Origin of the sequence: Streptomyces sp. NPDC020780 (assembly GCF_044334475.1) — a bacterium.
GTDB lineage: Bacteria > Actinomycetota > Actinomycetes > Streptomycetales > Streptomycetaceae > Streptomyces.
Map to the genome: position 1 here is coordinate 112,563 of NZ_JBIRTB010000003.1, position 113,017 is coordinate 225,579.

Below are 113,017 nucleotides of genomic sequence, written 5' to 3' on the forward strand. Positions count from 1 at the left end.
TGGCCCGGGAGGCCGCCTCCCGGGCGTCCTCCGCCTCCTTGCGCAGCGTGAGGGACGGCGGGAGCACCGAGAGACCCTCCCGCTGCATCTTCGCCTTGATCCACCACGCCTCGTCATAAGGGCGTTCGAGGCCGGGGATCGGTCGGCCGAAGCCCGGCAGGGCGGAGAAGTCACCGCGCTGTTCGGCCTCGTGGATCTGCCTGTCCACCCAGGACTCGAAGCTGACGCCGGCCGGCTTGCGCTCGGTCACCGCGTACCCCCTTCGGCACTCCTCCCCGGTGGCTCGGGTGACGGCCGGGGTCGGCACGTACCACGATACGGGAGGCACCCCGCCTCCCCCGGCGCCCGGCAACTGCCCCTCCCCTGGTGCCGGGCAGGCACGCGTGCGCGGGCGGCACGTGCCGGTGGCACCGACAGCTGTCACGACGGGCGAGTCGCCGGCGCGGGTCCGGGCGGCCGGACGCGTGAGCCGGCCTCCGGACCTCAGACCGGTGCCACCAGGTCCGCGCGCAGCCGCTCGATCACGGCCGGGGGGACGCGCAGCCCGTCACGCAGGTAGCCGTCGAGTCCACCCCACCGTTCGTCCATGGCGTCCAGGGCCGCGTCGAGGTACCGGGCCCGGACCTCGATGAGCGCCGAGGCGACGTCGGGGTCGCCGCCCGCCTCGACGAAGCGTCGCACCACCGGCGCGAAGGCGGCCCGCAGCGCCCTGTTCACGGCCAGGAACTCGGCCTGCACGACGTCGCGCGAGGCGCCCGCCATCAGCAGCAGGAGCGCCGTGGCCCAGCCTGTGCGGCCCTTCCCCGACGCGCAGTGGAAGAGCAGCGGCCGCGCCCGTGGGTCCGCGGCGGTCTCCAGGAAGGCGCGGTAGGCGGCGGCGGCTCCCGGCGAGAGGACCATCTGCCGGTAGGTCCGGGCGAGCAGGCCCTCGGCGCGTCCGCCGCCGAGCGCGGCCGCCGCTCCGTCCGGGTCGCAGAGCAGTGCCCGCAGGCGGGCAGGCCCGAGCACCGGATGGTCGCCGAGGACGTCCGCGACGAAGAGCCTGGCGCCAGGCGGCAACCGGTCGGGGGACCAGCGGCGTTCGTCGGCCGTGCGGAGGTCGACGACCGTACGGATACCGAGCGCGGCCACCGCCATGTCATGCTCCGCGTCGAGATCGCTGAGCTGGCCCGAGCGGAGAAGAAGACCCTGGCGCAGGCGGCGGTCGCACCCGAGGGCGATACCACCGAGATCCCGCAGGTTGACGACGGTAGCGGCCGGGACGGCCCGGGCGGTTTGCACGATGAACTGCCTCTTTCCCGACAACCGAACAGGTCGGAATCAACGTCGCACGCGGCATGAGAATCAACAGGACAGGGCGCGGGGTGCCGGCCGTGACCGGCCGGGAGCAGCCGGCGGGCAGGTGTCAGTCGGAGAGGATCCTCGCCTTGTGCTCCGCGAACTCGGCGTCGGTCAGAACATCCTGCTTCCTGAGCTCCGCCAGCCGCTCGAGCAGCGTGATGACATCGTCCTGACCCTCCGGGGGCGGGAGGACCTCATGCGTCACGAGCTCTCCGCCCACCGTCCGGACCACTCCGGTGAGGGCGACCGGCCAGCGGTCCTCCCACGCGATCAGCGCGGCGACGGTGCCCGCCGGCAGGGGCGCGAGAGCGCCGATGTCCGTGACGGCGGGCCATCCGGCCGCCTCACCGCCCGGCCGCTCGAAGGGAACGAGTCCTTCCGGGTCGATCTCGGCGCGCTCCACGAGGCCGGGGGCGCCGCTCTCACCTCCGCGGGCGAAGGCCAGGTCGAGGAGGCGCACGGCCTGCGACGCGACCGCGTCGGCCAGCAGGGGCGCGATCGTGTCGGCGTACCGCTCACCGGGAAAGGTGATGACGAGGTACTCCACGGGTCCCACGGCCATGGTGCGTCCTTCCCCTTCGGTGCCGACTCGCCAGAAGCATAACTTCGGGCATTCCGTGCCGCACGGTGAGAATTGATGACGAAGAGGATGCACCGGCACCTGGGCGCGGGGCCGCGTGGAGGGCGGAGAGGGAAAGGTCCGGGTGAACGGTCTGCTCCGTCATCCGGCGGTACCTGTGCTCGGCCCCGGTGCTGGGGGAGCGGGTACGGGCGGGCGGGCTGACGGCCACCCTGGCCGCCGAGCAGATCCTGGGGGCCTTCCGGGGCGACGTGCCGGCCGCCGGGCCGACGGCGCGGGGGGACGGCTGAGGGCCGTGCCGCACCGCCCCGGCGTCGCCCGGCGTCCGAGGGCGGACAGGGGCGGTGGGCCCCGGGTGTCCGGGGCCCACCGGGTCCGGGCGGGTCAGTCCGCCGCGCCGAGCGCCTCGGACACCAGAGCACGGGCCTCGTCCTGGACCCTCGCGAGGTGGCCGGGTCCCTGGAAGCTCTCCGCGTACACCTTGTACACGTCCTCCGTGCCGGAGGGACGGGCCGCGAACCACGCGCTGTCGGTGCAGACCTTGAGCCCGCCGATGGCGGCGCCGTTGCCCGGTGCCTCGGTGAGGACGGCGGTGATGGGCTCGCCGGCCAGGGTGTCCGCGGTGACCTGGTCCGGGGAGAGCCGGGCCAGCACCGCCTTCTGCTCACGGGTCGCGGGGGCGTCGACCCTGGCGTAGGCCGGGTCACCGAAGCGGGCGGTCAGTTCGCCGTAGTGCTGGGAGGGGGTGGAGCCGGTGACCGCGGTGATCTCGGAGGCCAGCAGCGCCAGCAGGATGCCGTCCTTGTCGGTGGTCCACACCCGGCCGTCCCGGCGCAGGAAGGACGCACCGGCGGACTCCTCGCCGCCGAAGCCCAAGGTGCCGCCGAACAGACCGTCGACGAACCACTTGAAGCCCACCGGGACCTCGACCAGTTGCCGCCCCAGGTCCGCGGCCACCCGGTCGATCATGGAGGAGGAGACGAGGGTCTTGCCGATGCCGGTGCCGGCCGGCCAGTTCCCGCGGTGGGAGTAGAGGTAGCGGATGGCCACGGCCAGATAGTGGTTGGGGTTCATCAGCCCGCCGTCCGGCGTGACGATGCCGTGCCGGTCGGCGTCCGCGTCGTTGCCGGTGGCGATGGTGTACGCGTCGCGCTGCTCGATGAGCGAGGCCATGGCGTACGGCGAGGAGCAGTCCATCCGAATCTTCCCGTCCCAGTCCAGCGTCATGAACCGCCAGGTGGGATCGGCGAGCGGATTGACGACGGTGAGGTCGAGGCGGTGGCGTTCGGCGATGCGTCCCCAGTAGGCGACCGACGCACCACCGAGCGGGTCGGCCCCGATCCGGATCCCCGCGTCGCGTACGGCGTCCAGGTCGAGGACGGCCGGCAGGTCGTCGACGTACCCGGTCAGGAAGTCGTGGCGGCCGGTGGTGCCGGCGGCCAGCGCCCGGGCGTAGGGGATCCGCCGGACGTCCTTGAGTCCGCCCTCGATCAGGGCGTTGGCGCGGTCCTGGATCCAGGAGGTGGCGTCCGAGCCGGCAGGGCCGCCGTGGGGCGGGTTGTACTTGAAACCGCCGTCGGCGGGCGGGTTGTGGGAAGGGGTGACCACGATGCCGTCGGCGAGGCCGCCGGTGCGGTCCCGGTTGTGGGTCAGGATCGCGTGCGAGACGGCCGGGGTGGGTGTGTAGCCGTCGTCCGTGTCGATGAGGACGGTGGCCCCGTTGGCGGCGAGCACCTCCACGGCGGTGATCCGGGCGGGTTCGGACAGGGCGTGGGTGTCGGCACCGAGGAACAGGGGTCCGTCGGTGCCCTGCTGAGCCCGGTATTCACAGATGGCCTGCGTGGTCGCGGCGATGTGGTCCTCGTTGAAGGCTGCCGCCAGGGCCGAGCCGCGGTGCCCCGACGTACCGAACGCGACCCGCTGGGCGGGCTCGGCCGGATCGGGGTGAACGGTGTAGTAGGCCGTCACCAGACGTGCCACGTCCACCAGGTCTCCGGGCTGCGCCGGCGTGCCGGCCCGTTCGTGAACCATCGCTTCTCCTCTGTCGTGAGCGGCCGGTCGGCCTCGGCGGACCGTCGCGGGACGGACGATCAATCCGAGTTGTACCCGATAGTGCCGCGCGGGCCGCACGCGCGGGTGCCTGGGCCGGGCCGCCGGTACCTCCGCGTCCGGCCGTGCCACCGGGCGCTTTCCCCGGGATCGGCCGGATCGCACGGGGAACGTCCCCGGGTACGGAGAGCGCCACCGGCCGCCCGGACGCGCCGCGCCCGGTTCTGCGGTGACGTCCGTCATCGCTCCGGCCGCCGTACCCCTGGGCGGGTACGCGCCCAGGGCCCCGCGATCCCCCGGTGGACCGGGGGCACGGCGTCGTCCGGCGTCGTCGCCGGGGGAAGGAGCGTCCGCGCGCAGGACTCGTCCGGCGTTCCGGCACCGGGCGGGGTATCGCAGCCGCCGCCGTGCGCCCGCCCGCAATCGCGGACCGGCTGTCAGGACGCGCCGGATTCGGGGCGTGACACGCATGCGCGCGGAGGCGAACGGCTTTCCCCTCCTGCGGCAAACCTCCGGAACGAAGAAAAGCACCGGCGCCCGCCATGCCGAATTACGGAGCGGACGTGCGGCATTCCCCCTTCCCGTGGCTAAACCATAGGGAAATATGAGCGAGTCGTACGTGTAGTCCCCCTCGACATCGTGTCACAGTTCATTTCGGTTTCATTCACTTGATCTCCGCCGCCCATTCCTTTCCGCCGGTGCTCACCCGGACCGGCTCTTTCGGGGCATGTGAGAAGAGAGCCGTGTGTGCTGCAGAAAAGTTTCGGTGGGGAAAGCGGGCTGACGGTCCTTCACCTGGTCCAGCCGGTGGAGGGAGGAGTCGCCCGTGTCGTCACGGACCTCGTGACGGCGCAGGTACGGGCGGGACTGCGGCCCCTCGTGGCCTGCCCGCCGGACGGTTCGCTGGCACCGGCTGCGGCGGCCGCGGGGGCGGGGGTGTGCGTCTGGTCGGCGGAGCGCGCCCCCGGTGCCCGGCTGGGCCGCGAGGTCGCCGCGGCGGGCCGTCTGGTCCGCGCGTGCGCACCCGATGTGATCCACGCCCACAGCGCGAAGGCGGGGCTGGCCGGGCGGCTGGCCGTGCGCGGCCGTGTCCCCACGGTGTTCCAGCCGCACGCCTGGTCGTTCGAGGCACTGGAGGGGCGGGCCGCCGACGCGGCGGCGGCGTGGGAGCGTTTCGGGGCACGGTGGAGCGACCGCATCCTGTGCGTCAGCGAGTCCGAACGCCGGGCCGGGCAGCGGGCCGACATCACCGCCCGCTGGTCGGTGATCCACAACGGCATCGACCTGGACCGCTTCCGGCCGGGCGACCGCAACGCCACGGCCTCCGCCCGCGCGGCCCTGCCTACCCTCGCCGGCGTTCCGGCCGGCGCGCCGCTGGTCGTGTGCGTAGGGCGCCTGAGCCGGCAGAAGGGCCAGGACGTCCTGCTGGAGGCGTGGCGGCTGACGCGTGCGCCCGGCGCCCGGCTCGTCCTGGTCGGTGACGGGCCTTCCGGGGCGGAGCTGCGGCGCGCCGCGCCGCCCGGCGTGCTGTTCGCGGGGTTCAGCCCGGACGTGCGGCCGTGGCTCCACGCGGCCGACGTGGTCGTGCTGCCTTCGCTCTGGGAGGGCATGGCACTGGCCCCCCTCGAAGCCATGGCCTGCGGCACGCCCGTCCTGCTGACCGATGTCGCCGGGGCGAGGGAGAGCCTGCCCCCCTCCCATCTCCCGCACTGCCTGGTCCCGCCGCGTGATCCACGGGCTCTCGCGGCGGCGCTCACCGCTCTGCTCGCCGACCCCGGCCTGCGCACGGAACTGAGCCGCACCGCGCAGCGCCGCACCCGCACGGCCTTCGACGTGTCGAGGACGGCCGGAGCTGTTCTGCGCCTCTACCAGGACATCGCCGTCCAGTCCCGTCCCCTGACGTCCCGCCCTACGACGAGGAGGCGCACCGAGCGATGACGACGGAGAGTGCACCGGCCCACCGGACCGCCCAGGTGACAGCGGTACGCCGTGCGGCGTCCGCGGTCCGTCCCCCACGTCGAGCCGGGAGCGGCACGTCGCCGTCCCGGACCGCGGCGGGCCGGCACCGGCGGACGTCACCCCTGGGCCTGATGGCGGCCGACGGGCTGGGACTGGTCCTGGCCCTGACCCTGGTGGCCGACGGGCCCTGGCCGGCGGGCGCCGTCCTCCCGCAGGCGGCCGGGCAGTTCCTGCTGAACGCCTACCGCGGCCTGTACCGGACCGGACTGTCGCCGTCCGTCCTCGGGGAGCTGCCCGCCCTGTGCGGTCTGGCCGCGGTGCAGTGGTGCGTCACCGGCGAGCTCCTCACGGCGTACGACCCCGCCTACGCCCCCGGCTGGAGGACCCTGGTCTGCGCGGTGGGCGCGCAGACCCTCCTGAGCTGCGGCGCCCGCGCGGGTGTGCACCGGCTGCGGCTGCGGTCGGCCGCCCGCAACCCGCAGTCCGCCCTGGTCGTGGGTGACGGTCCGCTCGCCGACCGGGTCACCGCCGTGCTGCAGGAGCACACGGAGTACGGGCTGCGGCCCGTCGGCCGGGTGCGCTCGGGCGACGCTCCCGGGACCCGGGCCGTTCCGGCCGACGGGTCCGCGCTGCCCGTCCTGGCGTCGGCGCAGGCAGTCGGCCGGGCTGTCATCCAGAACGCCGTGCGGCACGCCGTGTTCACTGTCCCGCCGGAGTCGGAGCCGGAGGGCTCCGCGCTCTTCGAGGTGTTCGTGGAACACGGCTGCCGGGTGTGGCTGATCACCGACCGGGCCACCGCCCTCCCCCACCCGGCCGGGCCCGCACCGGACCATCTGTGGGGCTTCGCCGCCCACACGCTGCACGACGGCCCGCACCGGCCCGCCGCCCACCGGGCGAAGCGGGCCATGGACGTGGTCCTGGCCGCGGCCGCCCTCATCGCGGCGAGTCCCGCGATGGTCCTGTGCGCGCTCGCCCTACGGGTCTGCGACGGCCCGGGGGTCGTCTTCCGGCAGGAGCGCGTCGGACGGTACGGGCGGCCCTTCGTCCTGCTGAAGTTCCGCACCCTGCGCCCCGCCGACGCACACGAGTCGGCCACCCGGTGGAACGTGTCGGAGGACCGGCGGATGAGCCGCGTGGGCAGGTTCCTGCGCCGTACCTCGCTGGACGAACTGCCGCAGCTGTGGAACGTGCTGCGCGGCGACATGAGCCTGGTCGGTCCCCGCCCCGAACGCCCCTACTTCGTCCAGCAGTTCAGCCGCCTGCACCCCGGCTACCGGGCCCGGCACCGAATGCCCGTCGGTATCACGGGCCTCGCCCAGGTGCACGGACTGCGCGGAGACACCTCGATCGAGGACCGGGCCCGCTTCGACAACAGGTACATCGAGACGTGGTCGCTCTGGCAGGACGTGTGCGTCCTCGCGCGCACCGCGGGCTCCGTGTTCCGGCTCGGAGGCAGCTGACCCATGACGCAGACCCTGACCGCCCGGCCTGCGGCCTCCGCCCCCGCGTCCACCCCCGTTCCCGCCCTACGGCCCCGGGCCGGGCGCCCGTTCCCGCTCCCGCTCCGGCGGAGCGAGTGGCCGCTGCTCCCCCTCCTCGCGACCGTGCTCCTGCTGACCGTGCCGGCGGGCGGCGCCGAGGCCGCGACCGTGTACGGCGTCCCCGCGGCGGACCTCCTCTCGGGCGTGGCGGTGCTCGTCTGCCTGGGCCGGGTGCTGTCCCTGCGGGTACGTCCGCTGACACCCGCCGCGGCGGCCGTGCTGAGCCTGCCGGCCGTGGGTCTGGCCGTCGCCACGGTCACCGCCGGGGACCCGGTGGCCGCGCTGCCCGGGTTCGTGCGCCACCTGCAGATCTTCGTCCTCGTACCGGCCTGCGTCGTTCTCCTGGTGCGGGACGCCAGGCACTTCCGGATGATCACGGGCGCGCTCGTGCTGCTCGCGCTCGTCCAAGGGGCCGTGGGCGTCCATCAGTACGCCACCGGCTCCGGTGCCTCCTACCAGGGCGAGGACATCCGCGCCGTGGGCACCTTCGGCGCCGGCGACGTCATGGGGATGGCCACGGTGGTGGGCTACGGACTGCTCGCCGCGGCGGCCTGCGCGGCCGGCCCCCCGGCGGGCCGGCCGCGGTGGCTGAGGCCTGGCGCCCTCGCGGCCGCCGCCGCGCTGGCCGTTCCGCTCGCCCTGTCCTTCAGCCGGGGAGCCTGGATCGCGGCGGTGGCGGGCACCACCGCCGTGATCCTGCTGACGGGGCTCCGCCGGGCGGCCGGCACGCTGGCCGTGCTGGGCGCCGCCGGCGTGGTGCTCGTCGGTGGGTTCGGGGTGGGCTCCGAGATGATCTCCCAGCGGCTCACCAGCATCACCGAGGTGACCAGCGCCCCCGACCGGTCGGTCAACGACCGGTACACCCTGTGGGCGGCCGCGGCCGGCATGTGGCGCGAGCACCCGGCCGCCGGGGTCGGGCTCAAGGGCTTCCCCGCGCACCGGGACGGCCACGCGTCGATCGGCCTGTCCGCCGGCAGCGACACGGCGGGGGCGGGGCAGGATTTCCGCAGGCAGCCGCTGCTGTCACCGCACAGCATGTACCTGCTCGTCCTCGCCGAGCAGGGTCTCATCGGCTTCGCCGCGCTGGCGGGCTCCTGGGCGGCGGTGCTCGTGGGCGGGGTCCGCAGACTGGTGCGCGCCCGGGCCCGGGGTTCCGCGGCGGTCGACTGCGGGCTGGCCGCCGTCGGCCTGATGACCTGGCAGACCGTCGACTTCCTGTACGCGGACATCGGCGGCCCCTCCACCGTCGTCACCGGGATCGTGCTCGGCCTGTCCGCCTCGTGGGCGCTGGCCGTCCCGGACCGGGCGGCGGCCGCGTGAGCGACACCGCGACGGAAGCGTCCGGGACGACACCGGCCACCGGGACGTCCGAGGCCGGTGGCGGGGCCCGGCCCGGACGGTTCCTCGCCCGGGCGGCGGCCGGTGCCGCCGGACTGACCGCCGTCGCGGCGGTGCTGGGACTCGTACGGGACCAGACCGTCGCCCGGCTCTTCGGTGCCGGCCATGCGAGCGACGCGTTCCTGATCGCGTGGACCGTGCCGGAGATGGCGGCCACCCTGCTGATCGAGGACGGGATGGCCCTGCTGCTCGTACCCGCCTTCAGCCACGCCCTGGCCATCCGCGCGGCCGGGAGGCACCGGGCGGATCCCGTCCGGGCCCTCGTGGCCGGTACCCTCCCCCGGCTGTCCGCCGCGCTCGCCTGCGCGGGGGCGCTGCTGGTCGCGGGCGCGCCCTGGGCCGTCGGGGTGCTGGCCCCCGGCCTGGACGACCCGGCACTCGCCGTGGACTGCACGCGGCTGACGGCCGTCACGGTGTTCACCTTCGGCCTCACGGGGTACTTCAGCGCGGCTCTGCGGGCGCACGGCCGTTTCCTGGCGCCGGCCGGTGTCTACATCGCGTACAACCTCGGCATCATCGCCACCACGCTCGCGCTGCACGCGCGGTGGGGGGTGCGCGCCGCGGCGGCCGGTGTCGCGGTCGGCAGTGTGCTGATGATCGTGACCCAGCTGCCCACGTTCGCGCGGCTGGTGCGGCGCGGGCGGACCACGTGGGTGCGGGGGCGCCGGGCGGAGCGGGAGGTCCTCCCTGCGCTGCTCGGTGCGACGGTCCTCGCGCCGGTGGTGCTGTTCGTGGTGAGCCGTCAGTCCCAGGTCCTGGTCGAGCGGGTCCTCGCCTCGGCCCTGTCCGACGGGGCGATCTCCCATCTGAACTACGCGCAGAAGGTCGCGCAGCTGCCGATGGTGCTGTCGATGATGATCTGCACGGTGACCTTCCCGGTCGTCGCCCGGGCCATGGCAGCCGGGGACGTGGAGGGGGCCCGCCGCCGGGTCGAACGCGACCTCACGCTGGCCGGCACGATCGTACTGCTGGGCACCTCGGTCGTGATCGGCTGCGCGCCCCGGATCGTGGAGGTCCTCTTCCAGCGCGGTGCCTTCGACGCCGCGGACACCGCGGCGACGGCCGGGGTGATGCGCGTCTACGCGCTCGGGCTGCTCGGCCACACGCTGGTCGGGGCGCTCTGCCGACCGTACTTCTCGGCCGGCAGGCCCACCTGGTACCCGCTCCGCGCCATGGGCGCCGGGCTGGTGGTCACGGCCGGGACCGGGCTCCTCCTGACCGGCCCGGCCGGTGTCGGCGGCATCGCGGCGGCCAACGCCCTGGGCATCAGCACGACCGCGGTGCTGATGCTCCTGGGGCTGGGGTCGCACCCCGTCGCGGTGCGGCCGGGAGCCGTGGCGCTCTCGCTCGGCAGGCCGGCCGTAGCGGCGGCGGTGGCCGCGTCCGCCGGCTGCCTGGCCGTCCCGTGGGTGCCCGGGGCAGTAGGGGGGCTGGCGGCCGGCTGCCTCCTCGTCCCGGCCGCGTTCCTTCTCACCTGTCTCGCGCTCGGAGCACCCGAAGCCGTTCACCTGCTCGCTCTCGTCCGACGGAGGTCCCGACATGGCCGCTGACACGTCCGCACCCCCCGCTGGGGTCCACACCTCCCGGGCCCGGCCGTGGATCCTCACCTACCACTCGGTGAGCGATCCCACGGACGATCCGTACGGCATCGCCGTCTCGGCCGACCGCCTCGACGAGCAGCTCACCTGGCTGCGGCGGCGGGGTCTCGCCGGCGTGGGTGTGGCCGAGCTCCTGCGGGCGCACGCCGCCGGGCGGAGCGGCCTGGTCGGGCTCACCTTCGACGACGGCTACGCCGACTTCCTCGGCGAGGCGCTGCCCGTCCTGCTCGGGCACGGGTGCACGGCGACGGTGTTCGTCCTCCCCGGCCGGCCGCGTGGCAGCAACGTCTGGGACCCGCTCGGCCCCCGCAGACCCCTGCTCGGCGAGGAGGGCATCAGGGCCGTCGCCGACGCGGGCATGGAGGTCGGTTCGCACGGGATGCTGCACCGGGACCTGACGGCCCTGCCCGACGACGCGCTGCACGCCGAGACACACGGCAGCCGCGAGGAGCTCGGCCGCATCACCGGGACCGCCCCGGCCGGCTTCTGCTACCCGTACGGCACGGCCGACCGGCGGGTGGTGCGGTCCGTGCGCGAGGCCGGGTACGCATACGCCTGCGCCCTCACCCCCGGCGCCCTGCTCGGGCCGCTCGCCCTGCCCCGTACCCATGTCAGCCACGCCGACCGGGCCGCCCGCCTCCGGGCGAAGGAGGTACGGCACCGGCTGCGCCACCGCGCCGCCGCCGTCCGCGTGTCCTCGGGTGGCGGCCGGTGAAGGCCCTGCACGTCATCACCGGTCTCGGGGCCGGCGGGGCCGAGCAGCAGCTGCGTCTGCTGCTGCGTCACCTGCCGGTGCGCTGCGACGTGGTGACCCTCACCAACCCCGGGGCGGTCGCCGACGGACTGCGCGCCGACGGCGTCTGCGTGCGCGACCTCGCGATGAACGGCAACCGCGACCTGACCGCCGTACCCAGGCTGGCCCGGCTCATCCGGCGCGGGGCGTACGACCTCGTGCACACCCATCTGTACCGGGCCTGCGTCTACGGCCGGATCGCGGCGCGGATCGCCGGGACCACCGCCGTCGCGACGGAGCACTCGCTGGGGCGGGCGGAGATCGAGGGCCGGCCGCTCACCCCCGGCACCCGGGCCCTCTACCTGCGCACCGAGCGGTTCGGGGCGGCGACGGTGGCCGTCTCCCCCACCGTCGCCGGCCGGCTGCTCGACTGGGGGGTGCCTGCCGCACGGATCCATACGGTGCCGAACGGGATCGACGCGGCCGCGTTCCGTTTCGACCCGGGCCGGCGGCGCGCCACCCGGGCCGCGCTGCGCGTACCCGAGGACGCCTTCGTGGTGGGGGGCGTGGGGCGGCTCGTGCCCGGCAAACGTTTCGACGTGCTGGTCCGTGCCGTGGCCGCCCTCCCGGACGCCTGGCTGGTGCTCGCGGGGGACGGCCCGCAGGCCGGCCCGCTGCGTGAGCTCGCCGCCCGGCTGGGCGTGACGGGCCGGGTCCGTCTCCTCGGCGAGTGCGGCACCGGGGACGGGCCGTACGGCATCCCCGGGCTGCTCTGTGCCATGGACGCCTTCGTCTCCGCTTCCCGTGAGGAGTCCTTCGGGCTCGCGGTCGTCGAGGCCCTGGCGGCCGGCCTGCCCGTGGTCCACGGCACCTGCCCCGCCGTGGACGACCTGCCGGCCGGGCACGCGCCCGGCACCGTACGGATCGCAGGCAGGCGGTCCGACGCAGGCCTCACCCGCGAACTGACGGCCGCGCTGCGGCACCTGGCCGTGAGCGGCTCCCGCAGACTGCCACCGCCGCCGGCAGTGGACCACTACGCCATCACGTCCAGCAGCAGACTCCTCATGGACGTCTACGCACACGCCCTCGACTCCGCCCCCTCGACCGGGAGAACACACCCATGACCGAGACGCCCGAGCAGCAGCCGGCCGCCCCCGGACGGTTCCGCGGGCTCCGCCGCGTATCCCTACGTGCCCGTTGGTGGCCCCTGCCCGCCTGTGCCCTGCTCGGAGCGGCATGCGGGCTGGGGTACGGGCTGACCGCCGAACCCGAGTACGCGTCCACCGGCTACGCCGTCGTGACCGCCGGCAAGGGCACCGATCCGGCGGCGGCCCTGGGGTACGCGCAGTCGTACGGCCGGCTGGCCACCAGTGACGCGACGCTTTCCTACGCCCGGGGGGCCGCCGGGGAGACGGTGGGCGAACTGCGCCCCCACGTACGGTCGGAGACCTCCCCCGACTCCCCGATGATCGCGGTGACCGGTACGTGGTCCGATCCGCGCCGGGCGGCGGACATCGCCAACGCGGTCACCGAGGCGATGGTGGTGAGCAGCGGGCACGTCGCCAAGGAGACGGGGGTCAAGCTCATCAGGTTCTCCCACGCCGTGCCGCCGGCCGGTCCGGTGGCCCCGTCCGTCCCGCTCGGCACGGCCGTCGGCGCGAGCGCGGGCGGGCTGGCCGGCGGGCTGCTACTTCTCACGCGTCCCCGTCCGGGCCGTCGCGGCGCCGCGGCGCAGGTACCGGCTCCCGCGCAGGCCGGCACGGCCGCCCGCGCCGAGGAACGGGAGCTCGTACGATGACCTCCGCCCGCCGCGGCCGGCTCACCGTCACCCTCTGCCGGGATCCGGTGGAGTTCGCCGGGCTCGCCGGCGAGTGGGACGCCCTGCACCACCGCTGCCCCACCTCCACCCCGTTCCAGAGCCATGCCTGGCTGCACTCGTGGTGGCTGTCGTACGGGACCGCGGGCAGGCTGCGGGTCGTCCTGGCGCGTCGCGGGGGGCGGCTGATCGGTGCGGCCGCCCTGATGCTCGTGCACCGCCCGATGCCGCTGCTGGTGCCGCTGGGCGGGGCGATCTCCGACTTCTTCGACATCCTGGTGGACGGGGAGGACGGGCGGGACGCCGTCGCGGCCCTGGAGCGCGGGCTGGACCGGGCCGCCGTGCACGCGGTCATCGACCTGCGTGAGGTGCGGCCCGACGCCTCCGCCCAACGGCTGTTCGAGAACTGGTCCGGCGCGCGGGGCAGGCTCACCGACTCGGTCTGCATGGAGTTGCCCGCCGAGCCGATCGGCACCCTCATCGAGCGGATGCCGGGCTCACGGGCGCAGCGGGCCCGGGCCAAGCTGCGCAAGATCGACGCCCTGGGGATCGAGTGCCGTACGGCGCCCGAGCACAGAGTGGCGGACGCCATCGGCACGCTGCTGCGGCTCCACGCACTCCAGTGGCGGGGGCGGGGCGTGAACGCCGAGCATCTGCGGCCCCGCTTCTCGGCCCACCTGGTGCGCGCCACCCGCCGGATGGTGCGTGACGGCCAGGCCTCGGTCAGGGAGTTCCTGCTCGGCGGGGACGTGGTCGCCGCCGATCTGGCGCTCACCACCGGGCGGCTGACCGGCTGCTACCTGTACGGCGCCGATCCGGCGCTGCGGGAGAAGAAGGTCGAGGTGTCGTCGATGCTGTTGCGCGAGGCGGCCCGGCAGGCCGCGGACACCGGTCCCGGCGGTGTGCTGAGCCTGCTGCGCGGGTCGGAGCAGTACAAGAACCACTGGGAGCCCGTGCCGGTCGTCAACCAGCGGCTGCTGATGGCCCGACCGGCCCTGGAGCCGCTGCTGCGGCTGCGCGCGTCCCAGGTGGCGGTGCGTGACCGGGCGGCGGAGACCGTCAGGACGCGGTTCCCCGCGGCGCGGGACCGGCACGACCGGCTGGTAGCTCTCCCGGCGGCCGTGCTGCCGGGAATCGGCCGTCGGTGAGAGCCCATGTCACCCCGGCGGATCGGCCTGAATGACGCCGGATTACTACTTTTCAGCCGATCCGTTACCGTCTGTCGATTTTCGCGTTGTCAGAGCATGCCGGCCGCACCTCCCGCAGCCGGTCCCGACCCTCACAAGGAGAACTGAATGTCGCGCATCACGAAGGTGGCCGCTGTCGTGGCGGGTACCGGCGCCCTGCTCGCCGGCGGCGCCGGCCTGGCTTCCGCCGACGCCGGGGCGGGGGCCGTCGCCGCCCACTCCCCCGGTGTCCTCTCGGGCAACGCCGTCCAGGTGCCGGTGCACATCCCGGTCAACGTCTGCGGCAACACGGTGAACGTGATCGCCCTGCTCAACCCGGCGTTCGGCAACACCTGCGCCAACGTGTCGGACAGCCACGAGGACGAGGGCGACTACGCCTACGGCCACTGAGTCCCGTACCGGGGCTCACCCATCGGGCCTCCCCTCTCCGCTGCGGCGCAGAGGGGAGGCCCCGGCCGTTCCCGGGCCCCTACCGGTCCGCCGGTGACGCTCAGACGTACCGGTAGAGACGGCTGTGGTCCATGAGTTGCGAGGGTGCGACGTCCCAGGGGGGCATCGGCTCGTCGAGCGCGAAGACGCGGCCCCGCTGCGGGTCGCCGGCCGGAAGCGCCCCCGGCAGGTAGCGGGAGCGCGGGTGTGCCTTCTGCCAGCGCGTCCAGAGCAGGTCCATGTACGCGTGGTGCAGCCAGAAGACCGGATCGTCGGGCGATGCTGCGCCGGCCATCGACCCGCCGATCCAGCGGTGCACCCGGTTGTGGGTGGCGACTGGGCGCGAGCCCCTGATCCCCCAGCCCTCCATCCTGTTGCGGAAGCCGGTGGTGCTGACGCTGTTCCAGGGGGCGGCGTCGTACAGCGGGTCGGCGAGCGCGCGGTCCACCTCCGCCCTGCCCGGCAGGGTGACCGGCGCGGAGGGCCGGCCGAAGTTCCTCCGCAGGAAGCGGTCGTCGGTGAGGCCCCCGCTGAGGGGCCAGTTGCCCTGCCGGTAGGCGAAGGGACCCGTCATGACCTGCCGGTCGCCCGGCCGGCCGTTCCCACCGAGGAAGTCGTCCGCCCAGAGGGAGGCGGCCGGGGTGTTGTCCCGCGTCCAGTCCCAGTAGGGGACGGACACGCCGGGATCGACGGCCCGCAACGCCTTCTCGAACTCCAGCAGGTAACGGCGGTGCCAGGGGAAGAAGGAGGGGGTCATGTGGGCGGGCCGTGGCCGGCTCTCGGCGTCGGTGACGTAGTACTGCCGGTGCAGCGTGACGAAGTCGTCGTAGCGTCCCGACCGCTTGAGCGCCAGGATCGCGTCGACAAGGCGCTTCTTCTCCGTACGTGTGAGGTTGCGCTGGTTCTTGCGGCTGTACACCCGTGCTCGCCCTTCGGTCAGATGGTGTGCGGGGAGGCTGCGGACAGCCGGGCGGTGCCGATCTCGTCGACCGCGGCCCTGGCCGTCTCCAGCAGCGTGGGGAAGGACTCGTAGTGGTTGACCGCGCTGAGGTAGCTCCCGTCGGCGCGCCTCATGACGTGCAGCCCTCTGCCGTCGATGCGGACGTCGATGTCCGGGGCGGCTGCCACGGCGCCTGCCTCCCCGGCGTGCGGCGCACCGGCCGCCACGACGACGGCGCCGGCCGTGCCCCGGATGTCGCGGCCCCGGTAGACCTCGGAGAACCGTTCGGGGCCCACGAAGGTGCGTTCGGGGCGGTCGGGCTGCCCCGGGGTCCTGAGGAGGACGGGGGCGAGCGCGCCGCCCGTGCCGGCGACGGCGGCCGCGGTGAAGGCCGCGCGGAGCACCGCGCGGCGGGCCGGCCGGCGGCGGCCCGCTTCCTCGTCCCTGCTGGTGTTCGGGTCCATAGGGGTTCCTGCCTCTCGTCCGCTCTGTCGGATTTCTACCTTCTCGGGGTGGGCAACGAGACGGCGCGCGAACGGTTCTCGTCCCGCGCCCGGCGCGCGACCGTGGGAATGTGCGGAGCGCCGCGGCCGCGTCGCCCGCCCAGCCGCACACGCCGGGGCCAGCATGGACCGTCCGAACTCCCGGAGGTTGAGCTATGAACGCGCCGACACAGGTGTCCACGGGCCGGACGCGCGCCGCGGGTGACATCGATCTGGCCGACCCGGCGTTCTGGCGGCTGCCCCGGCCCGAACGGCTGGCCGCGTTCGCCCGGTTGCGGGAACTGGACGCACCCGTCCGCTTCACCCCGCGTACGGGATCGCGCACACCGTTCCACGCGCTGGTCAGGTACGAGGACGTGAAGGCGGCAAGCCGGCTGCCGCAGGTGTTCGCCAGCGCTCCCGGCGTCACCACCCCGGAACCGGCCCGCTGGGCCAAGGCCGTGTTCGGCAACTCGATGGTCAACATGGACGGCGCCGAACACGCCGGTCTGCGCAGGACCATCTCCCGGGCCTTCACCCCACGGCTGCTCGCCGCCGCCGAGGAGGACATCGCCGCCGTCGCCGGCCGGCTGGTGGACGAGGTGGTCGCCGAGCGCCCCGGTGACTTCATGCGGTCGGCCGCCGCCCGCCTGCCGTTCGTGGTCATCTGCGACCTGATGGGCATTCCGGAGCGTCACCGGGCGGGCATCGCCGGCCTGATCGACCACGCGTCGGAGTACGTCGGTGTGCAGCGCAGGGGGCTCGGCCGGCTGCGGGTGCCCGGTCGGGGCCTGCGGTCCCTGGCCCGTATGCAACTGGTGATGGCAGGCATCGCCCGCGAGCGGCGCCGTGCCCCGGCGGACGACGTGATCTCGGCGCTCGTGCGCGCGGACGTCGACGGGCGGGCCCTGTCCGCCCGCCGGCTCGGTGCGTTCTTCTCGCTCCTGCTCGTGGCGGGTGTCGAGACCACGCGGAACGCGATCGCCCACGGGATGGCCCTGCTGACCGCGCACCCCGAGCAGCGAGACCTTCTGGCATCCGACTTCGAGCGGTACGCCGACGGAGCGGTCGACGAGATCGTCCGGTACTCGACCCCGATCATCCAGTTCCGCCGGACGGTCGTGGCCGAACGGGCGCTCGGCGGCCGGACCTTCCTGCCCGGCGAGAAGGTCGTCCTCCTGTACGCCTCCGCGAACCGTGACGGTTCGGTCTTCGCCGACCCCGACGTCTTCGACATCACCCGCTCCCCCAATCCGCACCTCGGTTACGGCGGGGGCGGACCGCACCACTGCCTGGGGGCGCATCTGGCCGGACTCGAGATGAAAGCGCTCTTCCGGGAACTTCTCTCCCGGCCGGGGAATATCCGAACGGCGGGGGAACCGCGTCTCGTCGATTCGAATTTCGACAACCGTGTCGGGTCTCTTCCTCTCGCCATCGGTAATTCTCACCCGAATGACGCGGACTGATTCCCCGGCTGTCGCCAATGGCCTACTCAGACGCGTTCGCGTGGCCCGTCGGCGAATGTTTCTCCTTATGGTCGACAGGTCGGAGGCAGCCGCTATCGAAGGAGCAGCCGTGCCCGGACAACGCCGTCTCAGGAGCCTCGGCATCGGAACGGCCGCGCTCGCCCTCCTCGTCGGCGGCATCGTCGTCGCGGACCGGGACGGGCAGGACTCCCAGACCGGCAAGGGCGCCTCCCCCGCGCCGTCGGCGGCGGGCGATACGACCGCCGTCGGCGCCTACCTGGACTACGGGCCGAAGGGCGTGCGGCGCATGGCGGAGCTGTCGCGCTGGCTCGGCGGGACGGAACTCCGCGTCGGTCACACCTATCTGCCGGGCGACCTCTGGGAGAACATCGAGGGCCGTCCCGGTTTCCTCGCTTCCTGGGCGGCATGGCGCCGTGCCGACGAGGACCGGATGTTCGTCCTCAACACCCCGATGATGGAGCGGAACGAGGAGCACCTCTCCGACGACGAGGTGCGCGGCCTGCTGGGCGAGGCCGCCGCCGGGGCGTTCGACGAGCACTTCCGCAGGCTGGCCGAGCGTCTGGTGCTGCTGGGAGTACCGGACACGGTGATCGTGCTCGGCTGGGAGATGAACGGCACCACGTACACCCATCGCTGCGGCCCGGACCCCGTCGCCTGGAGGACCTACTGGAACCGCGTCGTCACCACGATGCGCTCCGTCCCCGGTCAGGAGTTCCGCTTCGACTTCGCGCCCAGCCGTGGCCGGGACGCCGTCCCCTGGACCGAGTGCTACCCCGGCGACGACGTCGTCGACATCATCGGTATGGACTCCTACGACCAGCCGCCGGCGAAGACGTTCGACGAACAGGTGGACGAGCCGTACGGACTGCAGAAGCAGGTCGACTTCGCGGCGGAGCACGGCAAGCCCATCTCCTTCCCGGAGTGGGGGCTGTTCCGCAACGGGGACAATCCCGCGTACGTGCGCCGCATGCTCGAGTGGTTCGAGCGGCACCGGCCGGTGTACCAGACGATCACGGACTACTGCCCGCACGGTGTCTGGCAGTGCGCCGAGAACCCCGAGTCCTCGCGGGTCTTCCGCGAGATGCTGTCCCGGCAGCCGGGCGCCGTCGATCCGGCCGGGCCCACGCCGGTGCCGAGCCGGCCGCCGACGCCCGGCACGCCCACGCCGACCGTCCCGGCCCCCGGCACCGACGGGCCCGACCGGTGCGTCAGCGTGCCGGTGGACCACTGGTTCGGCCAGTGGCTCGCGAACAGCGGGTTCTGCGTGCGCGACCGCGGGTGAGTGACCGCCTGCGGGCAGCTCGCGCGTGAGCGAACGTCCGGGCGCCCGCCGGAGTGCTGTGCCGGACGCCACGACACCGGCCGTGGCCCCCGGCCGAGGCGGGGCCGCTCCACCGAGAGGCCGGCGCGTTCCCCGCCCCGCGGGGGTGCGGGCGGGCGCCGCCGGGACAGGTTCCAGGGCCGGGGGATCCGCTCCGTGGGAGTCGCCGTCGCGCTCGTCGTCCACGAGCCCGGGCGAACCGGTCCGGCGTCGGGCGTGCCGGGCCGGCCGGGGTGTCACCCGGACGGCCCATAGGGTGGCTCCATGTCTGCTCCGTTGAGTACCGCCAGAACCCGCGCCGCACTCCGCGCCTCGGCCCGCATATCGGCTGAGACGCTGCTCGTCCTCGTCCTTGCCGCGGTGACCCTGTGGGTGCTGGGCCGTATGTGGTCGGTCGTCTGGCCCCTCGTGATCGGTCTGCTGCTCACCACACTGACCTGGCCCCTGACGCGTCACCTGCGCCGACGTGGGTGGCCCCCCGCCCTCGCGGCCTCCGCCGTGACCGTGCTGTTCCTCCTGGTCACCGCGGGGGTAGTGGCGCTCATCGCCGTGCCGGTGGCCTCGCAGTCCGGCGAACTGGCCGACGGCGTGGTCGAAGGGATCCAGAGATTGCGGGAATGGGCCTCCGGTCCGCCGCTGAACATCGGCGACGAACAGATGACCGGTGCGTTCGACTCAGCGACCGCCCGCATCCAGGACAGCGCCGGCAGCCTGGTCACCTCCGCCGTCTCGGGGGTGAGCACCGTGGTCGACGGGGTGGTCACCGCCGTCCTGGCGGTCTTCCTGATGTTCTTCTTCCTCAAGGACGGGCCGCGGTTCCTGCCGTGGCTGGGACGTCAGCTCCCCGGACGGCTCGCCACCGACGTCCCGACCGTGGCCGCGCGTGGCTGGGAGACCCTGGGCGAGTTCGTGCGTTCACAGGCGTACGTCGGTCTGCTCGACGCCGTGCTCATCGGCATCGGCCTGTGGATCGTGGGGGTGCCGCTGGTGCTTCCGCTGGCGGTGCTGACCTTCGTGGCCGCGTTCGTGCCGATCGTGGGTGCCCTGTTCGCCGGCTTCGTCGCGGTCCTCATCGCCCTGGTGTCCAACGGCCTGACGGACGCCCTGATCGTGCTGGCGATCATCGTCGCGGTGCAGCAGCTCGAGGGGAACGTGTTCCAGCCGATGATCCAGAGCCGCGGACTCGGCCTGCACGCCGCGGTGGTCCTGCTGGCTGTGACGCTGGGCGGCAGCCTGGCCGGCATCGTGGGCAGTCTGCTCGCCGTCCCCGTCGCCGCACTGATCGGCGTGGTCTGGAACTACCTGCGCGAGCAGCTGGCCGACCAGCGGGAACCGCAGCCCGGGGAACCGGCCGGCACACCGTCCTGACGGATCCGCCGTCGCGCCCCGGGGGACCGGGCCGTTCGCCACCGCTCCGCAGCGAGGGCTGATCAGCAGGGCCACGGCAGCATGGCGGCGAGCCGGCCCGCCGCGGTTCTGGCGGGCAGAAAGCGAGGCGGTGGGCCTGACGCGTCGATGCCGGAGGCGGATAATGGAGGCATGGGTCTTCTCGCACTCCGGCCCCGTACGATCCGGCGGCGGATCGGCTCCGGGCTGTTCAGCCGTGTGGCCGGCCCGGGTGGCCCCGCCGCGCGGGAGCGCATCCACCATGCCCCGGGGCCCCGCTGGTTCGGCCCGGACCGGCCGATCCGCCGGGTGCACGGGGACGCGTCCATGTTCATCGGCGGGCTGCGGGCACTGCTCCTGCAGTCCCTGCATCCTCTGGCCATGGCGGCGGTGGCGGCTCATTCCGGCTACCGGAGCGACCCGTGGGGCCGCCTCCAGCGGACGAGCACGTTCCTCGCGGTGACCACGTTCGGCACGGCGGCGGACGCCGAGGAGGCGGTGCGGCGGGTACGGGGCGTGCACGAGCGGGTGGAGGGTGTCACCTCGGCGGGCGAGCGGTACCACGCGTCCGACCCGCATCTCCTCGCCTGGGTCCACGCGACCGAGACGGACAGTTTCCTGCGGGCCCATCAGCGCTTCGGGCGGCAGCCTCTCGACGGCCCGGGCTGTGACGGGTACATAGCCGACACGGCTCGCGTGGCGAGCGCCCTGGGGGTTGCGGACCCGCCCCGGAACCGGGCGGAACTCGCCGCGTGCATCGCGGCGTACCGGCCGGAGCTGCGGGCGACTCCGCAGGCGCGGGAGGCCGCGCGCTTCCTGCTGGTCCGGCCGCCGCTGCCCGTGTTCGCCTGGGTTCCCTACACCGTGCTGGCCGCCAACGCGGTCGCCATGCTGCCCTCCTGGGCCCGCAAGCCGCTGCGCCTGCCCCTGCTCCCCCGCTTCGAGAGCCACTGCGTGCGGCCGGCCGGGCAGCTCCTCACCCGGTCCATCCGCTGGGCGATGAGCCCTCCGCCGGCCCCGGACCGGCCGCAGAGCGCCTGAATCCGCCGCACGTACGGGACGGTGTCCGCCTGCCGGCCCGCCGGGTGCCGATACCGTGCCCGGCCAGCGGTCCCACGGTCAGGCCCGCGTCGCGGAGGCCGCCGACCAGCACGGGGAGCGCCTCCAGCGTCGCCCGCCAGCAGCCGGGCGCCGCCACCCGGTCGGTGTCGTGCAGCAGGACGGTGCCACCGCCGCGCAGGTCGCGGCGTACGGTGGCCAGTACGGAGGCGCCGGTGGCGTCGGCGGTCCAGTCGCGTCCCCACGCAGACCACAGGACCGGCCGCAGCCCCGTCCGCAGCGCCGCGGCCCATCGGCCGGCCGTCAGGATGCCGTACGGCGGCCGGTACCACACCGGGGCGGCGCCCGCCGTGCCGCGCACGGCTTCGGCCGCCCACGCCAGTTCGCGGGTGTCCCGGGCGAACGACGAGAACCAGGGCCGGCTGTGCGTCCATCCGTGCACCGCGAGTTCGTGGCCCCGGCGCACGATCTCGCGGCCGGTCTCCGGGTACCTCACCAGACTCTCGCCGAGCACGAAGAAGGTGGCGTGGGCCGACATCCCTTCCAGGACGTCGAGGAAGAGCGGGGTGGAGCGTGGGTCGGGGCCGTCGTCGAAGGTCAGCGCGACATGACCACGGTTCCCGAGACCGGCCAGGGCGGGGAAGAGGGTCCTGCGCACGGCGGGCAGCCAGGTCCCGGCCGGGAGTACCTGGGCGCCGAGCGCCAGCGCCGCGAGGGCCAGCGGAGGCCGGGCGGCGGACGGAAGGACCGGACGACGGGCGCTCAACCGGCTGGCCCTCCGCGTGCCCGGTGCCGCTTCGGGCCGACCGTCGCGTCGAAGGAGCCGGAGCCCGGGAGGGACTGGGCGAGGAACGCGGTACCGAACGCGACGAGGACCGCTCCGAGCGCTCCGGTCAGGAGGTTGAGCCCCAGGGGGATCCGCTCGCCGAAGAGCGCCCAGCCCAGGCCGACACTGACCAGGGCGTCCCCGAGCGTGAGAGCGGGCTGGGAGGCGGCCAGCGTCCCGGCGCCCAGCGTGCTCTGCAGCAGCAGGAAGCTGAGCAGCCCGACGGCGGCAGCCGCGTAGGGGTAGCCGTTCGCGAACACGGCCACGAAGCCGTCCCCGACCCGCCCGGTGACCTCCTTGATCAGCGCGGCGGTGCAGGAGAAGCAGACGGCCGTGGCGCAGCCCAGCAGCGCGGCACGCGCGGCGCCGTGGAGCGTACGGGCGACCAGGAGGAGCACCAGCACGGTGACGGCCAGCAGCGCTGCGACCGGGAGCCAGCCCGTCGCCTCTCCCGTCTCCTCCCCTCCTGACGGGCTGACGGCCAGCAGGAAGAGGGCGAGGCCCGCGGCGAGTGCCAGGAACGACAGCCAGGTCCTGCCTGCCGGGCGGCGGTGGAACACGACGCTGCCCACGATCAGGGTGAACAGCAGTTCGCTGGCGAGCAGGGGCTGGACCACCGACAGCCTGCCGAACGCGAGGGCTCCTGCCTGGAACGCGGCGGACAGCACCAGCGCCGCGGCCCCTGCGATCCAGAACGGGCGGCTCAGCAGTCCGGCCCACCGGCCACCCGCCCTCCACATCCGGGAACCCGGGGGCTCCGGCTGCCGGTCGGCCCACTCCACCGCCGCCCGGCGCTGGAGGACGGACGCCGCGGCGTTGGCGCAGGCCGAGAACAGCGCCAGGACCACGGTGGCGACGTTCATCCTTATCCGAACCGGGTGGCGAGCCGCCGGTAGAGCGCGGGCGCGATGCCGCGCACCCGTCCGGGCAGTCGCAGCCAGCCGGGTACGAACACGTCCTCGCGTCTGTGGAGCAGCGCGTCCCAGATGGCGTCGGCGACCCGTTCGGCAGGAACGGGACGGGGAGAGGACCGGGTGTACGGGGTGCCGCGGCGTTCGAAGAAGGGGGTGGCCACCACGCCCGGGACGACGTGCAGGACACGTACCCCGGTGCCGGCCAGTTCGAGGCGCAGGGCGTCCGCGAGTACGGCGACCGCCGCCTTCGCGGCGGAGTAGACGGCCTCGTCCCGGACTCCGAGGGTGCCGGCGACCGATCCGATCAGCACGACCTGTCCCCTGCCCCGGGCCAGCATGTGGGGCAGCACGAGTCGCACCAGGTGGACGACGGAGACCAGGTCCAGCGCGAGGACCTCGTCCGCGGACGCCGCGGGCATCGTGTGCAGGGGCCCGGCCCAGCCGACCCCGGCGGCCGCGACAAGCAGATCGACGTGCCCTGCGGCGTCCAGGGCGTCCCGCACCAGCCCCTCGGCGCCCTCGGAGGCGGAGAGGTCCGCGAGAAGGGGACGGCCCGAGGTGTGCGCGGCCACCTCCCGCAGGCGGCCGGGATCGCGTCCGCTGACCAGGAGCTCCCAGCCGCCCTCCGCCGCGATCCGCCGCGAGACGGCGGCTCCGATGCCGGAGGAGGCACCGGTCACCAGGGCGACGCGCTTCTGCGCGACGTGGTGGTCGGAGCGGCCCGGAGCGGTCGGCCGGCGGTGACCCGTGCCGGGAAGGGCTCGCCCCATGTGCGGCTTCCTCTCTCAGCGCCCTCTCGCCAGGTGCATGGCACAGCATAGGAAAGAAGTCATAACATGACGAGAAATGACAAATCGTACGGCGATCGTCGCATACCCCTTGGAGGGTCCGCATGGCCGGACGTTTCCTCGTCCTCAGCGCGAGCATGGGCGCCGGCCATGACGCGGTGGCCTCGGAACTGATACGGCGCCTTCGGGCCGCGGGTGACAGCGCCCTCCTGATCGACGTACTCGACCTGCTGCCACCGGGCGTCGGGCCGGGGCTGCGCGGCTTCTACCGGAACGCCATCCGCCACGCCCCGGCCCTGTACGCGGGCCTGTACGCCGCCTTCTTCCGTACCGGCGACGGGCCGCGCCCGGGCAGTACCCCGCTGGCCGCACTCGCCGAGAAGAGGCTGCTCAGGCTCGTCGAAGGGGAGCGGCCGGACGCGGTGGTCCCGGTGTTCCACCTCGCCGCGCAGCTCACGGGGCGGCTTCGCCTGCGGGGCGCGCTGGGCGTCCCGAGCGCCGTCCTCGTCACCGACTTCGCCGTCCACCGCCAGTGGCTCCATCCGGGGAACGACCTCTATCTGTGTCTCACGCGGAGGACCGCGGACGACGTGCACCGGATGGCGGAGCGGCCCGCCGTGGCCTGCGGTCCGCTGGTGCCGGACTGCTTCCTCGGGCCCGCGCCGGGCGCCGGGAGATGGCGGCGGCGCCTCGACGGTGAGGGCCTCCCGGCCGTGCTGATCTCGGCGGGCGCGTGGGGCGCCGGTACGCACTTCTCACGCACGGCACGACTGGTGGCCGCCGCCGGGTACCGGGCCGTCGTGCTCTGTGGCAGGAACGAGGCGCTGCGCCGCAGCCTCTCGCGGACACCGGGGGTACTGGCCGCGGGGTGGGTGCGGGACATGCCGGGCCTGATGGCCGCCTCCCGGGTCCTCGTGGACAACGCGGCCGGCCAGACGGCCCTGGAGGCCCTGGCCGCGGGACTTCCGGTCGTGGGCTACCGGCCCATCCCCGGCCACGGTGCGCAGGGCGTCCGGCTGATGGCCGAGCACGGCCTCGCCTGCCGTGCGCGCGATCCGTGGGGGCTGGTCCGCTCGCTTGACGCCCTGAGCGCGCCGGGTCCTCAGCGGGACATGCGCGTCGCCGCGGGTAAGGCCCTGTTCACCGGGCACCCCGGCGCCGTTCCGGCCCTGGAGGAACTGGCGGCCTCCGCGCCGCGGTGAGCCGCTGTCATCCGAATGCCCTGTGAGGACGCGCGCCGAAGGGGTACCCCACCGGCATGAAAGTCCTCGTGATCACGTGCACGTTCACGTCGCCACCGGCCCCGAAGGCATTCGCCGCAGGCCCGCCGGGCGCACCGCCGCAGTGGCACAGCCGCCCCACGCCGTCACGGCGGACGGGGCAGCCAGGCATTTGGCACCGTTTTTACCTGGGGTGACGGTTTCTCACCTGCCGACGCGGTGAGGCGAGTGGGCGTCACCGCGTCGGCCCGGTGGGGCACCCGGCGCGCGTCTTCGGAGACCTCGCCCGCACCCGCGGTGGAGTCGGGAAGGAACGGACTATGCACACGGAGTCGGCATCGGATCCGGCCGGGCGGCGGCAGCCCCCGGGTTCCGGGGCGGCCGTGGACGCCGCCGCCCTGGAGAGGGCGCTGCGCGACCGGGTCCGTGGGGAGGTGCGGTTCGACGCGGGCAGCCGCGGGGCCTACGCGACGGACGGTTCGAACTACCGGCAGGTCCCGATCGGCGTCGTCGTGCCGCACGACATCGAGGCGGGCGCCGAAGCGGTCGCCGTCTGTGCGCGGTTCGGCGCGCCGGTGCTCTCCCGCGGGGGCGGCACCAGCCTGGCCGGCCAGTGCACCAACACGGCGGTCGTCATCGACTGGTCGAAGTACTGCCATCACCTGCTCTCGGTCGACGCCGACGCGAGGACCTGCGTCGTCGAGCCGGGCATCGTGCTCGACGCGCTCAACCGGCAGCTGTCCGGGCAGGGACTGAAGTTCGGGCCGAAACCGTCCACCCACAGCCACTGCACGCTGGGCGGGATGATCGGCAACAATTCGTGCGGTGCTTCGGCCCAGGCGTACGGGAAGACCGTCGACAACGTGCGGCGCCTGGAGATCCTCACCTACGACGGGCTGCGCTGCTGGGTCGGCCCCACCTCGGACGAGGAGTTCGAGGAGGTGGTGGCCGGGGGCGGCCGCCGGGCGGCACTGTACGAAGGACTGCGCGGCGTCGCCGACCGGTATCTGGCCGACATCCGCCGCGGCTACCCGGAGATCCCCCGCCGGGTGTCCGGCTACAACCTCGACTCGCTCCTTCCCGAGAAGGGCTTCGACCTGGCCCGCGCCCTCGTGGGCAGCGAGAGCACCCTGGTCACCGTCCTGCGCGCCGAACTGGAGCTGGTCCCGGTCCCCGCGTACGAGGCCATGGTCGTCCTGGGGTACCCGGACATCTGCGCCGCGGCCGACGACGTGCCGGCACTTCTGGCGCACAGCAGTCCCGAGATGCTGGAGGCCCTGGACGGGCGCATGGCGCAGCTGATGCGGGAGGAGCACTCCCACCTCGACTCCCTCGACCGGTTCCCCGAAGGCGACAGCTGGCTGCTGGTGCAGTTCAGCGGTGACACCCGGGAGGAGGCCGACGCCCAGGCCCGCGAACTGCTGCGTGCGCTGGGCCGGAGCGAGGACGACCCGGCCGTCGCCTTCTCCGACGATCCGCGGCGCGAGCGGAAGCTGCTGAGTGCCCGCGAGGCCGGCCTCGGCGTCACCGCCCGGCCGCCGGACGGGCGGGAGACCTGGGAGGGATGGGAGGACTCCGCGGTGCCTCCCGAGCGGCTCGGCGACTACCTGCGTGACCTGAAGGACCTCTTCGCGGAGTTCGGATACGACCACCCCTCGCTGTACGGCCACTTCGGCCAGGGCTGCGTGCACACCCGGATCCCCTTCGGGCTGAAGACGGCCGACGGGGTGGCGTCGTTCCGCGCCTTCGTCGAGCGCGCGGCGGACCTGGTCCACTCCTACGGCGGCTCGCTGTCCGGTGAGCACGGGGACGGCCAGGCACGGGGCGAGTTGCTGACGCGGATGTTCGGGGAGCGGCTCGTGGGGGCGTTCGGTGAGGTCAAGGCGCTGTTCGACCCGGACAACCGGATGAACCCCGGGAAGGTGGTCCTACCCGGGCGGGTGGACGAGAACCTCCGGCTGGGTCCGCGGTGGCGGCCCACCGCGCATGACACCCACTTCGGCTATCCGGACGACGGCCATTCGTTCACCCGGGCGGTCATGCGGTGCGTGGGCATCGGCAACTGCCGCAGTCACACGGGCGGTGTGATGTGCCCGTCCTACCGGGCGACCGGCGAGGAGGAGCACTCCACGCGCGGCCGGTCCCGGCTGCTCTTCGAGATGCTGGGCGGGCACCGCGACTCCGCCGTCACCGACGGCTGGCGCTCGGAGGCGGTCAAGGACGCGCTCGATCTGTGCCTGGCCTGCAAGGGCTGCAAGTCCGACTGCCCCACCGGGGTCGACATGGCCACGTACAAGGCCGAGTTCCTCTCCCACCACTACGAGGGACGTCTGCGCCCGGCCGCGCACTACGCGCTGGGGTGGCTCCCCCTGTGGGCCCGCGCCTCGCGTCTCGCGCCCCGCCTGGCCAACACGGCCCTGCACATGCCCGGCGTGGCTCCGCTCGCCAAACGGCTCGCCGGGGTGGCGAAGGAGCGGGACGCGCCGGTACTCGCCGAGGAGTCGTTCGTGCAGTGGTGGGCGAGGCGCGGGACGCCCGTCCCCGACCCGGCCGGCCCCCGGACCGTCGTGCTGTGGCCGGACACGTTCAGCAACTACTTCCATCCGGGCATCGCGAAGGCGGCGGTCCGGGTCCTGGAGGACGCGGGCTTCCGGGTGGCGGTTCCGGACCGGGCCGTGTGCTGCTCGCTGACGCTGATCTCCACCGGCCAGCCGGCCACCGCGAAGCGGGTCCTGACGCGGACCGTGGAGGTGCTCCGGCCCTGGATCGAGGCGGGCACCCCCGTGGTCGGCCTCGAACCCTCGTGCACGGCGGTGTTCCGGGCGGACGCCCCGGAACTGATGCCGGAGAACCAGGACGTGCAGAGGCTCGCGCAGCAGGTCCGTACGTTCGCCGAGCTGCTGGTCGAGGACGCCCCCGAGGACTGGCGGCCGCCCTCGCTCGCCCGCGCCGCCACCGTGCAGACGCACTGCCACCAGCACGCCGTCATGAAGTTCGACGCGGACCGGGAACTGATGCGTCGCGCCTGCATCGACGCCGAGGTGCTGGACGAGGGCTGCTGCGGGCTCGCCGGCAACTTCGGCTTCGAGCGCGGGCACCACGACCTCTCCATGAAGATCGCCGAACAGGGTGTCCTGCCCGCCGTACGGGACTCGTCCCCCGGGGCGCTGGTCCTCGCCGACGGTTTCAGCTGCCGCACCCAGATCGAACAGGGCGGCACCGGACGGCGTGCCGTGCACCTGGCCGAGGCGCTCGCGCTCGGCTTCGGCGTCGCGCCCGCCGACCATCCCGAGAAGCTGGCCGAGCGTCCCCGCCTCCCCCACCGCAGGGTCCGGCCCGCCACCGCCGCCGTGCTGCTCGCCGCCGCCCTGCTGGCGGCGGCCGGCGCCCGGGCCAGGTGGCGCCGCTCCCCGGCCCGCGTCCGCACACGCGGCTCCTGACTACCGGCCGTACCTCCGGCCGCACCACCTCCCGTCCCGAGAAAGGCAGACCTCGTGTCCATCAAGGTGTCCGACTTCATCCTCCAGCGGCTGCGCGAATGGGACGTCGACCACGTCTTCGCCTACGCCGGGGACGGCATCAACGGCCTCCTGGCCGCGTGGGGCCGTGCCGACGACAACCCCCGGTTCGTCCAGGCGCGCCACGAGGAGATGGCCGCCTTCGAAGCGGTGGGGTACGCCAAGTTCTCCGGCAAGGTCGGTGTGTGCGCCGCCACCTCGGGGCCCGGCGCCATCCACCTGCTCAACGGTCTCTACGACGCGAAGCTGGACCACGTGCCGGTGGTGGCGATCGTCGGGCAGACCAACCGCAGCGCCATGGGCGGTTCCTACCAGCAGGAGGTCGACCTGCTGAGCCTGTACAAGGACGTCGCCTCCGAGTTCTGCGAGATGGTGACCGTCCCCGAGCAGCTGCCCAACGTCATCGACCGGGCCATGCGGACCGCGTACGCCAAGCGCACGGTGACGGCCGTCGTGATCCCCGCCGACGTGCAGGAACTGGACTACTCCCCGCCGACCCACGCGTTCAAGATGGTCCCCTCCAGCCTGGGCCTGGCAGACTACGCGCCCGTCCCCGCCCCGGACGAGATCGCCCGGGCCGCCGAGGTGCTCAACGCCGGGGAGAAGGTGGCGGTCCTGATCGGGCAGGGCGCCCGGGGCGCCCGGGCGGAGGTGCAGCAGCTCGCGGAACTGCTGGGCGCGGGCGTCGCCAAGGCCCTGCTGGGCAAGGACGCGCTCCCCGACGACCTGCCGTACGTCACCGGCGCCATCGGGCTGCTGGGCACCCGGCCGTCCTACGAGCTGATGCGGGACTGCGACACGCTCCTGGTCATCGGTTCGAGCTTCCCGTACACCCAGTTCCTGCCCGAGCTGGACCAGGCCCGGGCGGTGCAGATCGACATCGACCCGTTCATGGTCGGGCTGCGCTACCCCTTCGAGGTGAATCTGGTCGGGGATGCCAGGGAGACGCTGAAGGCGCTGCTGCCCCGGCTGAAGCGCAAGAAGCACGGTGCCTGGCGCAAGAAGATCGAGAAGGACTCCACCCGCTGGTGGGAGGTCATGCAGCGGCGAGCCGCGGTCGAGGCCGACCCCGTCAACCCGGAGTACGTCGTGCACGCCCTGGACGCACTACTGCCGGACAACGTCATCCTGGCCGCCGACTCCGGGTCGGCCGCCAACTGGTACGCCCGGCATCTGCGGCTGCGCGGGCAGATGCGCGGGTCGCTCTCGGGCACGCTGGCCACCATGGGCCCGGGGGTGCCCTATGCGATCGGGGCCAAGTTCGCCCACCCCGACCGGCCGGCGATCGCCATCGTCGGGGACGGCGCGATGCAGATGAACGGGATGGCCGAGCTGATCACGGCGGCCAAGTACTGGCCCTCGTGGGGCGATCCCCGGCTGATCGTGGCGGTGCTGAACAACCAGGACCTCAATCAGGTCACCTGGGAGATGCGCGCCATGTCGGGTGCCCCGCAGTTCCTGCCCTCGCAGTCGATCCCGGACGTGCCCTACGCCGACTTCGCGCGGTCGATCGGGCTCGACGGAGTACGGGTGGAGAAGCCCGGGGAGGTGGAGGCGGCCTGGCACCGGGGCCTGGGCGCCGACCGGCCGTTCGTCATCGACTTCCGTACCGACCCGGCCGTTCCCCCGATCCCGCCGCACGCCAGTCTCGACCAGATCGAGGCGGCCGCCACCGCCATCCTCAAGGGGGACAGCGACCGGGAAGCGATGGTCCGTCAGGGGCTGAAGGCGAAGGTCCAGGAGATGCTGCCCGGCCACCGGCACCGGAACGAGGGGCCCGGCGGCGGGAAAGACAAGGGCGGGAGGTGACGGCTCGTACGGGCGGCGGCACCGGCCCCGTCGTGGAGGAGGTCGGGGCGGCGGCGTACACCGTCCCCACCGACGCGCCTGAGGCCGACGGCACCCTGGCGTGGACGGCGACGACGCTCGTGGTGGTGCGGGTGCGCTCCGGCTCGACGACGGGGCTCGGCTACACCTACGGGGCCGCGCCCACGACAGGGGTGGTCGACGAGCTCCTCGCGCCGTGCGTACGGGGCCGGTGTGCGTGGGACGTGCCCGCGGCCAACGAGGCGATGAGCCGGGCGGTGCGCAACGCGGGCCGCCCCGGTCTGGTCGCCGGCGCCGTCTCCGCCGTCGACCTGGCGCTGTGGGACCTCAAGGCCAGACTGCTGGACCTGCCACTGGCCGGTCTCCTGGGGGCGAGCCGCAGCGAGGTGCCGGTCTACGGCAGCGGCGGGTTCACGACGTACGGCGAAGCGGCCCAGGACCGGCAGTTGCGCACCTGGGCCGAGGACCAGGGCATCCCCCGGGTCAAGATCAAGATCGGTGAGTCCTGGGGCGCGGCGGAGGACCGCGACCGGGAGCGCGTCGCCCGGGCGCGGCGGAGCGTCGGCGACCGTACGGAGCTGTACGTCGACGCCAACGGCGCCTACGGCCGCAAGCAGGCTGTCCGGATGGCCCGCCACCTCGACGCCCACGGGGTGACCTGGTTCGAGGAGCCGGTCTCCTCGGACGACCTGGCGGGGCTGGCCGCGGTCCGGGCCGCCGTGGCGGCGGACGTGGCGGCCGGGGAGTACGGCTACTCCCTGCCCTCCTTCCATCACATGCTGGCGGCCGGGGCCGTGGACTGCCTTCAGGCCGACGTGACGCGCTGCGGCGGCATCACCGTATGGCTGCGCGCCGCCGCGCTCGCCGAGGCGGCCGGCATCGAGATCTCGGGGCACTGCGCCCCGCACGTCCACGCCCATGTGGCCGCGTCCGTGCCCAACCTCCGCCACCTCGAGTGGTTCCACGACCACGTGCGGATCGAGCGGATGCTGTTCGACGGCGTCCTCGATCCGCAGGGTGGAAGCGTCCGTCCCGCGGCGGACGGTACCGCCGGGCACGGCCTGACACTGCGTCGGCAGGACGCGGAAACCTACCGCGTGGCATGAGAGCGAGAGAGAGGGAGAGCGTGGTGAGCGGCAGACACCCCAGCGGGCCGCCGGCGCCGATGCCGCAGAGTCTGCGGGACTACGCGCTGATCGCCGACGGCGAGCGCGGCGCGCTGATCGGACCGCACGGCGACGTCTCCTGGATGTGCGCCCCCCGCTGGGACTCCGACGCCGTCTTCGCCGGACTCATCGGCGGAGCCGGCCACTTCACGATCACTCCGGCGGGGCGCTACGTCTGGGGCGGTTACTACGAGAGCGGCTCCCTGATCTGGCGGAGCCGCTGGATCACCGAAGGGGGCATCGTCGAGTGCCGCGAGGCGCTCGCCTTCCCGGGCGACGACCACCGGGCCGTACTGCTGCGCCGGGTCGTCGCCGTGGAGGGGGCCGCACGGGTCTCCGTGCGTCTGGAGCCCGCGCCGGGTTTCGGGGCCGAGGGACCCTGCCGGCTGCGCCGCGAGAACGGGGACTGGGTGTCGCGGAGCGGTTCCCTGCACCTGCGCCTGGGCGGGGCCGGCGCCGCCCGCCCGGTCCGCGGAGGTCTCCGGACGACGGCCCTGGCCATGGACCTGCGCCTGGAGGCCGGGGACCACCACGACCTGGTGCTGGAGCTCTCCGAGCGGCCCCTGCCGGGGAGGCCGGAGGCCGGGCGCCTGTGGAGCGCGACCGAGGCGGCGTGGGCCCGAGCGGTGCCCGCCCTCGACGCGACCCTGGCACCCGAGGACGCCCGGCACGCCTACACGGTGCTGCGCGGACTCACCGCGGCCACCGGCGGGATGGTGGGGGCCGCCACCACGAGCCTCCCCGAACGCGCGGAGACGGGGCGCAACTACGACTACCGGTACGTGTGGATCCGCGACCAGTGCTATGCGGGGCAGGCCGTGGCCGCCGCCGGGGACCACGCGCTGCTGGACTCCGCGGTGCGCTTCGTGTCGGCGCGCCTGCACGAGGACGGGGCCCGTACGGCGCCCGCGTACACCGTCACCGGCGGTCCCGTCCCCGACCAGCGGACGCTGGGTCTGCCCGGCTACCCGGGCGGTTACGACCGGGTCGGCAACTGGGTCAACCGACAGTTCCAGCTCGACGCGTTCGGTGAGGCGCTCCTGCTGTTCGCCGCCGCCCACACGCTCGGACGGCTGGACGCCGACGGGTGGCGGGCGGTGGACATCGCGGCCGACGCCGTGGCACTGCGCGGCGACGAGCCGGACGCCGGCATCTGGGAACTGGACGACCGGCGGTGGACCCACAGCCGGCTCATCTGCGCGGCGGGGCTGCGCGCCGTCGCCGGCGCGACCTCCTCACCGGGCAGGGCCGCGCGGTGGGCCGCCCTCGCCGACACACTGACCGCCCGGACGGCCGCCACCTGCCTGCACCCCACCGGACGCTGGCAGCGCTCCCCAGGCGACCCGGGGCTCGACGCGTCGCTGCTCCTGCCACCGCTGCGCGGCGCCCTGCCGGCCGCGGATCCGCGGACGGTCGCGACCCTGCGTGCCTACAGGACCGAGCTGACCCGCGATCACTTCGCCTACCGCTTCCGGCACGACGAGCGGCCGCTGGAGGAGGCGGAGGGCGCGTTCCTGCTGTGCGGGTACGTGATGGCCCAGGCCGAGCACCAGCAGGGGCACCAGGAGGAGGCCCTGCGCTGGTTCGAACGCAACCGCGCCGCCTGCGGCCCGCCCGGGCTGTTCGCGGAGGAGTACGACATCACCCAGCGCCAGCTGCGGGGCAACCTGCCCCAGGCGTTCGTCCACGCGCTGCTGCTGGAAACCGCCACCCGGCTGACCGCACCGCCGGGACAGCCCCGAGGAAAGAAGTGAGCATGCGACAGACCGTCGTCATCACCGGTGCCAGCGCGGGCATCGGCCGGGCCGCCGCCCGGGCCTTCGCCGCGCGCGGAGCGAACGTGGCCCTGCTCGCCCGGGGGCGGGCGGGGCTCGAAGCGGCGGCACGCGAGGTCGAGGCGGCCGGCGGGCGGGCCCTGCCGATCCCCACGGACGTCGCCGACGTGGCGCAGGTGGAGGCCGCCGCCGATGCCGCCGTGGCGGAGTTCGGCAGGCTGGACGTGTGGGTCAACACCGCGTTCAGTTCGGTGTTCGCCCGGTTCACCGACATCACCCCCGAGGAGTACGTCCGTACAACGGAGGTGACCTATCTCGGCTTCGTGAACGGCACCCGGGCCGCCCTCAGCCGCATGCTGCCGCAGGACCACGGGGTCATCGTGCAGGTCGGCTCCGCTCTCGGGGACCGCTCCATCCCCCTGCAGTCCGCCTACTGCGGGGCCAAGCACGCCATCAACGGCTTCACCTCCTCGGTGCGCACGGAACTCATGCACGAGGGCAGCGAGGTCCGGATCACCGTCGTGCAGATGCCGGCCGTCAACACACCGCAGTTCTCCTGGGTCCTGTCCCGCCTCCCCAGGAAGCCGCAGCCGGTGGCGCCGATCTACCAGCCCGAGGTCGCCGCCCGGGCCGTCGTGCGGGCCGCCGACCACCCTCGGCGCAAGCAGTACTACGTCGGCGCGAGCACCGCCGTCACGGTCATCGCCGACAAGATCGCGCCCGGGCTCCTCGACCGCTACCTGGCCAGGACCGGATTCCGCGCCCAGCAGACCGACGAGCCCGACTCCCCGGACCGCCCGCACAACCTCTGGCAGCCGTTGGACGACACGGACGGGCACGACCACGGCGCCCACGGCTCCTTCGACGACCGGTCCCACCGGCACGCTCCCGAGCTGGTCCTCTCGTTCCACCCGCGGTGGACGGCCGCCGTCGGCTCCGCCGCACTGGCGGGGGCCGCCGCTCTGCTGGCGCGGCGCCGCCGCGCCAGCAGGTAGGGACGGCGGGTCACACGAACGCCCGGGACACGGCGCCGCGCCGCGGGGGCATTACCCGGGAGGAGGGCGGCCCCTCGGACAGACTGGGGCAAGGGAAGCGGACGGAGACCCAGGCGGATGCTGATGTCGAAGCGCAAGGCCCGGCTGAAGGACAGGGCGGGGCTGGCGGCGGCGAGGAGCGCGCAGAGCCTCGACGCCCGTCTGCCGCTGAGCGAGGCGGCGCGCTCGGGGCTGCGCAAGGCCTTTCCCGACCACTGGTCCTTCCTGCTGGGTGAACTCGCCCTCTACAGCTTCGTCGTCCTGCTGCTGACCGGTGTGTACCTGACGTTCTTCTTCCAGCCGTCCCTGGCGGAAGCGGTCTACCAGGGCTCCTACGGGCCGCTGCGGGGCGTGCGCGTCTCCCAGGCGTACGCCTCCACCCTGCGGATCAGCTTCGAGGTGCGCGGTGGCCTGCTGGTCCGCCAGATCCACCACTGGGCCGCCCTCCTCTTCGTCGCGTCGATCGGCGTCCACATGCTGCGCGTCTTCTTCACCGGCGCCTTCCGCCGCCCGCGCGAGGTCAACTGGACGGTGGGAGTGACCATGTTCCTGCTGGCCCTCCTGGAGGGCTTCGCCGGCTACTCGCTCCCCGACGACCTGCTGTCCGGGACCGGGCTGCGCACCGCACAGGGCATCATGCTGTCGGTGCCCGTCGTCGGGAGCTACCTCAGCTTCTTCGTCTTCGGCGGCGAGTTCCCCGGCGAGGACATCGTGGCGCGGCTCTACCCGGTGCACATCCTGCTCGTCCCCGGTCTCCTGCTGGCACTGATCTCGCTGCACCTGCTGCTCGTCGTCCACCTCAAGCACACGCAGTGGTCGGCGCCGGGCAGGACCGGCCGCAACGTGGTGGGCAAGCCCCTGTTCCCCCAGTACGCCGCCAAGTCGGCCGGGCTGTTCTTCATCGTGTTCGGCGTGCTCGCCCTCATGGGCGCCGTCGCGCAGATCAACCCGATCTGGGACTACGGCCCCTACCGCACCGACCAGGTGTCCTCGGGCTCCCAGCCCGACTGGTACGTCGGCTTCCTGGAGGGCGCGCTGCGTCTGATGCCGGGCGTCGAGACGCGGCTGTGGGGGCACACCCTGATGTGGAATCCACTGGTGCCGGGCGTCCTCCTGCCGGGGCTGCTCTTCCTGATCCTGTACGCCTATCCCTTCTTCGAACGCTGGGTCACCGGGGACACGGGCGAGAAACACCTCTGCGACCGCCCGCGGAACCGTCCCGTGCGCACGGCCCTCGGGGTCGCGGCCCTCTCGTGCTACGCGGTGCTGCTGATCGCCGGCGCCCAGGACATCATCGCGTTCGTCTCCGACGTGCCGGTCCACCACCTGACCTGGATTCTGCGGGTCGCCGTGTTCGCAGTGCCCTTCGCCGCGTTCCGGCTGACTCACCGGCTCTGCCTGGCACTGCGTGCGCACGAAGGGGAACTGGTCGCGGAGGGGGAGCCGTCGGGCCTGGTGCACCAGTCGGTGCAGGGCGGCTTCGAGCCGGGGCACGCCCGGCTGCCGGCGGACCGGCGGTACGTGATCCTCGCCCAGGAGGTGCCGCGTCCCCGGAAGCCGGGCACCGGACCGGACAACGGTGTCTGGAAGCGTGCCGTGGAACGGGTACGGACCTCGCTCAGCCACTGGTACTACCGGGACACCACCGGCCTTCCGGCCACGGCGGCCGAGCGCCGGATCATCGCGTCGGCCCTCGAAGGACCGGAGCGCGGGCGCCCGCCCGGCGCGGAGTGAACGGCTCCGGGGCCTCGGCCGGAAGAGGCCGGGGGCGGACCGCGCTGGCGTACACAGCCGTCCCGGCTGCGGCGGTCACAGCCCGGGCGCGGGGCCTCCGGCGGCCAGCATGTCCTCGATGAGGTCGGCGGCGCGTTGGGTGCCGCCCTCGGCGCGGGCGGCGGCCCGCAGGCGCTCGGACCGGGCGGCGCGTGCCGGATCCGTGACCAGGTCGTCCAGCGCCGCGCGAAGGGTCTCGACGGTGGCGTCCTCGGTGTCCACGCGGCGTGCGACGCCGAGTTCCACGAGCTTGTCGGCGTTCATGAACTGCTCGGCTCCCTGGGGTACGGCGATCATGGGAACGCCTGCCAGGAGCCCTTCGCCGCAGCCGCCCATGCCGGCGTGGGTGACGAAGGCGTCGCTCTGTTCCAGGATCGCCCGCTGCGGGACCCAGGAGTGCACCTCGACGCCGGGCGGGAGGGCGCCGAGTTCCCCCGGGTCGGTGTGCCTGCCGATCTGGAGGACCACGTGCCAGCCGGGCAGGTCACCGAAGGCGGCGACGCACCGGCGGTAGAACTCCGGTTGACGGGTGTACGCGGAGCCCAGCGAGACCAGCAGCACCCGGTCGGCGCCTTCCGGGCGGGTCCAGCCGTCCGTGTCCGGGCGGCTGTCGTAGCAGGGGCCGACGAAGGTCACCCTGTCGGTGTCGACCCGGTCGGCGTTCGGCTGCATCGCCCGGGGGATCAGGGCGAGGGCCCGGGCGGGCGGCCCGCAGAAGGCGTCCACGTCCGTGGTGGCCACCCCGCATTCCAGCAGCCACCGCGCGAACCTTTCCCGGTAGGCGTCGGCGCCCGGCAGCTTCCGCAGGTGGGCCGCGACGTCCTCCTCGTAGCCGTCCCAGCCGACGAACGACGGGGACAGCTGGAGGAGCGGACGGCCCTGCGCTTCGGCGAGGGCGCGCGCGGCATAGGCGCCGATGTCGTAGAGGTACAGGTCGGCCGGATCGTCGTCGTAGGCGGCGCGCAGCTGCGGGAGCGCCTGGACGGCGTCGTCGAGGAAGAGGCCCGCCGCGGCGATGGGGTCGGCCGGCCAGTCGTTGTCGGCGAAGGGCAGCGTGGAGGTGCAGGGCACCAGCTCCGCGCCGGCGGACTCGATCCGGTCGGCCACGAACGGGTCGTTGGCGTAGGTGACCCGGTGCCCGCGGGCCACCAGCTCCCGGACGATCGCGAGGCTGGGCAGGACGTGGCTGATGACGGGGACGCCGACCATCGTGATGTGGGCGCGGGTGCGGGACATGGGCGATCACTCGTTTCCGGCGCGGAACGGGGGCGGGCGGTGGGAGGAGACCGGCGCGTCAGGGCCGGCCTGCTTGCGCGGCAGCCTCCTCCAGGTCGGCGACGGTCCCCGACATGATCGTGCGGAGGTGCGCGGTGATGTGCTCCACGGGCCAGTCCCACCACGCCACGGCGAGGAGCCGGGCGACCTCGGCGGCGTCGTAACGGGTACGGATGAGGCGGGCGGGGTTGCCGCCGACGATGCCGTAGTCGGGGACGTCGGCGGTGACCACGGCGCCGGCGGCGATGATCGCGCCGTGGCCGATCCGTACGCCGGGCATGACCGTGGCGCCGTGCCCGAACCAGACGTCGTTGCCGACGACGGTGTCGCCCCGGTCCGGCAGGCCGGTGATCAGGTCGACGTGCTCGGCCCAGGAGCCGCCCATGGTGGGGAAGGGAAAGGTGGAAGGGCCGTCCATGCGGTGGTTGGCACCGTTCATGAGGAACCGCGTGCCCGTGCCCAGGGCGCAGTACTTGCCGATGACAAGCCGCTCGGGCCCGTAGTGGTAAAGCACGTTACGCGTCTCGAACGCGGTCGGGTCGTCCGGATCGTCGTAGTACGAGTAGTCGCCCGCCTGGATCAGCGGGGACGTCACCAGCGGCTTGAGCAGCACGACACGCGGGTGCCCGGACATCGGGTGGAGGACGGCGGGGTCGGGGAGAACAGGCGGCATCGGGAAGGCGGTTCCTCTCGGGGAGGCCTGGGAGCACTGGAGCTACAACTGTTGCGTTAAGATGCTGACACAGCCCAGGCACGACGATCAACCGGATAACGGATTCCCGATGACAGACCCGCCGGCCATCCCGCAGGGCCGCCGCCCGGGCGGTCGCACCGCCCGCGTCCGCGCCCAGGTCCTCGACGCGGTACGCGCCGAACTCTCCGAAAGCGGTCACGAAGGACTCACGGTCGAAGGTGTCGCGACCCGTGCGGGAGTGCACCGCACCACGGTCTACCGGCGCTGGCGCGATGTCGGCGGTCTGCTGGTCGACGTCATCGACGCCGCCGGCGAGATCGACTGGCAGCCCCCGGACACCGGTTCCCTGCGCGGTGATCTGACGGCCCTCAACGAGCAGATCCAGGAGTCCCTGGTCGTGAAGCCGTCCTTCGCCGTCGCCCTGATGGCCGCCGCGTTCCACTCCGAGCAGGCGGCGCGGGCCCAGACGCGGCTGTGGGCGGACCGGTACGCCCAGTGCGAGATCCTTGTCGAGCGCGCCGTCGGGCGCGGTGAACTCCCCGCGCGGCACACCGACGCCCGCAGCCTGCTGATCGCCGCCACGGCGCCGCTCTACCACGAGTTGGTACTCCTGCGCACCGATCCCGACCCCCGGCTCCCGGAACGGGCCGCGGCGGCGGCAGCGGTGGCGGCTGCCGCGGGCGCCTTCACCACCCGGGCAGAGGGCGGGTGAACGAGGAGGCCGGGAGCACGCGCACGCGTGATCAGGAGCAGCGACAGGCCCCGCCCGACCCGGTCGACGTGCGTACGGATCCAGCTTCCCGGGGCCGGCCCGGAGCTCCGCCGTCATCGGCGCTCTCCGGGGGTCACCGGGCCCCGCTTCCTCCATACCCGGCCTTGTCGGGCAGCGCCTACTCCGGATGGCCGAGGTTCTGGAAGACGAAGCCGAAGACGCCGGGGAGCAGGACGCCCACACCGATGAGCGTCAGCCACAGGCCCTCGACCACTCCGAGGCCGGTCAGCGCGCATCCGGCGGCGGCGATCACGGGGAAGTAGCTCCGCGCGGGGAAGAAGGCCCGCCGGCCGCCGACGGATCGCACCTCCGCTCCCCCGCGGTCCTCCGGCCGCCGCCCGTCCCGCCAGTACTGCCGCCACAGGAAGACGGCGATGAGCCCGGACATGAGGAAGGACACGAGGAGGGCCGCGATGCCGGCCGGTTCCTGGGCGAACACGGCGTAGAGGGATCCGGTCACGCCGAAGAACACCGCCGTGCCGGTGAAGAGCCAGGCCTCCGTTCTCATGACGGCACCTCCGGGTGGTGAAGGTCGAAGGCCGGGGACTCGGAGCGGACCCGCGGAAGCGCGTGGAAGTTGTGCCGGGGCGGCGGGCAGCTGGTCGCCCACTCCAGTGAACGCCCCCAGCCCCAGGGGTCGTCGACCGTGACCTTCTCGCCGTACCTGGCCGTCTTCCACACGTTGTAGAGGAAGGGCAGGGTGGAAAGGCCGAGCAGGAATGCGCCGATCGAGGAGAGGGTGTTGAGGACCGTGAACCCGTCGGCCGCCAGGTAGTCGGCGTAGCGGCGCGGCATCCCCTGCTCGCCGAGCCAGTGCTGGACGAGGAAGGTGAGCTGGAAGCCCGTGAACAGCACCCAGAAGTGGATCCTGCCGAGCCGTTCGTCCAGCATGCGCCCGGTGAACTTCGGCCACCAGAAGTAGAAGCCTGCGAAGGTGGCGAACACGATGGTGCCGAAGAGCACGTAGTGCAGGTGGGCGACGACGAAGTAACTGTCCGTCAGATGGAAGTCGAGCGGTGGGGAGGCCACCAGCACACCGGTCAGGCCGCCCAGGAGGAAGGTCACGAGGAATCCGACCGACCACAGCATGGGCGTCTCGAAGGAGAGCGACCCTCTCCACATGGTGCCGATCCAGTTGAAGAACTTCACCCCGGTGGGTACCGCGATCAGGAAGGACATCAGGGAGAAGAAGGGCAGCAGGACAGCGCCCGTGGCGAACATGTGGTGGGCCCACACGGTGGCGGAGAGCCCGGTGATCGCGATCGTGGCGCCCACCAGCGAGACATAGCCGAAGATCGGTTTCCGGCTGAAGACGGGAATGATCTCGGTGATCACCCCGAAGAAGGGCAGGGCGACGATGTAGACCTCGGGGTGGCCGAAGAACCAGAAGAGGTGCTGCCACAGCAGTGCGCCGCCGTTGGCCGCGTCGAAGATGTGCGCGCCGAACTTCCGGTCCGCCTCCAGGGCCAGCAGTGCCGCGGTGAGGACGGGGAAGGCCAGGAGCGCGAGGATCGATGTGAACAGGACGTTCCAGGTGAAGATCGGCATGCGGAACAGGGTCATGCCGGGCGCGCGCAGGCAGACGATGGTGGTGATGAAGTTGACCGATCCGAGGATGGTGCTCAGTCCCGCCACCACCAGGCCCATCACCCAGAGGTCGGCGCCGCTGCTCGGCGAGAACCGGGAGCCGTTCAGCGGCGCGTAGGCGAACCACCCGAAGGGCGCCGCCCCGTGGGCTGTCAGGAAGCCGGCGACGACCATCAGACCGCCGAAGAGGTAGACCCAGTAGGTGAAGGCGTTCAGCCTCGGGAACGCCACGTCCGGCGCCCCGATCTGCAGGGGCATCACCGCGTTGGCGAACCCCGTGAAGGTGGGGGTCGCGAACAGCAGCATCATGATCGTGCCGTGCACGGTGAACAGCTCGTTGTACTGCTGGTTCGACATGATCTGCAGGCCGGGCCGGGCCAGCTCGGCCCGCATCAGCATCGCCAGCACACCGGCGAAGAGGAAGAAGGCGAAGGAGGTGACGAGGTACATGTACCCGATCACCTTGTGGTCCGTGGTCGACAGCCATCGCAGCACCGTGGCGCCCTGGCCTGTGCGACGCCCGGTGCCGTGATCCGGTGGTGCCTCCTCGGCCGTGTCCCGCACCGGTGTCATACGCCCTCCGCACTTCTGGAACCGCCGAGCCCGACCGCCGCAACTCTTCCACTACGAGTCGCACTCGCTCCCGTACCCGTGCGGCGTGCCGGGAATCAATCCCGGAGACGGCCCCGCCCGGCCCGGGAGGCACGGCGTCCTGACGGCCCGTAGACTCGCTCGCCGGCGATCGAGGAGACGTATGGACGGGCAGCAGACGGCGGTGGACAGGGCGCGGGCCTCCTGGCTCAACCCGCCCCTGGACGCGGCGGAGGACGGTGACGGCCTCGTGGTGACCGCCCGGGGGCGGAGCGACTTCTGGCGCACCACGGGTTACGGCTTCGTCCGTGACGACGGGCACGCCCTGCTCACCGGCTTCCCTTCCGGAACCGCCGTCGAAGTCTCCTTCCTCGCGCGCTTCGAGGAGCTGTACGACCAGGCCGGGGTCATGGTCCGGGTGGACGAACGCACCTGGATCAAGGCGGGCATCGAGATGTCCGACGGTGTTCCGCACCTGGGCGCGGTCGTCACCCGCGAGGTGTCCGACTGGTCGCTGTCGCCGGTGCCGGAGTGGGCCGGGCGCCATGTCACCGTACGGGTGAGCCGTTCGGGTGACGCCGTCACGGTCCGGGCCCGGTGTGACGACCTGCCGTGGCGCCTGGTGCGGCTGGCTCCGCTGGACCCGGACGCGGCCGCCTTCGCCGGTCCCTTCTGCTGCTCCCCGCAACGCGAGGGGCTGCGCGTGCGCTTCACCGCCTTCACGACCGGGCCCGCGGACACCGCTCTGCACCCGCAGTAGGCCAGGCGCGGCTCCTCGGCCGGTGCATCGGCCCGGGCCGCCGGTTCAGGAGCCGTCCGTGCCCGGCGCCCCGGGCAGGGGCTGCTGGGCCCAGATGGTCTTGCCGGTGCCGCTGTACCGGGTGCCCCAGCGTTCGGTGACACTCGCCACCAGCAGAAGGCCGCGGCCACCCTCGTCGAACATCCGGGCTCGGCGCAGGTGCGGGGCCGTACTGCTGCCGTCCGACACCTCGCAGACGAGTGCCATGTCGCGGATGAGGCGCAGGGTGATGGGCGGTCCGCCGTGGCGGATGGCGTTGGTGACCAGTTCGCTGACGACGAGTTCGGTGGTCAGGACGGCGTCGTCCAGGCCCCACGTCTCGAGCTGGGCGGCGGCGCTCTTCCTTGCGTCCACGACGACGGCGGGGTCGGCGGCCAGGTCCCAGGAGGCGTAGTTCTCCTCGCCGAGCCGGCGGGTGCGGGCCAGCACGAAGGCGACGTCGTCCTCCGGCCGCTCGGCCACCAGGGTGCTCATCACGGTGTCGCAGGTGCGGTCGAGCGAGGTCTCGGGCCGAGCGAGCAGGCGGCAGAGTTCGGCGAGGGACGCGTCGGCGTCCCGGCCCGGCACCGCCACCAGGCCGTCGGTGTAGAGGGCGAGCCGGCTGCCTTCCGGCAGGTCGAACCTGGCCGCCTCGAACGAGACGCCCCCGACCCCCAGCGGCGGCCCCGGGGGCAGCCGCAGTTTCTCCGGCCTCTCGTGCGGGCGGACGAGGACCGGCTCGGGATGGCCGGCCCTGGCCATCGTGCAGAGGCCGGTGATCGGGTCGTACACCGCGTACAGGCAGGTCGCGCCAGCGACCGGGGCCGTGCCGGCCGCGCCCGGCTCCTCCTCGTGGTCGAGTTTCATCACCAGGTCGTCGAGCTGGGTCAGCAGTTCCTCCGGGGCCAGGTCCACCTCGGCGAGGGCGCGTACGGCGGTGCGCAGTCGGCCCATGGTGGCCGAGGCGTGGATACCGTGGCCGACGACGTCACCCACCACGAGGGCGACCCTGGCGCCGGAGAGCGGGACGACGTCGAACCAGTCCCCGCCGATGCCCGCGCCGACCGTGGACGGTACGTAGCGTGAGGTCACCTCGACGGCCTTCTGCGGGGCGGAACGGCTCGGCAGGAGACTGCGCTGCAGGGCGAGGGCGGTGGCTCGTTCCCGGGTGTAACGGCGGGCGTTGTCCACGCAGACGGCGGCGCGCGAGACGAGTTCGCCGCAGAGGGAGAGGTCACCCTCCCCGAACGGGGCGGGGGTCCGGTGACGGCAGAACGTGGCCATGCCGAGCGTGATCCCGCGGGCTCTCAGCGGGGCGACGATCGCCGAGTGGACCTTGTGAACCCTCATGCTGCGCACCCGGGCCGAGTCCACCCCTGCCCACCGGCTGAGCGTCAGTTCGTCGACCGCGAACCGGGAGACCTCGCCGGTGGCCAGCGTGCGGCCTACCGGCGACTCGCGATCGTAGGTGTGCGCCTCGCCCACCCCGACGACCGACTCGGGGCAGCCCTCGAGGACCGAACTCTGCGCCACGCGGAGAAACGCGATCTCGTTCCGCCGAAAGGGGGAGCGCGCCTCGTCGCCGGTCAGTACCTCGGCGAGCAGGTCGACCGCGACGAAGTCGGCGAAGTCCTCCGTGGCCATCTGCGCCAGTTCCTCGGCGGTGCGCCCCACGTCCAGGGTGCTGCCGATGCGCGTGTTCGCCCGGTCGAGGACGGCCATGCGCCGGCGTGCCCAGAACTGGGCGGTGGTGTCGAGGGTCACCACGGAGACGCCCAGGAGTTCTCCGGCCGCGTCCTTCACCGGGGTGAGCATGGCCTCCCGGACGTGCTCGCTGTCGGCGAGTATCAGGTGTCTCTCGTAGGCTTCCGCCTCACCGGTCGCCATCACCCGGTCGATCGCCTCCGCGAGCCCTTCCCCGCCGCGCACCAGTACCCCGGCGTCGACCTCCGCCGGTGACAGCCCGAGCAGGGACGCCTCCGTCCTGACCATGGCCGCCGTAGCGGCCGGGTTGGCCATCGCCAGCCGCTGGTCGCGGCCGAAGAACGCCACGGCGACGGGCAGCTGGTCGAGGATGCGCGCCCTCATCCGGGCCGTGGGCGCTTCGGTAGGGGTCCCGTCGGCCTGCTGGTCACGCTCTTCCATGCGCCACCACTCGCCCTCCGCCGCCGACCGGTCCGTCGTCCGCGGACCTCGGTCGCGGCTCTCGTCCCAGAATGCGCCTGTGGTGGCCGGCCCTCAACCAGTCCGCTCCCTGACGGGCCGCGGCCCGTTCCTCCGCGCCGGCCCGGACGCTCAGGCGCCGCCCGCCGCGAAGGGGCCACCGGGGGCGAGGACCAGCCCGGCGAATCGTTCGCCGATGCGCCGGTGGGTGGCGGCGTCCGGGTGGAGCCCGTCGGGCAGCGGCAGTTCGTCAGCGTCGGACTCCCCGTAGAGGGCCCGGCCGTCGAGGTGGTGGAGGTGGGGGTCCTCGGCTGCCCGCTGCCGGACGATCCGGGCCAGTTCCTCGCGGATGACGCGGAGGGTGAGCTTGCCGCTCGCGCGGTCGGCGGGGTCGCCCATGGCCCGGAACCGCAGGCGCCCGGTGCCGAGGCCGGTGAGGTCGGGGGCGCTGGGGCCGGGGGTGTCCTCGTGGATGGGGCACAGGAGGGGTGAGACGACCAGCAGCGGGGCGGTGGGGTGCCCCTCGCGCAGGGTGTCGAGGAAGCCGTGGACTGCAGGTGTGAAGGCGCGCAGCCGCATCAGGTCGGCGTTGACGATGTTGATGCCGATCTTGACGCTGAGAAGGTCGGCGGGGGTGTCCCGCATGACGCGGGCGGTGAAGGGATCGAGCAGCGCGCCGCCACCGAAACCCAGGTTGAGGAGTTCCACGCCGCCGAGCGACGCGGCCAGGGCGGGCCAGGTGCTCGTGGGGCCCGCCGCGTCCGAGCCGTGGCTGATCGAGCTGCCGTGGTGCAGCCACACCTTCCGGCCCGAGGAGGGAGCGGGCTCGACGGGGGCGTCGGTGCGCAGGGCGACGATCTCGGTGGTCTCGTCGTGCGGCAGCCAGATCTCGACGTCCTTGGCCCGGTCCGGGAGGCCGGTGAAGCGGAGGGTGCCGGCCGGGCCGCCCCGGTGCTCGGCCGTCCCGGCCACCATGTCGATGGTCAGGGTGCTGCCGCCCTCCACGTGGGCGCTGCCGGCGGGCCGGCCGTCGACGAGCAGCTCGTACACGCCGTCCGGCCGGGGCGGAGCGCCCACGTACACCCGCTTGGTGGGCCGTGTGTCCATCTCGACGCGGGTGGCCCTGGTGCGGAAGGCCAGCCGGACGCCGGAGGGCTGGGATTCCGCCATGGCGAGTTGCCCGTCGGTGTTCTGGGCGCGGGCCCAGGCGGGCAGCCGGTGCGGCAGCACACCGTGTGCGGTCCGCTCCAGGTCGAGTGCGCCGCGCAGGAGGTCTGCGGTGACGGGTGTGGTGATCCAGTGGTCCGGGGGGTTCATGGTCTCCTCCTGCGAGCAGGTCGGGGTGGGGCCGTTCGGGTAAGCCCGTACGCCGGCGGGCCGAGGCCGGCGGGTGGGCCGGTGATGCCGGGCCGGAAGGCCGGGCCGGTGGTAGGCGGCCGACAGGCCGGGGCGGGTGGCGGCCGGGGCCGGTCGCTGCCGACGGGCCGTCACGCGGGGGTCAGCTCATGGGCCAGTTGCGGAGCATCGCGTCGAGGCGGTCCAGGGTCCACTCCCAGCTCTCCTGCGAGTCGGGGGCGCTGTGGCTGAAGCCCCCGGCCGCCTCGAGACTCACATAGCCGTGGAAGACGCTGCCCAGCAGCCGTACGGCGTGGGTGCTGTCGGGTTCCGTGAGGTCGTAGCCGCGCAGGATCGCCCGCGTCATCTGGGCGTGCCGGACCCCTGCGCTCGCCGCGGCGACTTCGGGGTCGAGCCGGAACCGCGCCGCCTCGTAGCGCCCGGGGTGTTCCCGGGCGTAGTCGCGGTAGGCGTCGGCGAAGGCCGTCAGGGCGTCCTTGCCCGCCCGCCCGGCCAGGGCGGCGGCCGCGAGGTCCGCCAGTTCCTCCAGGGCCAGGAGGGCGATCCTGGTCCTGAGGTCCTGGGAACTCTTCAGGTGCGAGTACAGGCTCGCGACCTTGACGTCGAACCGTCTGGCGAGTGCCGAGACGGTCACCTGTTCGAAGCCGACCTCGTCGGCCAGCTCCGCCCCGGCCCGTGTCAGTCGCTCCGCGGTCAGTCCTGCGCGCACCATGCCCGTCCTCCTTCGCCGGAGTCCATCATGCATTTCCCTAATACCTTTAGGCAAGTGCCAGTAACTTCAAGGAAGCTGGCCGCCCCTGGTGAACCGGGGTCCCGTCCGCAGGACGGGCGTGGACCGCCGCCCCCGCGCAGAATGGGCGTGTGCTCGCGCCCCGACCGGGCGCCTGGGCCACCCCCCGGACGGGACCGGGCGGCCGTGCGAGCGGGAGGCAGCGGATGCATCGGTTCGGCCGACGCGACAGCGGGCCAGTCCAGGGGCGGCAGCACCCGGTCGCCGCGCACGTGGCCCTGGCCGCCAACGGCATGGGCAGCTTCACCTGGGACCTGCCGAGCGGCACGATGCGGTACGACGAGGCGGGCCTCGCCGTGATGGGATTCCGTCCGGGCGAGTACGACGGCCGCCTGAGCACCCTGGGCGAGCGCATGGTGCCGGGCGAGCTGAGCGCGGTCGAGGACCAGGTCGACCGGGCGCTGCGGACCCGTACGGGCTTCAGCCTGTACTTCCGCGTACGGCACCGTGACGGCTGGCTGCGCTGGACGCACACCCAGGGCCATGTCGTCTGCGACCAGCAGGGGAACCCCGTCCGGGTCATCGGGATCATCCGGGATGCCAGCCAGGAGCTACGGGCGCTCGAACAGACCGAACAGCTGCGCCAGGCCCGGCTCGACCGCAGGCGGCAGGCCGACATCGTCGGGCACGTCAGCGACGCACTCGCCCCCACCGTCACGGTCGACGACGTCGCCGACGCGCTCACCACGACGCTGCTGATGGAACAGCTCGGCGCCGCCAGCATCATCCTCGGCCTGGTGGACAACGCCCGGATGCGTCTGGCCGGGTCGAACGGCGTGCATCCGGATCTCGTCCGCGACTTCCACCTGGCCCGCCTCGACGAGCACCTGCCGCTCACCGACGCCGCCCGTACCCGCGAGACCGTCTTCATCGTCAGCCGCCGGGAGTACGTGGCGCGCTACCCGGACATGGGCCCGTACCTCAGGATGTTCTCCGACGCCACGGCCGCCGTGTACCTGCCGCTGATCGCTCACGACGACGCCATCGGCGCGCTGGGCCTCACCTACGACGGCAGGGCGCCCTTCACGCACGACGAGCGGACGGTGCTGACCGCGCTGGGCAAGGTCATCGCCCAGTCCCTCCAGCGGGCTCTGCTGTACGACCGCGAGCACGAGCTGGCCGCCGGGCTCCAGACGGCCATGCTCCCCGGTCAGCTGCCGCACGTACCCGGACTGGGACTCGCGACCCGCTACCGTCCGGCCAGGGCCCAGGGCGGGATCGGCGGCGACTGGTACGACGCGATCCCGCTGCCCGACGGACGCGTCGCCGCCGTCGTCGGGGACGTCCAGGGCCACGACGTGACCGCCGCGGCCGTCATGGGCCAACTCCGCATCGCCCTGCGGGCGTACGCCGCCGAGGGGCATCCCCCCACGACGGTCGTGGCCCGCGCCTCCGCCTTCCTCGCCGAGCTGGACACGGACCGGTTCGCCACCTGCCTGTTCGCTCTCCTGGACCCCGTCACCGGGCTGACCGTCCTCGTCCGGGCCGGGCACCTCGACGCCGTACTGCGACGGCCGGACGGCACCTGCGACTGGCTCGACGCCCCGGGAGGACTGCCGCTCGGCCTCACCGCCCCGGGAGCCCAGCCCGCCTATCCGGCCCTCGAGACGGTCCTGGAACCCGGTTCGACCCTGCTCCTGTGCACGGACGGCCTCGTCGAGGCGCGCACCGAGGACATCGACCAGGGACGCGCCCGCCTCCTCGGCGAACTCCGCGACGGCCCCCGGGATCCCGACACCCTCGCCGACCACCTGCTGCGCACGATGGGCGGCTACACGGGAGGCGAGGACGACGTGGCCCTGCTGGTGATGCGGCGCTTCCCCGGGGAGCACGCGGCGGACCCTCGGATGGAGGTGACCATCACGCCCACGGACGCCGGTTCCCTCAAGGCCGCACGCCGCGCCCTGCGCACAGCGCTCGGCCGCTGGTCCCTGGACGCGATGGCCGACACGGCGGAACTGCTCGCGTGCGAACTGGCCACCAACGCCCTGCTGCACACCCGTGGCAGCGCCACGCTCACGGCCGGCGTCGTCGGCGAGGAGGGGCGCGCGGTGCGCCTGGCCGTCACCGACACCTCGACGGCCTCCCCCAGACGGAGGGCCGCCACCGAGCAGTCGACCTCGGGCCGCGGGCTCATGCTGCTCGAGGAACTGGCCACGGCCTGGGGCATCGAACCACGTGGGGACGGCAAGACGGTCTGGTGCGAGATCTCGGTGACGGGGGCGAGCTGACCGTGTCCGCCGCGCCGGCGTCGCCGCCTCGCTCGCCGATCAGGTCCTCGTCTTCGATACTGGCTGTGCGGTCCGATCCGGCTCTGCGGCCCGGCCGGCACTCTTTCCAGGAGGCACCGATGCGCATGCTCATCAACGTCCCTGAGACCGTCGTCGCCGACGGACTCCGCGGCATGGCCGCCGCCCACCCCGAACTCACCGTGGACGTCGAGAACCGTCTGGTTCTCAGGCGCGACGCGCCCGTGGCCGGGAAGGTGGGCCTCGTATCCGGCGGCGGGTCCGGGCACGAACCGCTGCACGCCGGGTTCGTCGGGCCCGGCATGCTGTCCGCGGCGTGTCCCGGCGAGGTCTTCACCTCTCCGGTGCCCGACCAGATGGTGAAGGCCGCCGCCGCCGTCGACAGCGGCGCGGGCGTCCTGTTCGTGGTGAAGAACTACACCGGGGACGTACTGAACTTCGACATGGCGGCCGAACTCGCCGAGGAGGAGAGCGTCCGGGTCGCCCGGGTCCTGGTGGACGACGACGTGGCGGTGACCGACAGCACCTTCACGGCCGGCCGGCGGGGCACGGGCGCGACACTGTTCGTCGAGAAGATCGCCGGGGCCCTCGCCGACGAGGGCGCACCCCTGGAGCGGGTGGAGGCCGTGGCCCGGCAGGTGAACGAGTCGGCACGCAGCTTCGGGGTGGCGCTCAGCGCCGTCACGACCCCGGCCAAGGGCGGCCCGACGTTCGACCTTCCCTCCGGTGAACTGGAATTGGGGATCGGAATCCACGGCGAGCCGGGGCGGGAGCGGCGCCCGATGATGACGTCCGGTGAGATCGCCGACTTCGCGGTGCACGCGGTGCTGGAGGACCTGCGTCCGAGCGGCCCGGTGCTGGTGCTGGTCAACGGGATGGGGGCGACACCCCTGCTGGAGCTCTACGGGTTCAACGCCGAGGTGCGGCGGGTGCTGTCCGAGCGCGGCGTATCGGTGGCTCGTACGCTGGTGGGGAACTACGTGACGTCGCTCGACATGGCGGGCTGTTCGGTGACCGTCTGCCAGGTGGACGAGGAACTGCTGCGGCTCTGGGACGCGCCGGTACAGACGCCCGCGCTCCGCTGGGGCCGGTGAACCGTCCGCCCGTGGGTGCTCGAGGAACAGGAGAGCGTGTGCTCGACACCGATTTCTTCCTTCGCTGGATGACCGCCACCGCGGCGGCCGTCGACCGTGAGGCGGGCCGGCTGACCGACCTGGACGCCGCGATCGGCGACGCCGATCACGGGACCAACATGCAGCGCGGCTTCACCGCGGTGACCGCCGTCCTCGACAGGGAGCCGCCCACGACTCCGGGGGCCGTGCTGACGCTGGCGGGACGGCAGCTCATCTCGACGGTCGGCGGCGCGTCGGGGCCGCTGTACGGGACGCTGCTGCGCCGGGCCGGCAAGGCGCTGGGCACGGCTCCCGAAGTGAGCGCCGGACAGCTGGCCGAAGCACTCGGGGACGGCGTCGCGGCGGTGGCACAGCTGGGCGGGGCGCGGTCCGGCGACAAGACGATGCTCGACGCGCTGCTGCCCGCCGTCGAGGCGCTGGGGACGTCGGCCGAGGCCGCCCGGGACGCGGCGCTCGCCGGCGCGGAGGCGACCGTGCCTCTGCTGGCGCGCAAGGGCAGGGCCAGTTATCTGGGTGAGCGCAGCATCGGGCACCAGGATCCGGGGGCCACCTCCGCGGCCCTGCTGGTCGGGGCACTCGTGGAGGCGGGCGGGGCGAGCGGTGGAGGCGACGCGTGAACAACGAGGACCGGCAGGTCGGAATAGTCCTGGTCTCGCACAGCGGGCCGGTCGCGGAGGCCGTCGCCGAGCTGGCCAAGGGGCTGGCGGCCGGTGGCGCGACGGCTCCGGTCGCCGCGGCCGGGGGGACGTCCGCGGGGGGCCTGGGGACGAGTGCGGAACTGATCTCGGAGGCGGCCAGGGCGGTCGACCGGGGCGCCGGGGTGGCGCTGCTCGTCGACATGGGCAGCGCGGTACTGACGGTGAAGGCCATGCTGGCGGAGGGTGACGAACTGCCCGAGGACGCCCGTCTGGTGGACGCACCGTTCGTCGAAGGCGCGGTCGCCGCCCTGGTGACCGCGTCGGCGGGCGGTGACCTTGCGGCAGTGGAGGCGGCCGCCACGGACGCGTACGGCTACCGCAAGACGTGAATCCTCCCCTCCCTGGAGGGAGGGGATTCCTGGCTCAGGCTGCCTGGCGGAACAGCGTTCCGTCAGGGCTTCCGCCTTCAGCGCCACCCGGGTGAGACCAGCCCGGACGAGCATCACGCGTGCGGAGTTCTTGTCCCTGGGGGACGAGAGCCCGCACGCGGTGCATGTGTAGGTTCGTTCCGCCAGGGGGAGGCGGTGTTCGGCCATCCTCCGGTTACCAAGGTGAAGGCTCCGCCGGCGCGCGCCCGTGCCGGCCGGGTGGTCGGGCCGCCGTTCCGTCCGCTCGGCCGGGCACGAACCCGGTCGGCACGGGCGCCCGAGCGGGCCGCCCGGGACACCGGACGACTAACTGCCACCCGCCCCCACCCGCCCAGGACTCATGTGGCGCACCGGCACGGTCGCCCCCGGCCACCGCCCCCGGGTGGCCGCGGGACCGGGCCCCGTGGGCGGTACCCGGTGCGGGTGGTCACGTGCGGCGGTAGCCCGCACACTTGACGACATGTCGACAGCCAGGCGCAGTGCCGGTCTTCTGCTCTTCCGCGTCGTCCCCGACGAGGACGGCGGGCAGGACGCCGAGGTGCTGATCGGGCACATGGGCGGTCCGTTCTGGACGGGCCGCGAGACGGCGTCCTGGTCGGTTCCCAAGGGTGAGTACGAGCCTGGCGAGGAGCCCGCCGCGGCGGCCCGCCGGGAGTTCGAGGAGGAGCTGGGGCTGCCCGTCCCGGACGGCCCCTGGGTGCCGCTGGGAGAGGTGCGGCAGCCCAGCCGCAAACGGGTGACCGTATGGGCGGTGGAGGGTGACCTGGACCCTTCGCGGGCGGTCCCCGGGACCTTCACGATGGAGTGGCCGCGGGGCTCGGGCGTGCAGCGGGAGTTCCCGGAGATGGACCGGTTCGCGTGGTGCACGCCGACCCAGGCCGCGGAGCGCCTGGTGGTGGGCCAGCGGGTCTTCGTCGACCGGCTGCGCCGCTTCGTGCGTGACGGGCGGCTCCCCCTGCGGCCGTAGGCCCCCCTGCCCGGGCACGGCTTCGAACAGCGCCGTTCCGGTGCGTGCGTGTCCATCCCTCTGTCACTGCGATGCACGAGGAACGTGCGGGAGCGAAGGCGCGGGAGCCTCCCGCCCCAAGGCGCGGGAGCGCTCCCATGAGCGTTCCGGACAGCCATGTATGCGTCAAGGGTGGTGCGGCCGTCACTTCGGGGCGCACCCCTGGCCCGGCGGGGCTGCGGGGCCGGCCCGTGGGCGCGCAGCCCGGCCGCCGTCGGCCCGCGACGCACCGCGGCCGGCGACCGCCGCCTCGCGTTCCTGGCCCGGCGTGGGTCCACCGGCTACGTCCGGGCGGCTGAGGAGAAGCACCGCGACGTCGTCGCTGCGCACCCCGGCGGCGTACGTCCGCAGATCGGCCCGCAGTGCCTCCACCACGTCGCGCGGTCCGCGTTCCGCCCACTGGCCGATCCGCTCGTCGAGCGGGTAGAACGCTCCTGCGGCGTCGCGCGCCTCGGTCACGCCGTCCGTGCACACCAGCAGCGCGGCGCCGGGCGGGAAGGAAAACGTCTCCGCGGCGCGCGACTCTCCGTAGAGGTCCCCCAGGCCCAGGGGCAGGAACGTCCGGCGCAGGCGCACCGGGGACACCGACCCGTCGTGGAGCAGGCGGGGCGGCACATGACCGCAGTTCACGGCCCGTACCCGGTCACCGCCGTCGAAGCAGAGGAGCAGGGCCGTGACGAAGCGCTCGGCCTCGCCGGTCTCGGCGGAGAAGGCGTTGTGCCGGGAGACGGCGCTCTCCACGGCGTCGGCGACGGCGGTGAGACCGGGCTCGCGCACGGCCGCTTCCCGGAACGCGCCGAGTGCGGCGAACCCGGCGCCGATCGCGGGCAGTCCCTTGCCCTGCACGTCGCCGATGATCACCCGGGTCCCGTACGGCGACTGGACGACCTCGTAGATGTCCCCGCCGACGTACCGGTCTTCCTCCACGGGCTCGTAGAAGCCCTGCGCCAGGATCTGCCGGGTGGTGATCGGAAGGGGGCGCAGGATCTGCCGCTGAAGGGCGACGGTGGCCGAACGGAGCCTGGCCATCTCGGTGGCGTGCCGGATACGCGCGGCGCAGGCCACCACCCCCAGCGCGCTGCCGAGGGTGGTGAAGCCGATGAGGAAGACCACGTCCCAGAACGCGCCCGTCGAGGCGACCTGGGAACCGACGACCACGAGAGTGACCCAGGACGCCACCGCGACGGTCTGACGGACCGAGCAGAAGACCGAGGCCAGTGCGGGCACGATGATCAGCAGCGGGATGAGCGGCAGCGCGCGTCCGGTGAGGGCGTCCAGCACGACGAGGCCGGCCGTCAAGGAGCCGACCGACAGCGCGAGCGCGCCGTTCCCGATCCGTGAGGCGCCCGCCGCCGTCTCGTCCGGATCCGTCCCGGGCAGCGGCTTCCTGCGTGCCGCCGATCGGTGCCGCAGTCCCATGGCCACGGCACCGCCTCCCGCGCGTTCGTCCCTCAACGCCCCACCTGTTCCACGCTACCCGCCCCTCGGCCCGGGGTCCTGCGGGCCGTGCTCCGCCGGGACGAGCGCGGACAGGAAGGAGGTCCGGCGGCGCAGCGCGAACCCGAGGGACTCGTAGAGCCGCACCGCCTGGGTGTTCGACGCTGCGGCATGGAGGAAGGGCTTCTCGCCCCGCTCCCTGATGCCGTGGGCGACGGCCCGGACGAGCCGCGTCGCCAGGCCCTGACCCCGTACGGACGCGTCGGTGCAGCCGCCGCTGGTCTCGGTCCAGCCGGGCGGGTGCAACCTCTCCCCCGCCATCGCGACCAGGACTCCGGCCCGGCGGATGCCGAGGTAGGTGCCGAGCTCCACGGTGCGCGGCAGGAACGGTCCGGGGCGCATGCGCTCGACCAGATCCAGCATGTCCGGTACGTCGGCGGGTCCGAGCGGTACGGCCTCCTCATCGGGGGCGGCAGCCACGGAGTCGTCCACGAGCTGCACGCCCTCCGCCTGGAAGACGATCTCCCAGCCGGCCGGCGGAGGCTCGCGGTGAGCGGTGAGGGTGACGGTCCCGCCGGGGCCGGCGAGGGCGGCGGCATCGGCCCAGTCCCGCGCGTCGGGTACGTCGGGGAGGGCGAGCCACGGTGTGACGCCGGCCGGGTAGCGCAGCACCCGGCCGCGACGCTCGGCGAAGTGGGCGTGGGGGCCGGTCAGCGAGGCGCGGACCGGATGGTCCAGGGGGTGGGCGGCGAAGACCTGACCCGGGGTGCTCATACGGCGGTCACGGCCGCCGGGCGGCCGCGCACGCCGGTGCACGGGGAGGGCCGGCGTGCGGCGGACAGGGCGGGCCGTGGCTCGGCGGGGCGTTGCCCTCCGGTGCCGTGGCGGTCGGGTGTACGGGGCGGGCGCATGGTCTTCCTCGTTCCGGTCGGTCTCGGAGCACGGCGGACCGCGATGCGTACGCGATCGCCGCCTGCAGCACCAAGGTCGTGCCGCCTGGGGCTATTCCCGGGGCACCGGAGTGTTCACGAGCGCGTGAGGAGTACCGCACCCCGCGCAGCGCGCACCGGGTGGCGGTGCGTCACGTCGCGCGGGCCCCGGGCCGGACCCGGCGGATCTCCCCGGCTGCGTGGATCCGCCCCCACCGGGCCGTCCGCTGTGGCACTCTGGGTACGGCCGCCCCACCGGGCTCCCCCGTACCGGTGGGGCGGTTCCGTGTGCTCCCGCGTCCTGCGGACCCGGCCCTGGCGGGGTGCGGTGAGGTTGACGGCACGGTTCGGACCGGCAATTCCGTGAATTGGGCTCAGATCCGTTTTTGCACGCATAGGTTGCCCCGGTGCGGGCAGGCGCCTAGATCTCAAGTCCATCGAGCCGGGGAGCGTGACGAGATGACGGTGCACAGTGCACGGACCACCGGTATGGACCGGGCGGACGCCGCGGACGGACTTCCGTGGATAGAGGACGCCGGGAAGGTCGCGCCTCAGGACGCGCGGATGCTGTCGAAGCTCTTCTTCGACCGGCTCCAGACCCTCGAGGAGGGCACGCCGGAGCACCAGTACGCGCGCAACACCCTCATCGAGATGAACCTCTCCCTCGTACGGTTCGCTGCCACCCGCTTCCGTAACCGGGGCAGTGGCGACATGGAGGACATCATCCAGGTCGGCACGATCGGCCTGATCAAGGCCATCGACCGCTTCGACCTCGCCCGCGAGGTCGAGTTCACCTCGTTCGCCGTTCCGTACATCGTCGGTGAGATCAAGCGCTTCTTCCGGGACACCACCTGGTCGGTGCACGTGCCGCGGCGGCTCCAGGAGCTGCGGGTGGATCTGGCCAAGGCGAAGGAGGCCCTGGCGGCCGATCTGGACCGTGACCCCACGGTCCAGGAACTCGCCGCCCACCTCGGCCTCGACGCGAGCGAGGTCACCGAGGGCATCGTGGCCGCCAACGGGTACACGGCGGGTTCGCTCGACCTGCCCGCCGACGCGGTGGACGCGGGGGGCCGGACGAACGGCCGCACGTTCGCCGATGTGCTCGGCGGGCCGGACCCCGCCATGGAGACGGTGGAGAACCTCCACACGCTGGCGCCGCTCCTGGACGAACTCGACACGCGTGAGCGGCGCATCATCGAGATGCGGTTCGGCCAGGAGATGACGCAGGCTCAGATCGGTGACGAGCTGGGCATCTCCCAGATGCACGTCTCCCGGCTGCTCACCCGGATCCTCCGCAAGCTGCGCAGCGGGATGTTCACGCAGGACTGACCCGCTCCCCCCTGGCCGGCCCGCTGGCCCGGTGACGCTGCCCGCTCCCGGCCGCTCCCCCGGGGCCGCCGCCCTCGCCGACGCGAGGCGGGCCGGCACCGCGGCGTCCGCCTCGCCCTCTCCGCCTCCCCCGCGCCGGTGCGACTGTCTCTGTTGCCGCGGTATTGCAGCTTCGTGGCCACTCGCGCGCTCCCCTTCCCCGGCCCCGCAGGCGCCCTCTACGGTCCGTAACCAGTCCGTCGCCGCCGCGTCGCCATCCGGGCCCGCGCGCACGTCCGCCACTGAACCACCGTGCGAGGAAAGACACATGAGCCAGCCGCTCGACTCCGTCACCGCTGGGTACACCGCCGAGGACCACGACCCCCGGGACACCGGGCCCGCCTGGTCGTTCGAGACCAAGCAGATCCACTCCGGCGCGGTCCCGGATCCGACGACCGGTGCGCGCGCGGTCCCGATCTACCAGTCGACCTCGTTCGTCTTCCGCGACACCCAGCACGCCGCCGACCTCTTCTCCCTGGCCGAGCCGGGCAACATCTACACCAGGATCCACAACCCCACCCAGGACGTCCTGGAGCAGCGGATCGCCGCGCTGGAGGGCGGGGTCGCCGCGGTCGCGCTGGCGTCGGGGCAGGCGGCCGAGACACTGGCGATCCTCACGCTGGCCGGTGCGGGGGATCACATCGTCTCCGCCGCCTCCCTCTACGGCGGGACGTACAACCTGTTCCGGCACACCCTCCCCCGTTTCGGCATCGAGGTGTCGTTCGTCGAGGACCCCTCGGACGTCGAGGCGTGGCGGGCGGCGGTCCGCCCGCACACGAAGGCGCTGTTCGCGGAGACGCTGGGCAACCCGCGCGGGGACGTCCTCGACATCCGCGGTGTCGCGGACGCCGCCCACGAGGCGGGCGTCCCACTGATCGTCGACAACACCGTGCCGACCCCCTACCTGCTGCGGCCCCTGGAGCACGGCGCCGACATCGTGGTCCACTCGGCGACGAAGTTCCTCGGCGGGCACGGCACCACCGTCGGCGGTGTGGTGGTGGACGGCGGCACCTTCGACTTCGGCGCGCACGCGGAGCGCTTCACGGACTTCCACGCCCCCGACCCCAGCTATCACGGCCTGAGGTACTGGCCCGACCTGGGCCAGGGCGCGTACGCGGTGAAGCTGCGGGTGCAGTTGCTGCGCGACCTGGGACCGGCGCTCTCCCCGCATTCGGCGTTCCTGCTCCTGCAGGGTGTCGAGACGCTGAGCCTGCGCCTGGAGCGGCACACGTCCAACGCGCTGGCTCTGGCCCGGTGGCTGGAGGGCCGCGACGAGGTGGCCGCGGTGCACTACGCGGGACTGGAGTCCAGCCCGTGGTACGAGACCGGCCGGCGTTACCTGCCGCGCGGCGCCGGAGCCGTACTCGCCTTCGAGCTGCGGGACGGGGTGGGGGCGGGCAAGCGGTTCGTGGACGCGGTCGAGCTGTTCAGCCACCTCGCCAACATCGGTGACGTACGGAGCCTGATCATCCACCCGGCGTCCACGACGCACAGCCAGCTGACGGAGGAGGAGCTCGCCGCCACGGGCGCCGCCCCCGGGCTGGTGCGGCTCTCGGTGGGTCTGGAGAACGTGGCCGACCTGAAGGCCGATCTGGAGGCCGGGTTCCGGGCCGCGAAGGCGGCGTCCTGAACCGCGTCGCCGCGCCCCCCGTGCCCCTTCTCCCCCCGGCCTCCGGCGGCCGGCGGGAGGAGGACCCGCCGGGACACCGTCGCTGGGTGACGCTCGCGGACGCTCTGCCCCTCGAATCCGGTACCACGCTGCCGGGGGTGCGGATGGCGTACGAGACCTGGGGCAGGCTCGCCCCGGACGGATCCAACGCCGTGCTGGTGCTGCACGCGCTGACCGGTGACAGCCACGCGGCGGGCCCCGCGGGCCCGGGGCATCCGACGGCGGGCTGGTGGGACGCGCTCATCGGACCCGGCAGGGCGCTGGACACCGACCGGTGGTTCGTCGTCGCACCGAACGTCCTGGGTGGCTGTCAGGGCAGCACCGGCCCGTCCTCGCGGCGGCCCGACGGAGCCCGCTGGGGCGCCGGCTTCCCCCGCCTGACGGTCCGCGACCAGGTGGCGGCCGAGGCGGCGCTGACGGATGCCCTCGGGATCGGCCGGTGGGCCGCGGTGATCGGGGGCTCGATGGGCGGCATGCGTGCCCTCGAATGGGCGGTGGGCCTGCCGGACCGCACGGGGTCGCTCCTGGTGCTCGCCGCCCCGGCCGCTTCCTCGGCCGAGCAGATCGCCTGGGGAAGCCTCCAGGTCTCGGCCATCCGCGGTGACCCCGGATGGCGGGAGGGCGACTACCACGACGCGCCCCCTGGTGCCGGCCCGCACCGGGGCCTCGGGCAGGCCAGGCGGATCGCCCATGTCACCTACCGCAGCGAGGCGGAGCTCGCGTCGCGGTTCGGCCGGGCGGCCCAGGACGGGGAGATTCCCTCGCGGGGCGGGCGCTACCAGGTGGAATCGTATCTGGACCACCACGCTGCCAAGCTGGTGCGCCGCTTCGACGCCGGCAGCTACGTGACGCTCACCGAGGCGATGACCGGTCACGATGTGGGCCGCGGCCGGGGCGGTGCGGTACGCGCCCTGCGCGGGGCGCGGATGCCCGCCCTGATCGCGGGCATCGACTCGGACCGGCTGTATCCGCCGGCGCAGCAGGCGGAGCTGGCGGCACTGCTGCCGGGCGCCGATCGCCCGCGGATCATCCGCTCACCGCACGGGCACGACGGGTTCCTCGTCGAGACCGCACAAGTCGGCTCTGTCGTGAGGGAGTTGCTTGACTCCGTGCGCTCGTGACCGCCCGCGCCCTTGCCTGCCCGTGAAGCACTCCGTGCGACGGCGTCGCGAGGGGCGCGGGGACGGTGTGCCCTCCCTCGGTCACCCGGCGGAGGGGACGCCGTCGCCGCGAGCTCCCGAGACCCGCGCCGGGGCGGTCGTCCGGCTGCAGCCCTTCCCTGTGCGGCTATTCGGCGCGACCCGCGTAGTAGGTGGCGATCATGTCCTGACCACCGTGTCCGGCCGCCTCGGCGCGGGCGAACCGCTCGGCGGCGGCGGCGACGAGGTCCAGCCTCACCCCGGCGGTGCCTGCCGCGTCGAGGATCAGCCGGGTGTCCTTGAGGGCCGTGGAGAGCGCGAAGCTCGGGGTGAGGTCGCCGGACAGCACCGCGGCGGACTTGCCCTGCAGATAGGGCGTGTCCAGCGGGCCGCCCTTCATGGCGTCCAGGAAGAGCTGAGGGTCCAGCCCGAGCCCCTCGGCGAGGTTGAGGCATTCCGCCACGCTGCTGACCAGGTTGACCACCCAGGTGTTGGCGACCAGCTTGAGCCGGGTGGCCGCTCCCGGCTCTTCGCCGACCCACACGGTGCGCTGTCCGATCGCCTCCAGGACGGGCAGTGCCGTAGCCCGTGCGCCGGAGGGGCCGGAGACGAACACCGTGAGCATGCCCTGCTCGGCGGGCTGCCGCGTGCCGGAGACCGGGGCGTCGAGGTAGACGAGGCCGAGGTCCGCCGCCCGGTGGGCCAGATCGCATGTGGCGTCGATCCCCACGGTGGCGCTCTGGAGCCAGACCTGACCGGGGCGCAGACCGGGGGCCGCGGCGGTGAGGGTCTCGGCGACGGACGGACCGTCGTTCAGCGCGGTCAGGACGACGTCGGCACCGAGCACCGCCTCCTGGGCCGTGTCCGTGACGGTGGCGCCGTCGGCGGCCAGCGGGCCGGCCTTGGCCCGCGTGCGGTTCCAGGCGCGGACGGGGAGCCCTGCCCTCAGCAGACTGCGCGTCATCCCCGAACCCATGATGCCGGTGCCCAGGACAGCGACGGTCGGCCTGCCCGGTGTGGCGCCCACGTAGGAGGAGGTGGTCATGTCGGGGATTTCCCTTCGTCTGTGCGCCCGGCGGGGGCGCGGCGGCGTGGGCCGGAGACCGGTGGCCCGTGACACGGGCGCTCTCGCGGCCGGTCGGCCTCAAGACTGCCGCAGCGCGCCCTCGAGCACCGCGCGGTGCACGGCTCTGGCGAGTCGCGATCCCCAGCGCGAACGTGGTCCGGCGAACGGCTCACCGAGGCCGGGCCCCGGGGCGGGCGTGGCGACGCAGACCGCGTCCGTGGGGGTGCCCGAGCAGTCGAGTCCGGCGTCCAGCAGTGCCTGGACCTTAGCCTCGGTGGCGGTCGCCACGGCGTTGACCAGGGCGGCGTCCGTAAGGGCCACGGGCAGGGTGACCACGATGTTGACGGTGCCCGGCGGCGGCGGGCCGTCGGTGCCCTCGGCCGGGACGGCGGCCCAGCCCCGCACCCCGAGCCCGCTGGTGACGGTGGCGGTCACGCCTCCGTCGGCCGCCACGGTGTACGCGGCGACGTCGGCGGCCGTCATCAGTCCCGCCCCGGGTCCGCTCAGCCCGGCCGCGGCGGCGATCTCGGCGAGGTGGCGGTCGGGGTCGAGGCGCGGGTAGCCGCCGGGCACCTGCGCGTTGAGGATCCAGGCGCGCGGCCCGATGCCGCCGCCGAGGACGGCGCTGCTGCACACGCGCCAGCCGGGCCCCAGCCGCCACACCAGCTGGTGCAGAACCAGACCGTCCTCGTGCCGGCCCAGCAGCTCGCCGCGCGGTCCGGGCAGTCGGATGCGTACGGAATCGATGGCGCACCCCCGGCGGCTTCCGGCCGACGGTCGGCTACGGCGCATCGATCATACGTGCGGGCCGAGGCCGCGCCCACGAAGCCCCTCTCACCCGAATGGCGTAATTCGCCGAGACAGCCGACACCCACGTGACGCGGCGCCACGGCCCGGTCGCGGTGTCCCGGGCCGCTCGAGGCCCGGCCCGGGAAGTTGCAGCGTCCAACCGGGTGAGGCGCGATGGAATTCGGGCGCGCCACCCCTGGTGGACCCACCCACAGGACGCGCCCGGGCGAGGAGGGATCGGCCATGGGAGCCGCTGACGGTTTCACGGATTCCGGGGAACTCGACGGTCTGACCGTCTACGACAGTGACGGCGAGAAGGTCGGCACCGTGGGACGGGTGTACGTCGACGACGACACCGGCAAGCCTGACTGGATCACGGTCAAGACCGGCATGTTCGGTATGAAGGAGAGCTTCGTACCGCTGACCGGAGCCCGGCGCGTGGGCTCCGACCTGCACGTCTCGCATCCGAAGGACCGCGTCAAGGAAGCCCCCCGGGTGGATGCCGACGCTCATCTCTCCGTGTCCGAGGAGGAGGAGCTCTACCGCCATTACGGCCTGACCAGGAAGGCCGGCGGCAACTCCGGCGCGCTCGGTCAAGGGCGCACCACGGCCGGGACCGGGACGGGAGCCGTGGGCGCCGCCGGAGCCGGAACAGCCGGGGCGGCGGGAGCGGCGGGGACCGCACGGACCACCAAGGGAAAGGCGACGACGGCCGGCACCACCGCCGGTGCGGGCGCGGGCAGGGACCGCGACACGGAGGCCTCCTCCACGTCACGCCCGCTCGCCGGAGCCGGGGCCGAACGGTCCGCCGGTATCGGGGGCCGGGAGGAGATGGTGCGTTCCGAGGAGCAGCTCCTCGTCGGTACGGAGGAGTACGAGAGCGGAAAGGCACGTCTGCACAAGTACGTCGTGACGGAGAACGTCACCCGTACCGTGCCCGTGTCCCACGAGGAGGTACGCGTGGTCCGCGAGCCCCTGCAGCCCGGCGAGAAGACGACGGGGCCGACGGACATCGGCGAGCAGGATGTCGAAGTCACCCTGCACGCGGAACGCGCCACCGTCCGCAAGGACACGGTCCCGGTGGAGCGGGTCCGTCTCGAGACGAACAGGGTCACCGAACAGAAGGAAGTCTCCGCCGAGATCCGCAAGGAGAAGATCGACTACGGGGAGGGCACGGACAAGGGCAGCGGCAAGGACATGGGCGGCGAGTTCGGCCAGGGCCGTCGCCGCTGACCCCTCACACCGCGGCGACGGGCCGCGCCACGGAAGCGAGGGGTGGACCCGGACAGCTGCGGGCCCGCCCCTTTCGCCGCCGTTCGGCACCCGGCTGTCACACCGGGCAGTGCGGCTCTCACACGGGCGGCGGAGCCCCGCCCGCCGGGCGCCCCGGCAGAAAGCGCACCCAGGGCCGCCCGTCGGCCCCGTCCGGTGTCACCACCGCCCGCACTCCGTACACCTCGCGGATGAGTTCCTCGGTGATCACCTCGGAGGGCGTGCCGGCCGCCACCACGCGGCCCCCGGCCAGGACGGTGACGCGGTCGCAGAACATCGCCGCCAGATTGAGGTCGTGGAGCGCGATCACCGCGGTCACGGGCAGCGCGGCGACCAGGGCGAGCAGCTCCAGCTGGTGCTGGATGTCCAGGTGGTTCGTCGGCTCGTCCAGCAGGAGTTCGCGCGGCTGCTGGGCGAGGGCGCGTGCGATCTGCACGCGCTGGCGCTCCCCGCCCGACAGGGTGTGCCAGGACTGCCCGGCCCTGTCGGTGAGCCCGGTGCGCTCCAACGCGTCGCGTACGGCGTCCTCGTCCTCCTGGGCCGGGGCGGACCAGGCCCTGCGGTGCGGGATGCGGCCGAGACGTACGACGTCCAGGACGCTGAGCTCCACCTGGGTGACCGCGTGCTGGTCGACGACGGCGACCCGCCGGGCGACCGTACGGCGGCCGGTGTCGGCGAGGGTGCGCCCGTCGAGGGTGACGACGCCGGCGCCCGGTGCCAGGATCCCGGCCATCACGCGCAGCAGCGTGGACTTCCCGGAGCCGTTGGGGCCCAGGAGCCCGACCGTCGCCCCGGGCGGCGGTGCCATGCTCACGCCGTCCAGGACGATGCGGCCGCCGGCCTCCCGGCTCACGCGCGCGGCCCGTAGTCCCTGGCCGTCGGTGCTCCTCATGCGGTCCTCCTGGTGCGGTGGAGGACCAGGACGAAGGCCGGGACGCCGATGAGCGCGGTGACCACCCCCACCGGCACCTCCTGCGGATCCAGGACGGTCCGGGCCAGGGTGTCGACCCAGACCAGGAAGACGGCACCGGCGAGCGCGGTGACGGGCAGCAGGCGCCGGTGTCCCGAACCGGTCAGCGCGCGGGCCGCGTGCGGCAGGACCAGGCCCACGAAACCGATGGCGCCCGCCGAACTGACGAGCGCGGCGGTGAGCAGCGCCGTCGTACACAGCAGCAGGACCCGGGTGCGGGTCACACGGACGCCCAGGGCGGCCGCCGCGTCCTGGCCGAACGCGAAGGCGTCGAGCGTACGGGCGTGGCCGAGGCAGACCAGGAGAGTCACGGCGAGGACGGCGGAGCACGCCCACACATCGCTCCACCCGACCCCGCTGAGGGAGCCGAGCAGCCAGAACAGCACGCCCCGGGTCTGCTCGGCGTCGGCCGCGGTCATGACGACGAAGGAGGTGAGCGCGGAGAAGAGCTGCATCGCCGCCACCCCGGCGAGGACGACCCGGTCGGTGGTCCCGCCGAGCGAGTGGCTGAGCAGCAGGACCAGGGCGAACGAGCACAGGGCCCCGGCGAAGGCCCCGGCCTGGACGGACACCGCACCGCCGCCGGCACCGAGGACCACGACCGCGACCGCGCCGGTGGAGGCCCCGGAGGAGACGCCGAGGACGAAGGGGTCGGCGAGGGGGTTGCGCAGCAAGGACTGCATCACGGTGCCGCACACGGCGAGTCCGGCCCCGCACACCGCCGCGAGCAGGGTGCGGGGCATGCGCAGGTTCCAGATGATGCCGTCCCGGATCGGGGACAGCCGTGAGTCGCCGGCCCCGAGATGGGCGGCCACCGCGGACCAGACGTCCGGTACGGAGATCCGGGCGGGCCCGACGGTGACGGCGGCCGCGACCGACAGGAGCAGCAGGACGACTCCGCCGCCCCACAGGAGACCGTCCCGCAGGACCCGGGCACCCGGCGTACGGCGAAGGGGTGTGGCAGGCGGGCGGGCGGGCCCGGACGTAGGGGCGGCGTCGGGGCCGGACGTACGCGGGGCGGGGGCGCTCGCGTGGCGGGCGAGGCCCGGCTCCCCGCCCGGGTATGGGGCCCGTTCGGTCTCCGTCACCCCGCGAGCCCGAAGGAGCGCAGGCCGGCGGCGACGCGCTCCACGCCCTCGACCGTCCGGACGGTCGGGTTCATGGCCTGGCCGCTGAGGAGGACGTACCGTTTGTGCCGGACCGCGTCCATGTTCTTCGTGGCGGGGTTGGACTCCAGGAACCGGATCTTCTGCTCGGCGCTCTCCGCGCTCTGCGCCCGGCGGGTGAGGTCGCCGATGACCAGGACGTCGGGATTCCGGTCGGCGACGGTCTCCCAGTTGATCCGGGGCCACTCCTCGTGGGTGTCGTCGAAGACGTTCTTCGCCCCCAGTTCCGTGGTGATGATGCCGGGCGCTCCGCAGCACCCGGCGAGGTAGGGGGCGTCGGAGTCGGAGAACCAGTAGAGCAGCGTGGCGTGGGAGGCGTCGATGCCCGCGGTCGCCGTACGGACCCGCTCGCGGAGGCCGGCAACGAGCTCGTCGCCCCGCTCCTTCACCCCGAACACCCGGGCCAGGTCGTGCACTTCGGCGTAGACGCTCTCCATGGTCAGGGGCTTCGTACGGGAACCGTCCCCGCTGCCGCTGTTGTCCTTGGCCGTACAGTCCGCGGGCGAGACGTAGGTCGGAACCCCGAGTTCCTCGAACTGCTCCCGGGGCGCGACGCCGCCGGTGGCGAGCGTCGACTCGAACGAGGCGCTGACGAAGTCGGGTTCCCTGTCCAGGACCTTCTCGGAGGAGGGGCGGTTCTCCGCGATGCGGGGCACCGTCGCTTCGGCCTTCTCCAGGCCCTTCATCACCGGGTCGGTCCAGGTGGAAGTACCGGCCAGCCGGTCACCGAGGCCCAGGGAGAGCAGGATCTCCGTCGATCCCTGGTCCAGGGAGACGGCCCTGCTCGGCGCCCTGTCGACCGTCACCGTCCGGCCGCAGTTCCTCAGCGTCACCGGGTAACCGGCGCCGCCGTCCCGGCCGGCCCCGTCGGCCGCCCCGCCGCTGCCGCCGCAGGCGGTCAGCAGGACGAGTCCGGCGGTGAGCAGGGCGGTTCGGCGTACGGTACGGGCTATGGGTGGCACGGAGTCCCTCTGCGTCTCGGGGCTCATGCGCGGAGCCCGTACGGAGTCCGCCCCCGGTCGGGGGAACGGGTGCCAGCAGGTCTTCGGACTCGGGTTCGTCCGGACGGGGCGCCTTCCCGGGGCACCCGAGGGTGTCCCAGTGGCCGTGGCCCCGCCCGTCCCCCTCACCGCTGCGCGTCAGCTCCGGATTCGCACCGGATTCCCTGACTCCACGTGGAGTGCGACTGGCGCCTGCAAGCTATCACGCGGCCCGGCGGCCTTCGGCGGCCCTGCGGCAGGTACGGCGGGAAGGTGTCCCGCCGTACCTGCCGTCCGCAGTTCACCGCTCGGGGCGAACCGATTCGCCGACGGCCGCCGACGGCTTCCGGTACCTGCGGCCGAGGACGTGGACCGTGCCCCAGTACGCCAGCAGGACGGCCCGCAGCCCGAAAATCTCCAGCCACTCGCGTACGGCACGGCATGCTCCGGGTCCGCCGGCACGCGGTCGTGCGGCGCCCCGCGCGCCGTTCACCGGGCGCCCTGCGGGGAGCCGGCCGGACGGTCGTGCCAGGGGGCCTCGGGATCGTCGTAGGCGTCGGCGTAACCCGGCCCGGCGATCGGCCAGTCGGCGAGCAGTGCGGCGGGCAGTGCGAAGGAGACGGCCAGTTCACGGGCGTGCGCGGCGACGGCCGTGATCAGTTCCTCGGTGATGTCGGGCAGCGCGTCGACCTGATCGTGGGTCAGCAGTCCGGCGGCCAGCAGGTCGCCGCTGTTGCGGGCCACCCACTCGACGGTGAACAGCCGTTCCAGCTCCGCCAGCCGCTCCCGGGCGGCACCTTCGGGGAGCGCGGCACGGGCTTCGGCGTACGCCGCGGCGGCTTCCCGGTACGCGCGCGCCTCGACCGCGCGCAGGGCGGGACCGGCGGCCGCGTTCCACCGCCCGAGCCGGTCGGCGCCGGTGGCCCGCAGCATGCGCCGTTCGGCCCGGCCGTACCAGATGTCCTCCACCGCGGCACACAGCGCACCGAGGAAGCGCGGGTCGGCCAGGTCGCCGGGGCCGGACGGGGCGGCCGGGCCGGGACCGGGCCGGACGGCCGGCGGCTCCTCGGCAGCGGCGCCTGCCAGGAGCATGTCGGCCGCGACCTTGGCGTACAGGGCGATGTTGTCGCCCTCCGCCGTGATGGCGCCCTCCACGCCCGTGACGAGTTCCGTCATGCCGTTGTTCTCCAGCAGCGCCTGGGCGCCGCACCGTTCGCGGCACTGGACGATGACGGCACGGGCCTGCCAGGTGATCCATCCCTTGGCGACCGCGACCAGCCGCTCCGCCTCGTCCCTGCCCTCCTCGTCGCAGCCTTCCCACCGGTCGAGCACCCGGCGGTGGAGCAGGCTCATGGCGAAGACCGTCGCCATGGCGGAGGCGAGGGGCCCGTGGTGGGTGCGGTGGGCGTCGACCGGCACGGGGCCCGTGCCCCGGGACCCGGAGATCACCCGGTGACCGCCGTAGCGGACGGCGACGGCGAGGGTCGCGCGGGCCGTGCCCGCAGCACAGGCGCTCATGGAGATCCTGCCGGAGGTGACCCGGCCGATGGAGGTCAGGAAGCGGCTCCGGAGCCCGGCCGGGGGGCTGGTGAACCTCTCCGCGCCGCCGTCCTCGTCACGCGTTCCCAGCAGCGCGTCCCGGCCCACGAACAGCTGGTCGAAGGAGGTGAGGCAGTGGTCCACGGGACTGCCCATCCGGGCGGGCAGCCGGCGGACCCGTACGCCGGGCAGCGCCTGTGTGTCGTCGGTGAGCGGGACCAGGAAGAGGCGGATCCCGTGGTCGGTGCCGTCGACCGTCAGCCGCGCGGCGACCAGTCCGGACTTGGGCCCGCCCGCCGGGCTGGTGTTGGGCATGAACTTCTGCGCCCCCGCGTGCGGGGTGTGCAGGACGAAGCCGTCCCGGGCCCGGTCGTACGTCGCGGTGGTCTCCATGGCCGCGGCGTCGTTGCCGTGCGCCACCTCCGTGCAGAGGAAGGTCCCGATGCGGCGCATGGCCAGGTAGTCCGACAGGTCGCGGCGGACCGCGTCGTGGTCGAGGAGGCTGCCGAGGAAGAGGTTGTAGTGGATGCCCGCGACGGTGGTGAGTGCGGGGTCCACCGCCCCGAGCCATTCGTGCAGGGCGGCCAGGGCGCGGGGGTCGGCGGCGAGACGCGCGCCGCTGTCGATCGACCGGTTGAGGATCCGCAGTCGTTCATAGGCGAGATCCAGCCTCTCCTCGGGGGTGCCACCGGCGGGGCGGCGGAACGGTTCTGTGCTGATCAGCCGCTGCCAGAACCCGTGTTCGGAGACGAATTCCGGCCCGAGGAGGACACCGGTCAGCAGTTCGACGGTGGACGGTGGGGCGGTGTCGGTAAGGGTCACGGTCATATAGAACTGAACGACCGGACACGGACGAGGACACCCTCACCGTTCCGGGACGGGCGCGCTGGTCAGCGCCTCGGCGAGCTCCTTCTCGTCGGGGGGCAGGGCACCGGCCCGGCCGACCGTCACACCGGACGACGCCACCGCCTGGCGCAGCACCTCCCCGGCCGTGCCGGCGTCGAGGCAGCGCAGCCGCGCACGGCCCTGAGCGCCGAGCAGTCCGTACGAGGCCAGGGCGTGGAGCGCGCCCGACATGAACGCGTCCCCCGCCCCCACGGTGTCCACCACCGGAACGTCGGACGCACCGGCGCTCACCGCAGCGCCGGGGCGGAACGCCGTCGCCCCACCCGCTCCGCGCGTGACGAACACGGCCGCCGGACCGGCGCGCAGCCATCGCTCCGCCGCCTTCTCCGGGGCCTCGTCCGGATACAGCCAGCGCAGGTCCTCGTCGCTGGCCTTGACGATGTCGCTGAGCGCCACGCACCGCTCGGCCCGGCGGACGGCCTCGGTGTGGTCCCCCATCAGGTCGGGCCGCACGTTGGGGTCGTAGCTGACGGTCGCGGCCGGGCGGAGCGCTTCGACGGTCTCCAGTACGGTGCCCGCCCCCGGCTCCACGGCCGTGGCGATGGAACCCGTGTGGACGTGCTGGTACGGGCCTCCGGTCGCAGCGGGGGCCAGCGTCCAGGTGATGTCGAACGTGTACGTGGCTCCGCCGGCGTCGTCGAGGGTGACCGCGGCGGCCGGGGTGGGCGCTCCCGCGCCGTCGGTGCGCACCCTGACGCCGGCCGAGGCGAGGTGGTCCCTGATCAGCCGTCCGTTCGCGTCCGGGCCCAGCTGGGTGAGCAGGGTGGTGTCGTGTCCCAGCCGTGCCAGGCCGTAGGCGACGTTCGCGGGGCTCCCCCCGGGGTGGATCCGGTCGGCCGCGCCGGGGAGGCGGACGATGTCGGCCACGCATTCGCCGATGACCAGCAGGGCGAGTTCGTCGAGCATGGGGTGGGTCTCCTGGGAACGCCGGTGACAGTGTCCGGCGGCTCACGCCGCCATGGCACACACTGCCGCCGATTCTGCCCGGTGCACAGGGGGCGTGGGGACGGGTCCCCGGAAGACCTCGCGTACCGCCCGCCGTCAGGAGGCGCCCTTGTCCCCTTCCTCCCCGTACCTCCGCTCGAACTTGGCGACCTGCCCCTCGGTGTCGACCACCCGCGCCTTACCGGTGAAGAACGGGTGGCTCTCGGCGGAGATCTCCACGTCGATGACGGGGTAGCTGTTGCCGTCGTCCCAGTCGATGGTCTGCTCACTGGACGCGGTGGACCGGGTCAGGAAGGCGTAGCCGGCGGAACGGTCGCGGAAGACCACGGGACGGTACGACGGGTGCTTGTCCTTCTGCATGACTGCTCCTGGAGGTACGGGGATCTCACGTCCCGGCTTCGGGCCAGCCTCCCGAACGCCGGGGGCCGCCGCGATCCGGCACGTCCGTACGGAGCAGTGGTCACCCGGGCGCCTCGCTGCCGTGCCCGGTGGCCCGCGTGACCACCGGAGCGGACGGGCCGACCGCCGCCGCGGGGCCGGGGGCCGGAGCGGTGCGGCGGGTCCACAGGGCCGCTCCCGCGAGCAGCGCCGCCGCGCCGAGCAGCCAGGGCAGGGGGCCGGCGGGCAGCGCGCCGATGAGCAGTCCGCCGGTCGCCGCGACGAGTTGCAGGGCGAGCGACTGCACGGACAGCGCGGTCGCGCGGCCCGCCGGCTCGACGCGGCGGTGCAGCAGGTCGTTCTCGCTGGGGCCCGCGGCGCCGAGCCCCAGGTACACCAGGCCGTAGCCGGTGGCCGCCGCCATGAGGGCGAACGCGCCGGTGGAGAACACGGTGACGGCGAGGAGCAGGAGGCCGGTGCCGCCGGCCGCGAGGCCGGCCAGGACGGCGCGCTCGCTGCCCCCCGCGAGCCGGGCGAGGAGCGGCGCCGCGTGGCTGCCGAGCGCCGAGCAGACGAAGCCGGCGGTGGCCAGTCCCGCGAACAGCACAGCGCCGGACTCGGGGGTGCCCGCCAGCCCGGCGGCACGTCCGGGGCCGAGCAGTTCGACGGCCGCGAGTGCCGTACCCGCCGCGGCGGCGGTCAGCAGGATGCGGCGGATCAGCGTGTCCCGGGCGCCCAGGCGCACCCCCGTACCGATGGCCGCCGGACCCCCCTCAGGACCCCGCGCAGCGTGGCTGGCGGACGGGGTGGTTCGCGCAGCGCCGTCAGGACGTGGACGACGAAGGCGGTCTCGACGAGGACGCCGAGGAGCACGGGGACGGAGAGCGGAAGGACGAGATCCGAGGTGTACGCGCGCAGCCGGGCGGCCAGGTCGGGGCCGAGGCCCAGCAGCCACGGCAGGGCGCCCCCGGCCAGCGTGCCGAGGGCGAGGGCCGCCGCCCGGGCGGCGCTGCCGCGCGCCAGGCCCGTACGGAGGTCGGCGTCGGGGCCGGAGTGCGCGTGCACGGTGTCGACGTACCAGGCTTCGGCCGGTCCGCTGGAGAGCGCGCGGGCCGCGCCCATGAGCGCCATGCCGAGGGCGAGGACCCACGCGGTCGTCCCGAGCCCGATCAGGAGGAGGGCTCCCACGTCGATGACACCGGCGCCGGCCAGGACGGTGCGTCGGCCGATGACGTCGGAGAGGCCTCCGGTGGGGAGTTCCAGCGCGGCGGCGGTCAGCGAGTGTGCGGCGAGGACCGCGGCGACGGCGGTGAGGCCCAGGCCGCGTTCGGTGAAGAGCAGCACCATGGGCGCCATGGTCAGACCGGCGGGGAGCCAGAAGAGGAAGGACGCGGCCATGAAGCGGCGGCGCGCGGCGCGTTCGCCGAGCGCGCCCGAGGGTGCGGCAGCCCGGGATGGCGTCGTCACCGGCCGTCCTCGTCCGACGCGGCAGGGCCGGTTACCTCGGGGCCGGCGGCGGCAGGGGCACCCGCCACGGCGTCGGGGACGTCCGGGCCGGTCGTGGCAGCGTCGGCCGCAAGGACATCAGGGGTGGCGGCGGGGGCGGGCGGGGTGCCCGGGGCCAGCGGGAGCCCGGCGAGGAGCACCACGACCTGTTCGGCCCGGGGGTCGTCCGCGTCCCGCGCGGTCAGCTCGGCGGCCTTGGCGCGGAACGCCTCCCAGAGCTCGCCGAGGGACTCCGGGGTCAGCCGGGGCATCAGGTCGTCGATGCCGGAGTGCGCCTGCCACTCCTCGCCGAGGCGGCCCTGCGCGATGTCCGCCTCGTGCTGGGCCACGGTGGCCAGCAGATGCTCGGCCTGGCGGCGTCTGCTCAGCTCCAGGGCGGCACGGCCCCCCGGCGTGGCGTGCATCGCCGCGTTGCTCCACGAGGTGACGGAGTGGACGGACTTCCAGCGGCGCTCGCGCCCGTCGCGGTGCTCGGCCTCCGTGACGAAGGCGTACTTGGCGAGCACTCGCAGGTGGTAGCTGGTGGAGGCCGACGACTCCCCCGTCCTGACGGCCAGTTCGCTCGCGGTGGCCGGGCCGTGCTGCCGCAGCAGTCCGAGCAGCGTCAGCCGCAGCGGGTGGGTGAGGGCCTTCAGGGCCGCCGAGTCCCGCTCGGGGTCGAGTACGCGAGATGACGGGTCGCTGTCCATGACGGCAGCCTAGAGCGGTCACGACTTTCCCAAAAGTATTTTTGCAAAAATTATTCTGGCAACTCGGCGTGCGGAAGCCTGCCGCACGGGACCCCTCGCGTCAGACCCGCCCCAGCCCCTCCAGCGCTTCCGCCACGAGGTCGAGAAAGCGGGACCGCGCCCGTGGGCTGCACAGCGGCTCCGGATTCCACGGCACGGACCCCGCCCGCCGTACGGCTTCCCGCCACTCCGGGGCTACGGCCTCCCCGAGCGGAGTCGCGTTCGACCGGATGTCCGTCAGGACCACATCGGGACGCAGCGCGGCGACTTCCGCCCAGCCGAGGGTGCACCAGTTGACCCCGGCGCCCTCCCCCGGGCTCACGAGGGGGACCCCGAGTTCGGCCAGCACCCTCAGCTCCGGCCACATGGCGGGGCGGGCGACGTGCGCCTGATCCCGGCCGGCCGGCGACAGGGCCACCACCCGGAGGCCGTGCGGAAGGGCGCCCGCGACGCCGCGGAGCCGCTCCCGGGCGGCGTCCAGGCGGAGCGCCGGGTCCTCGGCGGGCTCGGCCCCGAGCGAGCGCGCCAGCTCGGTGAAGCGTGCGGCGGTGCGGTCCAGGGTGCGCGCCTGGCCCACGTCGATCACGACGACCGGGACGCGCTTCTCCAGGTGCCCGGCGGTGTCCGGATCCAGCCCGTAGATCTGCCCGTGGCCGTAGCTGACGGCCACGACCAGGTCCGGCGCGCCGCGTAAGAGGGTGTCCAGGTCCAGGTCGCCGCCCGCACCCCGGTAGTCGACGGAGTCGAGCGGGAGGGTGCCGGTCTTCGCCGGGTCGGGAGCCGCCCCGTCATGACCGGAGCCGAAGATCCCCTCCGGCTGTATCCCGAGATCCCACAGAGTGGCTCCCGCCTGGACGTACGCGAGCACCCTGGACGGACGGCGGTCCGCCGTCGTCAGGTGCCCACGGTCGTCCGTGAACGTCCACGCGCCCTGCTCCGCCATGTCCCCTCATCCCTCCGCGCCCGGTGTCCGGACCCTCTCCCGGTCTTCGCATCCGACTACCTGCCCAGCCGGTCGCTCCCGCACCCCTCGGTGGAACGTCCCAGATAGGTGAGCGGCCCGGGGTCGCGCACTTCGAGTTCGCCGAAGCCGAGCCGGTCGTAGAAGGCCCTGGCCGGAGTGTTCGCCGTCAGCATGGACAGGTGGACGGCCGGGACGCCCCCCGCCCGCAGCGCTTCCAGGAACCGCCACATCAGCTCCCTGCCGTACCCCTTGCGCTGCCACGCGGGCAGCAGGTCGATGTGCAGATGGGCGGGGTACGCGTCGAGTTCGGGGAGGACCATGCGCTCGGGGCGGTACAGGAGGGCGGTCATCTCGTCGGCGAGGGTGCGTGGCGGACCGGCCGGCGCGGGGAAACGGTCCGTCACCAGCGGGAGCCAGACCGCGCGGAAGTCCCGCGCGAACCGTTCCGTGTCCGCGGTGCCCAGCACGTAGCCGACCGCGCGCCCCGACCCGTCGTCGAGGACGAAGGTGAGCTCGGGTTCGAGGTGCGCGTAGGGCGCGGCGAACAGGGCGGGCATCAGCCAGGGATCGGGGTACAGGCGCCGGGAGTCGCCGCCGTTGTCGGCCGTGCGGACGCAGATGTCCGCCAGGGCCTCCTGGTCGGCCGGCCGGTAGGGACGGATGTGCGGGGCGTCGGTCGTCATCGTCCCATCCTGCATGCATGGGAGCGCTCCCACAAGGGTGGTACGGGCGGTCGGGCACGGTCCCCCACGGCCGCTCGGGCCTTACCGGGTCAGTCCCGGCCCGGCTCCTCGTGCCCCTCCACAGCCGTCTCCGTACGGGCGAGTTCGACGTTGAACTGGGCGCCCGCCAGGAGCGCCAGGTTCGCGAACCAGACCCAGATCAGGAACACCACCAGGCCGGCCAGCGAGCCGTACAGCCGGCCGTAGCTGCCGATGTGGGTGGCGTACAGGGTGAAGCCGGCCGAGGCGAACAGCCAGAGGAACGTCGCGAGCACTCCTCCGGGGAGCCCGCGCCGCACGCCCCGGGCGGAGGCCGGACCGGTACGGAAGAGGACCAGGATCAGGCAGGCCACCAGGCACAGCAGTACGGGCCACTTGAGACCGGTCCACAGGGCGTCCCCGGCGTGCGCGAGGCCCACGCGGCGGCCGAGCCACCGGGCCAGGGGCCCGCTGAGCACGAGGGCGAACGCGCTCGTCATCAGCAGGACGAGCAGCCCGACGGCGGAGGCCACGATGAGGTGGGCCTTGCGCAGGGCGGGACGGGTGTCCTTCACGTGGTGCATCGCGTGCAGGGCACGGCGGAAGACCGCGAGATAGCTGCAGGCGGACCATACGGCGCTGACGCTGCCGGTGGCGATGAGGAGCCGGACGGCGGTCCGCTCGTGGGTGGCCTCCTCCAGAGGGCGGCGCAGCGCGGCCCCCGACTCGGCGGGCGCGTAGGCGGTGATGTCCGCGATCAGGGCCGTGGTGGCCTCGGGGTCGGACAGGCCGATGACGGTGACGGTGACCAGGAGGGCGGGGAGCAGCGCGAGGATGGCGTAGTAGGTGAGGGCCGCCGCCCAGTCGGAGATGTCGTCGTTCCACAGGGAGACGGGGGTGCGGCGCAGCGCCGTCCGCCAGCGCGCAGTCCTCCCGGTGGCGGCCGCGGGCGGGGTTCGTTCCGTCGCGGGGGCGGTCCTGCTGGGCACGCTGTCTCTCCGGAGGCCGTAGGAAGGGTCGGCGGCCCGGATGGTGTCGCCGGACGGTCCGGCGGCCGGGCTGCCCCCTTTCTCTCATGCCTCGCCCCGGCGGGTGTACTCCCGGTGCGCTCAGTCGTTCACCGCGGTCAGCAGCACGACGGCGTCCGACAGGGCCAGCACGCCGTGCCGTTCCTGCGGGGTGGCCCGGAGCCCGCCCTCCGTCATGTCGATGTCGCCGGAGGCGGCGGTGATCCGGACCGAGCCCCGCAGCACCTGGAGCGAGGCGGCGGGCGGCGCGTTGTGCTCGTCGAGGGCCGAACCCTCGGTGAGCGCGATCACCGTCTGGCGCAGCGGCTCCTGGCGCAGCAGGAGGTGGGCGCTGCGGCCGTGGGCGTCGGCGCGGGCCGCGGTCAGGTGCTCGTCGGCGAGGGCGTTGAGATCATTCATAGGACCACTGTGCCGCAGCCTCCCCTCCCCCGCTATCCACTGCGGTGGGCGGCCCCCGGACGGTGTCAGCGGGGTCCGCGCGTCGCGGACCCCGCTCCCGGGGAGCCGGCCTGAGGTTCAGAGACCGCCGGTGTAGAGCAGCCGGTCGGGCGAGCCGGTGCCCAGGCCTGTCAGAACGTCCGGGGTCGCCTTCGCGGCGAGCCCGTCGGCGACCTGCTGCGGCGTCGCGTCCGGGTTCTGCTCGAGGTAGAGGGCGGCGGCGCCGGCGGCGTGCGGGCTGGCCATGGACGTACCGCTCAGCTTCGTGGAACCGCCGCCGAGCTTGGCGGAGACGATGTCCAGTCCGGGGGCGTACATCCACACACAGGTGCCCCAGTTGCTGAACGCCGTCTGCCGGTCCTGCGTGTCGCCGGCACCGACGGCGACCACACGGCCGGCGCGGGCCGGGGAGACGTCGCAGGCGTCCTGGTTCTCGTTGCCCGCGGCGACGACGGGCAGGGTGCCCTGCTCGGCGAGCGCGTCGAACGCGTCGTCCACGGCCGACGAGGCGGGCCCGCCGAGCGAGGCGTTGACCACGGCAGGCTGGGTGGCGCTCCGGGCGATCCAGTCGAGGCCGGCGATGATCCCGGCCCACGTGCCCGAGCCCTCGCAATCGAGCACCCGCACCGGTACGAGCGCCGCGGAGGGGGCGACGCCGTACGTCCTGCCGGCCACCGTCCCGGCCACGTGCGTGCCGTGGCCGTTGCAGTCCTCACCGTCGCGGCCGTCCCCGATCGCGTCGTACCCGGCACCCACCCGGCCGCCGAACTCGGTGTGCGCGGACTCGATGCCGGTGTCGAGGATGTAGGCGGTCACGCCCTGGCCCGTACCGGCTGCCTCGTAGGCGCCGTCCAGCGGCAGGCTCCGCTGGTCGATGCGGTCCAGCCCCCAACTCCCGGCCGCGACCCGGCTTCCCGCCGCCCCCGCCGCGGGTGCGGCCGGCAGCGGCCTCGCCGACGCCGTCTTCGCCGCGGGCGGCGAGACGGAGGCCTCGCTGTTCTCCTCGACGGCCTGGACGCCCGCCGCGCCGCGCACCTTCTCCAGCTGGGCCGCCGTGAGGGAGGCCGCGAAGCCGCGCAGGACTTTGCTGTACGTGAACAGGGGGGTGACCCCGAGCTGCTCGGCCGTGGCATCCGGCGTCTGACCGGCCGAGAGGGTGACGATGTACTGCCCGGGTACGGCCCGCGCCGACTTCTGTACCGGAACGAGTGTCTCACCGGTGTCGGCCGTGGCCGGGCTGGTGCCGATCAGGGGGGCGATCAGCAGCAGAGCGGCTGGGACCCAGCGGGCGCGCAGGCGCATGCGTTCTCCCTTGAGAGGTGGAGGAGCGGCTCGCGGACCGCGGAGGTCCGCGAGGTGCGAACACCTGAGCTTTCGTCCACCTGTGGGGCGGGCCTGAGCCGCGTCAGCCGGACGGCGTAACGCCGCGTCAGGTGCGGATCCGCCGCTGACCCGAAGCTGACCGGCATTCAGGACACTCCCTGTCCTATCAGTCGCTTAGCGTATGGATTCCCACCCGGTCGAACTGGAGAAGGCGGTGCGGCCATGGCCGTGGAACCGACATCCGGCCGTGCGGACGGAGCGGACCTCGAACCGCTGGCCTTCGCGTGTGCCGATGCCCTGGAGTCGTGGCTGGCGGGCCACCACGCGGTGCGCCCGCACCTCTGGCTGAAGATGGCGAAGAAGGACTCCGGCGTCCAGTCGGTCACGGCGACCGAGGTCATCGACGTCGTCCTCTGCTACGGCTGGATCGACGGGCAGCGCAAGTCGCTCGACGGGACGTACTACCTCCAGCGGATCTCACCGCGCCGCCGGGGAAGCCGGTGGTCACAGGTCAACGTCCGCAGGGTCGAGGCACTGACGGCCGCCGGACGCATGCGGGAGCCCGGCCTGGCCCACGTCCGGGCCGCGCAGACGGACGGGCGGTGGGCGGCCGCGTACCCCTCGCAGAGGGAGGCCACCGTGCCCGGCGACCTCGCCGCCGCGCTGGCCACCGACGCCCGCGCGGCACGTCGCTTCGAGCAGCTCGGCAGGACGGACAGGTATCTCGTCATCGTCGATCTCCTCTGGGCCAGAACGCCGGAAGGGAGGACCGCCCGGCTCGCGCGGACAATGGCGAAGCTGACGGCGGAGGACGAGCCGGGCTGAGCCGCGTACCCGTTCCGGGTGCACCCGGAGCGCCGGGGCTCGGTCGGCAGGGTCGACGTGCGCCCGCTGTCCCCCACGCTCCGCGAGCGGACGCTCCACCCCGGAAGGCCGGGACCTGTCCGAAGTGGCGCGGGCGGGCCGGAGGCACCGGTCACCGCGCCGCGCCCGGCGTCAGATGCGGGAAGCGCAGTTCGGTACGGCTGCGGGCGGTGTCGCCGGGGCGCAGTACGGCGGTGGGGAACTCGGGCCGGTTGGGTGAGTCCGGCAGGTGCTGGGTCTCCAGGCAGATCGCGCCGTGGCGTTCGTGGCGGCGGCCGGTGGCGTCGGTGAACTCCCCGTCGAGCTGGTTGGCGGTGTAGACCTGGATGCCGGGCTCAGTGGTCCATATCTCCAGGACGCGGCGGGCGTCCGGGGCGGAGAGGCGGGCCGCGCGGCGCAGGCCGCCGTCGCGGGCGCGCAGCACCCAGCAGTGGTCGAAACCGCCCGCGGCGCTCAGCTGTCCGTCGTCGTGGCCGAGCCGTTCGGCGAGGACGCGGGGCACGGTGAGGTCGAAGGGGGTGCCCCGGACCTCGGCCGGAGGGCCCTGGGGAATGGCGTCGGCGTCCACCGGCAGGTAGGTGTCGGCGTCGACCTCGAGGCGGTGGCCGAGCACGTCGTCCTGGCCGGCCAGGTCGAAGTAGGCGTGGTTGGTGAGGCTGACGACGGTGGGGCGGTCGGTGACCGCCGCGTAGTCGACGGCCAGGGTGCCGGCCGTGTCGAGGGTGTACGTGACCGTGGCGTCGAGCGTTCCGGGAAAGCCCATGTCGCCGTCGGGGCTGCGCAGGGTGAGCCGCAGGGACGCGGTGTCGCCGGTGGTGTCCGCGCTCGCGTCCCACACCTTGGTGTGGAAGCCCTCCGGGCCGCCGTGCAGGGCGTGGCCCCGGTCGTTGGCGGGGATGTGGTGGGTCGTGCCGTCCAGGGTGAAGCGGCCGTGCGCGATGCGGTTGGCGTACCGGCCGACGACGGCGCCGAAGTACGGGTGCCCGGCCGTGTAGTCGTCGATGGCCGCCAGCGAACGGACGACCGAGGCGGTGGCGCCCGTGGTGTCCGGCACGGTGAGGCTGTGCAGGGAGGCGCCGTAGGTCAGTATCCCGGCCGTGACCCCCCTCCCGCAGTCGAGGGTCCACAGGTGGGTGGGGGTGCCGTGGGCGGAGCCGAACAGGGTGCTGTGCACGGTGGGGCGCGGCATCAGAGGTCCTCGGGGAGAGCGGCGGCGGCCCCGGGTGCGGTGGACTCCCGCACGACGAGGCGGTAGCCGGGGCGTGGCCGGCGTGGTTCGGCCGGCGGTGCGCCGGAGAGCCGCTCGACGAGACTGTCGACGGCCAGGCGGGCGATGGCTTCCTTGTCCGGGGCGATGGTGGTGAGCGTGGTCGTGCCGTAACTGCTCTCCTCGATGTCGTCGAAGCCGACGACGGCGATGTCGTCCGGAATGCGCAGCCCCCGTGCCGTGATGGTCCGCATGGCACCGATGGCGATCAGGTCGTTGTAGGCGAACACGGCGTCGGGCCGTTCCCCCCGGTCCAGGAGGGCCGCCATGCCGGCGGAACCGTCCTCGCGGCCGTAGCCGTCGGTGACCACGACGAGGTTCTCGTCCGGGGTGATCCCGGCGGCGGCCAGCTCCTCGCGCCAGCCCCGCAGGCGCAGGTGGGCGGGCTGGCGTTCGCGGCCGGTGCGCGAGCCGAGGAAGGCGATCCTGCGGTGGCCCAGGCCGACGAGGTGGCGCACGGCGTCGCGGGCCGCTGCCACGTTGTCGATGGCGATGTGGTCGTACGGTGCCTCGTACTCGCGCTCCCCGAGCAGGACCAGCGGCGCCGTCTCGGTGCGCGCCATGAGGTCTTCGGTCTCCAGGTGGATGGGGCTGAGGATGAGACCGTCGATGACGTGGGACCGGAATCCCTGGCTGACCAGGAGTTCCTTCTCCCGCAGCCCCGCGGTGTGGTCGACCAGGACGGTGTAGTCGTGGCGGGCGGCCGCGTCGACGACCGCTCCCGCGAGCTCGGCGAAGTACGGGTTGCCGAACTCGGGGACCGCAAGGGCGATGATGCCGGTGCGGCCCTTGCGCAGGTGACGTGCGGTGAGGTTCGGCCGGTAGCCGAGCTCGTCGATCGCCTGCTGCACCTTCGCGCGCATCGCGGGTGTGACGTGCTGATAGTTGTTCACCACGTTCGACACGGTCTTGATGGACACGCCCGCCCGTTGCGCAACGTCCTTGAGGCTGACGCCCACGGCACTCCTCGGCTCGACTCGGCTCTTCGGATCGGTGGCTTCCGCTCGTCCGCGGCTGGTCCGCGGTCAGGTGCTTCTGCGACTGCGCGCCAGATATCGCTGGGCCACCACGACAACGATAAGGAAACCCCCGCTGACCACCGACTGGTACGAGGAGTTGAGCGAGCCGATCTGGTTGATCAGGTTCTGGATGACGGCGAGCAGCAGGACGCCCCAGAGCGTGCCGCTGATCGAGCCCGCGCCGCCCACGAGCAGCGTGCCGCCGATGACGACGGCGGAGATCGCGTCGAGTTCCATGCCGACGCCGACGATGGTGACGCCGGAGGACAGCCTGGCCGCGTTCAGCGCGCCGGCGAGTCCGGCCAGCAGACCGCTGAGCGTGTAGACGAGGATCTTGGTCCGCGCGACGGGGAGGCCCATCAGGGTGGCGGCGTCACTGCTGCCGCCGACGGCGAACAGCGTCTGCCCGAACGAGGTGCGCTGCAGGACGAGTCCGCCGGCGCCGAAGAGGACCAGGGCGATCAGGATCGGGTGGCCGAATCCCCAGACGGCGCCCTGGCCGAGGTCACCGAAGGCGGAGTCCTTGGGCACCAGGTAGGTGGTGGCCCCCTCGTCGGTGATGGCGAGCAGGACGCCCCGGGCGCCCAGCAGGGTGGCGAGGGTGACGATGAAGGGGGCCAGGTTCCCCCGGGCTATGAGGAACCCGTTGAGCAGGCCGATCGCGCCGCACGCCACGAGGGGCAGCAGCAGGGCGGCGACGAATCCGTACTGCGAGGCCCAGGCGGCGAGGACTCCGCCCAGGGCGAAGACCGATCCCACGGACAGGTCGATGCCCCCGGTGATGATGACCAGCGTCATACCGAGCGCGACGACGGCGAGGAAGGAGGCCTGGATGGTCACGCCGCGGGCGTTGTCCAGGGAGGCGAAGGTCGGGTAGATGAAGGAGGCGGCGATCACCACGGTGAGCAGGACCGCGAGGACGCCCTGCCGCTGGAGGAGTTCGGCGGCGCGCCGTCCGCCTGTCGGCCGGGCGCCCGGCTCGGGGCGGGGCGCGGCCGGCTTCCGCGGCCCCGGGGCGGGGGCCGTGGCGGTGGGTGCGGGGGTGGTTTCGTTCATCGGGACCGACGCTCCCGGGCGACGTAGACGGCGGCGATGATGATGGCCGCCTGGGCGATCTGTGCGGTGGAGTCGGGCAGGTCGTGCTTGACGAGTGTGGCGCGCAGGAGCTGCATCAGCAGGGCACCGGCCACGGTGCCCAGCACCCGGACGGAACCGCCGTTCAGAGGCGTGCCGCCGACGACGACGGCCGTGATGGCGGAGAGTTCCATGAGGGTGCCCAGCGAGGACGGGTCGCTCGCGGTGAGCCGGGCCGTGGCGAGGATGCCGGCGAGGGCGGCGAGGACCCCGCAGAGCACGTACACGCCGATGAGGACCCGCTTGACGGGCAGGCCGGCGAGAGCGGCGGCGGAGCGGTTGCCGCCGACGGCGACGATCTGGCGGCCGAAGGTGGTGCGCCGGACCAGGAAGGCCACGGCGACGGCGAGGACCCCGGCGATCAGGACGACCGGCGGGACGCCGAGGAAGGAGCCGGATCCCAGCGACAGCAGGTCGGGGTTGACGATCTGCTTGAGCTGGCCGTCGGCCATGACGAGGGCCAGTCCGCGGCCGCCGACGAAGAGGGCGAGCGTGGCCACGATGGGCTGCAGGCCTACGAGGGAGACCAGGCTGCCGTTGACGGCGCCGACGACCGCGCCCGCCAGGAGCGAGACGACGAGCGCGGGCACGAGCCCGTATCCGAGGTAGAGCGGCAGGAAGGCGGCGGCGAGCGCCATGGTCGAGCCGACGGACAGGTCGACGCCCTCGGTGCCGATGACCAGGGCCATGCCCAGGGCGACGATGACGATGGGGGCGACCTGGACGAGCTGGGTGCGGAAGTTGTCGGCGGTCATGAAGTGGTCGGTGAACACCGCGTTGAAGAGCAGCACCACCGCCACGGCGACGTACACGCCGTACTCCTGGTACCAGGCGGGGTCCCGCAGCCGGGCCAGGTAGGGGGCGGGCCGGTCGGGCCGTGCGGACTTCGGGGGCGCCGGGGCGGCGGTCGGGGTCATCGGTGGTCCTCCTCGGTGGCCGGGGCCTTGTCCCCCGAGGCCGGTGCGTGGTCGGCGAGCACGTCGAGCAGCCGGTCCTCGGCCACGTCGTCGCCCGCCAGTTCGCCGGCGACGGCTCCGCCGCGCAGGACGACGATCCGGTCGGCGCCCTCGATGAGCTCCTCGATGTCGGAGGAGATGAGCAGGACGGCCAGGCCCTCGCGGGCGAGGTCGTCGATGAGGCTCTGGACCTCGGCCTTGGCTCCGACGTCGATACCGCGGGTGGGTTCGTCGAGCAGCAGGACCTTGGGTTCCAGGCAGAGCCAGCGCGCCAGGAGGACCTTCTGCTGGTTGCCGCCGGAGAGTTCGCCCACCTTCTGCTCGGGGCTCGACGCCTTGATCCTCAGGCGTTTCATGAAGATGTCGACGATCCGGTCCTGTCTGGCGCGGGAGACGACACCGGCCCGGGAGAGGCGCGGCATGGCGGCCAGCACGATGTTCTCGCGGACCGAGAGGCCCGGCACGATGCCCTCGGCCTTGCGGTCCTCGGGCAGCAGGCTGATCCCGGCCCGGATGGCGGCGGCCGGGGTGAGCCGCTTCAACGGGACGCCGTCCACGGTGACTTCACCTGAGTCCAGCGGTAGGGCGCCGGAGAGGGCCTTCGCCGTCTCGCTGCGGCCCGAGCCGAGGAGGCCGCCGAGGCCGAGCACCTCGCCCCCGTACAGCGACAGGGATATGTCGTGGAGCTGGAGGCGGCTGTTCAGGCTTGTGGCGGTCAGTACCGGGGTACGGGCGGCCTCGTGGCCCCCGGCGGCGAAGTTGGTCACCCCGGCGCGGCGGACCTCGGCCAGGTCGCGGCCGAGCATCATCGACACGAGCTGCATCCGGTCGAGGCCGGCGAGGTCGCCGGTGTGGATGTGGCGGCCGTCGCGCAGCACGGTGACGCGGTCGCAGATCCGGTAGAGCTCGTCCATGCGGTGACTGACGTAGAGCACGGCGATGCCCTGGCCGCGCAGTTCCCCGATGACGCGGAAGAGGGTCTCCACCTCCCGCGGTTCGAGCGAGGAGGTGGGTTCGTCCATGATGACGACCTGGGCGTTGACCGAGACGGCCCGGGCCAGGGCGACCATCTGCTGGGTGCCGATGCCCAGGGTGTGCAGCGGGCGGCGGGGGTCCACCCGCACGCCGAACCCGTCGAGCAGGCCGCTCGTCTCGCGGTGCATGCGCGGGAAGTCGATGAGGCCGAAGCGGTTGCGCGGTTCACGGCCCAGGAAGATGTTGCGCGCCACGCTCATCAGCGGGACGAGGTTGACCTCCTGGTAGATCGTGGAGATGCCGGCCTGCTGGGCCTCGAACGGCCTCGCGAATCCGACCGGTTGGCCCGCGAGCCGCAGTTCGCCGCCGTCGGGCCGGTACACGCCGGTCAGCACCTTGATGAGCGTGGACTTGCCCGCGCCGTTCTCACCCACCAGCGCGTGGGTCTCCCCGGCGCGCAGGGAGAAGGAGACGTCGTCGAGGGCGACGACCCCGGGGAACCGTTTGCTCACCGAGCGGGCTTCGAGCACGGCGGGGGCGGTGGGCGCTGCCCGCTCCGGTGCCTGAGGTACTGCTTCGGGTGGTGCCATGGGTCCTGGCCTTCCGCTGTTCCAAGGGTGTGGGCCGGGGGGCCGCCGTGGCGTGGTCTGCGCCGCGGCGGCCGGGGCCTTCGGTGACCGGAGGGGGTCAGTACGCCCCGCCGAGCGACTCCTTGGCGTTGGTGTCGTCGTAAGCGCGGTCGGTGATGATGACGTTCTCGGGGATCTCCTCGCCGCCGTAGAACTTCTGGGCGGTCGCGAAGGCGAGCGGGCCGAAGCGCGGGTTCGACTCGATGACGGCGTTGTACTCGCCGTTGACCAGGGCCTGGACGGCGTTGCGGGTACCGTCGACCGAGACGATCTTGACGTCCTTGCCGGGTTTCTTGCCGGCGGCCTTCAGCGCGGTCACCGCACCGAGGCCCATCTCGTCGTTCTCCGCGTAGACGGCGGTGATGTCCGGCTTGGACTGGATGAGCTGCTCCATGACCTGCTGGCCCTTGTCACGGGCGAACTCGCCGGTCTGCTGGGCGACGATCTCGATGCCGGGGGCCTCGGCCTTGATCCGGTCGACGAAGCCCTTGGTGCGGTCGGTGGTCACGTTGTTGCCGGAGGCGCCGAGAAGGATGGCGACCTTGCCCTTGCCACCGGTGGCCTTGATCATCGCGTCGGCGGCGCGCTTGCCCTGCTCGACGAAGTCGGAGCCGAGGAAGGCCACGTAGTCCTTGCATGCCGTGGAGTTGACCTTGCGGTCGATGGTGAGGACGGGCACCTTCTTCGCCGCCGCGGCCTTGAGCGCCGGCTCGAGCCCGTCGGAGTTGAGCGGCGCGATGATGAGGAACTGCGCGCCCTGGGAGAGCATGTCCTGCACGTCGCTGATCTGCTTGGACAGCTGCGACTGCGCGTTGGTGGTGAGCAGCTTCCTGACGCCGATCTTCTTCGCCTCGTCCTTGATGGACTGCGTCTCGGCGATCCGGAACGGGTTGGCCTCCTTCTCCGACTGGGAGAAGCCGACCACCGCGTTCTTCAGGTCGAGCTTCGGCGCTCCGTAGGTCTGGAGCGAACAGCCGGGGCCTGAACCGGTCTCGGGGGTCTCGGCCGCCTGGGCGCCCTGGCTGCTGTCGCCACCCGCGCTGTCCGTGGTCTCCGACTTCGAGCAGCCGGCGGCGGCCAGCGTGGCGGTTGCGGCGAGCAGGCAGGCCGCGGCGAGGGTACGGGATCGACGCTGGGTCATCATGCGCGGGACGCTCCTTGGCGGGATGACGGCGCGCCGTTCGGCGCGCGGTCGGGCATGGCTGGACGATCATCGGCCGCTCAGCGGCAGATGGCACTGCAATCCTCACGACCCCCCTCCGAGCTGGGAGAACGGTGGTCATGAGAGCCTGTGCGGCCTCTCGGCGGCTCGGTTTACAACGTTATATAGGCGGGGTGACGCGGGCGGCAAGAGAGTTGTCGCCGTGTTTCCGAAACGTGTCGCCCCGGCACGCGCCCCGCGGGGCGTCCACCGGCACGGCACGGGCAGGAGCCCGCACCACCGAAGCTCGCCGCCCGGAGCCGTGCGGGCCGATCGGAACGGGGGCCGGGAGGCGGTACGACCCGGTACGCAGGGACGCGAACGACGGTTCCACGCTCTTCAGGGCGGCCGCCACCCGGTGCGCCTCACCGGAGCGGCGGGATGGGGCTGACCGGCGCCGGTGTGCCCGGCGGCCGTCCGCGCCACATCGTCCCGGCACCCCGGAAGCACGGCCGGCCACCGCGGCGGCGGGCACGCGTGGGACACCGTGCCCCTTCACCCGGGACACGGCGTGGGCGGTGGATACCCCTGCGCGCCGTGAGGTGAACGCCGGGCGGGCCCGGCCGTTCGCCGGACCCCGGCTCCGTCAGGCATCGCCCATGACCAGTCCCTCGATCGTGTGCTTCTGCACGAGGGGCGTGAGCTCCTCCACGACCGGACAGGCCAGATGCGCCCGTACCCGGCCGGGCAGCGCGGCCCAGTACGCACGGGTCACCGCCATGTCGTGCTGGGCGTCGTTTCCCGCCCCCGGGGCGTCGACGCCCAGCACCAGGACCGGCCGGGAGTCGGGCGAGTGGTTGGCCGTGCCCCGGTGGATCGTCAGAGCGGAGCGGGCCGAGATGTCACCCCGCTGCGGGTACGTGCGCCGGGCCAGTGCGGCGTAGCGGGGGTAGTCCTCGCGGCGGGGGAACATCGCGTGACCGAAACGGGTGTCGTCGTCCCACTGGGTGCCGGGCGCGATCTCGAACGGCCCCATGTCCTCGCGGGTGTCGACGGCGGTGACGTTGAACGCGAGCGAGGTGAGCCTGCGTGCACGGCGGGTGGCGTCGGGCATGGGGAAGTCCCGGTGCCAGGGCTGGTTGACGGCCCCGGCCAGCGGCACGTCGAACCCGAGCTCGACGATGCGGTAGTCGGGCCCCAGGACGGCCTCGCAGACCCCGCGCACCCAGGGGTGGTCCACCAGGTCCACGAAACCCCGGAGCTGCTCGGGGTGGATCTCGACGTAGTACCGGTGGGGCCCCCGGCCGACCGCTCCGCCCTCGCGGCCGCGCGCCTCGGCGAAGGCGGCTTCGATGTCCTCGCGCATCCGGTCGGCCCAGTGCGGTGCGAACGCTCCCCGGCACGCGGTGATGCCGGCGTCGTAGAGGTCCCGCACCGCTGCCTCGCGGTCGGCCGGAGGAAGGGGGGCGGTCGCCGGGTCGTGCATGTCTGGGGTCCTTTTCGTGGGAGGCGGAGAGACGGGGCGCGGCTCGGCCCCGCATCGGGCGCTCCGGCCGGCCCCGTCCCGGACGGGCCCGCGCTCCCGGCAGCGCGGTGATCGCGCGCGCTGCCGGGAACGGTCCTGGGGAGCAGGGGCCCTACGGCTGCTCGCCGTCGTGGAGGGCGCTCACCTCCTGGTCGGTGAGCGCCTTGTCGTACACGCGCACCTGGTCGACGGAGCCGTTCCAGAAGTCGGTGTTGCCGCCGGACCACTTGGCGCGGCCCACGGAGAGGGCGCCGCTGCTGACGTCGGCGGTCCCGGCCTCGGCGGTGGCCGCGAGCTTCCCGTCGACGTACAGCTTGATCCGGTCGCCGCTGCGCACGCCGACGAGGTGGTACCACCGGCCCAGTTCGGGGGTGACCTCGAGCCTGGCCCGGTGCGCGCCCGGGGTGGAGAAGGCGAACGCGCCCTGCCCGTACTGGAGGTAGAACGGGTTCTCCTGGCGGCGGCCGTCCTGGCTGACGACGGTGGCGTAGTTGCCCGGCAGCGCGTCCAGCGACGCCCAGGCCGAGACGGTGTAGTCACCGGTGGTGTCGATGACCGGGCCGTCGGTCTGCGCGAACTGGCCCTCGCCGTTGAACTTCAGTGCCGAGCCCTTCACCCCCGGCGCCCAGGACGTGCCCTCGGAGAGGGCGAGGTCCTTGTGGTTCGGGCCGCTGTCGGCGGCCTTGGTGCCCTTGTTCTCGTCGAGGGACCAGGCACCACCGCCCTTGAGCGCGTCCCGCTCGCCCGCTGCCGCCCCGGCCGCGATGACCTCCTGGTTGATCTTCCGCACCTTGGCGGGGTCGACCTTGATCTCGCGGCGGTCGTACGTCCAGAGACCGTTGAGCTCGTTCTCCAGGTCGGTCACCTGGGTGTAGATGGAACCGGAGAGCTCAGCCCGGGCCGCGTCGAGGTAGTACGTCCGCGTGTTGTCGACGTACTTGGCGGTCAGCGCGTCCTTGTCGGCGACACCGCTGTAGATCGCGGTGGGGGCACCCGGCCACATGTGTCCGGGCATCCGCAGGGTGAAGCCACCGTGCTCACCGTCGATCGCGGCCCGGTTCCCGTCCGGGAAGGCCGGGTCGGTGTTGTTGTAGTCGTGGTGGTCGATGATGTCGCCCTTGCCGGAATCACCCTTGGAGTTGCAGCAGTTGACACCGCTGTGGGCGTTGACGACCCGTGAGGGGTCGGCGGCCCGGACCTTCTCGGCGATCTTCCCGGTCTCGGTGCGGTCCCACTCGCCCCAGCCCTCGTTGAAGACGATCCAGGCACCGATGGAGGGGTAGTTGTGAAGCTGCTCCATCATCTCGGCGCCCTGGTCCAGGAAGGCCTTCTGGCCCTTCTCGCCGGTGATGTCGCCGGAGACGAAGTCCTGCCAGACCAGCAGCCCGAGCTGGTCGGCGTGGTAGTACCAGCGCGCCGGCTCGACCTTGATGTGCTTGCGTACGGAGTTGAAGCCGAGGTCCTTCTGCGCCTTCAGGTCGAAGACGAGGGCCGCGTCGCTGGGCGCCGTGTTCAGGCCGTCGGGGTAGAAGCCCTGGTCGAGCTGGGCGAGGGAGAAGAACGGCTTTCCGTTGAGCACCAGCTTTTGGTAGCCGCCGACCTGGGCGACCCCGAAGGAGCGCATGCCGAAGTAGCTCTCGACGGTGTCCTTGGAGCGGCCGTCCTTGAGGGTGACCTCCAGGTCGTACAGGTACGGGTCGTCCGGGGTCCACAGGTGCTGTCCGGCGACCGGGAGGCTCAGCTCGCGGTTGGCCGGTCCGCTGACCCTGCCGACGACCTTCCCCTTCTTGTCACGGGCGACGGCGGTGATCCGCGCGGACGCCGAGGCGTCCTCGGAGTTGACCGTCAGGGCGAGCCTGCCCGTGTCGATGTCGGGCGTGGTGGTGAGGGAGTCGACGGCGGCGGGGGCGACCGGCTCCATCCAGACGGTCTGCCAGATACCGGAGGTGGCGGTGTAGAAGATGCCGCTCGGGTGGGCGGACTGCTTGCCCGTGGGCTGGTCGGGCCCGGTGGTGTCGGTGACCGCGACCACGACCTCCTGGGGGCCCCTGCCCGTGAGCGCGTCGGTGATGTCGGCGCTGAAGGCGGTGTAGCCGCCGGTGTGTTCGGCGACCGGCTTGCCGTTGACCCAGACCTGCGCCTCGTAGTCGACGGCGCCGAAGTTGAGCTTCAGGCGGTCCTGACCGCTCCGCTTGCCGACCGACCAGCTCTTGGGCACGGTGATCAGCTTGCGGTAGAACATGTGGTCCTCGTGGCGCTCGATCCCGGAGAGCTGGGATTCGGCGGGGAAGGGCACGGTGATGCGCTCGCCGAGCGGCTTGCCGAAGACCGGCTTCTCCCCGGCGGCGGCTCCGGCGAACTCCCAGGGGCCGTTGAGGTTCTTCCAGTCGTCGCGTACCTGCTGCGGGCGGGGGTATTCGGGCAGCGGGTTCTTCGCGTCCAGCTTCTCGCCCCACGGGGTGAGCAGCCGGTGCGTGGAGTGGTTCCTCGCCCTGCGGCTGATCGCCGGGACGGCCTCGTCGCCTGCCTTCAGCCCGCCCTCGCCGTCGTAGACGAACGTGACCCGCTGGTTCTTCTGGACGGCCGCGCCCAGGGTGACGATGAGCGCGTTGCGGTCGTCCGACGCCCTGGTGACGGACTCCACGGGCATCGGCGTGGTGTCCGCCTCGATCTTGAGGTGGTTCTTCACGTCCTCGATGCCGCTGACCTCGTGGTCGAAGGCCGCCTGCAGCTTCAGGCCGTCCTCGGCGACGTCGAGCCCGATCGGGTAGACCTCGAAGTCGGCGGGCGGGGTGAACGCGGACTCGGGGACGATCTGCTTGGTGAGTTCAGGGCTCGACCAGCGCAGGAACATGTTGGCCCCGCCGGTGTCCTGGAACATCTCCAGCCGGAACGAGTGCTGCTCACCGCCCTTCAGGGCGACCGGGGCGCTGGTCTGCTCCTTGTCCCAGTCCGGCACCCAGTGGTCGATGACGGGTTTGTCGTCGATGAAGAGCCGGAAGCCGTTGTCGCCGATGGCGCTGAAGGTGTAGTCGCCGGTCTCGGGGGCCGCGATCTGCCCCGTCCAGCGGGCGGTGGTGTGCTCGGTCCTCCCGGTCGCCGATTCGAAGGCGCCGGTCAGGCCGGGGAAGTTGATGTCCGGGTCGAGGGCCACGGCGCCGAGCTTCGCGAAGTCGCGGGCGCCCGGGGCGGACATGGCGAAGTACTCGCCCTTGAGTCCGTGCACCTCGGTGGAGGGGGCCTCCGTCGCGAACGCCGACGCGGAGGCGGCGCCCGCGGCGGGGGCCGCGGAGGCGGCCGGCACCAGAACGGCCCCCACGGGGAGCAGCAGTGCCGCCGTACAGGCGAGTGATCTGAGGAGCGTGCGGGGGCGGGCTGGTTGTCGTCTCAAGGCGTCGTCCTCGTCGAAGAAGCCGGGGTGCCCCGCACTGCGGAGCACTGCACATAGTCGAACATTGAGCCACAGCACCGAACACCTGACAACGGTTGTGCACACAGATTTTTCAACGATAGAAAAACGAGACCGTCACCGCCTGCCACGCCGGGCACACCGGAGCCGGTGAGCGGTGCCGCGCCGCCCACCGGGCCCCGGGACACGACCCGTTGGTGTGCTACTGAGGAAGGTCCGCAGGTCGCGTCGCCCAGGACGTGTTCGGCCGGGCGGCGAGCCGGTAGGTGAGCGACCCTCCCCGGGTGACCAGCCGGTCATCCGTCCAGGACCTGCCGCTCGCCCGCCCGTCCACCGTCACCGCGTCGATGTACGGATGTGTGTCATCGGCCTGCGGAGCGCTGATCGTGATGTCCCCGCCCTGCGGCCGGTCCAGCACGGCGGCCGGGAACAGCGGCGTACCGAGCAGCATGGTCGCGCTGCCGGGTGTGCGCGGGTAGAGGCCCAGGGCCGAGAAGACGTACCAGGCCGACATCGTGCCCAGGTCGTCGTTGCCGGGCAGGCCGCGGGGGCCGGTCCCGTACACCGTGTTTACGATCTCGCGTACGGTCTCCTGGGTCTTCCAGGGCTGCCCCAGCGCGTTGTAGAGCCACGGGGCGTGGATGCCCGGCTCGTTGGTCGGGTCGTAGCGCAGGGCGTCTCCGCCCTTGACCGACCAGGAGCCGTCCGCCTTGTGGAAGAAGGAGTCGAGCCGCTTCGCCGCGATGTCCCGTCCTCCCATGGCGTCGGCGAGCCCCTGCACGTCCTGCGGGACCATCCAGGTGTACGTGGCGCTGGTGCCCTGGGCGAAGCCCCGGTCGCTGCCCGGGGCGAACGGGGTCAGCCAGGAGCCGTCGAGGTTGCGGGCCTGGATGTAGCCGGTCGTCCCCGCCCCGTCGCCCGCCTGCGGGTTGAAGACGTTACGCCACCAGCGTCCGCGCTCCTCGAAGGCCGTGGCCTCCTCGTCCTTGCCGAGCAGGCGGGCCCAGCGGCCGAGCGCGTCGTCGGCGACCGCGTCCTCCAGGGTCTCGGCCGCACCGCCCCAGCAGTGGCAGACGTCCTGGGCCGCGTAGTGGGACTCCAGGTACTGCGCCAGGTTGGGCCGCTGCCCGGTGCACTGTCCGGGGCATCCGGCGTCCACGAGCCCGTCCGGGTGGGGCACCGTGGCCTGGCGGGCCAGGGACCGGTAGGCGCCCTCGTAGTCGAAGTTGCGCACGCCCATCGCGTAGAACGTGGCGAGGGTGGCTGCCGAGGGGTCGCCCGTCATCACGTGCGTGGCGCCGTTGACGTGGACCCACCGGTCCCAGACGCCGCCGTTCTGCCGGGCGAAGTTGTACAGCGACTGCGCGAAGTCCCCCGCGATGCGGGGCTTGAGCAGGGCGAGGAGCTGGATCTGGGCCCGGTACTGGTCCCAGCCGGAGAAGTTGCTGTACTGGGCCCTCTGCCCCCGTTCCACGCGGTGCGCCGAGCCGTCCATGCCCGGATAGCGGCCGTCGGTGTCGCTGATCAGGTTCGGCTGCATCAGCGCGTGGTACAGCGCGGTGTAGAAGGTGGTGCGCCGCTCCTCGCTCCCGCCGCCGATCCGCACGGCACCGAGCTCACGGTCCCAGGCGCGGGAGGCGGCCCGGGCCACGTCGTCCACGCTCGCCCGGGGTGCGATCTCCTGGCGGAGGTTGGCCTCGGCCCCCGCCTGGCTCACGTAGGAGATGCCGATGCGCATGCGGACGTCGGCGTCGGTGCTCGTGTCGAATCCCACCCAGCCGCCGGACCCCTTTCCGGCGCGGGCGGCGCCGGTGGCGTACCCCTCGCCTCCGCCGCCGGCGGTCGCTCCCGGCGCGATCGCGCCGTCGCGCCAGGTGCCGGTCGAGGCGAAGTCACGGTCGAAGGAGGCGCTGAAGTAGAGGCGGTAGTAGCTCTTGCGGTTGTTGGTCCCGCCGTTGGCGCGCCGGCCGCAGAACGCCCCCGTGAGCACCGAGCCCGTCACCTTGCGGTGTGCGGTGTCGATCTCTATCTCGGCGTCCTCGCTGCCGTTGAGGGAGTTGGACACCCGGAAGAGCAGGTTGGCGGGCTTGCCGGCCGGGAAGCCGAAGTCGGCCACCCCCGCGCGCTCGCTCACCGCCAGGTCGGCGGTGGCGCCGGAGTCCAGTCCGACGGTGTAACGACCGGGTACGGCACGCTCGTTGGCGTGCGAGAAACCGGACGCGTAGACGGCGTCCTTGGTGTCGGCGGACGGCGAGGAGGTCACGTCCCCGGTGAACGGCATGATCGGCACGTCCCCCGCGGCCCCCGGGTTGCACCCGGCGCCGTTGACGTGGGTGAGGCTCAGCCCCCGCATCCGGGTGACCCCGTACTCGTAGCCGTTGGCCGCTCCGGTACTGGTCTGGTCACCCGTGGTGCTGGTCGGCGACCAGGCGATCATGCCGTACGGGCGGACCGCGCCCGGGTAGGTGTTGCCGCCGTTCGCGGTGCCGATCAGCGGGTCGACGTAGGCGGTGGGGCGCGTGACGGGCGTGTCGGCCTGGGCGGCCGGCGGCATGACGGCGCCGGCGAGCGCGCCGGTGAGCAGGAGCGCGGCGGCGCGCGCGGCGAGGCGCCGGGCCGCGCGGGACGGTCTGGACGGCATGTCTCGGGTACCTCCGACAGTTCTGGACAACGTTGTCAGCACCTGGCGGACCGCTCCGCCGGGTGGTGATCTCCACGGGGCCGAGCGTAGGTGCCCGCGGCGTGCGGGGGAATGCCGCCGACGGAGGCCCGTGGTGAACGAGTGGTGAACGGACGCCGCCGTTTCCGCCCTCCTGACACCATGAAGGCCGTCGGACGACACCCCGGGAATCCGCAGAGGAGCCACGTGATCCGCTGGACGTACGCCTTCATCGACCGGCCCGCCGCCGTCACCGCCCGCGCGACCGCCTTCTGGGCGGAGGTCACCGGTACCCGCACCTCGGGCGCCTGGGGCGAGCGCGAGGAGTTCACCACCCTGCTCCCGGACGGGGCCGATGCCTGCCTCGCCACGCAGGCCGTGGGCGGGGCGGGTGGCACTCACCCGGACCTGGCCGTGGAGGATCTGGCGGCCTCCACCGCGCAGGCCTGCGAGCTGGGCGCCGTGGTCCGGTCCCGGAAGCCGGGACCGGTCGTGCTGCGCTCCCCCGGCGGCATGGCGTTCTGCTTGGTGGCCTGGCGCGGTCAGCGGACCCGGCCGCCCGTCGTCCACGGGCCCGGGGGGTTCCGGAGCAGGGCGGACCAGCTCTGCCTCGACGTGGCTCCCGGCGCGTTCGAGGCCGAGGTCGCGTTCTGGACGGCGCTGACCGGCTGGGACTCCCGGCCGGGTGACCACACGGAGTTCCACGTCCTGCGCCCGCGGCTGGATCTGCCTGTGCGTCTGCTCGTCCAGCGGCTGGAGGAGCCCCGCCCCGCTTCCGGGCACCTGGACGTGGCGTGTTCCGACCTGGAGGCGGGGCAGGCCTGGCACGAGCGGTGCGGCGCCGAGTTCGTCCGCCACGGCGACGGATGGACGGTGATGCGGGACCCGGCGGGCGGCCTCTACTGCCTGACGGGGCGTGACCCGCTCACGGGCGAGTAGCCGGGTGGGAGCTGCGGTGGCCGCCGACGGGCAGCGGGGAACGCCACCCGGCGGACGCCGCGTCCTCACGGGCCCGCGCTTCTCCGCGGCGACGCGGGACCTCCCGGGCCCGCCCTACGGCGTCGTGATGTCCGGCCGGGGCGCGGTCGCCATGCCGCCGCCGATGGCGAACCCGGGATGCGGAGGCTGGTTGTACGCCGTGTTCTGCCAGGCCAGCGCGGTCCGGTACGTGGTGTCGGGGAGCAGCGTGGTGATCCTCGTGCCGGTCTCGTACGGCGTGGAGTAGATCCGCAGCGCGGTGTTGCCCGTGGTCGGCCAGACGACCTCCTCGCGCCAGTCGCCGAGGAGGTCGCCGGAGAGCGACGGGGTGGCCTTGGTGCCGTTGTTGGAGTGGACCGAGGCGCCGGTCAGCTGCCGGGTGTCTCCGGAGGTGCCGTACTTGTCGATGTGGGTGCCGTCGAGGAGTTCGCGGGTCGTGTCACCGTCCCACCAGGCCAGGAAGTTCGCGCTGGAGGGCTTCCGGGCGGAGACGACGGTGCCCTGCGGTCCGCGCACCCCGGAGACGACGGAGGACCAGGACTCGGCTCCGGGGCTGCCCGCCCAGATGTCCGCGGACACCCCGCGGCCGTTGTCGCCCGCGGCGGGGGTGGACCAGAGGATCGCGCCGGTCCGGGCGTCCGCCATCCACGAGGAGGGCTTCGCACCGTCCTCGTCGACCTTGAACTCCTCCAGACCCGCCCGGGAGGGGTCGAGGTCACCGACGTGCAGGGCGTCCCCGTGCCCGTTCCTCGTCGTCCACAGTCCGGAGCCGTTGTCGTCCACGGCCATGGCGCCGTACACGATCTCGTCCCCGCTGTCGGTGTGCACGCTCACGACTCCCCGGTCGAGCGCCTCGGCCTGCCGGGCGGGGGCGGCGTGCGAGGCCGGCCCGAAGGCCATGAGGCCGGTGGCCGCGAGCAGCCCGGCCGTCAGCGAGCCGAGCAGGGCGCGGCGGCGGCCGATCCGGTGGCGGCGTGAACGCGGTCCGGGGTGGGGGTGGTTGCGGGGGTGCAAAGGCTCCACGGAAGGCACCTTCTCGGCGGGGGCGGTATGGCTTTCACCCCGTCAGTCGCTCTTGTGCACCGAAAGGTTGCCGCCTGGTTCCGCCTTTCCCGCGGCTTCCCGTCTTCCCGCCCCGCGCGTTCCCGCCCCTTCCCGGGCGTGGACCCCTCGTATCCCTGCCCCCGCCGCGCGCGCCGCGGCGTGCAAGGAGCGCAGGGCGAGGAGCAGGACGCCGATGTCGTCGAGGTAGACGGGGTCCGGAAGCAGGTCGACGGGCGAGATCGTGTAGATCACCGCGGCCCAGACCAGCGCCTTGTCACGCAGGGGGATTCCCGCGTCGACGAGGAGCCGTCTGGCCCGGAGCACGCGTACGAGGAGAACGGCGGCGGCCGCAGCAGTGAGCAGGGCGACGAGTGCGCCGATGACCAGCCAGACCGGGATGTCCATGGCTCATCGTCTCCCCGCGGAGGCGTCCGGCCCGGCACCACTCACCCGTGGCTCCTGGCCTGTTCCCGGGCGCGGCGGCGCTTGAGGGCACGCCGTTCGTTCTCGTCCAGGCCTCCCCAGACGCCGGAGTCCTGTCCGTTCTCCAGAGCCCAGTCCAGGCACTTCTCCCGTACGGGGCACTGCCTGCAGACCGCCTTGGCCTCCTCGGTCTGCACCAGCGCCGGGCCGGTGCTGCCGATGGGGAAGAACAGGTCGGGGTCCTCGTCACGGCAGGCCGCGTGGGTGCGCCAGTTGTCCATGTCTGTCACTCCTTCGTCTCCGGGGGTCCGGCATGGTGCGTTCTCCTGCAGGTGACCGGCATCGGGCGTCCGAAACCCCCACAGGCCCGCGGGTGACGGCTCAGGGCCCCGGCGGCCCTCCGCCGCGGGGGCGGCGGGGCCGGCCTTCCGGCCTCCGAAACGCGTACGGCCCCGGCGTTCCCCGGGAGTTACCCGGCCTCCGGAAGGGGTGTGCCCGGCTGCGGCGCGGCGGCGCACGCGCCGTCCAGCCGGATGCGGTGGCGCATCACCACGTCCGGGTCGTCGATGATGTCCACCCGGGTGCCCGGCACCTCCACGACCGCCCGGTCGCCGATCTCCCTGGCGGGCACGCGCAGCAGGTGCAGCGGCGGCATGCCGGTCAGGGGGTGGGGCGGAAAGTCGAGGGGTACGACCTGCACGGTGATCCCCGGCCGACGCGCGCTCCCGGCCAGCTGCGCCCGCTGCTCGGCCATCACCTCGGGCCCCCCGACGCGCGTGTGGAGGGCGGCGGCCGGGAACAGGGCCCAGATCCTCGTGCCGCGCTCCCTCAGCCGCCGCTGCCGCTCCTTCAGCAGCTCGACGCGCCGCTGGGTCTTCCCGGGCGTGTCGTCGGGGGTCATGGTCCGGCGCAGCGCGGCCTCGTAGGCCGGGGTGCGCAGCAGTTCGGGTACCAGCGCGGGGTGCCAGGTCCGTACGAGCGCGGACGAGGACTCGATGCCGATGACCTCCTGCTGCCACGGTTCCATGACCTCCCGCCACCGGTGCCACCATCCGGGCAGGTTGGCGGCGCCGAGACCGGCCATGATCGGCTGCGCCTCCACGGCCGAGACCTCGTAGCGGTCCAGCAGCAGACGGACCTGGCGGGCGTCGAGCCCGGTCTCCGCGCGTTCGATGCGCCGCACGGTGGCGGGATGGGCGTCCAGGGCCTGAGCCGCGGCCTGGAGGCTGACGCCCGCTCGCTCCCGCAGCATCCGCAGGCGCGCCGCGAGAACGCGGTGCTCGACCGTGGGACCGGATCGGGGCCTCATGCACGTACCTTCCTCGGAGTGGTGCTCCGGCACGGAGCGGCCGCCCAGGCATTCTGTCGCTTGCAAAGTATGCACTTTGCACCGAGAGTACATACATGTCGGAAATAGACACCTGTACTCGTCTCGACCAGGAGGACCCGGGCGGGCGGAGTGCACAGAGCTGGTGGATTCCGCGTCACTCCACGGGCGTGCCCGAAGCCAGGCACCGCGTGCAGGAAGCGCTGCGCGCCTGGGGCGAACCTGCGGACCGGGTCGAGGCGGCGGCCCTGGTGGTGACCGAACTGGTCACCAACGCGGTGCGGCACACGGCGGGCCGACGGATCCGGTGCCGTGTCCTGCGTTCCCCGGGCGGGGTGCGCATCTGCGTGTGGAACCGCGGCCGGGGGCGCGTGCCCGCACCGTCCCGTCCGGCTGACCCGGGCGTGGGACCGCGCGGGCCGCGGGCCCCGCAGCCGCGTCGCCCGGAGCCCTCCCACCTCGCCCGGGAGGTCCCGCACGGTCCCGGTGGCACCGGCGGGAACGCGCCGTCGGCCCCCGATGCGGACGGCCCGGACACCTGGGACGCCGTCGGCGGCCCGGACGCCGTGGACGCGTCGGACGGCGCGGACGACCTCGGCGCTCCCGACTGTCTCGACGCGTTCGAGGAGCTCGACGGCTTCGACCTGGCGTCTCTGGCCGAGGGCGGCCGGGGCCTGCAGCTCGTGGACGCCCTCGCGGTGCGCTGGGGCACGCGCACGAGCCTCTCGGGCCGCCTCGTCTGGGCCGTCATCTGAAGACCCGCGTCCGCACCCGGACGTATCCGGATGCACTCGGACGTACTGGCGGCGCTCGGCGCGGAACCGTCAGGCTTCCGCGAGCGCCGTCCGGCACTCAGGGTGACCCCATCCCTGCGGAGTCTTCGCGATCATGTCCTTCACGGCGTAGGGCTTCCCGCAGGGACACCGTCCCGCGAACTTCGCGCGGATCGTCCCGCCGGACCGTGACGTCTTCCCCGCGGCACCCGTGCCGGAACCGGCGTCCCCGCTGCCGACGCGGGTCTTCGTCGAGCGGGTGGGAGCCGGTACCGGCAGTTCCGCGGAGCCGTGCCTGGTCCCCGCCGGCCGCTGCGCGACGGCGGCCTCGCTTGCGGCCTGATCGGCGAGCGCGTTGAGCGGGTCGCCGTTGACCTGGTGCGCCGGCACGTAGCGGAAGCGCACGTCACGCCCGCCCAGCAGCTCGTCGATCGCGACCACCAGTTCCCGGTTGGCGACCGGCTTCCCCGCCGACGTCTTCCATCCGTTGCGCTTCCAGCCCGGCAGCCACTTGGTCACCGCGTTCATGGCGTACTGCGAGTCCATGCGTACCTCGACCGGCACGCCCGGATCCGTGGTCGCCAGCAGCTCCCGCAGCGCGGTGAGCTCGGCGACGTTGTTGGTGGCGGTGCCCAGCGGGCCGGCCTCCCACCGCTGCGGGGTCCCCTGGGCGTCGGCCATGACCCACGCCCAGGCAGCAGGTCCCGGATTTCCCTTGGATGCCCCGTCACACGCGGCGATGATGCGCTCGTCCATGCCCCCGATCATGCCAGCACCCGGGGTCAGGGCACGATCGAGTCGACGTACCCCCCGTCCACCCGCACCGCCGCGCCCGTGGTGGCCGAGGCCTGCGGGGAACTGAGGTAGACGACGAGGTTGGCGATCTCCTGCGGCTCGATCAGCCGCTGGAGCAGGGACTGCGGCCGGTGCAGGCGCATGAACGCGCGCTGGGCCTCGTCCCACGGCAGGTTCCGGTCCACGAGCTCGTAGACGAAGTCCTCGACCCCGCCGGTGTGGGTGGGGCCGGCGATCACCGAGTTCACGGTGACTCCGGTGCCCGCGGCCTCCTTGGCGAAGCCCCGGGAGACGGCCAGCAGCGCCGTCTTCGACATGCCGTAGTGGATCATCTCCGCGGGGATCGCGATCGCCGAGTCGCTCGCGATGTTCTGCACCCTGCCCCACCCGCGCCCGGTCATGCCGGGCAGGTAGTGGCGGATCAGCCGGACGGCACTGAGCACGTTGGTGTCGAAGTAGGAGCGCCACTCGTCGTCGCTGATCTCCAGCGGTGGCCGGGAGCCGAAGATGCCGAGATTGTTCACGAGGACGTCCGCCGCGGGAACGGCTTCCTGCAGCTTTGCCGCCCCCTGCTCCGTGGCCAGGTCGCAGGCGACCGCGCGGACGGCCGCGTCCGGCACGGTGGCGCGGAGGCCGCCCGCAGCCGTCTCCAGCCGTTCCCTGTTCCGTCCGGTCAGGACGACGGCGGCACCCGCCTCGGCCAGCCCTTTGGCGATGGCGAGCCCGATGCCCTGTGAGGAACCGGTGACGACGGCCGTCCGGCCGGCAAGATCGATACGCACCCCGCGGTCCTTTCGCCTCACGCCCGTCCGGTGGCGAGCGCCTCCATCCTGGCAGGTCACGCTCCGGTTCCACGGGAGGCGGCCGACGCCGACACGGCGCCGGCGAGGTGCCCGCGGACGCGTGCGGGGCCCCGGCTCGCCGGAACAGCCGGCCGGGGCCCGCGCGGACGTCAGAGAACGCCGGACTCCGAGACGGCGATGCGCGCCTTGGTGCGGCCGTTCGAGGAACCGTACGACTCGATCTTGCGGACGAGCTCCATGCTGGACTCGTCGGCGACCTCGCCGAACACGACGTGCTTGCCGTCCAGCCACGGGGTGACGACGGTGGTGATGAAGAACTGCGAACCGTTGGAGTTCGGGCCGGCGTTCGCCATCGAGAGCAGACCGGGCTTGTTGTGCTTCAGGGTGAAGTTCTCGTCGGCGAACTTCTCGCCGTAGATGCTCTTGCCACCGGTGCCGTCACCACGGGTGAAGTCGCCGCCCTGCAGCATGAAGTCCGGGATGACGCGGTGGAACGGCGATCCGGCGTAGCCGAAGCCCTTCTCCCCGGTGGCCAGGGCCCGGAAGTTCTCCGCGGTCTTGGGCGCCACGTCGTCGAAGAGGTTGAACACGATCCGCCCGGCGGGCTGGTCGTCGATGGTGATGTCGAAATACGTCTTGATGGTCATGAGGCCATCCTGACATCACCGGCCGGCCGCGCGCGCACAGCCCCCGCCCGGCGCGGCTCCCCGGCCGGGCGCCCGGCGTGTCCGGACGGTGCACGGGTGCGGCGCACCACGGCGGGTGAGGCCGTGGTGCGCCGCGTCCTCGTACGGTCGCCCGGCCGGACGGACGGCCGTCCCCGGGACGGGTCACGCCGGGCGGTCCTCACGACCGCGCGGTCCGGCGGTCACCGGCGCCGGGTCGGTGGCCGCCGCCGCGGTACCGGCCCCAGGACTCGGAGTCGGCCCTGTGCCCGCGGTCGTCGCGCGGCGTCGCGGTGCTGTACGCGGGGGCGGCCCTCGTACCGGCAGCGATCTCCACGGTTGTGTGCCTGCGACCGTCGAGCGCCGCACCGGTCCGGCGGGGCCGCCGCCGCGCTGGTCACGGCGCCCCCCGCACGCCCCGCTTCCGCTTGCCCGGAGCCGCCGCGAGGAACCTGCCGGGCGTGCGACAGGCGCGAGGGCGCTTCCTGGACAGCGGTTCCGTCACCGCCGGGACAGCAGCTCGCGCGTTCGAGCGGTGACCAGCCACCGCGAGGGCGCGATCCGGGCCCGCTGGCCCCCGCCCGCCACGAAGGCGTTCACCGGCGCCATCGGGTCCAGGGCCATCGTTCTGGCCAGCAGCACGCCGGCGGCGAGCGGGAGCAGGGTCACCGCCAGCGCCGTGCCCGCGGTGGTCAGGCGCCGGACGTGGGGGTGCCGCTGCGTGTCAGGGAGCATGGTCCCATTCGACCAGCGGCGGGGCGCCGCGTGATCGGGCGGCGTACTCAGTCCCGCCGCTCCCCCGTACTCATACGCGTGGCCCGTACGGAGATCGCGCGGCCGGACCTCCGGAGCGCGTCGGTCTACGGGACGACGGCGCCGATGATCAGAGCCTGCCGTCGCTCCGGGCCGACGCGACCCGCCCGGCCCGCATCGCCTCGGACCCGGCCCGCGTCACGGCTGGCCGGGCGCGCCGGAGGGGCCCCAGTGGGAGAACCGGGGCAGCCACTTCACCCGGTAGTCCGGGTGACCGGCGTGTTCCGCGGCCATCTGGCGGACGACGAACCCCAGCCCGACCGCCCGGCCGGAGGCGAAGTCCTGGGCCGGGCGGTCCGTGTCGAGGGAGGCGATCTCCTCGTACTCGTCCAGCAGCACCCGGTTGGTCTCGATGCGGCGCAGGGTGCGCGCCGGGTCCTGGAAGGCGATGTGCCGGTCGTACGCGCGGGACCGCACGACGAACGCGATACCGGCCGTGCGGTCGTGCACCTCGCCGGGTGCCTCGGGGGGGCACCGCCATCCGTCCCCGCCCGCTGCCTGCGCGATGCTCTCCTCCTCCGCCAGGCGCGCCCGCACGAAAGCCAACAGGTCCGAGTTGTCTGCCATCTGGTTCCGCATCCTTCGCCGTCACGGACCCATGGGCGGACACACACACGACCCGCCACGGGTCCGTCCTACTCAACCAGCAGAGGATGCCTTACGAAGACGCGGCCGGGGAGCCGGCGCCGGTCACCGTCCGTATGACGGACACGGCGGCCCGTCCGGGGCCGGGCCGGGCCCGTTCCTCAGGGTTCCACGACGATCTTGCGGCCCAGTCCGGCCCGGAAACGGTCGATGGCCTGCGGGTACTGGTCGAGCGGCAGCCGGTCGCTGATGAAGACGGACGGGTCGAGCACTCCGGCGGCGAAGAGCGCGGCGGCACGTTCGTAGCTGTGCAGGACCGCCATCGACCCGGTGATGGTGATCTCCTGGTTGTAGATGCGGTACGGCTCGATGACCGCCGTGGTGGCGTAGTCGGCCACCCCGAACTGGAGGAAGGTGCCGCCCTTGGCGACGCGTCCCAGACCGTCCTGGATGGCGGCCGCGTTACCGGTCGCGTCGATGACGACGTCCCAGCCGCCGGGCCGGTCCAACTCGTCGGCGCCGGCGGCGGTCCGCGAGCAGCCGAGAAGTCCGGCGGTGGCGAGGCGGTCCGGGTTGACGTCGAGGACGTCGACGCCCGCGGCGCCGGTGCGCTTGGCGAGCTCCAGCATCATCAGGCCCATCGTCCCGGAGCCGTAGATCAGCACCTCGGCGCCGAGTGTGCCGCGCAGCACGTCGTAGCCCCGGACCGCGCAGGACAGCGGCTCGATCAGTGCCGCGTCCTTCACGTCGACGTGCTCGGGGAGCCTGACGCAGTTGGCGACGGGGGCGACGGCGTACTCGGCGGCGCCGCCGGAGACCGTGACGCCGATGGCGGCCCACCGCTCGCAGAGGTTGCCGCGTCCGGTACGGCAGTAGCGGCACTCGTGGCAGTGCAGGGAGGGGTCGACGGCGACCCGGTCGCCGACGGCCAGTTCCGTGACGTCCCGTCCGACGCCCACGACCTCCCCGGCGAACTCGTGGCCCGGGACGAGGGGCAGGCTGGGCGCGAACTCACCCTGCAGGATGTGCAGATCGGTCCCGCACAGGCCGCACGAGGCGACGGAGACGACGACGTCGCGCGGGCCGGGGGTGGGGTCGGGGACGGAGGTGACGGAGACCTTGCCGGGGGCTTCGACGATCGCTGCCCGCATTATTTCACTGCTCCAAGGGAGAGGCCCTGGACGAGTTTGTCCTGGGCGGCGTAGCCGGCGGCGAGCACCGGCAGGGACACGACGACGGACGCGGCACACAGCTGGGCCAGGAACAGCCCCTGGCTGGTGACGAACCCGGTCAGGAAGACGGGGGCGGTCTGGGCCACGACGCCGGTGAGCACCCGGGCGAAGAGCAGTTCGTTCCAGCTGAAGATGAAGCAGATCAGCGCGGTGGCGGCGATCCCAGGGGCGGCCATGGGTGCGACGACGCGCGCCAGGACGGTCGGCAGCCGGGCGCCGTCGACCTGGGCGGCCTCGATGACGGACACCGGTACGTCGGCGAGGAAGGACTGCATCATCCAGACCGCGATCGGCAGGTTCATCGAGGTGTAGAGCAGGACGAGGAGCCAGATGTTGTCCAGCATCCCGGTGTTCCGGGCGAACAGGTAGACGGGCAGGAGTCCGGCGACGACGGGCAGCATCTTCGTCGAGAGGAAGAAGAACATGACGTCGGTCCACTTGCGTACGCGCCGGATGGAGAGCGCGTACGCCGCCGGGAGCGCCAGCAGGAGCACCAGGAGCGTGGAGAAGAACGACGCTCCCAGGGAGTTGAGCAGGGGCGGCCAGGGCGTCACCCCGGTGTCGGCCCCGAAGAAGGCACGGTAGCCGTCGAGGGTCAGCGGTGCGAAGAGGGAGGGCGGGTTGGTGGCGGCGTCCGACTCGGCGTGCAGCGAGGTGAGGAGCATCCACAGCGCGGGCAGGCAGAACAGCAGTCCCGCCACCCAGGCCAGCAGGCCCAGCGCGGTCGAGCGGCGCCTGGCCCTGCGCAGCGCGCGGGGCAGGGGCGGGGTGGGCACGGGGGCGGTGGTGGTGGTCATGCGCGGTTCGCCTCCTCGTTGAAGAGGGACGAGACGACCCGGAGCGCGAAGGTGGCGATGATGATCGTGCCGATCACGACGACGACTCCCGCGGCGGACGCCAGTCCGTATTCGTGGGCTTGGTAGAAGGTCTGGTAGATCGTGTACGGGAGGTTGGCGGTGCCGAGTCCGCCGGCCGTGAGGGTGAACACGGCGTCGAAGTTCTGCACGATGTAGACGGCGCCGAGCAGGATCCCGAGTTCGAGGTACCGGCGCAGGTGCGGCAGGGTCAGGTAGCGGAAGGTCTGCCAGGCGCTCGCCCCGTCGAGGCGGGCCGCCTCGACCACCTCGGCGGGACGGCTCTGGAGCCCGGCGAGCAGGATCAGCATCATGAACGGCGTCCACTGCCACACCAGTGCGGCGATCACCGCGAGCAGCGGCATGTCCGCGATCCAGTCCGGCCGGCTCGGGGAGGTGTCGCCGAAGAGGTCGCCGATCCAGCTCAGCACGCCGTTGAACAGCCCGTACTCGGGGTTGTAGAGCGCGTGCTTCCACAGCAGGGCGGCCGAGACGGGCACGATGAGGAACGGCGTGATGAGCAGGGTGCGGACCAGGCCCCGGCCGAAGAACGTCCGGTCCAGGAGCAGCGCCAGGGCGAGCCCGAGGACGACGGTCGCGAGGACGACGCCCGTGGTGAGCAGCACGGTGGTGACGACGGATTCGCGCAGTGCGGCGTCGGTGAAGACGGAGGCGTAGTTGCCGAGGCCGTGGAAACTCCGCTTGTCGGGACTGAGGGAGTTCCAGTCGAACAGGGAGATCACGAGCGTCGCCACGAACGGCAGCTGGGTCACGGCGATCAGGAAGACCAGCGCGGGCAGGAGCGGCGCCCGGGTGGCCCAGGCCCGGGGCCCGGTCCGGGGTCGGGCGAGGACGGGGGGCTGCTCCGGCGGGGACTGGGGCCAGGCGGCGAGTGGTGTGGTCATCGGTACTCCTTGGCGACCTGCTCGGCCAGCTTCTGGGAGGCGGCCAGCGCCTTGTCGACGGACTGGCGGCCGGCGATGGCGGCGCTGATCTCCTGCGCGACCCTGGTGCCGAGATCGGTGAACTCGGGGATGCCGACGAACTGGATGCCGGCCGTGGGGCGTGGCTGGGTGCCCGGGTTGAGTGGGTCGGCGCCGGCGATGGCCCGCTCCGTGACGTCCGCGAAGGCGCCTGCGGCTTCGCGATAGTGGGGGTTGTCGTAGGTCGAGGCCCGTTTGCCGGCGGGTACGTTCGACCAGCCGCTGGTCGTGCCGACGAGTTCCTCGTACTCCTTGCCCGAGGCCCAGGAGACGAACTTCCAGGCGTCGTCGGCCTTCTTGGACGCCTTCTGGACGCCCCAGGCCCAGGTGTAGAGCCATCCCGAGCTCTTGGTCCGCTCGACGGGGGCGGTCACGTAGCCGATCTTCCCTCTGACCGGGGAGCCGGCCGCCTCCAGTGATCCGGCGCCCGCGGTGGCGTCGTACCACATGGCGGTCTTGCCCTGCGTCATGTTGTTGAGACACTCGGCGTACCCGGCCTGGGAGGCGCCGCGCTCGCCGTGCTTGCGTACGAGATCGACGTAGAAGCGGGTCGCCTCCTTGAACTCGGGGGAGGTGAGGCGCGCCTCCCAGTCCTTGGTGAACCAGGTGCCGCCCATGGTGTTGACGACCGTGGTGAGCGGGGCCATCAGCTCGCCCCAGCCGGGCAGCCCGCGCAGGCAGATGCCCTTCATCCCGCCGGCGGCGCCGTCGGCCTTCGCCGCGAGTTCCGCCACCTGCCGCCAGGTGGGGTTCTCGGGCATCGTCAGTCCCTCGGCCTCGAAGACGTCCTTGCGGTACATGAGGAAGGACGACTCGCCGTAGAAGGGCTCGGCGTAGAGCTCTCCGTCGACGGTGAGCGATTCCCGCAGGGGTTCGAGGATGTCGTTCTGGTCGAAGGCCGCGTCGTTCGCGGCGTACGTGTCGAGCGGGTGCAGCCAGTCGTTCTTCGCGAAGAACGGCACTTCGAAGTTGCTGATGGTGCCGACGTCGTACTGGCCGGCCTGGTTGGAGAAGTCCTGGCTGATCTTGTCGCGGACGTCGTTCTCGGGGAGCACGGTGAAGTTGACCTTGATGCCGGTCTCCTCGGTGAAGTGGTCGGCCGTGAGCTTCTGCAGCTCCAGCATCTGCGGGTTGTTCACCATGAGTACGTTCAGCGCGTCGCCCCCTCCGAAGGAGGTGCCGCCGGCTCCGGCGCACCCTGCGGCGAGGAGCGCCGTCGCCGCCGCGCACGCGACGGCCCGCGCGCGTATCCCACGGCGTCGTTGCTGGTGGGGCATGAGTTCTCCTGATCGGTCGTAGCGGCTCGGGTGCCGGGCCGGAGCCGGGCGGTTCCCGGTTCTCGGACGCGGCGGATCGGCCCCGCGGCCCGGTGAGGGGCGGGGACGGGGTCCTGCGGTGGTGGTGCGGACAGGTCAGACGCGGATGACGTGGGGGCCGAGGAGGGAATAGCGCTGGGCTTCGGCGGCGGGCAGCCCGGTGTCGGTGACGACGGCCTCGAAGTCGTCGACACCGGCGAAGCGGCAGAAGCTGACCGCCCCGAACTTCGTGTGGACGCCGGTGAACACCCGGCGCCGGGCACTGCGCATGGCCTGGGCCTTGACCTCGCACACCGCAGGGTCCGGGGTGGTCAGCCCGTACTGGCGGGAGATGCCGTTCGCACCGATGTAGGCGAGGTCGATGACGAAACCGGCGAGCATCCCGGCAGCCCAGTGGCCGACCGTGGCCATGGTGCCTCCGCGCACGCGGCCACCGAGCAGCAGCACGGCGGTCTTCTCCGCGTCCGCGAGGACCGTCGCGACCGCCAGGGAGGCGGTGACCACGGTCAGCGGCCGGTCCCTGGGCAGTGCCTCGGCGATCAGCTGAGGGGTGAAGCCCTCGTCGACGAAGACCGTCTCGGCGTCGCCGAGCAGGTCTGCGGCGGCTGCCGCGATCCGTGACTTCTGCGGTACGTGGTGGGTGGTCCGCATGGCGAGTGTGGTCTCGAACCCGGCGCTCTCCACCGGACAGGCGCCACCGTGGGTCCGCCGGACGAGTCCGTGCTCCTCGAGGGTGTGCAGATCGCGCCTGATGGTCTCCTTGGCGACCCGGAACTGTTCGGCCAGCCGGTTCACTTCGACCGACCCGTCCCGTCGGGCCGTCTCGAGAATTCCCCGTCGGCGTTCCTCGGTGCCCACGTCACATCCCTGCGCTAGGTGCGGATCTGCGCGGGTCCGGCGTCCGTTCGGACCCACGCACTGTTTGTACAAGCAGACGCGGCCGTTCGACCAGCTTCTTCACGCCATGCGCTGTGCCCGTTCGCGCCCGTTTCGGTGAGCCGCCCCGCACTGGTCGTCCCGCAAGCCCGGGGCCGGGACCGGAGCGATCACTGCCCGCTTCGCCCACCCTCACGCCCGCTTCGCGCCCGTCGGCGGTCACGCGAGGCCCGTACGCCGGGCCGCCAATAGCACAGTGCCGCCGGACTTCGGACAGAAACAACATGACAACGGCTCATTCCGCCCTCGAAAAACCGTTTTCGGACAACGATTCGTGACTCGCAGGCCGCTGGACAACCTGCGGCGCCTTCCTCGTCTCTGAGAGGCAAAGCGACTCCACTGCCCCACCGGGCACTCGGAAATCGAGGAACGATGGCCACCAGAACCCCCCGCACCCGCCTGTGGCGTCCGGCGGTAGCCGCCGCCGCGGCGATCACCGTGACCGCCGGCGTCGTCGCCGCCACGCCGCAGGACAGCAAGGCGACGACGCCGCAGCTCAGCCTGATCGCGGCCTCGACGACGGTCACGCTCGACTCGTGGAAGGAGGACCCTGGCGTCTATCTGGACCTGGGCACCTACCTCACCGCGGACGGGTCCCCGCTCGAGCTCAGGGTGACCCGCACGTCCTACAAGGACCCGGTCGTCGCCACGCAGATCATCCGCGAGAAGGGCAAGACCCGGACCAGGGCCCTGCCCAAGGGCCTGGTGAAGGACTTCACGGGCCTGCCCGGCTTCGTCACCGTCACGCTCACGGACGCGGCGGGCAAGAAGGTACTCAGCCGGACGGAGTCGTTCTGCCCGAACAACGCGTCGGGCCGGGTCCGTCCCGGTGCCCCGGCGACGTCCAAGTATCCCGAGAGCTGCCCCGTGAACCCGTTCACCCTCGGGTCGGTGTGGGGGGTCGAGAACGGCTGGGCGTCCAACACCTACGCGGGCTACTACTCCGCGCCGGTCGCCCTTCCCGCCGGGAAGTACACCGCCAAGGTGTCCGTGACCAAGCGCTACCGCGATCTGTTCAAGATCGCGGACAAGCCGCAGACGGTGAAGGTGACGGTACGCGAACGCAGTTGGGAGGAGGAGCCGTCCGGCCTCCGCTCGGCCGCCGGGCACGCGGAGCACACCGCGGCGGGCCACACGACCGGCACCACCGGGCACTCCGGCCACATGACCGGAGCCTCCGGGCACGCGGGACACGCCCCGGCGCGCACTCCCGCACCGGCGGCCGCGACCAGTGGTGCGGGCCCGTCGTACAACGTGGGCCACGGCCCGCACACCCCCGCCCCGGCCGCCGTGCCGTGGGCGGCCAAGCTCCAGGGCCTGCGCGCCGCCACGGCGGGCGACGGACCCGGGCGCACCGACGGCTCCCGTCAGGCACCCGCGGCGCAGCCCGCCCCGCGGCGGCCCGCCGGGAAGGCGGCCGTACCGAACGTGCCCAAGCCCGACCTGCGGTCGCTGCCCGCCTACGGGATCACGATCAGTGACGGCGGCACGAAGGCTCCGGGCAAGGACTACCTGGCCTTCAGCGCCAACGTGTGGAACGCGGGCCCCGCGCAGCTGGTGGTCGACGGGTTCCGGACCCCCGGCAAGGCGCTGATGGATGCCTACCAGTACTTCTACGACGCCTCCGGCAAGCAGGTCGGCTACACCCCGACCGGCACGATGGAGTGGGACCCCCGGCCGGGTCACGAGCACTGGCACTTCACCGACTTCGCGAGCTACCGGCTCCTGAAGGCGGACAAGAAGGAGACCGTGCGCAGCGGCAAGGAGGCCTTCTGCCTCGCCAACACCGACGCGGTCGACTACACCGTCAAGAACGCCAACTGGCACCCGGACAACACCGATCTGTCCACCGCGTGCGGCCAGGAGAACTCCATCTCCGTCCGCGAGGTGCTCGACGTCGGTTCGGGTGACACCTACACGCAGGACCTTCCGGGCCAGTCCTTCGACATCACCGGGCTGGCGAACGGCACTTACTACATCCAGGTGCTGGCCAACCCGGCGAAGCGGCTCAAGGAGACCGACCTCGGCAACAACAGCGCACTGCGCAAGGTCGTCCTGGGCGGCCGGCCCGGCGCGCGTACGGTGACCGTGCCCGCGCACGGCCTGGTCACGGGCAACTGACACGTCCTCCGCCAGTGGGCTCCCGGGTCCGTCCCGGGAGCCCACTCCGTTCGTCCGACAGTGTCAAACTCTGCTGATCAGGGTGCAGTTGCTGTGGCAGACTTCGCACGCGGAGCCGCTCACCACGCCCGCGCCCCGCCCTCTGCAACGGAGTACGTCATGACGACTGGGATACCTCAGCCCCCGATCGACACCAGCCGCCCCCAGTCGGCGCGCGTCTACGACGCGCTCCTCGGCGGCAAGGACAACTACCCCGTGGACCAGGCGGTGGCCGAGCAGCTGCCGGCCGAGGCCAGGGCCGGGGCCTTCCAGAACCGCGCGTTCATGCACCGCGCGACGGCGTGGCTGGCCGGCGAGGGCGTCGACCAGTTCCTCGACATCGGTACGGGTATCCCGACGGCGCCGAACCTTCACCAGGTCGCCCAGGAGATCAATCCGGCGTCGCGGGTCGTGTACTGCGACAACGACCCGATCGTCCTGCGGCACGCCGAGGCCCTGCTGGTCAGCCGGCCCGAGGGCGCGACGGAGTACGTGCCGGCGGACGTGCGCGAGCCGGACACGATCATCGAGGCCGCCCGCCGGGTCCTGGACTTCGACCGCCCCGTCGCGCTCTCGCTCCTGGGTCTCCTGCACTTCCTGCCCGACGAGGAGGACCCGTTCGCCATCGTGCGCACCCTGGCCGCGGCGCTGCACCCCGGCAGTTACGTGGTGCTGTCGCAGGGCGCGTCGGACGTGAATCCCGACCGCGGTGAGCAGGGCACGGCCGAGTACCGCAAGGGCGGGATCCAGCTCGCGCTGCGCACACGCGCCGAGTTCGCCCGGTTCTTCGAGGGCATGGACGTCGTGGAGCCGGGTCTCGTCACGGCGCCCGAGTGGTTCCGCGCCTCACCCGCTCCCCGGCCGGAGTTCAGCGGCCTGTACGTCGGAGTGGCCCGGACCGTGTAAGGCTGTGCCGGTGCCCACGGAGGTGACGCCAGGATGACCGAGATCCCCGAGCGCGCGGCAGCCGAGGCGTTCGACGCCATCGGGGCCGCCTACGAGCGGGCCTTCGCCGGCTCGGCCGCCCACCGGGCCTCGCTGACCCGGCTGCTGGAGCACCTCGCGCCGCACAGCCGTGTCCTCGACGTCGGCAGCGGTACGGGCAGGCCGACGGCCCGCACCCTGGTCGACGCCGGGCACGAGGTGCTGGGTGTCGACGTCTCCCCCGTGATGGTGGAGCTGGCGTCCCGCCAGGTCCCGGAGGCCTCGTTCCGCTGCGCCGACATCCGTGGGCTGCCGCTCGACGCGGACAGCTACGACGCGGTGTGCGTCTACTTCTCCCTCCTGCAGATGTCCCGGGCGGAGCAGACCGCCCTCGTCCACCGGCTCGCGGGAGCGCTGCGGCCGGGCGGGCACCTGGTCCTGGCGACGGTGCCGCTGGACGTGGAGGGCGTGCGCGCGGTCTTCATGGGGCAGGAGGTGCGCGTGACCAGTTTCGGACCCGACGCCTTCGCGGCCCTCGCAGCCGGTGCGGGGCTCTCCCTCCTGTCACGGGAGGACGTCGTCTTCACCCCGGACGGCCCCGGTGCGGCGCCGGAGCCCCATGTCTTCCTGCACTGCCGCCGGAATCCGGGGGCGGGCGTATGAGCGCCCCCGGAGCACTGACCCCGCACCAGGAGCAGTTGGCCGAGGTGGGCCGGCACTGCCTCGGCATGCTGACACGGGGCATGGAGTTCGGTGTGGAGGCGCTCACGGAGGAACACGCCGTGTACGTATGGCAGGTCGGTTTCGGCGGCGGCCAGATCATCGTCGGTGAGGACGGGACCCTGCTGTTCGGCGCGTCGGCGCTGTGGCGGAAGCCGCTCATCGAGATGTGGCGTACGGGCCGGCGCACTGCGCCCACCGCAGTCGGGGCGGCGGCCGTTCACCCGCCCTGCTGACAGCCGGGATGGTGCGGCGGATTCCGCGGCGGCTTCTTGTCGCAGGACAAGATGGTCGCTGCGGCGGCGCGGCGGGTCGCCGCTCTCCGCCGCTGTCCGCTCCGTACGCGGTAGGAGGCCATGCTCCGGCGACTGGTGTCGTCACTTTCCGTCGCCGTACCCCACCCGTTGTCGCGCAGGCGCGCCGATGCCCAGCTGGGGAGGCCGAACGCCGCTCAACGTTCCGGGCGTGATCGTGGAGCGGGTCGGGCCTCGCTCATGCGCAGGATCAAGGTGACCGCGTCCTCCGAGCGGGTGCCGGGAGTCAGGACTTCCTGCAGGAGGAGGCCGCGCACCGCGGCAACGGTGACGGCGGCCACCTCGCGCGCGTCCTTCGCCTCGAGCCCTTCGCGTTCCGCGAGTGAGGACAGCATCACGGTCAGGTCGTCGATCGACTCCACGAACTCACGGAAGTCCTCGGGGGCGTACGCGGCCAGTCCGACGACGTAGAAGAAGCCGCGGACACGCGACAGCTGCTCCGGCCGGGTGTAAGCACGCCAGATCGCCCCGACGAAGTCGTCGAAGGTGCCCTGCTGGGCGGCCTTCAGAAGTGCCTCGTTGTCACGGGATCGCTGGGCCGTGAGCAGGGCGGCCAAGACGCCCGGGAGCGACCCGAAGTGGTAGCGCAACAGGGCGTGGCTGGTCTCGATCCGGGCGGCGATCTCACGGAGGGACATCTCCGGCGGGGAAAGCGTCTCACCGAAGGCGTCGAGGAGCCGTGCCAGGAGCCGCTCGCGCGCGCTGCCCTTGCGTTCCGAGGTTGACAGGATCACTCCCGCAGTTTATCCATTGGAAAAGAAGATTCGCAACGGCGGAGGATCGGCGAGGGGACCTGCTCATGTGGTCGGCGCGACGGTCATCGTCGGATCAGGCGCGATCCCACAAGCTCGGCGTCACGCTCGAGAACGGCCGCTTCACCCGCCTCGGCGCCTCCAGCGCGCACGGCGAGCGTCTCGACGTCGAGGGACTGACGATGACGCCCAGTCTGATCGACGCCCACATCCACCTGGGCCTGTCGAACCCGATCCAGCCGCACTTCTCGTTTCGGATCAGCGCCGCCGAGATCGCGGCGGACATCCTCGCCACGGCCGGCGCGACGCTCGAGGCCGGCTTCACTCTCCGACCCCACCAACGCCGTCCTGGTCGTCCAGGCCGGCCAGATCGTGAAGGACCTCAGATGAACACCATGTGGCAGGGCTGCCTCCCCCACACCGACTACTTCGAGATGCGCTCCGGCGGTGGGCACGACTACGGCGTCTGGATCACCACGCCACCGCACTACGACCCCGCCGCGGCGCCGGCGCCTGTCGTGTACGTGCTCGACGGCAACTGGGCCGTGGGCATGACCGCCCCGCTCATCGTCACGCAACTGGACCCCATGCAGAAGATTCAGCCCTACGTCCAAGTCAGCGTGGGGTACGCAGGTGAGGAAGCGGAGCACTGGGAGCGGTTGCGCAACCGCGACCTCGTGCCGCCCGGTGAACCCATCGCGAAGGAGTTCGTCGATGCGGTGGAAATGGGGGTCGAAAGGGGGGTGACGACTCGCGAACAGGCCGACGCCTACCTCGCCGAATTGAACGACAGCCGCGGGGACATGTTCCTGAACTTCCTTACCGACGACCTGCACCCGCGGATCGAACGCGACTACGGCACAGCCCCGAGCGGTCACGGCCTCTTCGGCTACTCCTACGGCGGACTCTTCAGCCTCTACGCCTGGCTCACCAAGAGCACCTTCTTCGAGAGCATCGGCGCGGGCAGCCCCGGCATCGTCACCGCGGACAGTCAGGTCTTCGCTCGGCTCGAAGCCATGGGTGACACCCTGCCCGACACCAAGCTGCACGTGACCTTCAACGAGCAGGAGATGCTCGGAGACCTGGCGGTCTACCAGAACCTCACGAAGAACACGGCCACGTTCCTTCACCACCTCACCTCACGCGGCGGATCCGTCACCAGCGCACTCATGCACGAGACGCACGTGACCGGGCTGCAGGCATCGTTCCTCAGCTACCTCAGGACCTGCCGCGCCCAGTGAGCCCGGACGCCGCAGCTCTCGTGCCGTCCCATGTGAGTCGGCTTCTCCGGAGGTCCTGGGGTGCGGGTCGAGCAGTGGGCGTATCCCCTACGGATGTCGGCGGTCGCGGTGTCCCACGCGCGGGCGAGCGGGACCGGGGAGCCGGGCCTCCACGTGGTCGGCCCCCAGGGGTGAGCGGAAGGCCACGAGGCGGGACGCCGCCGTGCGGGGGCGGTGGGGTCGAGCGGCGGGCCGGTCAGGTGGTCTTGGCCGTGGTGCCGGCGCCTTCGAGTGCGGTGACCTCTTCGGAGGGTGCGGTGGTGTCGGTGACGAGGGTGTGCAGGAGGGTGGCGGGGCCGACGTAGGCGTAGGCGGTGCGGCCGAGTTCGGCGCCGTCGGTGGCGACGACGGTGCGGCGGGCGGAGGCGATGCCCGCTTTCTTCACCGCGGCGTCGTCGAGGTCGTAGGCGGTCAGGCGCGCTCAGCCCGCAGCAGCCGATGACGGCGGTGTCGAAGCGCAGGGCGGCACCGGCAGACGAGATCCGTCGCCGTTCCCGAAGGAGGCCTCGTGCCGAAGCCCCGCAAGTCCTGGCTTGGCTAGGGAGCCGGCGGCTCCGGATCCGCGGTGGTCTGGAGCATCTGCTCCGTCCAGATGACCTTGCCGCCGTCGTCCGTGTAGCGGGTGCCCCAGCGTTCCGCCAGCTGGGCGACGAGGAAGAGGCCCCGCCCGCCCTCGTCCGTGGTGGCCGCCTGGCGGAGGTGGGGCGAGGTGCTGCTGCGGTCGGACACCTCGCAGATCAGGGTGCGGTCCCGGATCAGCCGTACGCGGATGGGCCCGGCGGCGTAGCGGATGGAGTTGGTGACCAGCTCGCTGAGGATCAGCTCGGTCGTGAACGCCTCCTCGACCAGGCCCCACTCGAGCAGCTTGCGGGACACGTCGGAGCGTACCCGGGAGACCGCCGCGGGGTCGGAGGGCACGTCCCAGTCGGCGACGTCGTCGGCGGCGAGCCGGCGGGTGCGGCCGACGAGCAGGGCGACGTCGTCGCGGGCGCGCGCCGGGACGAGGACCTGCAGGACGGCCTCGCAGATCTCCTCGGGTGTCCCGTCCGCGTGCTCGGCGAGGGTGCTCCGCAGCGTCTCCAGTCCCTCGTCGATGTCCCGGTGGCGGTCCTCGACGAGTCCGTCCGTGTAGAGCACCAGACGGCTGTCCTCCGGCAGCTGCACGTCCAGGGTCTCGAAGGGAAGGCCCCCGAGCCCCAGCGGCGGGCCGCCGGGTACGTCGGCGAACCGGGCGTCGCCGCCGGGGCCGATGATCACCGGCTGGAGGTGGCCGGCCCGCGCCATGGTGCAGCGCCCGGACACCGGGTCGTAGATCGCGTAGAGGCAGGTAGCCCCGGTGACGCCGCTTCCGGAGCCTTCGGCCGCCTCGTCCTGGTCGATGCGGGCGACGAGTTCGTCCAGGTGCCACAGCAGTTCGTCGGGCGGCAGGTCCAGGGTGGAGAAGTTGTGGACCGCGGTGCGCAGGCGCCCCATGGTGGCGGCCGCGTGGAGGCCGTGGCCCACGACGTCACCGACCACCAGCGCGACCCTGGCGCCGGGCAGCGGGATGATGTCGAACCAGTCCCCGCCCACGCCGCCCAGGCCGCCGAGCCCGGCCTGAGCGGGCAGGTAGCGGTAGGCGGCGTCGATGGCGCTCTGCTCGGGCAGGCCGCGCGGCAGGAGACTCCGCTGCAGCGTGACGGCCACGGTGTGCTCGCGGGAGTAGCGGCGGGCGTTGTCGATGCTCACCGCCGCGCGGGCGACGAGTTCCTCGGCCACCGAGAGGTCCTCCTCCTCGAAGCGTTCGGGCGTCTGGGCGCGCCAGAACATGGCCACACCGAGGATGACGCCCCGGGCCCGCACCGGCACCGAGATCATCGAGTGGAAGCCGCGGTCGACGAGCTGCCGGGCGCGATCGGGGTGCTGCTGCTGCCACCCGGAGAACCGTCCCAGCGCGGGATCGAGCACGGCCTGTCCGCTCAGCAGGCCGGCGCCGACGGCCGCGGAGGGACGGAAGCGGATCACCGAGCCCAGCGCGTAGAGCCCGGTGTCGTCGCGGTCGCCGCTGAAGGCTGTCCGCCGCATGTCGGTGACCTTGCGGGAGGCCGTCGGTTCCTCGCCGCGCAGCACCGTCTCGGCCAGGTCCACGGTGGCGTAGTCGGCGAATCTGTCCGTGGCGAAGCGCGCCAGCTCCTCGCAGGTCTGTACGACGTCGAGGGCGGTGCCGATCTCGGTGCCCGCGTCGTACAGCAGTTTCAGCCGGCCCCGCGCCACGGCGGCCTTGCCGGTGAGGGCCTGGAGTTCCGTCGTGTCGCGCAGGGTCGTCACGGTGCCCGGCGGCCCGCCGTCCTGGTCCGTGGAGCGCTGGCTGACGGCCAGCAGACGGTCGCCCACGGAGAGCACCTCGTCGGTCGCGATGCGTCCCGAGGACAGCAGCCCGGTGGTGACGGGATCGAGCCCGAGTTCGGTGACGGACCGCCCCTCGACGTCGGCGGGCAGACTCAGGAGGCGGCGCGCCTCGTCGTTGGCGAGCAGCAGCCGGCCGTCGCCCCCCATGATGAGCACGCCTTCGCGTACGGAGTGCAGGACGGCGTCATGGTGCTCGTACATCCGGGTCATCTCGGCCGGCCCCAGGCCGCGCGTCTGGCGTCGCAGCCGTCTGCTGACGAGCGCGGTTCCGGCGGTGGTGAGGACCAGGACCCCGGCGGCGGAGCCGAGCAGCAGGGGGAACTGCTCCTCGACGACCCCGCTCACACTGGCGATGGTGATCCCGGCGGACACCGCTCCGATGACCCGGCCGTCCGTGCCGTGGACGGGCACCACCGCCTGGATCAGCGGCCCGATCGTTCCGGTGATCTTCTCCGTGACGACCTGCCCCCGCAGCGCGGGCTGCACGTCACCGACGAACTTCTTCCCGATGCGGTCGGGCAAGGGG

95 protein-coding genes, 3 pseudogenes and 1 riboswitch (2 of these 99 only partly in view) are annotated in these 113,017 nt (G+C 73.0%); of the genes and pseudogenes, 39 read left to right on the top strand and 59 right to left on the bottom strand.

The window, feature by feature from the left end; genetic code table 11:
- From ACH4VO_RS06765 to pgm, 4 genes are all read right to left on the bottom strand, one after another.
- Positions 1-250: the 5' portion of a DUF1992 domain-containing protein gene (locus tag ACH4VO_RS06765; RefSeq protein WP_360989132.1), read on the bottom strand. It extends 155 nt beyond the left edge of the window; only the first 250 of its 405 coding nucleotides appear in the window; it begins with the start codon at positions 248-250; its stop codon lies beyond the left edge, outside the window.
- Positions 251-483: 233 nt separating this feature from the next.
- Positions 484-1,281, bottom strand: coding sequence for a tyrosine-protein phosphatase (locus ACH4VO_RS06770; protein WP_360989130.1), 798 nt, complete (start codon positions 1,279-1,281; stop codon positions 484-486).
- 124 nt (positions 1,282-1,405) lie between these two features.
- Complete coding sequence (locus tag ACH4VO_RS06775) at positions 1,406-1,903, bottom strand: DUF6325 family protein (protein WP_360989128.1); 498 nt, start codon at positions 1,901-1,903, stop codon at positions 1,406-1,408.
- 402 nt (positions 1,904-2,305) lie between these two features.
- Positions 2,306-3,952 (bottom strand): phosphoglucomutase (alpha-D-glucose-1,6-bisphosphate-dependent), encoded by a 1,647-nt coding sequence (gene pgm, locus ACH4VO_RS06780; RefSeq protein ID WP_360989125.1) that lies wholly within the window; start codon positions 3,950-3,952, stop codon positions 2,306-2,308.
- A 765-nt stretch (positions 3,953-4,717) separates the two neighbouring features.
- Here pgm and ACH4VO_RS06785 point away from each other — a divergent pair.
- The 9 genes from ACH4VO_RS06785 (at position 4,718) to ACH4VO_RS06825 (ending at position 14,592) form a co-directional block, all read left to right on the top strand.
- A complete protein-coding gene (locus ACH4VO_RS06785) occupies positions 4,718-5,908 on the top strand; it encodes a glycosyltransferase family 4 protein (protein ID WP_360989122.1) in 1,191 nt (396 codons plus the stop codon).
- On the top strand, positions 5,905-7,389 hold the full coding sequence (locus ACH4VO_RS06790) for a sugar transferase (RefSeq protein WP_360989120.1): 1,485 nt from the start codon (positions 5,905-5,907) through the stop codon (positions 7,387-7,389). The genes ACH4VO_RS06785 and ACH4VO_RS06790 overlap by 4 nt, the downstream gene beginning before the upstream one ends.
- Positions 7,390-7,392: 3 nt before the next feature.
- Positions 7,393-8,790 carry an O-antigen ligase family protein gene (locus ACH4VO_RS06795; protein ID WP_360989117.1) on the top strand — a complete coding sequence of 466 codons (1,398 nt, stop codon included), beginning with the start codon at positions 7,393-7,395 and terminating at the stop codon, positions 8,788-8,790.
- Positions 8,787-10,418, top strand: coding sequence for a lipid II flippase MurJ (locus ACH4VO_RS06800; RefSeq protein ID WP_360989115.1), 1,632 nt, complete (start codon positions 8,787-8,789; stop codon positions 10,416-10,418). Before ACH4VO_RS06795 ends, ACH4VO_RS06800 begins: the two co-directional genes overlap by 4 nt.
- Entirely contained in the window at positions 10,408-11,181 is a 774-nt protein-coding gene (locus ACH4VO_RS06805) for a polysaccharide deacetylase family protein (protein WP_360989113.1), read from the top strand. Before ACH4VO_RS06800 ends, ACH4VO_RS06805 begins: the two co-directional genes overlap by 11 nt.
- Positions 11,178-12,323 carry a glycosyltransferase gene (locus tag ACH4VO_RS06810; protein ID WP_360989110.1) on the top strand — a complete coding sequence of 382 codons (1,146 nt, stop codon included), beginning with the start codon at positions 11,178-11,180 and terminating at the stop codon, positions 12,321-12,323. The genes ACH4VO_RS06805 and ACH4VO_RS06810 overlap by 4 nt, the downstream gene beginning before the upstream one ends.
- On the top strand, positions 12,320-12,997 hold the full coding sequence (locus tag ACH4VO_RS06815; RefSeq protein ID WP_360989107.1) for a lipopolysaccharide biosynthesis protein: 678 nt from the start codon (positions 12,320-12,322) through the stop codon (positions 12,995-12,997). The genes ACH4VO_RS06810 and ACH4VO_RS06815 overlap by 4 nt, the downstream gene beginning before the upstream one ends.
- Complete coding sequence (locus ACH4VO_RS06820) at positions 12,994-14,163, top strand: GNAT family N-acetyltransferase (RefSeq protein WP_360989104.1); 1,170 nt, start codon at positions 12,994-12,996, stop codon at positions 14,161-14,163. The genes ACH4VO_RS06815 and ACH4VO_RS06820 overlap by 4 nt, the downstream gene beginning before the upstream one ends.
- A 147-nt stretch (positions 14,164-14,310) precedes the next feature.
- The gene (locus ACH4VO_RS06825; RefSeq protein ID WP_360989102.1) at positions 14,311-14,592 is read left to right on the top strand and encodes a chaplin; all 282 of its coding nucleotides are present in this window, start codon (positions 14,311-14,313) and stop codon (positions 14,590-14,592) included.
- Positions 14,593-14,692: 100 nt separating this feature from the next.
- On the opposite strand, the gene ACH4VO_RS06830 is transcribed toward ACH4VO_RS06825, so the two are convergent.
- Positions 14,693-15,550, bottom strand: coding sequence for a tyrosinase family protein (locus ACH4VO_RS06830; protein ID WP_360989099.1), 858 nt, complete (start codon positions 15,548-15,550; stop codon positions 14,693-14,695).
- Positions 15,551-15,567: 17 nt separating this feature from the next.
- On the bottom strand, positions 15,568-16,035 hold the full coding sequence (locus ACH4VO_RS06835; protein ID WP_360989096.1) for a tyrosinase family oxidase copper chaperone: 468 nt from the start codon (positions 16,033-16,035) through the stop codon (positions 15,568-15,570).
- Between the two features lie 194 nt (positions 16,036-16,229).
- Between ACH4VO_RS06835 and ACH4VO_RS06840 the strand changes: the two genes are divergently transcribed.
- The 4 genes from ACH4VO_RS06840 to ACH4VO_RS06855 all read left to right on the top strand — a co-directional run bounded on the left by ACH4VO_RS06840 (position 16,230) and on the right by ACH4VO_RS06855 (position 21,288).
- Complete coding sequence (locus ACH4VO_RS06840; RefSeq protein ID WP_360989094.1) at positions 16,230-17,519, top strand: cytochrome P450; 1,290 nt, start codon at positions 16,230-16,232, stop codon at positions 17,517-17,519.
- 109 nt (positions 17,520-17,628) lie between these two features.
- Positions 17,629-18,822: a glycosyl hydrolase family 26 gene (locus ACH4VO_RS06845; RefSeq protein WP_360989091.1), complete on the top strand. Its 1,194-nt coding sequence runs from the start codon at positions 17,629-17,631 to the stop codon at positions 18,820-18,822.
- 303 nt (positions 18,823-19,125) lie between these two features.
- Entirely contained in the window at positions 19,126-20,229 is a 1,104-nt protein-coding gene (locus tag ACH4VO_RS06850; protein ID WP_360989088.1) for an AI-2E family transporter, read from the top strand.
- A 171-nt stretch (positions 20,230-20,400) separates the two neighbouring features.
- The gene (locus ACH4VO_RS06855) at positions 20,401-21,288 is read left to right on the top strand and encodes an oxygenase MpaB family protein (protein ID WP_360989086.1); all 888 of its coding nucleotides are present in this window, start codon (positions 20,401-20,403) and stop codon (positions 21,286-21,288) included.
- On the opposite strand, the gene ACH4VO_RS06860 is transcribed toward ACH4VO_RS06855, so the two are convergent.
- The 3 genes from ACH4VO_RS06860 to ACH4VO_RS06870 are packed head-to-tail and all read right to left on the bottom strand — an operon-like array spanning position 21,224 to position 23,816.
- A complete protein-coding gene (locus ACH4VO_RS06860; RefSeq protein ID WP_360989084.1) occupies positions 21,224-22,072 on the bottom strand; it encodes a polysaccharide deacetylase family protein in 849 nt (282 codons plus the stop codon). The two genes, ACH4VO_RS06855 and ACH4VO_RS06860, sit on opposite strands and share 65 nt — an antisense overlap.
- Entirely contained in the window at positions 22,069-22,995 is a 927-nt protein-coding gene (locus tag ACH4VO_RS06865; RefSeq protein ID WP_360989081.1) for a DMT family transporter, read from the bottom strand. Before ACH4VO_RS06865 ends, ACH4VO_RS06860 begins: the two co-directional genes overlap by 4 nt.
- 2 nt (positions 22,996-22,997) lie before the next feature.
- Positions 22,998-23,816: an SDR family NAD(P)-dependent oxidoreductase gene (locus ACH4VO_RS06870; protein WP_360989078.1), complete on the bottom strand. Its 819-nt coding sequence runs from the start codon at positions 23,814-23,816 to the stop codon at positions 22,998-23,000.
- 122 nt (positions 23,817-23,938) lie between these two features.
- On the opposite strand from ACH4VO_RS06870, the gene ACH4VO_RS06875 reads away from it, so the two are divergent.
- The 7 genes from ACH4VO_RS06875 to ACH4VO_RS06905 all read left to right on the top strand — a co-directional run bounded on the left by ACH4VO_RS06875 (position 23,939) and on the right by ACH4VO_RS06905 (position 36,108).
- Entirely contained in the window at positions 23,939-25,036 is a 1,098-nt protein-coding gene (locus ACH4VO_RS06875) for a glycosyltransferase (protein ID WP_360989075.1), read from the top strand.
- A gap of 338 nt (positions 25,037-25,374) precedes the next feature.
- Positions 25,375-28,494, top strand: a complete 3,120-nt coding sequence (locus ACH4VO_RS06880) for an FAD-linked oxidase C-terminal domain-containing protein (protein WP_360989072.1) — start codon at positions 25,375-25,377, stop codon at positions 28,492-28,494.
- 54 nt (positions 28,495-28,548) lie between these two features.
- Entirely contained in the window at positions 28,549-30,381 is a 1,833-nt protein-coding gene (locus ACH4VO_RS06885; protein WP_360989070.1) for a thiamine pyrophosphate-requiring protein, read from the top strand.
- The gene (locus ACH4VO_RS06890) at positions 30,378-31,505 is read left to right on the top strand and encodes an enolase C-terminal domain-like protein (protein ID WP_360989067.1); all 1,128 of its coding nucleotides are present in this window, start codon (positions 30,378-30,380) and stop codon (positions 31,503-31,505) included. The genes ACH4VO_RS06885 and ACH4VO_RS06890 overlap by 4 nt, the downstream gene beginning before the upstream one ends.
- A gap of 59 nt (positions 31,506-31,564) precedes the next feature.
- Positions 31,565-33,319, top strand: a complete 1,755-nt coding sequence (locus ACH4VO_RS06895; RefSeq protein WP_360989400.1) for a glycoside hydrolase family 15 protein — start codon at positions 31,565-31,567, stop codon at positions 33,317-33,319.
- A gap of 2 nt (positions 33,320-33,321) precedes the next feature.
- Positions 33,322-34,335, top strand: a complete 1,014-nt coding sequence (locus ACH4VO_RS06900; protein WP_360989064.1) for an SDR family oxidoreductase — start codon at positions 33,322-33,324, stop codon at positions 34,333-34,335.
- Positions 34,336-34,452: 117 nt separating this feature from the next.
- Positions 34,453-36,108: a ubiquinol-cytochrome c reductase cytochrome b subunit gene (locus ACH4VO_RS06905; RefSeq protein WP_360989061.1), complete on the top strand. Its 1,656-nt coding sequence runs from the start codon at positions 34,453-34,455 to the stop codon at positions 36,106-36,108.
- 75 nt (positions 36,109-36,183) lie between these two features.
- On the opposite strand, the gene ACH4VO_RS06910 is transcribed toward ACH4VO_RS06905, so the two are convergent.
- Both ACH4VO_RS06910 and ACH4VO_RS06915 read right to left on the bottom strand, forming a co-directional pair.
- On the bottom strand, positions 36,184-37,383 hold the full coding sequence (locus ACH4VO_RS06910) for a macrolide family glycosyltransferase (RefSeq protein WP_360989058.1): 1,200 nt from the start codon (positions 37,381-37,383) through the stop codon (positions 36,184-36,186).
- Between the two features lie 58 nt (positions 37,384-37,441).
- Complete coding sequence (locus ACH4VO_RS06915) at positions 37,442-38,095, bottom strand: CatB-related O-acetyltransferase (RefSeq protein ID WP_360989056.1); 654 nt, start codon at positions 38,093-38,095, stop codon at positions 37,442-37,444.
- Between the two features lie 109 nt (positions 38,096-38,204).
- On the opposite strand from ACH4VO_RS06915, the gene ACH4VO_RS06920 reads away from it, so the two are divergent.
- A complete protein-coding gene (locus ACH4VO_RS06920; RefSeq protein ID WP_360989053.1) occupies positions 38,205-38,828 on the top strand; it encodes a TetR/AcrR family transcriptional regulator C-terminal ligand-binding domain-containing protein in 624 nt (207 codons plus the stop codon).
- Positions 38,829-39,006: 178 nt separating this feature from the next.
- Here ACH4VO_RS06920 and ACH4VO_RS06925 read toward each other — a convergent pair whose 3' ends face one another.
- Together ACH4VO_RS06925 and ctaD are read right to left on the bottom strand one after the other, a co-directional pair.
- Positions 39,007-39,396 carry a cytochrome c oxidase subunit 4 gene (locus tag ACH4VO_RS06925; RefSeq protein WP_360989050.1) on the bottom strand — a complete coding sequence of 130 codons (390 nt, stop codon included), beginning with the start codon at positions 39,394-39,396 and terminating at the stop codon, positions 39,007-39,009.
- A complete protein-coding gene (gene ctaD / locus ACH4VO_RS06930; protein WP_360989047.1) occupies positions 39,393-41,048 on the bottom strand; it encodes a cytochrome c oxidase subunit I in 1,656 nt (551 codons plus the stop codon). Before ctaD ends, ACH4VO_RS06925 begins: the two co-directional genes overlap by 4 nt.
- Before the next feature lie 181 nt (positions 41,049-41,229).
- Between ctaD and ACH4VO_RS06935 the strand changes: the two genes are divergently transcribed.
- Positions 41,230-41,826 carry a DUF1349 domain-containing protein gene (locus ACH4VO_RS06935; RefSeq protein WP_360989045.1) on the top strand — a complete coding sequence of 199 codons (597 nt, stop codon included), beginning with the start codon at positions 41,230-41,232 and terminating at the stop codon, positions 41,824-41,826.
- Positions 41,827-41,871: 45 nt separating this feature from the next.
- On the opposite strand, the gene ACH4VO_RS06940 is transcribed toward ACH4VO_RS06935, so the two are convergent.
- The 3 genes from ACH4VO_RS06940 to ACH4VO_RS06950 all read right to left on the bottom strand — a co-directional run bounded on the left by ACH4VO_RS06940 (position 41,872) and on the right by ACH4VO_RS06950 (position 46,075).
- Positions 41,872-43,989 carry a SpoIIE family protein phosphatase gene (locus tag ACH4VO_RS06940; protein WP_360989042.1) on the bottom strand — a complete coding sequence of 706 codons (2,118 nt, stop codon included), beginning with the start codon at positions 43,987-43,989 and terminating at the stop codon, positions 41,872-41,874.
- Positions 43,990-44,139: 150 nt separating this feature from the next.
- The gene (locus tag ACH4VO_RS06945; protein ID WP_360989040.1) at positions 44,140-45,324 is read right to left on the bottom strand and encodes a GDSL-type esterase/lipase family protein; all 1,185 of its coding nucleotides are present in this window, start codon (positions 45,322-45,324) and stop codon (positions 44,140-44,142) included.
- 181 nt (positions 45,325-45,505) lie between these two features.
- Entirely contained in the window at positions 45,506-46,075 is a 570-nt protein-coding gene (locus ACH4VO_RS06950; protein WP_360989038.1) for a WHG domain-containing protein, read from the bottom strand.
- 224 nt (positions 46,076-46,299) lie between these two features.
- On the opposite strand from ACH4VO_RS06950, the gene ACH4VO_RS06955 reads away from it, so the two are divergent.
- The 5 genes from ACH4VO_RS06955 (at position 46,300) to ACH4VO_RS06975 (ending at position 51,568) form a co-directional block, all read left to right on the top strand.
- Positions 46,300-48,384: a SpoIIE family protein phosphatase gene (locus ACH4VO_RS06955; RefSeq protein ID WP_360989036.1), complete on the top strand. Its 2,085-nt coding sequence runs from the start codon at positions 46,300-46,302 to the stop codon at positions 48,382-48,384.
- A gap of 119 nt (positions 48,385-48,503) precedes the next feature.
- Positions 48,504-49,496, top strand: coding sequence for a dihydroxyacetone kinase subunit DhaK (gene dhaK / locus ACH4VO_RS06960; RefSeq protein ID WP_360989034.1), 993 nt, complete (start codon positions 48,504-48,506; stop codon positions 49,494-49,496).
- Between the two features lie 38 nt (positions 49,497-49,534).
- Positions 49,535-50,152, top strand: coding sequence for a dihydroxyacetone kinase subunit DhaL (gene dhaL, locus ACH4VO_RS06965; protein ID WP_360989031.1), 618 nt, complete (start codon positions 49,535-49,537; stop codon positions 50,150-50,152).
- Positions 50,149-50,562, top strand: coding sequence for a PTS fructose transporter subunit IIA (locus ACH4VO_RS06970; RefSeq protein WP_360989028.1), 414 nt, complete (start codon positions 50,149-50,151; stop codon positions 50,560-50,562). Before dhaL ends, ACH4VO_RS06970 begins: the two co-directional genes overlap by 4 nt.
- 499 nt (positions 50,563-51,061) lie before the next feature.
- Positions 51,062-51,568 (top strand): NUDIX domain-containing protein, encoded by a 507-nt coding sequence (locus ACH4VO_RS06975; protein WP_360989026.1) that lies wholly within the window; start codon positions 51,062-51,064, stop codon positions 51,566-51,568.
- Positions 51,569-51,751: 183 nt separating this feature from the next.
- On the opposite strand, the gene ACH4VO_RS06980 is transcribed toward ACH4VO_RS06975, so the two are convergent.
- Together ACH4VO_RS06980 and ACH4VO_RS06985 are read right to left on the bottom strand one after the other, a co-directional pair.
- Positions 51,752-53,032, bottom strand: a complete 1,281-nt coding sequence (locus ACH4VO_RS06980) for a PP2C family protein-serine/threonine phosphatase (protein ID WP_360989397.1) — start codon at positions 53,030-53,032, stop codon at positions 51,752-51,754.
- Between the two features lie 48 nt (positions 53,033-53,080).
- Entirely contained in the window at positions 53,081-53,818 is a 738-nt protein-coding gene (locus ACH4VO_RS06985) for a GNAT family N-acetyltransferase (RefSeq protein ID WP_360989023.1), read from the bottom strand.
- Between the two features lie 614 nt (positions 53,819-54,432).
- Here ACH4VO_RS06985 and ACH4VO_RS06990 point away from each other — a divergent pair.
- The 3 genes from ACH4VO_RS06990 to ACH4VO_RS07000 all read left to right on the top strand — a co-directional run bounded on the left by ACH4VO_RS06990 (position 54,433) and on the right by ACH4VO_RS07000 (position 58,131).
- Positions 54,433-55,302, top strand: coding sequence for a SigB/SigF/SigG family RNA polymerase sigma factor (locus tag ACH4VO_RS06990; protein WP_360989020.1), 870 nt, complete (start codon positions 54,433-54,435; stop codon positions 55,300-55,302).
- A 307-nt stretch (positions 55,303-55,609) separates the two neighbouring features.
- Positions 55,610-56,971 (top strand): bifunctional o-acetylhomoserine/o-acetylserine sulfhydrylase, encoded by a 1,362-nt coding sequence (locus ACH4VO_RS06995; RefSeq protein WP_360989017.1) that lies wholly within the window; start codon positions 55,610-55,612, stop codon positions 56,969-56,971.
- A complete protein-coding gene (locus ACH4VO_RS07000; RefSeq protein ID WP_398440902.1) occupies positions 56,968-58,131 on the top strand; it encodes a homoserine O-acetyltransferase in 1,164 nt (387 codons plus the stop codon). Before ACH4VO_RS06995 ends, ACH4VO_RS07000 begins: the two co-directional genes overlap by 4 nt.
- Positions 58,132-58,297: 166 nt before the next feature.
- On the opposite strand, the gene ACH4VO_RS07005 is transcribed toward ACH4VO_RS07000, so the two are convergent.
- On the bottom strand, positions 58,298-59,194 hold the full coding sequence (locus tag ACH4VO_RS07005) for an NAD(P)-dependent oxidoreductase (protein ID WP_360989011.1): 897 nt from the start codon (positions 59,192-59,194) through the stop codon (positions 58,298-58,300).
- A 99-nt stretch (positions 59,195-59,293) separates the two neighbouring features.
- Entirely contained in the window at positions 59,294-59,878 is a 585-nt protein-coding gene (locus tag ACH4VO_RS07010) for an adenosylcobinamide amidohydrolase (RefSeq protein WP_360989394.1), read from the bottom strand.
- Between the two features lie 369 nt (positions 59,879-60,247).
- Between ACH4VO_RS07010 and ACH4VO_RS07015 the strand changes: the two genes are divergently transcribed.
- Entirely contained in the window at positions 60,248-61,237 is a 990-nt protein-coding gene (locus tag ACH4VO_RS07015; protein WP_360989009.1) for a PRC and DUF2382 domain-containing protein, read from the top strand.
- Positions 61,238-61,355: 118 nt separating this feature from the next.
- Here ACH4VO_RS07015 and ACH4VO_RS07020 read toward each other — a convergent pair whose 3' ends face one another.
- The 13 genes and pseudogenes from ACH4VO_RS07020 to ACH4VO_RS07080 all read right to left on the bottom strand — a co-directional run bounded on the left by ACH4VO_RS07020 (position 61,356) and on the right by ACH4VO_RS07080 (position 74,827).
- On the bottom strand, positions 61,356-62,168 hold the full coding sequence (locus ACH4VO_RS07020; protein ID WP_360989006.1) for an ABC transporter ATP-binding protein: 813 nt from the start codon (positions 62,166-62,168) through the stop codon (positions 61,356-61,358).
- Positions 62,165-63,334 carry a FecCD family ABC transporter permease gene (locus ACH4VO_RS07025; RefSeq protein WP_398440886.1) on the bottom strand — a complete coding sequence of 390 codons (1,170 nt, stop codon included), beginning with the start codon at positions 63,332-63,334 and terminating at the stop codon, positions 62,165-62,167. Before ACH4VO_RS07025 ends, ACH4VO_RS07020 begins: the two co-directional genes overlap by 4 nt.
- Positions 63,331-64,401 (bottom strand): ABC transporter substrate-binding protein, encoded by a 1,071-nt coding sequence (locus ACH4VO_RS07030; protein WP_360989003.1) that lies wholly within the window; start codon positions 64,399-64,401, stop codon positions 63,331-63,333. Before ACH4VO_RS07030 ends, ACH4VO_RS07025 begins: the two co-directional genes overlap by 4 nt.
- A 29-nt stretch (positions 64,402-64,430) precedes the next feature.
- Positions 64,431-64,618: riboswitch (cobalamin riboswitch) on the bottom strand.
- 263 nt (positions 64,619-64,881) lie between these two features.
- A complete protein-coding gene (locus ACH4VO_RS07035) occupies positions 64,882-66,759 on the bottom strand; it encodes an acyl-CoA dehydrogenase (protein WP_360989000.1) in 1,878 nt (625 codons plus the stop codon).
- A gap of 36 nt (positions 66,760-66,795) precedes the next feature.
- On the bottom strand, positions 66,796-67,743 hold the full coding sequence (locus ACH4VO_RS07040; protein ID WP_360988997.1) for a carbohydrate kinase: 948 nt from the start codon (positions 67,741-67,743) through the stop codon (positions 66,796-66,798).
- Between the two features lie 135 nt (positions 67,744-67,878).
- Positions 67,879-68,142 (bottom strand): type B 50S ribosomal protein L31, encoded by a 264-nt coding sequence (locus ACH4VO_RS07045; RefSeq protein ID WP_069173896.1) that lies wholly within the window; start codon positions 68,140-68,142, stop codon positions 67,879-67,881.
- Positions 68,143-68,242: 100 nt separating this feature from the next.
- Positions 68,243-69,558 (bottom strand): annotated as a pseudogene (locus ACH4VO_RS07050) (MFS transporter).
- Positions 69,559-69,623: 65 nt separating this feature from the next.
- Positions 69,624-70,355: a helix-turn-helix domain-containing protein gene (locus tag ACH4VO_RS07055; protein WP_360988994.1), complete on the bottom strand. Its 732-nt coding sequence runs from the start codon at positions 70,353-70,355 to the stop codon at positions 69,624-69,626.
- A 100-nt stretch (positions 70,356-70,455) separates the two neighbouring features.
- Positions 70,456-71,337: an ABC transporter substrate-binding protein gene (locus ACH4VO_RS07060; protein ID WP_360988991.1), complete on the bottom strand. Its 882-nt coding sequence runs from the start codon at positions 71,335-71,337 to the stop codon at positions 70,456-70,458.
- 56 nt (positions 71,338-71,393) lie between these two features.
- Positions 71,394-72,041, bottom strand: a complete 648-nt coding sequence (locus ACH4VO_RS07065; protein WP_360988988.1) for a GNAT family N-acetyltransferase — start codon at positions 72,039-72,041, stop codon at positions 71,394-71,396.
- 89 nt (positions 72,042-72,130) lie between these two features.
- The gene (locus ACH4VO_RS07070; protein WP_360988985.1) at positions 72,131-73,048 is read right to left on the bottom strand and encodes a YihY/virulence factor BrkB family protein; all 918 of its coding nucleotides are present in this window, start codon (positions 73,046-73,048) and stop codon (positions 72,131-72,133) included.
- 120 nt (positions 73,049-73,168) lie between these two features.
- A complete protein-coding gene (locus ACH4VO_RS07075) occupies positions 73,169-73,486 on the bottom strand; it encodes a cupin (RefSeq protein WP_360988983.1) in 318 nt (105 codons plus the stop codon).
- Between the two features lie 117 nt (positions 73,487-73,603).
- A complete protein-coding gene (locus ACH4VO_RS07080) occupies positions 73,604-74,827 on the bottom strand; it encodes a S8 family serine peptidase (RefSeq protein WP_360988980.1) in 1,224 nt (407 codons plus the stop codon).
- 243 nt (positions 74,828-75,070) lie between these two features.
- Here ACH4VO_RS07080 and ACH4VO_RS07085 point away from each other — a divergent pair, with 243 nt between their 5' ends.
- Entirely contained in the window at positions 75,071-75,673 is a 603-nt protein-coding gene (locus tag ACH4VO_RS07085) for a YdeI/OmpD-associated family protein (protein WP_360988977.1), read from the top strand.
- A gap of 151 nt (positions 75,674-75,824) precedes the next feature.
- Here the strand turns inward: ACH4VO_RS07085 and ACH4VO_RS07090 are convergent, their stop codons facing one another.
- From ACH4VO_RS07090 to ACH4VO_RS07130, 9 genes are all read right to left on the bottom strand, one after another.
- On the bottom strand, positions 75,825-76,901 hold the full coding sequence (locus ACH4VO_RS07090; RefSeq protein ID WP_360988974.1) for an aldose epimerase family protein: 1,077 nt from the start codon (positions 76,899-76,901) through the stop codon (positions 75,825-75,827).
- Positions 76,901-77,938, bottom strand: a complete 1,038-nt coding sequence (locus tag ACH4VO_RS07095) for a LacI family DNA-binding transcriptional regulator (RefSeq protein WP_360988971.1) — start codon at positions 77,936-77,938, stop codon at positions 76,901-76,903. The genes ACH4VO_RS07090 and ACH4VO_RS07095 overlap by 1 nt, the downstream gene beginning before the upstream one ends.
- 66 nt (positions 77,939-78,004) lie before the next feature.
- Entirely contained in the window at positions 78,005-79,054 is a 1,050-nt protein-coding gene (locus tag ACH4VO_RS07100) for an ABC transporter permease (protein ID WP_360988968.1), read from the bottom strand.
- Complete coding sequence (locus ACH4VO_RS07105; protein WP_360988966.1) at positions 79,051-80,049, bottom strand: ABC transporter permease; 999 nt, start codon at positions 80,047-80,049, stop codon at positions 79,051-79,053. Before ACH4VO_RS07105 ends, ACH4VO_RS07100 begins: the two co-directional genes overlap by 4 nt.
- Complete coding sequence (locus ACH4VO_RS07110) at positions 80,046-81,653, bottom strand: sugar ABC transporter ATP-binding protein (protein ID WP_360988963.1); 1,608 nt, start codon at positions 81,651-81,653, stop codon at positions 80,046-80,048. Before ACH4VO_RS07110 ends, ACH4VO_RS07105 begins: the two co-directional genes overlap by 4 nt.
- Before the next feature lie 97 nt (positions 81,654-81,750).
- On the bottom strand, positions 81,751-82,836 hold the full coding sequence (locus ACH4VO_RS07115; RefSeq protein ID WP_360988961.1) for an ABC transporter substrate-binding protein: 1,086 nt from the start codon (positions 82,834-82,836) through the stop codon (positions 81,751-81,753).
- Positions 82,837-83,479: 643 nt separating this feature from the next.
- Entirely contained in the window at positions 83,480-84,319 is an 840-nt protein-coding gene (locus ACH4VO_RS07120; RefSeq protein WP_360988958.1) for a phytanoyl-CoA dioxygenase family protein, read from the bottom strand.
- Positions 84,320-84,470: 151 nt separating this feature from the next.
- Positions 84,471-87,797, bottom strand: coding sequence for a LamG-like jellyroll fold domain-containing protein (locus ACH4VO_RS07125; protein WP_360988956.1), 3,327 nt, complete (start codon positions 87,795-87,797; stop codon positions 84,471-84,473).
- A gap of 172 nt (positions 87,798-87,969) precedes the next feature.
- Positions 87,970-90,408, bottom strand: a complete 2,439-nt coding sequence (locus tag ACH4VO_RS07130; RefSeq protein ID WP_360988953.1) for a GH92 family glycosyl hydrolase — start codon at positions 90,406-90,408, stop codon at positions 87,970-87,972.
- Between the two features lie 225 nt (positions 90,409-90,633).
- Here ACH4VO_RS07130 and ACH4VO_RS07135 point away from each other — a divergent pair, with 225 nt between their 5' ends.
- Complete coding sequence (locus ACH4VO_RS07135; protein WP_360988950.1) at positions 90,634-91,365, top strand: VOC family protein; 732 nt, start codon at positions 90,634-90,636, stop codon at positions 91,363-91,365.
- Positions 91,366-91,479: 114 nt separating this feature from the next.
- Here the strand turns inward: ACH4VO_RS07135 and ACH4VO_RS07140 are convergent.
- From ACH4VO_RS07140 to ACH4VO_RS07155, 4 genes and pseudogenes are all read right to left on the bottom strand, one after another.
- Positions 91,480-92,223, bottom strand: a pseudogene (locus ACH4VO_RS07140) (rhamnogalacturonan lyase); the annotation flags it as partial.
- A gap of 246 nt (positions 92,224-92,469) precedes the next feature.
- Entirely contained in the window at positions 92,470-92,853 is a 384-nt protein-coding gene (locus ACH4VO_RS07145; RefSeq protein ID WP_360988947.1) for a YkvA family protein, read from the bottom strand.
- A gap of 41 nt (positions 92,854-92,894) precedes the next feature.
- Positions 92,895-93,152, bottom strand: coding sequence for a WhiB family transcriptional regulator (locus ACH4VO_RS07150; RefSeq protein WP_360988944.1), 258 nt, complete (start codon positions 93,150-93,152; stop codon positions 92,895-92,897).
- Between the two features lie 188 nt (positions 93,153-93,340).
- The gene (locus tag ACH4VO_RS07155; RefSeq protein ID WP_360988941.1) at positions 93,341-94,180 is read right to left on the bottom strand and encodes a helix-turn-helix transcriptional regulator; all 840 of its coding nucleotides are present in this window, start codon (positions 94,178-94,180) and stop codon (positions 93,341-93,343) included.
- A 95-nt stretch (positions 94,181-94,275) separates the two neighbouring features.
- On the opposite strand from ACH4VO_RS07155, the gene ACH4VO_RS07160 reads away from it, so the two are divergent.
- Positions 94,276-94,953 (top strand): ATP-binding protein, encoded by a 678-nt coding sequence (locus ACH4VO_RS07160; protein ID WP_398440887.1) that lies wholly within the window; start codon positions 94,276-94,278, stop codon positions 94,951-94,953.
- Between the two features lie 69 nt (positions 94,954-95,022).
- Here ACH4VO_RS07160 and ACH4VO_RS07165 read toward each other — a convergent pair whose 3' ends face one another.
- From ACH4VO_RS07165 to ACH4VO_RS07210, 10 genes are all read right to left on the bottom strand, one after another.
- Positions 95,023-95,727 (bottom strand): ribonuclease H, encoded by a 705-nt coding sequence (locus ACH4VO_RS07165; protein ID WP_360988935.1) that lies wholly within the window; start codon positions 95,725-95,727, stop codon positions 95,023-95,025.
- 26 nt (positions 95,728-95,753) lie between these two features.
- Positions 95,754-96,548, bottom strand: a complete 795-nt coding sequence (locus tag ACH4VO_RS07170) for an SDR family oxidoreductase (protein ID WP_360988932.1) — start codon at positions 96,546-96,548, stop codon at positions 95,754-95,756.
- 170 nt (positions 96,549-96,718) lie between these two features.
- On the bottom strand, positions 96,719-97,216 hold the full coding sequence (locus tag ACH4VO_RS07175) for a peptidylprolyl isomerase (RefSeq protein ID WP_360988929.1): 498 nt from the start codon (positions 97,214-97,216) through the stop codon (positions 96,719-96,721).
- A 519-nt stretch (positions 97,217-97,735) separates the two neighbouring features.
- The gene (locus ACH4VO_RS07180) at positions 97,736-97,969 is read right to left on the bottom strand and encodes a hypothetical protein (protein ID WP_360988926.1); all 234 of its coding nucleotides are present in this window, start codon (positions 97,967-97,969) and stop codon (positions 97,736-97,738) included.
- 216 nt (positions 97,970-98,185) lie between these two features.
- Positions 98,186-98,614 carry a DUF6221 family protein gene (locus tag ACH4VO_RS07185; protein WP_360988923.1) on the bottom strand — a complete coding sequence of 143 codons (429 nt, stop codon included), beginning with the start codon at positions 98,612-98,614 and terminating at the stop codon, positions 98,186-98,188.
- A 179-nt stretch (positions 98,615-98,793) separates the two neighbouring features.
- Complete coding sequence (locus ACH4VO_RS07190; protein ID WP_360988920.1) at positions 98,794-99,783, bottom strand: zinc-dependent alcohol dehydrogenase family protein; 990 nt, start codon at positions 99,781-99,783, stop codon at positions 98,794-98,796.
- The gene (locus ACH4VO_RS07195; protein ID WP_360988917.1) at positions 99,783-100,661 is read right to left on the bottom strand and encodes a carbohydrate ABC transporter permease; all 879 of its coding nucleotides are present in this window, start codon (positions 100,659-100,661) and stop codon (positions 99,783-99,785) included. The genes ACH4VO_RS07190 and ACH4VO_RS07195 overlap by 1 nt, the downstream gene beginning before the upstream one ends.
- Positions 100,658-101,623, bottom strand: a complete 966-nt coding sequence (locus ACH4VO_RS07200) for a sugar ABC transporter permease (RefSeq protein ID WP_360988915.1) — start codon at positions 101,621-101,623, stop codon at positions 100,658-100,660. Before ACH4VO_RS07200 ends, ACH4VO_RS07195 begins: the two co-directional genes overlap by 4 nt.
- On the bottom strand, positions 101,620-102,978 hold the full coding sequence (locus tag ACH4VO_RS07205; RefSeq protein WP_360988913.1) for a sugar ABC transporter substrate-binding protein: 1,359 nt from the start codon (positions 102,976-102,978) through the stop codon (positions 101,620-101,622). Before ACH4VO_RS07205 ends, ACH4VO_RS07200 begins: the two co-directional genes overlap by 4 nt.
- Before the next feature lie 135 nt (positions 102,979-103,113).
- Positions 103,114-103,875, bottom strand: coding sequence for a DeoR/GlpR family DNA-binding transcription regulator (locus ACH4VO_RS07210; protein WP_360988910.1), 762 nt, complete (start codon positions 103,873-103,875; stop codon positions 103,114-103,116).
- A 450-nt stretch (positions 103,876-104,325) separates the two neighbouring features.
- On the opposite strand from ACH4VO_RS07210, the gene ACH4VO_RS07215 reads away from it, so the two are divergent.
- The 4 genes from ACH4VO_RS07215 (at position 104,326) to ACH4VO_RS07230 (ending at position 107,993) form a co-directional block, all read left to right on the top strand.
- A complete protein-coding gene (locus ACH4VO_RS07215) occupies positions 104,326-106,074 on the top strand; it encodes a lysyl oxidase family protein (protein ID WP_360988908.1) in 1,749 nt (582 codons plus the stop codon).
- A 159-nt stretch (positions 106,075-106,233) separates the two neighbouring features.
- Positions 106,234-107,019 (top strand): SAM-dependent methyltransferase, encoded by a 786-nt coding sequence (locus tag ACH4VO_RS07220; protein ID WP_360988905.1) that lies wholly within the window; start codon positions 106,234-106,236, stop codon positions 107,017-107,019.
- A gap of 33 nt (positions 107,020-107,052) precedes the next feature.
- Positions 107,053-107,700, top strand: a complete 648-nt coding sequence (locus ACH4VO_RS07225; RefSeq protein WP_360988903.1) for a class I SAM-dependent methyltransferase — start codon at positions 107,053-107,055, stop codon at positions 107,698-107,700.
- Positions 107,697-107,993 (top strand): hypothetical protein, encoded by a 297-nt coding sequence (locus ACH4VO_RS07230; protein WP_360988900.1) that lies wholly within the window; start codon positions 107,697-107,699, stop codon positions 107,991-107,993. The genes ACH4VO_RS07225 and ACH4VO_RS07230 overlap by 4 nt, the downstream gene beginning before the upstream one ends.
- A gap of 215 nt (positions 107,994-108,208) precedes the next feature.
- Here the strand turns inward: ACH4VO_RS07230 and ACH4VO_RS07235 are convergent, their stop codons facing one another.
- A complete protein-coding gene (locus tag ACH4VO_RS07235; RefSeq protein ID WP_360988897.1) occupies positions 108,209-108,805 on the bottom strand; it encodes a TetR/AcrR family transcriptional regulator in 597 nt (198 codons plus the stop codon).
- 65 nt (positions 108,806-108,870) lie between these two features.
- Between ACH4VO_RS07235 and ACH4VO_RS07240 the strand changes: the two genes are divergently transcribed.
- The gene (locus ACH4VO_RS07240; protein ID WP_360988895.1) at positions 108,871-110,064 is read left to right on the top strand and encodes an alpha/beta hydrolase-fold protein; all 1,194 of its coding nucleotides are present in this window, start codon (positions 108,871-108,873) and stop codon (positions 110,062-110,064) included.
- A gap of 235 nt (positions 110,065-110,299) precedes the next feature.
- On the opposite strand, the pseudogene ACH4VO_RS07245 reads toward ACH4VO_RS07240, so the two are convergent.
- A pseudogene (locus ACH4VO_RS07245) lies at positions 110,300-110,570 on the bottom strand (decarboxylase); the annotation flags it as partial.
- A gap of 70 nt (positions 110,571-110,640) precedes the next feature.
- Positions 110,641-113,017, bottom strand: the 3' portion of a protein-coding gene (locus ACH4VO_RS07250) for a SpoIIE family protein phosphatase (protein ID WP_360988892.1). 329 nt of this gene lie beyond the right edge of the window; only the last 2,377 of its 2,706 coding nucleotides appear in the window; its start codon lies beyond the right edge, outside the window; the stop codon is at positions 110,641-110,643.

Excerpts from the sequence above, each read along its gene's own strand:
- ACH4VO_RS07225 (WP_360988903.1), top strand. The coding sequence starts at position 107,053 with ATGACCGAGATCCCCGAGCGCGCGGCAGCCGAGGCGTTCGACGCCATC.
- ACH4VO_RS06815 (WP_360989107.1), top strand. The coding sequence starts at position 12,320 with ATGACCGAGACGCCCGAGCAGCAGCCGGCCGCCCCCGGACGGTTCCGC.
- ACH4VO_RS06955 (WP_360989036.1), top strand. The coding sequence starts at position 46,300 with ATGCATCGGTTCGGCCGACGCGACAGCGGGCCAGTCCAGGGGCGGCAG.
- ACH4VO_RS07240 (WP_360988895.1), top strand. The coding sequence starts at position 108,871 with ATGTGGTCGGCGCGACGGTCATCGTCGGATCAGGCGCGATCCCACAAG.
- ACH4VO_RS07040 (WP_360988997.1), bottom strand. The coding sequence starts at position 67,743 with ATGCTCGACGAACTCGCCCTGCTGGTCATCGGCGAATGCGTGGCCGAC.
- ACH4VO_RS07045 (WP_069173896.1), bottom strand. The coding sequence starts at position 68,142 with ATGCAGAAGGACAAGCACCCGTCGTACCGTCCCGTGGTCTTCCGCGAC.
- ACH4VO_RS07230 (WP_360988900.1), top strand. The coding sequence starts at position 107,697 with ATGAGCGCCCCCGGAGCACTGACCCCGCACCAGGAGCAGTTGGCCGAG.
- ACH4VO_RS07155 (WP_360988941.1), bottom strand. The coding sequence starts at position 94,180 with ATGAGGCCCCGATCCGGTCCCACGGTCGAGCACCGCGTTCTCGCGGCG.
- dhaK (WP_360989034.1), top strand. The coding sequence starts at position 48,504 with ATGCGCATGCTCATCAACGTCCCTGAGACCGTCGTCGCCGACGGACTC.
- ACH4VO_RS07110 (WP_360988963.1), bottom strand. The coding sequence starts at position 81,653 with ATGGCACCACCCGAAGCAGTACCTCAGGCACCGGAGCGGGCAGCGCCC.
- ACH4VO_RS06975 (WP_360989026.1), top strand. The coding sequence starts at position 51,062 with ATGTCGACAGCCAGGCGCAGTGCCGGTCTTCTGCTCTTCCGCGTCGTC.
- ACH4VO_RS07220 (WP_360988905.1), top strand. The coding sequence starts at position 106,234 with ATGACGACTGGGATACCTCAGCCCCCGATCGACACCAGCCGCCCCCAG.
- ACH4VO_RS07030 (WP_360989003.1), bottom strand. The coding sequence starts at position 64,401 with ATGAGCCCCGAGACGCAGAGGGACTCCGTGCCACCCATAGCCCGTACC.
- ACH4VO_RS06990 (WP_360989020.1), top strand. The coding sequence starts at position 54,433 with ATGACGGTGCACAGTGCACGGACCACCGGTATGGACCGGGCGGACGCC.
- ACH4VO_RS07080 (WP_360988980.1), bottom strand. The coding sequence starts at position 74,827 with ATGCGCCTGCGCGCCCGCTGGGTCCCAGCCGCTCTGCTGCTGATCGCC.
- ACH4VO_RS06940 (WP_360989042.1), bottom strand. The coding sequence starts at position 43,989 with ATGGAAGAGCGTGACCAGCAGGCCGACGGGACCCCTACCGAAGCGCCC.
- ACH4VO_RS06900 (WP_360989064.1), top strand. The coding sequence starts at position 33,322 with ATGCGACAGACCGTCGTCATCACCGGTGCCAGCGCGGGCATCGGCCGG.
- ACH4VO_RS06835 (WP_360989096.1), bottom strand. The coding sequence starts at position 16,035 with ATGGACCCGAACACCAGCAGGGACGAGGAAGCGGGCCGCCGCCGGCCG.
- ACH4VO_RS07180 (WP_360988926.1), bottom strand. The coding sequence starts at position 97,969 with ATGCTCCCTGACACGCAGCGGCACCCCCACGTCCGGCGCCTGACCACC.
- ACH4VO_RS06910 (WP_360989058.1), bottom strand. The coding sequence starts at position 37,383 with ATGTCCCGCACCCGCGCCCACATCACGATGGTCGGCGTCCCCGTCATC.
- ACH4VO_RS07090 (WP_360988974.1), bottom strand. The coding sequence starts at position 76,901 with ATGCCGCGCCCCACCGTGCACAGCACCCTGTTCGGCTCCGCCCACGGC.
- ACH4VO_RS07055 (WP_360988994.1), bottom strand. The coding sequence starts at position 70,355 with ATGGACAGCGACCCGTCATCTCGCGTACTCGACCCCGAGCGGGACTCG.
- ACH4VO_RS06945 (WP_360989040.1), bottom strand. The coding sequence starts at position 45,324 with ATGAACCCCCCGGACCACTGGATCACCACACCCGTCACCGCAGACCTC.
- ACH4VO_RS07205 (WP_360988913.1), bottom strand. The coding sequence starts at position 102,978 with ATGCCCCACCAGCAACGACGCCGTGGGATACGCGCGCGGGCCGTCGCG.
- ACH4VO_RS06825 (WP_360989102.1), top strand. The coding sequence starts at position 14,311 with ATGTCGCGCATCACGAAGGTGGCCGCTGTCGTGGCGGGTACCGGCGCC.
- ACH4VO_RS06905 (WP_360989061.1), top strand. The coding sequence starts at position 34,453 with ATGCTGATGTCGAAGCGCAAGGCCCGGCTGAAGGACAGGGCGGGGCTG.
- ACH4VO_RS06850 (WP_360989088.1), top strand. The coding sequence starts at position 19,126 with ATGTCTGCTCCGTTGAGTACCGCCAGAACCCGCGCCGCACTCCGCGCC.
- ACH4VO_RS06950 (WP_360989038.1), bottom strand. The coding sequence starts at position 46,075 with ATGGTGCGCGCAGGACTGACCGCGGAGCGACTGACACGGGCCGGGGCG.
- ACH4VO_RS06870 (WP_360989078.1), bottom strand. The coding sequence starts at position 23,816 with ATGGGGCGAGCCCTTCCCGGCACGGGTCACCGCCGGCCGACCGCTCCG.
- ACH4VO_RS06875 (WP_360989075.1), top strand. The coding sequence starts at position 23,939 with ATGGCCGGACGTTTCCTCGTCCTCAGCGCGAGCATGGGCGCCGGCCAT.
- ACH4VO_RS06865 (WP_360989081.1), bottom strand. The coding sequence starts at position 22,995 with ATGAACGTCGCCACCGTGGTCCTGGCGCTGTTCTCGGCCTGCGCCAAC.
- ACH4VO_RS06775 (WP_360989128.1), bottom strand. The coding sequence starts at position 1,903 with ATGGCCGTGGGACCCGTGGAGTACCTCGTCATCACCTTTCCCGGTGAG.
- ACH4VO_RS06790 (WP_360989120.1), top strand. The coding sequence starts at position 5,905 with ATGACGACGGAGAGTGCACCGGCCCACCGGACCGCCCAGGTGACAGCG.
- ACH4VO_RS07100 (WP_360988968.1), bottom strand. The coding sequence starts at position 79,054 with ATGAACGAAACCACCCCCGCACCCACCGCCACGGCCCCCGCCCCGGGG.
- ACH4VO_RS07015 (WP_360989009.1), top strand. The coding sequence starts at position 60,248 with ATGGGAGCCGCTGACGGTTTCACGGATTCCGGGGAACTCGACGGTCTG.
- pgm (WP_360989125.1), bottom strand. The coding sequence starts at position 3,952 with ATGGTTCACGAACGGGCCGGCACGCCGGCGCAGCCCGGAGACCTGGTG.
- ACH4VO_RS07115 (WP_360988961.1), bottom strand. The coding sequence starts at position 82,836 with ATGATGACCCAGCGTCGATCCCGTACCCTCGCCGCGGCCTGCCTGCTC.
- ACH4VO_RS07005 (WP_360989011.1), bottom strand. The coding sequence starts at position 59,194 with ATGACCACCTCCTCCTACGTGGGCGCCACACCGGGCAGGCCGACCGTC.
- ACH4VO_RS06855 (WP_360989086.1), top strand. The coding sequence starts at position 20,401 with ATGGGTCTTCTCGCACTCCGGCCCCGTACGATCCGGCGGCGGATCGGC.
- ACH4VO_RS06985 (WP_360989023.1), bottom strand. The coding sequence starts at position 53,818 with ATGAGCACCCCGGGTCAGGTCTTCGCCGCCCACCCCCTGGACCATCCG.
- ACH4VO_RS07190 (WP_360988920.1), bottom strand. The coding sequence starts at position 99,783 with ATGCGGGCAGCGATCGTCGAAGCCCCCGGCAAGGTCTCCGTCACCTCC.
- ACH4VO_RS07020 (WP_360989006.1), bottom strand. The coding sequence starts at position 62,168 with ATGAGGAGCACCGACGGCCAGGGACTACGGGCCGCGCGCGTGAGCCGG.
- ACH4VO_RS07160 (WP_398440887.1), top strand. The coding sequence starts at position 94,276 with ATGTCGGAAATAGACACCTGTACTCGTCTCGACCAGGAGGACCCGGGC.
- ACH4VO_RS07120 (WP_360988958.1), bottom strand. The coding sequence starts at position 84,319 with ATGCACGACCCGGCGACCGCCCCCCTTCCTCCGGCCGACCGCGAGGCA.
- ACH4VO_RS06895 (WP_360989400.1), top strand. The coding sequence starts at position 31,565 with ATGCCGCAGAGTCTGCGGGACTACGCGCTGATCGCCGACGGCGAGCGC.
- ACH4VO_RS06880 (WP_360989072.1), top strand. The coding sequence starts at position 25,375 with ATGCACACGGAGTCGGCATCGGATCCGGCCGGGCGGCGGCAGCCCCCG.
- ACH4VO_RS07130 (WP_360988953.1), bottom strand. The coding sequence starts at position 90,408 with ATGCCGTCCAGACCGTCCCGCGCGGCCCGGCGCCTCGCCGCGCGCGCC.
- ACH4VO_RS06995 (WP_360989017.1), top strand. The coding sequence starts at position 55,610 with ATGAGCCAGCCGCTCGACTCCGTCACCGCTGGGTACACCGCCGAGGAC.
- ACH4VO_RS07145 (WP_360988947.1), bottom strand. The coding sequence starts at position 92,853 with ATGGACATCCCGGTCTGGCTGGTCATCGGCGCACTCGTCGCCCTGCTC.
- ACH4VO_RS07200 (WP_360988915.1), bottom strand. The coding sequence starts at position 101,623 with ATGACCACACCACTCGCCGCCTGGCCCCAGTCCCCGCCGGAGCAGCCC.
- ACH4VO_RS07195 (WP_360988917.1), bottom strand. The coding sequence starts at position 100,661 with ATGACCACCACCACCGCCCCCGTGCCCACCCCGCCCCTGCCCCGCGCG.
- ACH4VO_RS07215 (WP_360988908.1), top strand. The coding sequence starts at position 104,326 with ATGGCCACCAGAACCCCCCGCACCCGCCTGTGGCGTCCGGCGGTAGCC.
- ACH4VO_RS07165 (WP_360988935.1), bottom strand. The coding sequence starts at position 95,727 with ATGGACGAGCGCATCATCGCCGCGTGTGACGGGGCATCCAAGGGAAAT.
- ACH4VO_RS07035 (WP_360989000.1), bottom strand. The coding sequence starts at position 66,759 with ATGACCGTGACCCTTACCGACACCGCCCCACCGTCCACCGTCGAACTG.
- ACH4VO_RS06795 (WP_360989117.1), top strand. The coding sequence starts at position 7,393 with ATGACGCAGACCCTGACCGCCCGGCCTGCGGCCTCCGCCCCCGCGTCC.
- ACH4VO_RS06915 (WP_360989056.1), bottom strand. The coding sequence starts at position 38,095 with ATGCCGCCTGTTCTCCCCGACCCCGCCGTCCTCCACCCGATGTCCGGG.
- ctaD (WP_360989047.1), bottom strand. The coding sequence starts at position 41,048 with ATGACACCGGTGCGGGACACGGCCGAGGAGGCACCACCGGATCACGGC.
- ACH4VO_RS07105 (WP_360988966.1), bottom strand. The coding sequence starts at position 80,049 with ATGACCCCGACCGCCGCCCCGGCGCCCCCGAAGTCCGCACGGCCCGAC.
- ACH4VO_RS07060 (WP_360988991.1), bottom strand. The coding sequence starts at position 71,337 with ATGGCGGAGCAGGGCGCGTGGACGTTCACGGACGACCGTGGGCACCTG.
- ACH4VO_RS06820 (WP_360989104.1), top strand. The coding sequence starts at position 12,994 with ATGACCTCCGCCCGCCGCGGCCGGCTCACCGTCACCCTCTGCCGGGAT.
- ACH4VO_RS06920 (WP_360989053.1), top strand. The coding sequence starts at position 38,205 with ATGACAGACCCGCCGGCCATCCCGCAGGGCCGCCGCCCGGGCGGTCGC.
- ACH4VO_RS07175 (WP_360988929.1), bottom strand. The coding sequence starts at position 97,216 with ATGACCATCAAGACGTATTTCGACATCACCATCGACGACCAGCCCGCC.
- ACH4VO_RS07085 (WP_360988977.1), top strand. The coding sequence starts at position 75,071 with ATGGCCGTGGAACCGACATCCGGCCGTGCGGACGGAGCGGACCTCGAA.
- ACH4VO_RS06805 (WP_360989113.1), top strand. The coding sequence starts at position 10,408 with ATGGCCGCTGACACGTCCGCACCCCCCGCTGGGGTCCACACCTCCCGG.
- ACH4VO_RS06840 (WP_360989094.1), top strand. The coding sequence starts at position 16,230 with ATGAACGCGCCGACACAGGTGTCCACGGGCCGGACGCGCGCCGCGGGT.
- ACH4VO_RS07150 (WP_360988944.1), bottom strand. The coding sequence starts at position 93,152 with ATGGACAACTGGCGCACCCACGCGGCCTGCCGTGACGAGGACCCCGAC.
- ACH4VO_RS07185 (WP_360988923.1), bottom strand. The coding sequence starts at position 98,614 with ATGGCAGACAACTCGGACCTGTTGGCTTTCGTGCGGGCGCGCCTGGCG.
- ACH4VO_RS06925 (WP_360989050.1), bottom strand. The coding sequence starts at position 39,396 with ATGAGAACGGAGGCCTGGCTCTTCACCGGCACGGCGGTGTTCTTCGGC.
- ACH4VO_RS07065 (WP_360988988.1), bottom strand. The coding sequence starts at position 72,041 with ATGACGACCGACGCCCCGCACATCCGTCCCTACCGGCCGGCCGACCAG.
- ACH4VO_RS07075 (WP_360988983.1), bottom strand. The coding sequence starts at position 73,486 with ATGAATGATCTCAACGCCCTCGCCGACGAGCACCTGACCGCGGCCCGC.
- ACH4VO_RS06935 (WP_360989045.1), top strand. The coding sequence starts at position 41,230 with ATGGACGGGCAGCAGACGGCGGTGGACAGGGCGCGGGCCTCCTGGCTC.